Annotated in this window: 117 protein-coding genes, 1 pseudogene and 1 riboswitch (1 of these 119 running past the window's edge); of the genes and pseudogenes, 48 read left to right on the top strand and 70 right to left on the bottom strand. The window is 64.5% G+C overall.

Annotated features, from left to right (window positions below; genetic code table 11):
* Window positions 1-786, top strand: the 3' portion of a protein-coding gene (locus tag ABID59_RS03555; RefSeq protein WP_354082450.1) for a L,D-transpeptidase family protein. Its footprint begins 30 nt before the window's first position; the window shows 786 of its 816 coding nt (coding positions 31-816); the start codon falls outside the window, past its left edge; the stop codon is at window positions 784-786.
* A gap of 65 nt (window positions 787-851) precedes the next feature.
* On the opposite strand, the gene ABID59_RS03550 is transcribed toward ABID59_RS03555, so the two are convergent.
* The 9 genes from ABID59_RS03550 to ABID59_RS03510 all read right to left on the bottom strand — a co-directional run bounded on the left by ABID59_RS03550 (window position 852) and on the right by ABID59_RS03510 (window position 10724).
* Entirely contained in the window at window positions 852-1670 is an 819-nt protein-coding gene (locus tag ABID59_RS03550) for a DUF2076 domain-containing protein (RefSeq protein ID WP_148755077.1), read from the bottom strand.
* A 125-nt stretch (window positions 1671-1795) separates the two neighbouring features.
* Complete coding sequence (locus tag ABID59_RS03545; RefSeq protein ID WP_148755078.1) at window positions 1796-2641, bottom strand: ChbG/HpnK family deacetylase; 846 nt, start codon at window positions 2639-2641, stop codon at window positions 1796-1798.
* A complete protein-coding gene (locus ABID59_RS03540) occupies window positions 2638-3684 on the bottom strand; it encodes a glycosyltransferase family 2 protein (RefSeq protein ID WP_354082449.1) in 1047 nt (348 codons plus the stop codon). Before ABID59_RS03540 ends, ABID59_RS03545 begins: the two co-directional genes overlap by 4 nt.
* An 88-nt stretch (window positions 3685-3772) precedes the next feature.
* Window positions 3773-4750 carry an ATP phosphoribosyltransferase gene (gene hisG, locus ABID59_RS03535; RefSeq protein ID WP_148755080.1) on the bottom strand — a complete coding sequence of 326 codons (978 nt, stop codon included), beginning with the start codon at window positions 4748-4750 and terminating at the stop codon, window positions 3773-3775.
* A 3-nt stretch (window positions 4751-4753) separates the two neighbouring features.
* Window positions 4754-5905 (bottom strand): ATP phosphoribosyltransferase regulatory subunit, encoded by a 1152-nt coding sequence (locus ABID59_RS03530; RefSeq protein WP_354082448.1) that lies wholly within the window; start codon window positions 5903-5905, stop codon window positions 4754-4756.
* Between the two features lie 216 nt (window positions 5906-6121).
* Window positions 6122-6715, bottom strand: a complete 594-nt coding sequence (locus tag ABID59_RS03525; RefSeq protein ID WP_354082447.1) for a DUF1349 domain-containing protein — start codon at window positions 6713-6715, stop codon at window positions 6122-6124.
* A 139-nt stretch (window positions 6716-6854) separates the two neighbouring features.
* The gene (locus ABID59_RS03520) at window positions 6855-7778 is read right to left on the bottom strand and encodes a substrate-binding domain-containing protein (RefSeq protein ID WP_430640200.1); all 924 of its coding nucleotides are present in this window, start codon (window positions 7776-7778) and stop codon (window positions 6855-6857) included.
* Window positions 7779-7815: 37 nt separating this feature from the next.
* Complete coding sequence (locus ABID59_RS03515; RefSeq protein ID WP_354032946.1) at window positions 7816-9153, bottom strand: ABC transporter permease; 1338 nt, start codon at window positions 9151-9153, stop codon at window positions 7816-7818.
* Complete coding sequence (locus tag ABID59_RS03510) at window positions 9150-10724, bottom strand: sugar ABC transporter ATP-binding protein (RefSeq protein WP_354082581.1); 1575 nt, start codon at window positions 10722-10724, stop codon at window positions 9150-9152. The genes ABID59_RS03515 and ABID59_RS03510 overlap by 4 nt, the downstream gene beginning before the upstream one ends.
* Before the next feature lie 237 nt (window positions 10725-10961).
* Between ABID59_RS03510 and ABID59_RS03505 the strand changes: the two genes are divergently transcribed.
* From ABID59_RS03505 to ABID59_RS03495, 3 genes are all read left to right on the top strand, one after another.
* Entirely contained in the window at window positions 10962-11669 is a 708-nt protein-coding gene (locus ABID59_RS03505; RefSeq protein WP_354082446.1) for a GntR family transcriptional regulator, read from the top strand.
* Between the two features lie 180 nt (window positions 11670-11849).
* Window positions 11850-12356: a hypothetical protein gene (locus ABID59_RS03500; RefSeq protein WP_148755086.1), complete on the top strand. Its 507-nt coding sequence runs from the start codon at window positions 11850-11852 to the stop codon at window positions 12354-12356.
* Between the two features lie 202 nt (window positions 12357-12558).
* Complete coding sequence (locus tag ABID59_RS03495) at window positions 12559-13374, top strand: helix-turn-helix domain-containing protein (protein WP_354082445.1); 816 nt, start codon at window positions 12559-12561, stop codon at window positions 13372-13374.
* 15 nt (window positions 13375-13389) lie between these two features.
* On the opposite strand, the gene ABID59_RS03490 is transcribed toward ABID59_RS03495, so the two are convergent.
* Window positions 13390-14145: a 16S rRNA (uracil(1498)-N(3))-methyltransferase gene (locus tag ABID59_RS03490; RefSeq protein WP_354082444.1), complete on the bottom strand. Its 756-nt coding sequence runs from the start codon at window positions 14143-14145 to the stop codon at window positions 13390-13392.
* Window positions 14146-14356: 211 nt separating this feature from the next.
* On the opposite strand from ABID59_RS03490, the gene ABID59_RS03485 reads away from it, so the two are divergent.
* On the top strand, window positions 14357-15016 hold the full coding sequence (locus ABID59_RS03485) for a hypothetical protein (RefSeq protein WP_354082443.1): 660 nt from the start codon (window positions 14357-14359) through the stop codon (window positions 15014-15016).
* On the top strand, window positions 15013-15945 hold the full coding sequence (gene ubiA / locus ABID59_RS03480; protein ID WP_354082442.1) for a 4-hydroxybenzoate octaprenyltransferase: 933 nt from the start codon (window positions 15013-15015) through the stop codon (window positions 15943-15945). The genes ABID59_RS03485 and ubiA overlap by 4 nt, the downstream gene beginning before the upstream one ends.
* Here the strand turns inward: ubiA and ABID59_RS03475 are convergent.
* A complete protein-coding gene (locus ABID59_RS03475) occupies window positions 15942-16460 on the bottom strand; it encodes a DUF6101 family protein (protein ID WP_354032950.1) in 519 nt (172 codons plus the stop codon). The two genes, ubiA and ABID59_RS03475, sit on opposite strands and share 4 nt — an antisense overlap.
* 278 nt (window positions 16461-16738) lie before the next feature.
* On the opposite strand from ABID59_RS03475, the gene ABID59_RS03470 reads away from it, so the two are divergent.
* From ABID59_RS03470 to ABID59_RS03440, 7 genes are all read left to right on the top strand, one after another.
* Window positions 16739-18142, top strand: coding sequence for a TldD/PmbA family protein (locus ABID59_RS03470; RefSeq protein WP_354082441.1), 1404 nt, complete (start codon window positions 16739-16741; stop codon window positions 18140-18142).
* Window positions 18129-18941 (top strand): inositol monophosphatase family protein, encoded by an 813-nt coding sequence (locus ABID59_RS03465; RefSeq protein WP_354082440.1) that lies wholly within the window; start codon window positions 18129-18131, stop codon window positions 18939-18941. The genes ABID59_RS03470 and ABID59_RS03465 overlap by 14 nt, the downstream gene beginning before the upstream one ends.
* 57 nt (window positions 18942-18998) lie before the next feature.
* Window positions 18999-19244 (top strand): DUF4170 domain-containing protein, encoded by a 246-nt coding sequence (locus tag ABID59_RS03460; RefSeq protein ID WP_128953976.1) that lies wholly within the window; start codon window positions 18999-19001, stop codon window positions 19242-19244.
* Window positions 19241-19954 carry a lysophospholipid acyltransferase family protein gene (locus tag ABID59_RS03455; RefSeq protein ID WP_148755094.1) on the top strand — a complete coding sequence of 238 codons (714 nt, stop codon included), beginning with the start codon at window positions 19241-19243 and terminating at the stop codon, window positions 19952-19954. Before ABID59_RS03460 ends, ABID59_RS03455 begins: the two co-directional genes overlap by 4 nt.
* Window positions 19947-21263: a 3-deoxy-D-manno-octulosonic acid transferase gene (locus ABID59_RS03450; RefSeq protein ID WP_354082439.1), complete on the top strand. Its 1317-nt coding sequence runs from the start codon at window positions 19947-19949 to the stop codon at window positions 21261-21263. Before ABID59_RS03455 ends, ABID59_RS03450 begins: the two co-directional genes overlap by 8 nt.
* Window positions 21256-22272 carry a tetraacyldisaccharide 4'-kinase gene (gene lpxK, locus ABID59_RS03445; RefSeq protein WP_354082438.1) on the top strand — a complete coding sequence of 339 codons (1017 nt, stop codon included), beginning with the start codon at window positions 21256-21258 and terminating at the stop codon, window positions 22270-22272. The genes ABID59_RS03450 and lpxK overlap by 8 nt, the downstream gene beginning before the upstream one ends.
* 178 nt (window positions 22273-22450) lie before the next feature.
* A complete protein-coding gene (locus ABID59_RS03440; protein ID WP_354032954.1) occupies window positions 22451-22759 on the top strand; it encodes a hypothetical protein in 309 nt (102 codons plus the stop codon).
* 16 nt (window positions 22760-22775) lie between these two features.
* On the opposite strand, the gene ABID59_RS03435 is transcribed toward ABID59_RS03440, so the two are convergent.
* Window positions 22776-23003, bottom strand: coding sequence for a DUF2093 domain-containing protein (locus ABID59_RS03435; RefSeq protein ID WP_148755098.1), 228 nt, complete (start codon window positions 23001-23003; stop codon window positions 22776-22778).
* Window positions 23004-23182: 179 nt separating this feature from the next.
* Here ABID59_RS03435 and ABID59_RS03430 point away from each other — a divergent pair, with 179 nt between their 5' ends.
* The gene (locus ABID59_RS03430) at window positions 23183-24013 is read left to right on the top strand and encodes a dienelactone hydrolase family protein (protein ID WP_354082437.1); all 831 of its coding nucleotides are present in this window, start codon (window positions 23183-23185) and stop codon (window positions 24011-24013) included.
* Window positions 24014-24056: 43 nt separating this feature from the next.
* Window positions 24057-24206: a hypothetical protein gene (locus ABID59_RS03425; protein WP_148755100.1), complete on the top strand. Its 150-nt coding sequence runs from the start codon at window positions 24057-24059 to the stop codon at window positions 24204-24206.
* A 273-nt stretch (window positions 24207-24479) separates the two neighbouring features.
* Here the strand turns inward: ABID59_RS03425 and xseA are convergent, their stop codons facing one another.
* Window positions 24480-26117 carry an exodeoxyribonuclease VII large subunit gene (gene xseA, locus ABID59_RS03420; protein ID WP_354082436.1) on the bottom strand — a complete coding sequence of 546 codons (1638 nt, stop codon included), beginning with the start codon at window positions 26115-26117 and terminating at the stop codon, window positions 24480-24482.
* 119 nt (window positions 26118-26236) lie between these two features.
* On the opposite strand from xseA, the gene ABID59_RS03415 reads away from it, so the two are divergent.
* The 3 genes from ABID59_RS03415 to ABID59_RS03405 are packed head-to-tail and all read left to right on the top strand — an operon-like array spanning window position 26237 to window position 28105.
* Window positions 26237-27247, top strand: a complete 1011-nt coding sequence (locus ABID59_RS03415) for an alpha/beta hydrolase (protein ID WP_354082435.1) — start codon at window positions 26237-26239, stop codon at window positions 27245-27247.
* A complete protein-coding gene (locus ABID59_RS03410) occupies window positions 27244-27798 on the top strand; it encodes a hypothetical protein (protein WP_354082434.1) in 555 nt (184 codons plus the stop codon). Before ABID59_RS03415 ends, ABID59_RS03410 begins: the two co-directional genes overlap by 4 nt.
* Window positions 27799-27802: 4 nt before the next feature.
* Window positions 27803-28105, top strand: coding sequence for a winged helix-turn-helix domain-containing protein (locus ABID59_RS03405; protein ID WP_200470141.1), 303 nt, complete (start codon window positions 27803-27805; stop codon window positions 28103-28105).
* 149 nt (window positions 28106-28254) lie between these two features.
* Here ABID59_RS03405 and ABID59_RS03400 read toward each other — a convergent pair whose 3' ends face one another.
* Both ABID59_RS03400 and ABID59_RS03395 read right to left on the bottom strand, forming a co-directional pair.
* On the bottom strand, window positions 28255-28791 hold the full coding sequence (locus tag ABID59_RS03400) for an REP-associated tyrosine transposase (protein WP_354082433.1): 537 nt from the start codon (window positions 28789-28791) through the stop codon (window positions 28255-28257).
* 340 nt (window positions 28792-29131) lie between these two features.
* Window positions 29132-30100 carry a CarD family transcriptional regulator gene (locus ABID59_RS03395; protein WP_354082432.1) on the bottom strand — a complete coding sequence of 323 codons (969 nt, stop codon included), beginning with the start codon at window positions 30098-30100 and terminating at the stop codon, window positions 29132-29134.
* 466 nt (window positions 30101-30566) lie between these two features.
* Between ABID59_RS03395 and purD the strand changes: the two genes are divergently transcribed.
* Both purD and ABID59_RS03385 read left to right on the top strand, forming a co-directional pair.
* Window positions 30567-31850, top strand: a complete 1284-nt coding sequence (purD, locus tag ABID59_RS03390) for a phosphoribosylamine--glycine ligase (RefSeq protein WP_354082431.1) — start codon at window positions 30567-30569, stop codon at window positions 31848-31850.
* Between the two features lie 146 nt (window positions 31851-31996).
* On the top strand, window positions 31997-32902 hold the full coding sequence (locus tag ABID59_RS03385) for an alpha/beta fold hydrolase (RefSeq protein WP_354082430.1): 906 nt from the start codon (window positions 31997-31999) through the stop codon (window positions 32900-32902).
* Here ABID59_RS03385 and ABID59_RS03380 read toward each other — a convergent pair.
* A complete protein-coding gene (locus tag ABID59_RS03380; protein ID WP_354082580.1) occupies window positions 32899-33357 on the bottom strand; it encodes a nucleoside deaminase in 459 nt (152 codons plus the stop codon). The genes ABID59_RS03385 and ABID59_RS03380 overlap by 4 nt on opposite strands.
* Before the next feature lie 119 nt (window positions 33358-33476).
* Between ABID59_RS03380 and ABID59_RS03375 the strand changes: the two genes are divergently transcribed.
* On the top strand, window positions 33477-35558 hold the full coding sequence (locus ABID59_RS03375; RefSeq protein WP_354082429.1) for a pseudouridine synthase: 2082 nt from the start codon (window positions 33477-33479) through the stop codon (window positions 35556-35558).
* Window position 35559: 1 nt separating this feature from the next.
* Entirely contained in the window at window positions 35560-36117 is a 558-nt protein-coding gene (gene rsmD / locus ABID59_RS03370; RefSeq protein ID WP_148751089.1) for a 16S rRNA (guanine(966)-N(2))-methyltransferase RsmD, read from the top strand.
* A 1-nt stretch (window position 36118) separates the two neighbouring features.
* On the opposite strand, the gene mutL is transcribed toward rsmD, so the two are convergent.
* Complete coding sequence (gene mutL, locus ABID59_RS03365) at window positions 36119-37930, bottom strand: DNA mismatch repair endonuclease MutL (protein WP_354082428.1); 1812 nt, start codon at window positions 37928-37930, stop codon at window positions 36119-36121.
* A 367-nt stretch (window positions 37931-38297) separates the two neighbouring features.
* On the opposite strand from mutL, the gene ABID59_RS03360 reads away from it, so the two are divergent.
* Window positions 38298-38711 carry a hypothetical protein gene (locus ABID59_RS03360; protein ID WP_354082427.1) on the top strand — a complete coding sequence of 138 codons (414 nt, stop codon included), beginning with the start codon at window positions 38298-38300 and terminating at the stop codon, window positions 38709-38711.
* 64 nt (window positions 38712-38775) lie between these two features.
* Here the strand turns inward: ABID59_RS03360 and arfB are convergent, their stop codons facing one another.
* From arfB to ABID59_RS03325, 7 genes are all read right to left on the bottom strand, one after another.
* Window positions 38776-39198, bottom strand: a complete 423-nt coding sequence (gene arfB / locus ABID59_RS03355; RefSeq protein WP_354032971.1) for an alternative ribosome rescue aminoacyl-tRNA hydrolase ArfB — start codon at window positions 39196-39198, stop codon at window positions 38776-38778.
* Window positions 39199-39318: 120 nt separating this feature from the next.
* Window positions 39319-40710 (bottom strand): M16 family metallopeptidase, encoded by a 1392-nt coding sequence (locus tag ABID59_RS03350; RefSeq protein WP_502916772.1) that lies wholly within the window; start codon window positions 40708-40710, stop codon window positions 39319-39321.
* A complete protein-coding gene (locus ABID59_RS03345; protein WP_354082426.1) occupies window positions 40707-42098 on the bottom strand; it encodes a M16 family metallopeptidase in 1392 nt (463 codons plus the stop codon). The genes ABID59_RS03350 and ABID59_RS03345 overlap by 4 nt, the downstream gene beginning before the upstream one ends.
* 193 nt (window positions 42099-42291) lie before the next feature.
* Window positions 42292-43023 carry a hypothetical protein gene (locus tag ABID59_RS03340; protein WP_148751095.1) on the bottom strand — a complete coding sequence of 244 codons (732 nt, stop codon included), beginning with the start codon at window positions 43021-43023 and terminating at the stop codon, window positions 42292-42294.
* A 110-nt stretch (window positions 43024-43133) separates the two neighbouring features.
* Window positions 43134-43628 carry a signal peptidase II gene (lspA, locus tag ABID59_RS03335; RefSeq protein WP_148751096.1) on the bottom strand — a complete coding sequence of 165 codons (495 nt, stop codon included), beginning with the start codon at window positions 43626-43628 and terminating at the stop codon, window positions 43134-43136.
* A 9-nt stretch (window positions 43629-43637) separates the two neighbouring features.
* The gene (gene ileS, locus ABID59_RS03330) at window positions 43638-46661 is read right to left on the bottom strand and encodes an isoleucine--tRNA ligase (protein ID WP_354082425.1); all 3024 of its coding nucleotides are present in this window, start codon (window positions 46659-46661) and stop codon (window positions 43638-43640) included.
* 203 nt (window positions 46662-46864) lie between these two features.
* Entirely contained in the window at window positions 46865-47836 is a 972-nt protein-coding gene (locus ABID59_RS03325) for a bifunctional riboflavin kinase/FAD synthetase (RefSeq protein ID WP_354032975.1), read from the bottom strand.
* A 228-nt stretch (window positions 47837-48064) separates the two neighbouring features.
* On the opposite strand from ABID59_RS03325, the gene ABID59_RS03320 reads away from it, so the two are divergent.
* Complete coding sequence (locus ABID59_RS03320) at window positions 48065-48460, top strand: response regulator (protein ID WP_007596883.1); 396 nt, start codon at window positions 48065-48067, stop codon at window positions 48458-48460.
* 141 nt (window positions 48461-48601) lie between these two features.
* Here ABID59_RS03320 and ABID59_RS03315 read toward each other — a convergent pair whose 3' ends face one another.
* From ABID59_RS03315 to uvrC, 9 genes are all read right to left on the bottom strand, one after another.
* A complete protein-coding gene (locus ABID59_RS03315; protein ID WP_148751099.1) occupies window positions 48602-49456 on the bottom strand; it encodes a TIGR01459 family HAD-type hydrolase in 855 nt (284 codons plus the stop codon).
* Between the two features lie 15 nt (window positions 49457-49471).
* Window positions 49472-50956 (bottom strand): EAL domain-containing protein, encoded by a 1485-nt coding sequence (locus ABID59_RS03310; RefSeq protein WP_354082424.1) that lies wholly within the window; start codon window positions 50954-50956, stop codon window positions 49472-49474.
* A gap of 151 nt (window positions 50957-51107) precedes the next feature.
* Window positions 51108-52238, bottom strand: a complete 1131-nt coding sequence (locus ABID59_RS03305) for a YihY/virulence factor BrkB family protein (protein ID WP_354082423.1) — start codon at window positions 52236-52238, stop codon at window positions 51108-51110.
* Window positions 52238-52825 (bottom strand): phage holin family protein, encoded by a 588-nt coding sequence (locus ABID59_RS03300; protein WP_354082422.1) that lies wholly within the window; start codon window positions 52823-52825, stop codon window positions 52238-52240. Before ABID59_RS03300 ends, ABID59_RS03305 begins: the two co-directional genes overlap by 1 nt.
* A 78-nt stretch (window positions 52826-52903) precedes the next feature.
* Window positions 52904-53863, bottom strand: coding sequence for a 50S ribosomal protein L3 N(5)-glutamine methyltransferase (gene prmB / locus ABID59_RS03295; RefSeq protein WP_354032979.1), 960 nt, complete (start codon window positions 53861-53863; stop codon window positions 52904-52906).
* Window positions 53863-54345 (bottom strand): molybdenum cofactor biosynthesis protein MoaE, encoded by a 483-nt coding sequence (locus tag ABID59_RS03290; protein ID WP_148751104.1) that lies wholly within the window; start codon window positions 54343-54345, stop codon window positions 53863-53865. The genes prmB and ABID59_RS03290 overlap by 1 nt, the downstream gene beginning before the upstream one ends.
* A gap of 3 nt (window positions 54346-54348) precedes the next feature.
* Window positions 54349-54600: a molybdopterin converting factor subunit 1 gene (gene moaD, locus ABID59_RS03285; protein ID WP_354082421.1), complete on the bottom strand. Its 252-nt coding sequence runs from the start codon at window positions 54598-54600 to the stop codon at window positions 54349-54351.
* On the bottom strand, window positions 54597-55214 hold the full coding sequence (gene pgsA, locus ABID59_RS03280; protein ID WP_148751106.1) for a CDP-diacylglycerol--glycerol-3-phosphate 3-phosphatidyltransferase: 618 nt from the start codon (window positions 55212-55214) through the stop codon (window positions 54597-54599). The genes moaD and pgsA overlap by 4 nt, the downstream gene beginning before the upstream one ends.
* Window positions 55215-55314: 100 nt before the next feature.
* Entirely contained in the window at window positions 55315-57387 is a 2073-nt protein-coding gene (gene uvrC / locus ABID59_RS03275; protein WP_148751107.1) for an excinuclease ABC subunit UvrC, read from the bottom strand.
* 251 nt (window positions 57388-57638) lie between these two features.
* Here uvrC and ABID59_RS03270 point away from each other — a divergent pair, with 251 nt between their 5' ends.
* Window positions 57639-58262 carry an outer membrane protein gene (locus ABID59_RS03270; RefSeq protein ID WP_148751108.1) on the top strand — a complete coding sequence of 208 codons (624 nt, stop codon included), beginning with the start codon at window positions 57639-57641 and terminating at the stop codon, window positions 58260-58262.
* Window positions 58263-58348: 86 nt separating this feature from the next.
* Here the strand turns inward: ABID59_RS03270 and ABID59_RS03265 are convergent, their stop codons facing one another.
* The 4 genes from ABID59_RS03265 to ABID59_RS03250 all read right to left on the bottom strand — a co-directional run bounded on the left by ABID59_RS03265 (window position 58349) and on the right by ABID59_RS03250 (window position 61022).
* Window positions 58349-58564, bottom strand: coding sequence for a cold-shock protein (locus tag ABID59_RS03265; protein WP_027534220.1), 216 nt, complete (start codon window positions 58562-58564; stop codon window positions 58349-58351).
* Between the two features lie 252 nt (window positions 58565-58816).
* Entirely contained in the window at window positions 58817-59683 is an 867-nt protein-coding gene (locus ABID59_RS03260; RefSeq protein WP_354082420.1) for a 23S rRNA (adenine(2030)-N(6))-methyltransferase RlmJ, read from the bottom strand.
* Window positions 59684-59736: 53 nt separating this feature from the next.
* Window positions 59737-60438 carry a ribonuclease T2 family protein gene (locus ABID59_RS03255; protein ID WP_354032984.1) on the bottom strand — a complete coding sequence of 234 codons (702 nt, stop codon included), beginning with the start codon at window positions 60436-60438 and terminating at the stop codon, window positions 59737-59739.
* Between the two features lie 119 nt (window positions 60439-60557).
* Window positions 60558-61022, bottom strand: coding sequence for a hypothetical protein (locus ABID59_RS03250; protein ID WP_148751111.1), 465 nt, complete (start codon window positions 61020-61022; stop codon window positions 60558-60560).
* Window positions 61023-61204: 182 nt separating this feature from the next.
* On the opposite strand from ABID59_RS03250, the gene ABID59_RS03245 reads away from it, so the two are divergent.
* Window positions 61205-61498 (top strand): hypothetical protein, encoded by a 294-nt coding sequence (locus ABID59_RS03245; protein WP_148751112.1) that lies wholly within the window; start codon window positions 61205-61207, stop codon window positions 61496-61498.
* Between the two features lie 54 nt (window positions 61499-61552).
* On the top strand, window positions 61553-62083 hold the full coding sequence (locus ABID59_RS03240; protein ID WP_354082419.1) for a DUF3617 domain-containing protein: 531 nt from the start codon (window positions 61553-61555) through the stop codon (window positions 62081-62083).
* 17 nt (window positions 62084-62100) lie between these two features.
* Here the strand turns inward: ABID59_RS03240 and ABID59_RS03235 are convergent, their stop codons facing one another.
* The 3 genes from ABID59_RS03235 to ABID59_RS03225 are packed head-to-tail and all read right to left on the bottom strand — an operon-like array spanning window position 62101 to window position 64779.
* A complete protein-coding gene (locus tag ABID59_RS03235; protein WP_148751114.1) occupies window positions 62101-63489 on the bottom strand; it encodes an ATP-binding protein in 1389 nt (462 codons plus the stop codon).
* A 19-nt stretch (window positions 63490-63508) separates the two neighbouring features.
* The gene (locus ABID59_RS03230; RefSeq protein WP_148751115.1) at window positions 63509-64240 is read right to left on the bottom strand and encodes a response regulator; all 732 of its coding nucleotides are present in this window, start codon (window positions 64238-64240) and stop codon (window positions 63509-63511) included.
* Complete coding sequence (locus ABID59_RS03225) at window positions 64237-64779, bottom strand: MarR family winged helix-turn-helix transcriptional regulator (RefSeq protein WP_187434824.1); 543 nt, start codon at window positions 64777-64779, stop codon at window positions 64237-64239. The genes ABID59_RS03230 and ABID59_RS03225 overlap by 4 nt, the downstream gene beginning before the upstream one ends.
* 338 nt (window positions 64780-65117) lie before the next feature.
* On the opposite strand from ABID59_RS03225, the gene ABID59_RS03220 reads away from it, so the two are divergent.
* The 4 genes and pseudogenes from ABID59_RS03220 to ABID59_RS03205 all read left to right on the top strand — a co-directional run bounded on the left by ABID59_RS03220 (window position 65118) and on the right by ABID59_RS03205 (window position 68887).
* On the top strand, window positions 65118-66200 hold the full coding sequence (locus ABID59_RS03220) for a branched-chain amino acid aminotransferase (RefSeq protein ID WP_354082418.1): 1083 nt from the start codon (window positions 65118-65120) through the stop codon (window positions 66198-66200).
* A gap of 122 nt (window positions 66201-66322) precedes the next feature.
* Window positions 66323-67996: pseudogene (gene hisS / locus ABID59_RS03215) on the top strand (histidine--tRNA ligase); the annotation flags it as partial.
* Between the two features lie 121 nt (window positions 67997-68117).
* Window positions 68118-68321: a tautomerase family protein gene (locus ABID59_RS03210; protein WP_008144861.1), complete on the top strand. Its 204-nt coding sequence runs from the start codon at window positions 68118-68120 to the stop codon at window positions 68319-68321.
* Window positions 68322-68494: 173 nt separating this feature from the next.
* Window positions 68495-68887, top strand: a complete 393-nt coding sequence (locus tag ABID59_RS03205; protein ID WP_354082417.1) for a thioesterase family protein — start codon at window positions 68495-68497, stop codon at window positions 68885-68887.
* A 14-nt stretch (window positions 68888-68901) separates the two neighbouring features.
* Here ABID59_RS03205 and proC read toward each other — a convergent pair whose 3' ends face one another.
* Entirely contained in the window at window positions 68902-69741 is an 840-nt protein-coding gene (gene proC / locus ABID59_RS03200; RefSeq protein ID WP_354082416.1) for a pyrroline-5-carboxylate reductase, read from the bottom strand.
* Between the two features lie 198 nt (window positions 69742-69939).
* Window positions 69940-70440, bottom strand: coding sequence for a type III secretion system chaperone family protein (locus ABID59_RS03195; RefSeq protein WP_148751121.1), 501 nt, complete (start codon window positions 70438-70440; stop codon window positions 69940-69942).
* Window positions 70441-70847: 407 nt separating this feature from the next.
* A riboswitch (FMN riboswitch) is annotated at window positions 70848-71005 on the top strand.
* Window positions 71006-71081: 76 nt separating this feature from the next.
* On the opposite strand from ABID59_RS03195, the gene ABID59_RS03190 reads away from it, so the two are divergent.
* Window positions 71082-71639, top strand: coding sequence for a 6,7-dimethyl-8-ribityllumazine synthase (locus ABID59_RS03190; RefSeq protein ID WP_354082415.1), 558 nt, complete (start codon window positions 71082-71084; stop codon window positions 71637-71639).
* Window positions 71640-71752: 113 nt separating this feature from the next.
* Here ABID59_RS03190 and ABID59_RS03185 read toward each other — a convergent pair whose 3' ends face one another.
* Window positions 71753-72325 carry a DUF1700 domain-containing protein gene (locus tag ABID59_RS03185; protein ID WP_354032991.1) on the bottom strand — a complete coding sequence of 191 codons (573 nt, stop codon included), beginning with the start codon at window positions 72323-72325 and terminating at the stop codon, window positions 71753-71755.
* Window positions 72322-72651, bottom strand: coding sequence for a PadR family transcriptional regulator (locus ABID59_RS03180; RefSeq protein WP_148751124.1), 330 nt, complete (start codon window positions 72649-72651; stop codon window positions 72322-72324). The genes ABID59_RS03185 and ABID59_RS03180 overlap by 4 nt, the downstream gene beginning before the upstream one ends.
* A 97-nt stretch (window positions 72652-72748) precedes the next feature.
* Between ABID59_RS03180 and ABID59_RS03175 the strand changes: the two genes are divergently transcribed.
* A complete protein-coding gene (locus tag ABID59_RS03175) occupies window positions 72749-73861 on the top strand; it encodes a serine hydrolase domain-containing protein (protein WP_354082414.1) in 1113 nt (370 codons plus the stop codon).
* An 81-nt stretch (window positions 73862-73942) separates the two neighbouring features.
* On the opposite strand, the gene ABID59_RS03170 is transcribed toward ABID59_RS03175, so the two are convergent.
* From ABID59_RS03170 to ABID59_RS03140, 7 genes are all read right to left on the bottom strand, one after another.
* Window positions 73943-74896 (bottom strand): ribose-phosphate pyrophosphokinase, encoded by a 954-nt coding sequence (locus tag ABID59_RS03170; protein ID WP_187434825.1) that lies wholly within the window; start codon window positions 74894-74896, stop codon window positions 73943-73945.
* Between the two features lie 194 nt (window positions 74897-75090).
* Window positions 75091-75720: a hypothetical protein gene (locus tag ABID59_RS03165; RefSeq protein WP_354082413.1), complete on the bottom strand. Its 630-nt coding sequence runs from the start codon at window positions 75718-75720 to the stop codon at window positions 75091-75093.
* A gap of 157 nt (window positions 75721-75877) precedes the next feature.
* On the bottom strand, window positions 75878-78931 hold the full coding sequence (locus tag ABID59_RS03160) for an ATP-binding protein (protein WP_354082412.1): 3054 nt from the start codon (window positions 78929-78931) through the stop codon (window positions 75878-75880).
* A gap of 98 nt (window positions 78932-79029) precedes the next feature.
* Entirely contained in the window at window positions 79030-79797 is a 768-nt protein-coding gene (gene pgeF, locus ABID59_RS03155) for a peptidoglycan editing factor PgeF (protein ID WP_354082411.1), read from the bottom strand.
* The gene (locus ABID59_RS03150; protein WP_354082410.1) at window positions 79797-80915 is read right to left on the bottom strand and encodes a class I SAM-dependent methyltransferase; all 1119 of its coding nucleotides are present in this window, start codon (window positions 80913-80915) and stop codon (window positions 79797-79799) included. The genes pgeF and ABID59_RS03150 overlap by 1 nt, the downstream gene beginning before the upstream one ends.
* A gap of 21 nt (window positions 80916-80936) precedes the next feature.
* The gene (lgt, locus tag ABID59_RS03145) at window positions 80937-81782 is read right to left on the bottom strand and encodes a prolipoprotein diacylglyceryl transferase (RefSeq protein WP_354082409.1); all 846 of its coding nucleotides are present in this window, start codon (window positions 81780-81782) and stop codon (window positions 80937-80939) included.
* Window positions 81783-81790: 8 nt separating this feature from the next.
* Entirely contained in the window at window positions 81791-82528 is a 738-nt protein-coding gene (locus ABID59_RS03140) for a dienelactone hydrolase family protein (protein ID WP_148751131.1), read from the bottom strand.
* A gap of 184 nt (window positions 82529-82712) precedes the next feature.
* On the opposite strand from ABID59_RS03140, the gene ABID59_RS03135 reads away from it, so the two are divergent.
* The 4 genes from ABID59_RS03135 (at window position 82713) to ychF (ending at window position 85639) form a co-directional block, all read left to right on the top strand.
* Window positions 82713-82964, top strand: a complete 252-nt coding sequence (locus tag ABID59_RS03135) for an accessory factor UbiK family protein (RefSeq protein ID WP_354082408.1) — start codon at window positions 82713-82715, stop codon at window positions 82962-82964.
* Between the two features lie 182 nt (window positions 82965-83146).
* Complete coding sequence (locus ABID59_RS03130) at window positions 83147-83872, top strand: 50S ribosomal protein L25/general stress protein Ctc (RefSeq protein ID WP_354082407.1); 726 nt, start codon at window positions 83147-83149, stop codon at window positions 83870-83872.
* A 58-nt stretch (window positions 83873-83930) separates the two neighbouring features.
* Window positions 83931-84536 carry an aminoacyl-tRNA hydrolase gene (gene pth, locus ABID59_RS03125; protein ID WP_354082406.1) on the top strand — a complete coding sequence of 202 codons (606 nt, stop codon included), beginning with the start codon at window positions 83931-83933 and terminating at the stop codon, window positions 84534-84536.
* Between the two features lie 5 nt (window positions 84537-84541).
* Window positions 84542-85639: a redox-regulated ATPase YchF gene (gene ychF, locus ABID59_RS03120; protein WP_354082405.1), complete on the top strand. Its 1098-nt coding sequence runs from the start codon at window positions 84542-84544 to the stop codon at window positions 85637-85639.
* Window positions 85640-85782: 143 nt separating this feature from the next.
* Here the strand turns inward: ychF and ABID59_RS03115 are convergent, their stop codons facing one another.
* Window positions 85783-86079 (bottom strand): DUF4282 domain-containing protein, encoded by a 297-nt coding sequence (locus tag ABID59_RS03115; RefSeq protein WP_045003742.1) that lies wholly within the window; start codon window positions 86077-86079, stop codon window positions 85783-85785.
* A 159-nt stretch (window positions 86080-86238) separates the two neighbouring features.
* On the opposite strand from ABID59_RS03115, the gene ABID59_RS03110 reads away from it, so the two are divergent.
* From ABID59_RS03110 to ABID59_RS03100, 3 genes are all read left to right on the top strand, one after another.
* On the top strand, window positions 86239-86691 hold the full coding sequence (locus tag ABID59_RS03110) for a MaoC family dehydratase (RefSeq protein ID WP_148751135.1): 453 nt from the start codon (window positions 86239-86241) through the stop codon (window positions 86689-86691).
* A complete protein-coding gene (locus ABID59_RS03105; RefSeq protein WP_354082404.1) occupies window positions 86691-87170 on the top strand; it encodes a MaoC family dehydratase in 480 nt (159 codons plus the stop codon). The genes ABID59_RS03110 and ABID59_RS03105 overlap by 1 nt, the downstream gene beginning before the upstream one ends.
* Window positions 87171-87371: 201 nt before the next feature.
* Entirely contained in the window at window positions 87372-87518 is a 147-nt protein-coding gene (locus ABID59_RS03100) for a hypothetical protein (protein WP_314951336.1), read from the top strand.
* Window positions 87519-87584: 66 nt separating this feature from the next.
* On the opposite strand, the gene ABID59_RS03095 is transcribed toward ABID59_RS03100, so the two are convergent.
* The 4 genes from ABID59_RS03095 to ABID59_RS03080 all read right to left on the bottom strand — a co-directional run bounded on the left by ABID59_RS03095 (window position 87585) and on the right by ABID59_RS03080 (window position 90227).
* A complete protein-coding gene (locus tag ABID59_RS03095) occupies window positions 87585-87722 on the bottom strand; it encodes a hypothetical protein (protein ID WP_187434827.1) in 138 nt (45 codons plus the stop codon).
* Between the two features lie 292 nt (window positions 87723-88014).
* Complete coding sequence (locus ABID59_RS03090) at window positions 88015-88437, bottom strand: hypothetical protein (protein ID WP_354033002.1); 423 nt, start codon at window positions 88435-88437, stop codon at window positions 88015-88017.
* A gap of 172 nt (window positions 88438-88609) precedes the next feature.
* The gene (locus tag ABID59_RS03085; RefSeq protein ID WP_354082403.1) at window positions 88610-89527 is read right to left on the bottom strand and encodes a hypothetical protein; all 918 of its coding nucleotides are present in this window, start codon (window positions 89525-89527) and stop codon (window positions 88610-88612) included.
* Window positions 89528-89786: 259 nt separating this feature from the next.
* Window positions 89787-90227 (bottom strand): nuclear transport factor 2 family protein, encoded by a 441-nt coding sequence (locus ABID59_RS03080; RefSeq protein WP_354082402.1) that lies wholly within the window; start codon window positions 90225-90227, stop codon window positions 89787-89789.
* A gap of 274 nt (window positions 90228-90501) precedes the next feature.
* On the opposite strand from ABID59_RS03080, the gene ABID59_RS03075 reads away from it, so the two are divergent.
* Window positions 90502-90738, top strand: coding sequence for a hypothetical protein (locus ABID59_RS03075; RefSeq protein WP_354082401.1), 237 nt, complete (start codon window positions 90502-90504; stop codon window positions 90736-90738).
* Between the two features lie 103 nt (window positions 90739-90841).
* Here the strand turns inward: ABID59_RS03075 and ABID59_RS03070 are convergent, their stop codons facing one another.
* The 7 genes from ABID59_RS03070 to ABID59_RS03040 all read right to left on the bottom strand — a co-directional run bounded on the left by ABID59_RS03070 (window position 90842) and on the right by ABID59_RS03040 (window position 97688).
* Window positions 90842-91123: a hypothetical protein gene (locus ABID59_RS03070; RefSeq protein WP_354082400.1), complete on the bottom strand. Its 282-nt coding sequence runs from the start codon at window positions 91121-91123 to the stop codon at window positions 90842-90844.
* An 8-nt stretch (window positions 91124-91131) separates the two neighbouring features.
* Window positions 91132-91899 carry a DpnI domain-containing protein gene (locus ABID59_RS03065; RefSeq protein WP_354082399.1) on the bottom strand — a complete coding sequence of 256 codons (768 nt, stop codon included), beginning with the start codon at window positions 91897-91899 and terminating at the stop codon, window positions 91132-91134.
* Entirely contained in the window at window positions 91896-92906 is a 1011-nt protein-coding gene (locus ABID59_RS03060; RefSeq protein WP_354082398.1) for a hypothetical protein, read from the bottom strand. Before ABID59_RS03060 ends, ABID59_RS03065 begins: the two co-directional genes overlap by 4 nt.
* Window positions 92907-92924: 18 nt before the next feature.
* On the bottom strand, window positions 92925-95972 hold the full coding sequence (gene uvrB / locus ABID59_RS03055) for an excinuclease ABC subunit UvrB (protein WP_354082397.1): 3048 nt from the start codon (window positions 95970-95972) through the stop codon (window positions 92925-92927).
* Window positions 95973-96079: 107 nt separating this feature from the next.
* Entirely contained in the window at window positions 96080-96310 is a 231-nt protein-coding gene (locus ABID59_RS03050) for a hypothetical protein (RefSeq protein ID WP_354082396.1), read from the bottom strand.
* A 61-nt stretch (window positions 96311-96371) separates the two neighbouring features.
* A complete protein-coding gene (locus ABID59_RS03045) occupies window positions 96372-96599 on the bottom strand; it encodes a hypothetical protein (RefSeq protein ID WP_148751143.1) in 228 nt (75 codons plus the stop codon).
* A gap of 174 nt (window positions 96600-96773) precedes the next feature.
* Window positions 96774-97688: a LysR substrate-binding domain-containing protein gene (locus ABID59_RS03040; protein ID WP_354082395.1), complete on the bottom strand. Its 915-nt coding sequence runs from the start codon at window positions 97686-97688 to the stop codon at window positions 96774-96776.
* Window positions 97689-98000: 312 nt separating this feature from the next.
* Here ABID59_RS03040 and ABID59_RS03035 point away from each other — a divergent pair, with 312 nt between their 5' ends.
* From ABID59_RS03035 to ABID59_RS03025, 3 genes are all read left to right on the top strand, one after another.
* A complete protein-coding gene (locus tag ABID59_RS03035; protein WP_354033009.1) occupies window positions 98001-98780 on the top strand; it encodes a TSUP family transporter in 780 nt (259 codons plus the stop codon).
* Window positions 98777-99007 carry a hypothetical protein gene (locus tag ABID59_RS03030; protein ID WP_148751146.1) on the top strand — a complete coding sequence of 77 codons (231 nt, stop codon included), beginning with the start codon at window positions 98777-98779 and terminating at the stop codon, window positions 99005-99007. The genes ABID59_RS03035 and ABID59_RS03030 overlap by 4 nt, the downstream gene beginning before the upstream one ends.
* Before the next feature lie 99 nt (window positions 99008-99106).
* On the top strand, window positions 99107-99802 hold the full coding sequence (locus ABID59_RS03025) for a glutathione S-transferase family protein (protein ID WP_354082394.1): 696 nt from the start codon (window positions 99107-99109) through the stop codon (window positions 99800-99802).
* A gap of 90 nt (window positions 99803-99892) precedes the next feature.
* On the opposite strand, the gene ABID59_RS03020 is transcribed toward ABID59_RS03025, so the two are convergent.
* The gene (locus tag ABID59_RS03020) at window positions 99893-100090 is read right to left on the bottom strand and encodes a cysteine-rich CWC family protein (RefSeq protein ID WP_354082393.1); all 198 of its coding nucleotides are present in this window, start codon (window positions 100088-100090) and stop codon (window positions 99893-99895) included.
* A 114-nt stretch (window positions 100091-100204) separates the two neighbouring features.
* Between ABID59_RS03020 and ABID59_RS03015 the strand changes: the two genes are divergently transcribed.
* The 4 genes from ABID59_RS03015 to hmuQ are packed head-to-tail and all read left to right on the top strand — an operon-like array spanning window position 100205 to window position 103659.
* Entirely contained in the window at window positions 100205-101758 is a 1554-nt protein-coding gene (locus ABID59_RS03015) for a DUF1800 domain-containing protein (RefSeq protein ID WP_354082392.1), read from the top strand.
* A gap of 2 nt (window positions 101759-101760) precedes the next feature.
* Complete coding sequence (locus ABID59_RS03010; RefSeq protein WP_354082578.1) at window positions 101761-102978, top strand: DUF1501 domain-containing protein; 1218 nt, start codon at window positions 101761-101763, stop codon at window positions 102976-102978.
* A complete protein-coding gene (locus ABID59_RS37390; protein WP_502916771.1) occupies window positions 102975-103412 on the top strand; it encodes an endonuclease domain-containing protein in 438 nt (145 codons plus the stop codon). Before ABID59_RS03010 ends, ABID59_RS37390 begins: the two co-directional genes overlap by 4 nt.
* Window positions 103336-103659, top strand: a complete 324-nt coding sequence (gene hmuQ / locus ABID59_RS03000) for a heme-degrading protein HmuQ (protein WP_354082391.1) — start codon at window positions 103336-103338, stop codon at window positions 103657-103659. The genes ABID59_RS37390 and hmuQ overlap by 77 nt, the downstream gene beginning before the upstream one ends.
* 17 nt (window positions 103660-103676) lie before the next feature.
* Here hmuQ and ABID59_RS02995 read toward each other — a convergent pair whose 3' ends face one another.
* The 6 genes from ABID59_RS02995 to ABID59_RS02970 form a co-directional block, all read right to left on the bottom strand.
* On the bottom strand, window positions 103677-104618 hold the full coding sequence (locus ABID59_RS02995) for an aldo/keto reductase (protein WP_354082390.1): 942 nt from the start codon (window positions 104616-104618) through the stop codon (window positions 103677-103679).
* A gap of 258 nt (window positions 104619-104876) precedes the next feature.
* Complete coding sequence (locus ABID59_RS02990) at window positions 104877-105332, bottom strand: GNAT family N-acetyltransferase (protein WP_148751153.1); 456 nt, start codon at window positions 105330-105332, stop codon at window positions 104877-104879.
* Between the two features lie 73 nt (window positions 105333-105405).
* Entirely contained in the window at window positions 105406-106215 is an 810-nt protein-coding gene (locus ABID59_RS02985) for a PAS-domain containing protein (protein WP_354082389.1), read from the bottom strand.
* 129 nt (window positions 106216-106344) lie between these two features.
* Window positions 106345-106491, bottom strand: a complete 147-nt coding sequence (locus tag ABID59_RS02980) for a hypothetical protein (protein ID WP_354082587.1) — start codon at window positions 106489-106491, stop codon at window positions 106345-106347.
* Window positions 106492-106576: 85 nt separating this feature from the next.
* Window positions 106577-106753, bottom strand: coding sequence for a hypothetical protein (locus tag ABID59_RS02975; RefSeq protein WP_187434828.1), 177 nt, complete (start codon window positions 106751-106753; stop codon window positions 106577-106579).
* Between the two features lie 155 nt (window positions 106754-106908).
* Complete coding sequence (locus ABID59_RS02970) at window positions 106909-107559, bottom strand: glutathione S-transferase family protein (protein WP_148751155.1); 651 nt, start codon at window positions 107557-107559, stop codon at window positions 106909-106911.
* Between the last annotated feature and the right edge of the window lie 525 nt (window positions 107560-108084).

The raw sequence follows: 108084 nt of genomic DNA, 5'->3' as shown, positions 1-108084 counted from the left end.
GGCAGCGCTTGCGCCTTCCTTGTCGGTGCCGATCGCGCCAGCGCGTTCGACAATACAGTGCCGAACGATCCGCCCGCGGTGCTCTACCAGCCGCATGTGCCGCCGGCGCCGGTGCGCGTCGCCTCCAATGCCAATATGGGCGGCGGCTTCATCGAGTTCCTGTTCGGCGATGGGCCCGGCCGCGGTCCGGCCTATGCGCCGCAGCAGCTGATCTATCAGCAGCAGCCCGCCTACAACGATCCACGCCGCCTGCCGCCGATGGGCGAGCCGCAGATGCAGGGCGGATATCAGCAAGGTGCAGGTCTCCAGCAGGAGGCAATCGATCCGCGGCAGCGTTCGTTCGATCCGAAATTCGAGAAACAGCTTGTTGACTATAGCGGCAAGGAAAGCGCTGGCACGATCGTGGTCGATTCCAACAACAAGTTTCTCTATCTCGTCGAGGGCAACGGCCGGGCGATGCGCTACGGCATCGGCGTCGGACGCGAGGGGTTCACCTGGAGCGGCGTGAAGTCGATCACGGCCAAGCGCGAATGGCCGGATTGGACGCCGCCGGCGGAGATGATCGCACGCCGCCCCGATCTGCCGCGGCACATGGAAGGTGGCCCGGAAAATCCGCTCGGCGCACGCGCGATGTATCTGGGCTCGACGCTCTACCGCATCCATGGCTCCAACGAGCCCTGGACCATCGGCACCAACGTCTCCTCCGGCTGCATCCGCATGCGCAATGAGGACGTCATCGATCTCTACGGCCGCGTCAATGTCGGCACCAAGGTCGTGGTGATGTGAGCGCCTGGCATTCGAAATGAAAACGGCCACCCTTTAGGTGGCCGTTTTGGCTTGAAGGAGCAGCCTTACGCGTAATCGCTGCCGCCATCGTCTCCGCCGCCGAAGTCACTGTCGTCGGCGAGGTCGACATTGCTGTCGCTATTGTCGTCGTCGCTTTGATCGTTGTTATCCCGATCGTTCGACGCCTGGTCGAGGAAGCCCTGACGCGAGTCGTCGCGATCACGGTTCGAGCCGATGTCGTTGAGGCCGGCATCGCGGGCAAGTGAGCCGCCCGACTGGTCGCTGCCGCCCCACGGGCTGCGGTCACCTAGGGCGTTGGTGTCGCCAAACGCCTGCTGATGCGGTCCGCCCATCATGCCGCGGATGCTGGAGAGCAGCAGCGAGCCGCCGACCACACCGGCCGCGGCCGCGGCTGCCGTGCCCAGGAAGGAGCCGCCGCCACCACCGACCGGCGGGGCGCCATAGCCTTGCCCTGGTCCCTGTCCGTAGGCCTGACCATAAGGTGGCTGGCCGTAGCCCGGCTGGGCCTGCTGCATCGCCTGGCCGCTGTTCCAGACCGGCCGCGCGTCACGCGGCGGCACGTTCGGAACCGAGCCGCGCGACGGGCTCGAGCCGAACAGCGTGTCCCGCATGGTGTCGAGGAAGCCGCCGGACTGGGACTGCTCCGGCGCATGGGCCGCTTCCAGCTCCTGGATGCGGTTATGCGCGCGCTTCAGCGCTTCGTCCTGTAACAGCGTGGTTTGCACCAGCGCATAAACTGCGCCCGGCGCCTTGCGGAGGCCGTCCGAAATCGCGGCGATCGCGTCGGGATCGCGCGGTGCATTTTCCAGTTTCGAAAGTCGATCGAAGAGGTCGTCGACGAGCTGGCGTTCCTGCGGCGTCATGGTCTGTCTCCCTCGCGCGAAACAAGCGCAAGCGGAATGTAGGGTTCCATTGTGGCCCCAACAGTGGCGGCCGGATTAAATTTCGGTATGCGACAGACTGCCCCGCGGGCTCGATTTCGCCGGTTTCATTGCAATGTCACGTGGCTGGTCGCGAGAAGCTGCGCAAAGGCGTCGCTAGCGAGATAGGCATGCTCGCGCTCCCTGACATCCGTCATCGGGTCGAGGCCGGTGAGGACCTCGTCGACGAAGCCGGGATGGCACATCACGAGGCCGCCCTCGGGAAGACCTTCCAGGAACTGCCGCACCAGATCGCCGAAATCGGCCGCGCGTGTGAAATCATAGGCGCCCGCAAATGCGGGATTGAACGCAAGACCGGCGCGCCTGGCCCGGCGGCGGAATTGCGCGCTGAGGACGTCGAGCACCATCGCTTTCGGCGACGCCAGCCGTTGCGCCAGCGGCAGGTCGCGTCCGCCCTGGCGCACCCACGCGTTGGGCGCCGCTTCGCTGACGGCATCGAGGAAGCCGTCGCGCACCTGCGGAAACAGCTGCACATGCTGATGGCCGTCGACGAAATCGGGCGCGCGGCCGAAGGCTTCTGCGAAAGCTGCGAGCTGCGCTCTCACCTCGTTGCGAAAGAATTCGCGGTCGAGCCGCCGCAGAAATCCGGCGCGCAGCAGTTTTGGAAAGGCCATGAACATGTCGCCGTCGAGCGGCCGGAAATGCATGGTGAGGGGGCGGAACGGCGCCGACAGCGTCACATGCAATCCGATCGCGCAGCGCGGGCTCGTCTTCGCTGCGGCCTGGAGCGTATCGATCTCGCCACGCTCGATCGCGGGGCCCACCATCATCACCGAGGCCGCGTTGAGGCGGCCGCGCGCGACCAGGTCGCGGATGGCGCGATTGACACCCGGGCTGATGCCGTAATCGTCGGCGCAGAGCCAGATCGGCCGCGGCGCTGCCGCCGCACTCATTCGGCCGCCGTCCTCTTCGACGCGTCGTCGGCCTTGCCGGTCTCGAAATGCTTTTCACTGTGCTCGGCGACGAAGTAGATCGGACGCGCCTTCAGCTCCGAGAGGATCTTGCCGATATATTCGCCGACGATGCCGATCATGATGAGCTGCACGCCACCGATCGTCATCAGGCCGATCACGAGCGAAGGATAGCCGGGTACCTGCTTGCCGGTGGTCCAGACCTCCCACAGGATCGACAGGCCGAACAGGAAGGCGCCGCCGGCGAGGATCACACCGAGCAGGCTCGCAAAACGCAGCGGCGCCACCGAGAACGAGGTCACGCCTTCGATCGACAGGCCAAGCAGACGCGCCGCGCTGAAGGTCGTCACGCCATGGGTGCGCGGCGCCGGCTCGTAGTCGACGCGGATCTGGCGGAAGCCGATCCAGCTTGCCAGGCCCTTGAAGAAGCGGTTGCGCTCCGGCAGCTGCCGCAGCGCTGCGACCGCGCGCGGCGACAGCAGGCGGAAGTCGCCGGCATCCTCCGGGATCTTCTGACGCGCGCCCCAGTTGATCAGCGCGTAGAAGCCGTGCACGGCGACCCGGCGCAGGAAGGGCTCGTTGTCGCGATGGGCCTTGGCGGTGTAGACGACATCATAGCCGTCCTCGATCCAGTGCCGCACGAGCTGCTCGACGAGCGTCGGCGGGTGCTGGCCGTCGCCGTCCATGAACAAAACCGCGCCGAGCCGGGCGTGGTCGAGGCCGGCCATCAGCGCAGCCTCCTTGCCGAAATTGCGCGACAGCGACACCACCTGGACATCGACCGCATCGGCCGGCAGGCTGCGGGCGATCGACAGCGTCGCGTCCGCGCTGCCGTCGTCGACGTAGATGACCTCGCAGGACAGCCGGTAGCGTTGCCGCAAGGTCTTGGCGATATCGCAGATGCGCTGATGCAGGACGGCGAGGCCCGCCGCCTCGTTATAGACGGGGACGACAATCGACAGCCCCTTCACAGCGGCACTCGCTGCGGTGGCGGTCAGGCCGGAAACGTCAGAGCCCAGCGTCATCGATCAAGGTTCCAGAGGGCGTTCAAAGTCATCTCAACAGCATATGGTAGCTGCTGCTTGCTGTCGCTACGCTGAACGGACCTGAGGCTCACTGCCGCAGGAACGTTTCGAGCTTGGCGAACAGCGGGTTCTCCCGGTCGAACACGTAGTCGAGCGAGACCACCGAGACGGTCTCGGCGCCATGTTCGCGCAGGAAGCTCGCGAGCGCGTAGAGCTGTCCGGGTGGGCAGTGCAGCGTGAGCATGCCCGACGAGGTCGGTCCGCCGAACGGAGCCTCGACGCCGAAACGGCTGTGGGCCTCAGTGAGCAGGGTGGCGTCGCATTGCCGGAAGCGGGTCCGGACCTCGCGATATTTGTTGGCCCGGGCCCGGGCGGCGATGTGGTCGAGGATGACGCGGGCGGTCTCGCGGGCCTGCGGCGACCAGTCGGCCTCCTTTGAGGCGACCAGATTGGCCTGGCTGCGCAGGATCACGCCGTCGTCGAGCACCCGCAAGCCATTGGCGGCGAGCGTCGCACCTGTCGTGGTGATGTCGACGATCAGCTCGGCGCTGCCGGCCGCCGGCGCGCCCTCGGTCGCGCCAGTGCTCTCGACGATGCGGTAATCGGTGATGCCGTGGCTCTGGAAGAAGCTGCGCGTGAGGTTGACGAACTTGGTCGCGACCCGCATCCGCATGTGATGCTGCTCGCGGAAGCCGGTGGTGACGTCGTCGAGATCCGCCATGGTGCGGACGTCGATCCAGGCCTGCGGCACCGCGACCACGACGTCGGCATAGCCGAAGCCGAGCCCGTCGATCAGCGACACGCGCTTGTCGGCGTCGGCGATATTCTCGCGCACCAGGTCTTCGCCGGTGACGCCGAGATGCGCGACGCCGCGCGCGAGCTGCGATGCGATCTCGCTCGCCGAGAGATAGGCGACCTCGACATTGTCGAGCCCTGCAAGCGTGCCGCGATAGTCGCGGGCGCCGCCGGCTTTCGACAGCTTGAGCCCGGCACGGGCGAAGAAGGCCTCGGTGTTTTCCTGGAGGCGACCCTTGGAGGGAACGGCCAGAACGAATGGCGCGCTCATGACTTAAGCTCCCACCTTGCGGCCGATCCTGGTCAGCGCATCCACCCAGACCGAGAAGCCGACGGCCGGGATCGGAGCCGGCGATCCGAGCTGGGTCATCAGTCCATCATAGCGGCCACCGGCAACCAGCGGCTCGGCGCCGTTGCCTTTGTGATGCAGCTCGAATTCGAAGCCGGTGTAGTAATCGAGGCCGCGCCCGAACGCGGTCGAGAAGCGCGTGGCCTTCACGTCGATGCCGCGCGCCGCCATGAAGCCGATGCGGCTCTCGAACTGGTCGATTGCGCCGGCAAGGTCGAGCTTTGCGTCGGCGGTCAGCGCGCGCAGCGCGGCAATGACATCGTCCGGATTGCCTGAGATCGACAGGAAGCGCTTCAGCACGGTGACCGCCTCGCGCGGCAGTGCACCGCCCTTCAGCGTCGACTGCTCGAGGAAGCGGTCGGCGATCTCGGCCGTGGTGCGGCCACCGACATTGGTGGTGCCGGCGATCGACATCAGATCGGTGACGAAGGCCAGCGCCGCCTTGCGATCGGAGCCGGCGAGCGCCGCCAGCACGCCCTCATATTCGCTGCGCGTGGTTGCGGTCGTGCGGGCCAGCCCTTCCAGATCCTGCTCCAGGCTGATCCTGCGATGGAAGTCCTTGACCAGGCGGCGGCGCCAGACCGGATAAAGGTCGAGCGCGTCGAGCAATGCGTTGAACAGCGCAACGTCGCCGGTGCGGATCTCGACGTCGCGCACGCCGAAAGCCGCGGTCGCCTCCAGCGCCAGCGCCAGCGTCTCGGCATCCGAGGCGGCACGATCCTGGCGGCCGAACGACTCGATCCCGGCCTGGAGGAATTCACTGGCCTGTCCGCTGCGGTAGCGGAACACGGGACCCAGATAGCTGAACCCGGCCGGCTGGCCGGCGCGGCTGGAGGCGAGATAGTCGCGCGCCACGGGGATCGTCAGGTCGGGGCGCAGGCAGAGCTCGTCGCCGGACAGGTCGGTCGTCAGATAGAGGCTTTTGCGGATGTCCTCGCCGGACAGGTCGAGGAACGGCTCGGCCGGCTGCAGGATGGCGGGCTCGGCCCTGACATAGCCGGCCTGAGCAAAGGACAACAGCAGCGTATCCGCCCAGGCGGCGGAGCCGGCAGCATTTGAGGTGGCAGGCGCAGTCATCTCGGGGTCCATCGTCCCGGCGGAACCGGGCAGGGCAAGGGGAGGCCAAGAGGAGGCCAAGGGGAGGCAAGCAGTTGGCGCAGCCCTTAGCATGGCCTGAAAGCGGTTTCGACCTCCAAAGGATCAATCGCTTAACGGTCTTCTGTCGTGCCCCAGATGTCCTGGGAAAGCCACTGGTGGCCGGGATGCGCATACGACAGAGCTGATGCTCGCGCCTCAGCCGAGATCATGCAGATCCTTGCCGAGCGGCGGCGTCAGGCGAAACGCCGAAAAAACGACATTCAATCCGGCCCGCTCGGGCGTGCAGGCCATCGGCCCCACAAGGTACGAGTCTGCCTTGGCGAATGGCGCCAATCGCACAAGCGGCCAAAGCTTGCCATCGGCCGAAACCTGCAAGCGAAGGACACCATTGGTCACGGTTGCGCGCATCCAGAAGTCGCCGGCGTCGTGCCCATAGGGGGCTGTCGCCCAGTCTGATCGTCCGTCGGTCAGAACGCTGCCAAGCATGGCGCGGCCGTCGGAGAATTCGATTCCGGCCTTGACCCAACGTTGCGCGTCGATACGGACCATGATGCCCGCCTGGTCGTAGAGCGCCCGAAAGTCGCCCTGGACGCGCAATTCGGCGGTGAATGCCTCGGCGGTGCGGAAGCCCAGGAAATGTCCGCTGTCCCGACTGAAGCCGTAATGGGTTTCGCGCCAGAAATCGGTGGCTCGATCAGTGACCATCTCGAGGCCGTCGCCGCGCGCGGTCCACCGTTCCGGTTCATTCAGCCACACGCCGTCGCTTCTACGGAAGATCGGATCGCTCATGTCAAACCTCGATCAGCATTGGCAGCCGGTCCAGCGCCATCCCACAAGCAGGAGGACACAACCCAAACGAATGCAGAGTCCGGTTCGACCAGGTCGAACCAGACTCTGTCACTCCTGCGTCAACCTGAAGATCAGGAGGTCAAAGCAGCCCGTTCTTCTTCAGGATATCCGATGCGTTGTCCTTCGTAATCAGCATTGTGGGCAAGGTGATGACCGGCTCCAGCTTCTCGCCCTTCAAGAGTTTGACGGCTTGCCGCAGCCCTTCGGCTCCGGGCGTCGCATAGAGGAAAGTCGCCGTGAGCTGCCCCTTGCTGACCCAGGTCACGCCTTCATCCGGCAGGCCATCGATGCCAAGAATGAACTTGATATCCTTGTCGCGGCCGGCGTCCTTGGCCGCGAGATAGGCGCCATAGGCCATCGGATCGTTATGGCCATAGACCAGGTCGATCTTCTCGTTATTGCGCAGCGCGGTCGTCATGATGTTGTAGGCTTTGTCCTGCTTCCAGTCGCCCGACTGGTTGTTGAGCAGGTTCTTGATGCCCGGCTCCTTGTCGGTGAAAGCATGGAAGCCGTCGTGCCGGTCGTGGGCGGGCTGCGTGCCCATGCCGCCCCAGATTTCGACGACGTTGCCGGCCGCCTTGCCGGGACCGCCGAGCAGCTTCACCGCATATTCGCCGGCGGCCTTGCCGATCGCGACATTGTCGCCGCCGATGAACTGGGTGATCCGCTTGGTATCGACGTTGCGATCCAGCACGATGACTGGAATCTTGGCGTCGATCGCCTTCTCGACGACGCCGGTCAGGCCCGCCGATTCCTTGGGTGAGATCAACAGGACGTTGACCTGCTGGACAACGAGGTTCTCGCAATCGGCGACCTGCTTCTCGGTCTTGTCCTGGCCGTCGGTGATGACGAGCTCGACGTCGGGCTGCTTCTTTGCCTCGGCCTGGATGTCCTTGTTGAACTGAACGCGCCACGGCTCGAGCGTGGTGCATTGGCTGAAGCCCACCTTCCATTTCGCGGCGGCCTTGGCGGGACTCCAGCCGGCCGGCACGTAGATCGTCATCGCGGCGCCGGCCATGGTGGTCGACAATTTTAGGAATTCACGACGCTTCATCGAAATCCTCCCTTGCAAATTGCGCCTTGGCGGCGCTTGGCAGCCGACAGGATTCGGCTGTTTTCGGATCGGCGCTGGCTTCCGGCGATCGGCTGAACCGCCATCGCGCGATGAGCTGGCCGAGATTCTGCTCCTGCACCAGCACGGTGCAGACGATGATCAACCCCTTCATCAGCAGCTGGACGTTGGAGTCGATGTTCTGAAGCTGCAGGATGTCCGACAGCAAACCGAAGATCAGGACGCCGACGAAGGTGCCGGCGAGACCGCCTCGGCCGCCCATCAGGCTGGTGCCGCCGATCACGACCGCGGCGATGGCGTCGAGCTCGAGCCCGGCGCCGGCATCGGGCTTGCCTTGCCGGTACTGCGCGACGAACAGCACCCCTGCAATTCCCGCCAGGAGCCCGGACAGCAGATAGGCGGTGAGCTGGACCTGGGCGACCTTGATGCCCGAAAGCTTGGCGGCCTCGATGTTGCCGCCGATCGCATAGGCGTAGCGTCCAAAGGTCGTGAAACGCAGGATCGCGCCGAACAGGACGATCGCCGCGAGGAAGAAAACACTCGGCACCGGCAGCACGCCCCACAGCATCGAGCGGAGCAGCTCGAATGATTCGGTGGCGTTGGTGCCGGTGTAGACCGGCACGACGGCATTGTCCTGGCCGGCGGTGAGACGGGCGATGCCGAGCGCACTGACCATCATCGCCAGCGTGACGATGAAGGGCTGCAATCGACCGGTGACGATCAGGACGCCGTTGATCGCCCCGAGCATCAAGGCGAGGCAGGGCGCGACGAGGAGAACGCCGAGAACGCCGAATTTGGTCGCGACCTGGTTCCCCGTCCACCATGCCACCGCGATCGCGACGACAAGGCCGAGCAATCCTGGAAGCCCCGTGCTGCGCCATGACGATAGCGCGATCTCGCGGCGTCGCCCCGCGCTGACATCACGGCCGCGGGCGAGACCGGCAAAGATGAAGCGCGCAGCAAGGGCAACGGCAACACCGCTGACAAGCGTCGCCGCCGGAACGCCGATCACAGCGGCCGCGGTCCAGCCGGGCTTGGTGAGCAGCATCGCGCAGATCACCGTCGAAAAGCCCATGACCGAGCCGACCGACAAATCGATGCCGCCGAGCAGAATGACCATCGTCATGCCGGTGGCGACCAGGCCCGTAATCGAGACCTGCCGCAGGACATCGGTCAGGTTGCCGTAGGACAGGAAGATATTGTTACCGGACGACGTATGCGGCGAGGTGAGGGCGCCGACCAGGCAGATGAGCAGCAAGCCCCAGTAAAGCTTGGTCCGGGACAACAGCCGAAGAAGCGCCTTCATGACAATGTTTCCTGCGACCACGCTGCCATGCCCGGCGCTGCAAGGCGCATCACCGTCTCTTGCGTCGCGCTTTCGCGCCGCAGGATTCCGGTCTGCCGCCCCTCACACATCACCAGGATGCGGTCGGACAGCAGGAGAAGCTCCGGCATCTCGGAGGTGACCACGACGATGCCGAGGCCTTGCGCGGCGAGATCAAAGATCAGCCGGTAGATGTCCTGCTTGGCGCCGATATCGATGCCGCGGGTCGGCTCGTCGAGCAGCAGAATCCGCGGTTCGGTGGCGAGCCATTTGCCGATCACGACCTTCTGCTGATTGCCGCCGGAGAGCGCGGCTGCCGTCTGATCGATCCCGGTGCAGCGGACCGAGAGCCGGCCGACCATGTCGGCCGCCAGCGCGCGTTCACGCGCGACGGCGCGCAGGCCGAAGCGCGACAGCGCGCCGATCGAGGGCAGGGCGATATTGTCGCAGATCGAGGCCGCGAGGTGCAGGCCGCGCTCTTTGCGATCCTCGCTCACGAGCGCGACACCGAGGCGGTAGGCCTCCGCTGGCGAGCTGATATCGACGGTCGCGCCATCGATCGCGATGGCGCCGCCCCGCCAACCGTTCGCGACACCAAAGATAGACTCCAGGATCTCCGTCCTGCCGGAACCGAGCAGGCCGCCGATGCCCAGGACCTCGCCGCGCCCGAGCTGAAAGCTGACGCCGTGCAACATCCGGCGCCAGCCATGCGGACCAAGCGTGTCCAGCGTCAGGCCATCCACCGAAAGGACGTTCGCGCCGTCTTGCGCGGCCGCCCCGCGATCGCTTGTGACCATGTCGCGGCCGACCATCGCCGAGATGATCGCGCCCCGCGACAAGTCACCGATCGGAGCCGTGACAACGTGCCTGCCGTCGCGTAGCACCGTCACCCGGTCGGCGAGATCGAGCACCTCCTCGATACGATGCGAGGTGTAGATGATCGCGACGCCTTCGCTCGCGAGTTGTCGCACGATCTTGAACAGGGTCTCGCATTCCGACGACGACAATGCAGAGGTCGGCTCGTCCATGATGAGGATGCGGGCGTCGAGCGATAGCGCCTTGGCGATTTCCACCAATTGCTGCTCGCCGACGCGCAAGTCGGCGAGTCGACTTTCGGGAGCGATCCGGACGCCGAGGCGGTGCAGCAGGCGCTCCGCCGCCTTGACCATGCGGCGGCGGTTGATGAGCACGCCGCCGATCAGCGGCTCGCGACCCAGAAAGATATTGTCGGCGATGCTCAGCTCGGGAACGAGATTGAGCTCCTGGTGGATGATCGCGACGCCGGCCTCTTCAGCATCGCGCACACCGGCAAATGCGGCGGCCCGGCCACCGACCTCGATCGTCCCCAGGTAACTCGTATGCACGCCCGCAAGAATTTTCATCAAGGTGCTCTTGCCGGCACCGTTCTCGCCCATCAGTGCGTGCACCTCGCCGCAGCGCAGATCGAAGTCGACGCTACTGAGCGCCTTTACACCGGCAAAAGACTTCGAGACGCGCTCCGCAGAAAGTACAATCTGTCCGCTCGGCGCGCAGGCCCGGCCCAGCTCGACCATACGCGGGGAGCGGTGCGTGGCCCGATCATCCTCTCCTCCGAGGGCGCCGAAGCATGTCTCCATCAGTTTGCTCTCCTCCCGGCGCGCCCGGAGTCTCTGGAGACGTCGCGCGCCAGCTGTTCGTTGGCTATTTTTCTGATATGCTAGTTATATCAGTTACTGCTCGTCAAGCCTCTTGCTGTCAACAATTGGCTTCCGCACCACTGGAAATGTGAACGTCAGCCAAAGGACCAGAGCATGCATTCAGTCGGCGGATTCGGCGGAGGAACGACCGCCGCGCGTCGGGCGGGCGGGTCGAAAGTCGACCAGGCCTATTTGGCGCTCAAGCGTGCCATCGTTTCGGGTGCGCTCGCGCCGGACGCGCCAATCGACAAGAACGAGTGGTGTGCCATTTTCGAAGTGTCTCGACTCTCCATAACGACCGCGATCAATCGGCTGGCTTTTGAGGGGCTTGTCGTGGTTGAGCCGCAGCGCGGCTCTTACGTGGCCAAGATCCACCTTGAGGATGTCAGGCAATGGATGTTGATGAGGCGTGCGCTGGAGATAGAGGTGGTCGGGGTCTGCGCGGCCGACATGCCGGACGATGCGATTGCTGCGCTTGGTCAGAACGTCGCCTACCAAATGGCCGCCATCACCAGCGGTGATCTCCAGGGTTTCCACGAACTCGACACCCGATTTCATCGCCAGATGACTGAGGGCTTGCGTCTGGGGCGGGTTGGTGAGGTTCTCGATCCGATCCGAACTCATCTGGAGCGCGTTCGCCGGACGCTTCTGCCGGAGCCGGGACGGCCCGAGGGAACCTTCCGCGAGCACGAAGCGATATTTCGAGCCATTGCTGCCCATCAGCCTGATCAGGCAAAAAACGAAATGGCGAACCATCTCGATCGCGTATCGCGCGAGCTGCAGTCTTTTGTCGCGAAACATCCCGGCTTCTTTGAAGACTAGCACCCGCGGGCCCAGCCAGTCGCAGAACTATCTCGCTTTCGCGACCCGACGCGCCTGCACCCCCTGACGTCACAATGAGATTGAGTACGGCTGACGAGTCGTCGCATACTCATTTTGGGTATGGCGGATGAGACGTTCGCTGCTGCCTTCGTTTACAAGATGAAGGTTGGTTTCCGATTCATGCGCAATGCTTCTGATATCATCCGGACGGTCTCGCGGCACACGCTGGCCTATATGCTGTTTTCGATCAGCGAGATGTTCCGGAATTACGACGAATTCGATCCGATGGACCTTCTGATCGTGCACGCGATTCTCAATGCGAACGTCATCAATGTGATGAACGATCCGTCACTGGACGAGAGGTTTTCCAGCATTCACACGGTCGAGCCGGATACGATCAAGCAGGGCGTGTCCCGCGCGGCACTGTCTCGCTTCCTCCGCCTGCCGCTGGAGACGGTTCGTCGTCGCGTGGCGGGACTGAAGAGGCGGAAGGTTCTCGCCGAGACCAAGGCCGGGCTGATCGTGACCGAGCAGAATGCATTCAAGTTTGGCAACAACCACGAGCTACAGAAGACCAACATGCTGCTGCTGACGAAGCTGCTTCGCGATCTCAAGCGCGCCGGCATCAACGGACCGGATGATCTGAGTGCCGCCAAACTGGTCGTGGCGACGAAGAAGGCGAAGTAAGCGGCAGGACATGGATCAAAGCCATCTCAACATTGCTGGCGATGGAGTTCAAAAAAGCGCTGCTGAGCGCTTGTTGTCGTTCCAGGGTCTCAAGCCATCCGCGGCGCTCGAGCTCCGGTCGTATGACATCGATCATTTCGGCGACAGCGAGAGATATGCCGGTGCGTCCAGCATGCCGTTGTCTGCCGGGTCGACCGCGATCATGCGCGCGCGGCTCAGTCTGCCGACCCTGAGCCTGTCGCTGGTGAGGACCTTCCCGCGGATCATTCGCGGCTATCAGCTGGCGCATGCCGCCGCCGTGGTGGTGCCGATGGATCATGTGACCTCGACCCGCATCAACGGGCAGTCAATCGAGAGTTCGATCGTCATCTTGAAGGGCGCATCCGATTGCCTGGTCTACGAGCCGGTCGGCCGTCTGATCGGTGTCATCTACTTCACGCCGCCCGCGTGCGAACCCTGGTCTCGACTGGATGGCTATCATTTGCTGAGCCCGGCAGCGGACGTGCTCGCCTCCCTGCGCGGCCTGATCTCCGCAACGCTTGAAGCCGCTGCCAACGATCCGGACTTCCTGAACGGGCCGATTTCGCGAGCGGCTGTCGAACAATCCCTGCTCGGCGCGATCGACGGCGCCATCCGGACCAGCGTGGACAGCAGGTCTGTGCATGCCACGACAGAGAGCTATCTGCGGATCGTCGCCGACATGGAAAGATCGATCCGGCACGATCTGACGATCTGGCTCAAGACGACCGAAATGGCCGAGCGGGTGGGCGTGTCGGTTCGGACCCTGCAGAGTGCGACGCAGGCCATCTGCGGCATGAGCCCGAATCGCTATAGCCGGGTCCTGCGTCTCTGGTCGGTGCGCCGGCAACTGCGCACCGGCCCGGGACGGCGCAGCGTGAAGGCCTGCGCCATTGCCCATGGCTTCTGGCATTTGAGCGAGTTCGCGGCGAGCTACAGGGCGGCGTTCGGCGAGCTGCCGTCCGAGACCCTGCATCGAGCTGTGCGGGAGCAAAGCTAGGACGGAGATCGCGACCTACTCGCGCGTGCCGCCCCAATCGCCCAGCACCGCCTGCACCAGCGCCAGCGCCGCCACCGCGGCCGTGTCGGCCCGCAGGATCCGCGGGCCCAGCGCCAGTCGCAGGATCCTGGGCTGGCGCAGCAGCAGGGCCCGCTCTTCTTCGGCGAAGCCGCCCTCGGGGCCGATCAGGACGTCGATACCATGCCCGGATGCGCGCGCCTGTTGCAGGCTCTGGATCGGATTCTCGACCTCGGCCGCCTCGTCGCAGAACACCAGCAGGCGATCGGCGGGGCGCTGGCTGAGGTAGCGCTCAAGCGGCGCGGGCTCGGCCACGGTGGCGAGGCTCAGGATCCCGCATTGCTCGGCGGCCTCGATGACATTGGCGCGCATACGCTCGGTGTTGACGCGGGAGGCCTGGGTGAACCGGGTCTGGACCGGTTGCAGGATGGCGGCGCCCATCTCCACGGCCTTCTGGACCGTATAATCGAGCCGGGCATGCTTGAGCGGCGCAAACACGTAAGCGAGGTCGGGCAGCCGATCCTGGGGGCGGACTTGCTGGAGGATGACGAGGTTGTCGGGCCGCTTGCGGCCTTCGATCGCGGCCTGCCATTCGCCGTCGCGGCCGTTGAAGGCCAAAACCTCCGCCCCGGCGGCAAGTCGCAGCACATTGCCGAGATAGTTGCTCTGGTCCCGGTCGAGCGGAACCCTGGCGTCCAGGGCCAGGGAGGGCTCGACGAACAGGCGGGGGGCGCGAAAATCGTGGGAGGGCATCGATCAAAAGTCCGATTTGCCGCCGTTCTTAACCGAAACCAGCCGTTTCGGGGGTAAATATTGCCGAATTGGTGCGTCGGCGCGCCGCGCTCTTGCCCTATTCGACGGGTTGTTAAGCGCCGGCGGGAATCGTAAAATCGCGGGCGCGCTGGTTGCGCTTCAATTGGGAAGACGCCGAACCCCGTAAGCTCCTGCCGGAGAGACTATCTTGATGATCCGTCGATTGATGGTTCCGATCACTGCCGCCATGCTGACCATGGGTGCTGCTGGCGCCTACGCCCAGGGGTTCCCGGCGCCGCTGCCGGGCCGGTCCGCACCCGATCCCGCGTTTCCGCCAGTGAACGGTTCGGCGCCGGTCGCCTCCGTCGGCGGTGCACCGCAAGCCTCGTTCCCGACCAACGGCGCAGCTCCCATCGGCGGTGCCGGCGCCTTCAGCGCGGCGCCGCCGACGCAAGGCGGTTCCGGCGAGGACTGCATGAAGGCCTTCATGCCGCTCCGCGAGGAGGCCGAGAAGCGCGGCAAGCTGATCCAGGCCGCGAGCAGCCGTCATGCGCCGCCGGATGAGGCCTGCAAGCTGATCCGCAATTTCAGCCAGGCTGAGACCAAGATGATCAAATACATCGAGGTTCATGCCGCCAAATGCGGAATCCCGCCGAACGTCGGCGCCCAGATGAAGGACGGCCACAAGAACACTGAGGCCATGGCGACGAAGGTCTGCAACGTTGCGCAGCAGATGCAGCAGCAGCAGGCGCGTCCGACCGGCCCGTCGCTGAGCGAGGTGGTCGGTTCGGGATCGGCCCCGGAAGCCAATGCCGGCAAGAAGGGCGGCAGCACCTTCGACACACTCAACGGCAACGTCCTGACCCGATGAGCGACACATCCGCCCGCGTTGCCGATTCCACCGGCAACTGGGTCGATACGCTCGCGCCGCAATGGGCGCGGCCTTATTTGCGCTTGTCTCGCTTCGATCGTCCGATCGGCTCCTGGCTTCTGTTGATGCCGTGCTGGTGGTCGGCCGCGCTCGCCAGCGGCATGGCGCATGATGTCCATCGCCTGCCGCTTGTCATCGTGCTGTTCTTGATCGGCGCCTTCGTGATGCGCGGCGCCGGCTGCACCTGGAACGACATCACCGACCGCGACCTCGACGACAAGGTCGAGCGCACCCGCTCGCGGCCGCTGCCGTCGGGGCAGGTGACCACCAGGCAGGCGCTCGCCTTCATGGTCGCGCAGGCCCTGATCGGGCTCGTCGTGCTGCTGCAGTTCAACCGCTTCGCGGTTCTGACCGGCATCGCCTCGCTTCTGATCGTTGCGATCTATCCCTTCATGAAGCGCATCACCTGGTGGCCGCAGATCGTGCTCGGGCTCGCCTTCTCCTGGGGCGCCCTGATGGGATTCGCCGTCACCTTCGGGCGCATCGACGTCACCGCACTGGTGCTCTACGCCGGCGCGATTTCCTGGGTGATCGGCTATGACACCATCTATGCGCATCAGGACGCCGAGGACGACGCGCTGATCGGCATCAAGTCCACCGCGCGCCTGTTCGGCGCACATACGCACCAGGCGCTGATCCTGTTCTACGGGTTATCGGTGATGCTGATCGGGGTCGCGCTGGCGTCAGGGGATGCGCGCTGGCCGGCCTGGATCGGGCTTGCCGCCTTCGCCGTGCATCTGGGCTGGCAGATCGCGCGGCTCCGGATCGAGGATCCCGAGCTTTGCAGGCGGCTGTTCTATTCGAACAAATATGCGGGGGCGCTGCTGTTCGCGGGATTGCTGGCCGACGCGGTGATCCGCGCGGCTTAGTTCCTTGCAGTGATCTCGCGTTCTCCGCGATGAACCGGCAGCTCGCGCGCCATGGCGGTGCGGCGGCGCATCAGGAATTTCGGACGGCGGTCGCGGATCGCGTTGCGGCGGCGACGGCGCGGTGCGGGCTTGCGGGCACCTTCGTCGAGCTGCGGCAGCGCAAATATCTCGCTCCAGATCGCCCAGGCCTCAGCGAGATCGTCGCCATCGGCACTGACCAGCAGTGGAACGGAGAGCGAGGGATCGCGATGCACCAGGACGAGGGTCTGCGCCTCGTCATTGCCGCGCAGCGCGACGCCGGTGAAGTCGCTGACGCGGACGTTGATCGCCATCTGCATGCCGCGGACGGCACGGCGCAGCACGACACGCTCGCGATGAAGCTCGATTTGCCTGGTGTAGCCGTCGGCACGCGGATCATGCGCATCGAAGCGGACCGGAAGGGAAAGAGGGTCGAGCCGCAAGCTGCGGCTCGACCCGGCGGGGTTGGCCCCGCATGTTGCTGTTTGACGCCTCACGGCTTTAGTTCTCCCCGCCAGGATTATGTTCCCGGTCGATGCGAGGACCTTAGCGCGCTCGTTTCCGAAACCGCTTAAAAAGCCTGGTTAATCCGGCGTCACCGCCCGCCATGATTGACAAGACCTTGGCGCGCATGATTGACGAGACGTTGCGCAGAAGCCGCGAATCTGAGCCTTCTGCAGGCTGATAATGCTTGAAGTCCGCACCATTTGGGCACATCTGGTGTTCAGGGCCCCGATCGCCCCGAAACCTCCCGCGTCCCAACAGGATTTCGTTTGTGAACCCTTCACCAAGCTCGACGCTTTTGCCCCAGGAAACGTCCAAAGCCAATCGCGACCTGTTCGATCAGTCCGCGCTCTCGGATCTTGCTCAGCGTCTGGTCGAGGCGGCGAAGCGCGCCGGCGCGGATGCGGCCGACGCGGTCGCGGTGCGCGGCATCTCGCAGGGCGTCGAGGTGCGCGACGGCCGTGTCGAGGAGTCCGAGCGGTCTGAGGGCGACGATGTCGGCCTGCGCGTGCTGGTCGGCCGGCGCCAGGCCGTGGTGTCGACCAATGACGCCAGCGGCGATGCCGTGACCAAGCTTGCCGAGCGTGCGGTGGCGATGGCGCGTGTTGCGCCCGACGACAAATATGTCGGGCTCGCCGATCCCGCGCTGCTCGCGCGCGATTTCCCCGATCTCGATCTGCTCGATCCCGATGTTCCCGCGACGTCAGAGCTCGAGCGCCGCGCGCTCGAAGCCGAAGCCGCAGCACTTGCCGTCAAGGGCGTGTCGAAATCCGGCGGCGCCTCGGCCTCCGCCGGCATGGGCGGCATGGTGCTCGTCACCTCGACCGGCTTCCACGGCTCATATCTGCGCTCCAGCCAGGGCATCTCGGCGACCGCGATCGTCGGCGAAGGCACCGGCATGGAGCGGGACTACGACTTCACCTCGGCGCCGCACGGCGCCGATTTGCTGTCGCCGGAAATCGTCGGCCGCTCCGCCGGCGAGCGCACCGTGGCGCGCTACAATCCGCGCAAGGTCGAGACCTGCAAGGTGCCCGTCGTGTTCGATCCGCGCGTCGCGGGCTCGCTGGTCGGCCATGTCGTCGGCGCCATCAACGGCGCCTCGATCGCGCGCAAGACCAGCTTCCTGAAGGACAAGCTCGGTCAGCAGCTGTTTGCGAAAAACATCCGCATCATCGACGACCCCCTGCGCAAGCGCGGCCTGCGCTCGCAGACGTTTGACGCCGAGGGCGTCGCCGTGAAGCAGACCGCGCTGATCGACGAGGGCGTGCTGACGACCTGGCTGCTCGATTGCGCCACCGCGCGCGAGCTCGGCCTCACCACCACCGGCCACGCCCATCGCGGCGTGTCGTCCTCGCCGTCGCCCGGGCCGTACAATCTGCATCTCGAACCGGGCACGCCGACGCCGGCAGAGCTGATCTCGGACATCAAGCAGGGTTTTTACGTCACCGACCTGATCGGCTCCGGCGTCAACGGTGTCACCGGCGATTACAGCCGCGGCGCCTCCGGCTTCTGGATCGAGAATGGCGAGCTCACCTATCCCGTGAGCGAAGTGACGATCGCGGGCCATCTGTTCGAGATCTTCAAGTCGATGCAGCCGGCCAACGATCTCGAGTTCCGCTACGGCATCAATGCGCCGACGGTGCGCATCGAAGGACTGACGCTTGGCGGACGCTGACAGTCTCGACGCAAACGTTCTGACGCGCGACGCGGCGCTGCTGCAGGACACGGTGCGGGAGGCAGGTCACCTCGCGCAGTCGATGTTCCGCACCGAGCTGAAGAAGTGGATCAAGGGCGCGTCCTCGCCGGTCTCGGAAGCCGACATCGCCGTCAACGACCTGCTCGAAGCGCGGCTGCGCGGCGCCACGCCGGACTATGGCTGGCTGTCGGAGGAGAGCGGCGACGATTCCACGCGGCTGTCACGGCGGCTGACCTGGGTGGTCGATCCCATCGACGGCACCCGCAACTATCTCAACGGCCATGACGATTGGTGCGTCAGCGTCGCGCTGGTCGAGGATGCCTCGCCGGTGCTGGCTGCGGTGTTCGCGCCTGTTAGCAACGAGTTCTTTTTCGCCGTCCGCGGCCAGGGCACGATCCTCAACGGCAAGCCGGTCCGGGCGACGGGGGGGACCGCGCTCGACTTCGCTCGGGTCGCCGGCCCGAAGCCGATGGTCGAGCGACTCAATACAAGCGGTGGCGACATCAAGCTGCATCCGCGAATCGGGTCGCTGGCGCTCCGGCTCTGCCGGGTCGCCAATGGCGGGCTGGATGCGGCTTTTGCGGGGGGCAACAGCCATGATTGGGACCTTGCGGCGGCCGATTTGATCGTGCAGGAAGCGGATGGTAGGATGAGCGACCTCTCCGGAGATCCCATCCTCTATAATCGTCGGGAAGTGACGCACGGGGTGCTGGTGGCAGCGGGACGCGATCGTCATGCGAGCATTGTCGCGCATTTTCGAAATCGCCCCTTGCCCTGAGCGCGTCCGTTATGCTTTTCGAACACTGCTTTGCCGGGCAGCCCGTTAGGAGAACCCATGTCTGATAGTGCCCCGCAACAACTGCTCCATCTCGTCATCGGTGGTGAGCTGCTCGACCTTGAGCACAACACCTTCAAGAATCTCGACGACGTCGAGATCGTCGGCCTCTATCCGAACTATGCGTCCGCCCACGCCGCCTGGCGCGCCAAGGCGCAGAGCACGGTCGACAACGCGCAGATGCGCTATTTCATCGTCCATCTCCACCGGCTGCTCGACCCGAATCAAGAAACGAAGGCGCGTTGAAAAAACTGCTTCGCAATACGCTACGAAGCAGCTGGTTTCAGCGTGCCGTCGGGGTCCTGGCGGCCGAATATCTGCGTCTGGTCTGGCGGACCAACAGGTTCACGTTCGATCCGCCCGACGTCTATGACATCGTCGAGCCGCAGATCCCGGCGATCTTCGCATTCTGGCACGGCCAGCATTTCCTCACCCCGTTCATCAAGAACAAGGATTCCTACCGGGCCAAGGTGCTGATCTCCCGGCATCGCGACGGCGAGTTCAACGCGATCGCCGTCGAGCGGCTCGGCATCGGCCTGATCCGGGGTTCCGGGGACCACGGCGGCGCTTTCCACCGCAAAGGCGGCGTCGGCGCCTTCAGGGAAATGGTGTACACGCTCCAGGACGGTTGTAATGTCGCGCTGACCGCCGATGTCCCCAAGCGTTCGCGCGTGGCCGGCCTCGGCATCATCATGCTGGCACGGGAATCGGGGCGGCCGATCATGCCTTTCGCAATGGCGACCAGCCGCTTCATCCGGCTCAAGAACTGGGACCGCACCACCATCAACCTGCCGTTCGGGCGGGGCGCTCTGGTCGGCATCAAGGAGATCCACGTGCCGCCGGATGCCGATGCCGCCACCATGGAAGCGCTGCGGCAGGAGCTGGAAGACACGCTGAACGAAGCGACCCGCCGCGCCTATGCGCAGCTTGGTCGTCCGGGACCTGCAGATGGCTAATTCGCTGCCTCATGGGCTGCCGATGACGCTGCGGATGTATCAGCGCCTGGCAACTAGCCTGGTGCCGCTCGCGCCAGCGCTGATCAAGCGGCGGCTGAAGCAGGGCAAGGAAGATCCCGCGCGCGTCGGCGAGCGGCGGGGGCTCAGCCGGGACGTGCGTCCGCATGGCCCGCTGGTCTGGATTCACGGTGCCAGCGTCGGCGAGGTTTTGGCCGCGGCCGCGCTGATCGAGCGCTTGCGCGACCTCAATTTGCGCATCCTGCTCACCTCGGGCACGGTCACCTCGGCCGCCGTGGTGGCAAAGCGTTTTCCGCCCGACGTCATCCATCAATACGTGCCGTATGATTCCCCGCGCTACGTCGCGCGCTTCCTCGACCATTGGAAGCCCTCGCTGGCGCTGTTCATCGAATCCGACCTGTGGCCAAACCTGATTTTGGCAGGCGCTGCGCGCCGGGTGCCGATGGTGCTGATCAACGGGCGGATGTCGCAGCGCTCCTTCCCGCGCTGGCGCCGGATGCACGGCACCATCTCGGCGCTGCTGTCGCGGTTCGACATTTGTCTCGCACAATCCAACACCGATGCCGAACGTTTCTCCACGCTCGGCAGCCGCGACGTCGTCACCACGGGCAATCTCAAGCTCGACGTTCCGGCGCCGCCGGCCGATCCCGCAAGGCTCGAACGGCTGATGACGATGACGCGCGGGCGTCCGATCATCGTCGCAGCCTCGACCCATCCGGGCGAGGACGAGATGCTGGTCGCCGCGCATCGCAACCTCGTCGGTTTCTTTCCGCAGCTTCTGACCGTGATTGTGCCGCGGCATCCCGATCGCGGCTCGTCGATATCGGATCTGATCACGGCGTCGGGCCTGAAGCCGGCCCTGCGCTCGCGCGAGGAGCTGCCGACGGCCGCGACCGACATCTATGTCGCCGACACCATGGGCGAGCTCGGCCTATTCTACCGTCTCTCGCCGATCGTCTTCATGGGCGGATCGCTGATCCGCCATGGCGGCCAGAATCCGATCGAGGCGATCAAGCTCGGTGCGGCCATCGTCCATGGTCCGCACGTCTTCAACTTCGCCGACGTCTATGAGGCACTCGACGGCCGCGGCGGTGCACGCCAGGCCGACACGCAGGAGGCGCTGGTCAAGCAACTTGGCCAGCTGCTGGCCGATCCGGCCATACGCGACAAGATGCAGCGGGCAAGTCACGGCGTGGTCGAGCAGCTCGGCGGCGCGCTCGATCGCACCATGACGGCGCTCGAGCCGTATTTGATGCAGTTGCGGATCGAGATGGGAGCCGCCAATGCGTGAGCCGGCCTTCTGGTACCGGCCGCGTTCCCCGAACTCATATCTCCTCAGCCCGTTGGGCGCGCTCTATGGCGCCATCGCTGCGCGCCGCATGGCGCGCAATGGATTTGATGCCGGCATCCCCGTGATCTGCGTCGGCAATTACCATGTCGGCGGCGCCGGCAAGACGCCGACCGTGCTGGCGCTGGCCAAGCTGCTGCGCGAGCTCGGCGAGACGCCGGTGGTGCTCAGCCGTGGCTATGGCGGACGCTTGCACGGCCCGGTGATGGTCGATCGCGAACGTCATACCGCCGCCGATATCGGCGACGAGCCGCTGATGATGGTGCGCGACGTCCCCGTCGCCGTCGCACGCGACCGCCTCGACGGCGTCGCGCTGGCCAAATCGCAAGGCGCCACCGTGATCCTGATGGACGACGGCTTCCAGAACCCGCTTCTGTTGAAGGACGCTTCGCTGATCGTGATCGACAGCGCGCGCGGCCTCGGCAACGGCAAGGTGTTTCCTGCAGGTCCGCTGCGCGCCCCGCTGCAGGCGCAGCTTGCGCGCACCGACGCGCTGGTGCTGATCGGCGACGGCCATGCTGCGGACGATGTCGCGGCGAAGATCTCCGCGCGCGACAAGCCGGTGCTACGCGCGCGCCTGAAGCCGGACGCGGCTGCCGTCGCGCAACTGTTCGGCAAGCGGGTTTTGGCTTTCGCCGGCATTGGCGATCCCGAGCGTTTCTTCCGCAGCTTGGCAGCCTGCGGCATCGAGGTCGCACGCGCGCGTCCCTTCGCCGATCACCACATGTTTTCGCGAGGCGAGCTTGCCGCGCTGGCAGCCGAGGCCCGGCGCGAGCAGCTCATCCTGGTGACGACGGAAAAGGATCTCGCGCGCCTCCGCGGCCGCGACGGCGTGCCCGACAGTGTCGTGCCGTTCGCCGTCCAGCTCGAGTTCGGCGATCCGGCCAAGCTCAAGCAATTGATCAGCGACCATCTCTACAAGGCCCGCGAGCGGCGCTTTTCAAGCCGCTGAAATTTCCGCGAACGATCGTCTCGTAGGGGTGGGCAAAGCGAAGCGTGCCCACCATCTATGTTCGCGTCCGGAGTGAGGTGGTGGGCACGCTGCGCTTTGCCCACCCTACAGCAGTCCGCCATTCAGCCAACGTTCATCGCAAAACCTATATCGATCCCACGCGATCTCGGAGAATGCGATGAAACTGCTTCTCGCGGCCCTTGCCGCCGGCCTTGTGTGTCTGATCGTTGCGCCCATGTTTGCACAGACGACGCCGGCCCCCGCGGCTTCAGGCGCCACGGTGCCGGTTCCCGCGACCAAGCGCGTGACCTGTCTCGCAACGACGCAGAACCTCAAGGGGCAGGACAAGCGCGACCAGATGCAGCTCTGCATGGCGCAGGCGCGGCTCGATTGCCTGAAACAGGCGATCGATCAGAAGGTGGTCGGCGAGGCGCGCAAGAGTGCGATCAAGACCTGCGTGGGCACGGATGGTCCCGAGCAGGAATAGCCGCGCGGGTGAGGCCTCACGCCTGCGGCTTCGGTGCGCTCGGAAAATGCCGCTGCAGCACGGCGGTGGGCGTGGCGTAGGCTTCCTGCAGGTCCACGCTCCAGTACTTCAATTCGTCGAGCGGGATCCGCGTGTCGGTGATGGCGCAGCGCACGAATGTCCCCGGCGAGATCACGCGGAAATCGCCGTCGAGATATTGTACCTGCGCTTCGCCATGGCCCGAGGGGCCGAACTTGTTCAGCACGGTCGAAAGTCTCCGTGGATGGGCCCTGTTCGGAAAACCTTGCAGGGCACGATGTGTTGGACTGGATGTAGCATAAATAGGGTGGCTTGTCCGCCCGTTAAACCCACCGGTTTGTGATGTTTTGCCGCCGTTACCGCATGATAGTGCTTGAGGCCGTGCGCCACCTCCAACAGAGTCCGATGCGCCTTCCGCTGACCGCCCTGTTCCTGACGGTTCTGATATCGGCCGCGCATGCTGCGCCGGCGCCTGCACCTGCGCAGATCGAGATTCCGCTGTCGTCAGGCGTCCTGCATGCGCAACTGTTCAAGCCCGAGGGCGAGGGGCCGTTTCCGACCGTGATCGCGCTGCATGGCTGCGGCGGCCTCGGCAGCCATTCCGATTCCGTGCAGCCGCGCTATCGCGATTGGGCCGAGCGCCTGCTTAGGGCGGGCAATGCGGTGCTGCTGCCGGACAGCTACGGCTCGCGCGAGCTCGGGCCGCAATGCCGCGTCAAGGAGACGCACGTCAAGGCGCGGCGCGAGCGCGTCACCGACATCGCGGCATCGCGGGCGTGGCTGATGAAGCAGAGCTGGGTGGCGCGTAACCGTGTCAGCCTGATGGGCTGGGCCAACGGCGCCAGCGCGCTGCTCTGGGCGGTGCGTCCGCAGAGCGTGGCGCGTGATGCGGGACCGGATTTTCGCGCCGCGATCGCGTTCTACCCGGATTGCCGGATCTCCGCCGGTCTCGGCTGGAGCACGCGGGTGCCGACGCTGGTGCTGATCGGCGCCAATGACGACGTCTCGTCGCCGCCGGCCTGCCGCCAGATGGTGGATGGCGCGCACGGCCGCAGCGCGCTCGCGCGCATTGTGGTCTATCCCGGCGCCTATCACGATTTCGACCGCGCCAACACGCCGCTGCACGCGGCCGCCAGCAGCACCGACGCCGCCGCACCCGAGCATGGCCATCTCGGCACCGATTCCGAGGCGCGCGCGGACTCGCAGAAGGAAGTCGCGGAGTGGCTGGCGCGATAGTGGTGCCATAGTTCGACCATGATGTCGGCTAAACGCATCTCTCATGCGCAATCGCTTCGCTCTCTTCTCCTCCGCACTGGTGATCTTCACCGTCGTTATCTTCCTGTTCGAAGCCCACGCCGGCTCGACCCAGCTCGCCCCGGAACATTGCGGCTTCTGGACCACGATCGACGCGGGCTTGTCCTGCCGGTAGGAGCGGGGGGAACTACGCGCTGCCTCCACATCGTCATTGCGAGCGCAGCGAAGCAATCCAGAATCTTTCCGCGGAGGGACTCTGGATTGCTTCGCTGCGCTCGCAATGACGAGGTTGGGGCTGCACGCGCGCCACATCCTCGCTGTCATCGTCCGGCTTGACCGGACGATCCAGTATTCCGAGACGTCTGTGATTCACCGAGAAGCCGCGGCGTACTGGATTCCCCGCCTTCGCGGGGAATGACAGCGAGGGGGAGGCGCCGTCATCGCACTTCTAAAACAAGCTGCCTTGATCCACCGGCTTGCCCACGCGCTTCGGCGCGGGCTTTGTCTCCTGCGCCGCGGGCTTCGGCTGTGCTGGTGCGCGCTTGGCCACGGGCGCCGGGACATCGGCATCCGCCGTCGCGTTCACGCGTCCATCCGCAAACTCGATCGCGAGCCGCGCATTCGGTCCGACGCTATCAGCCGAATGCAGCGGATGCCCTTCCTCGTCGCGCACCAGCGCAAAGCCGCGGGCGAGCACGCCGCGATAGGACAGTGCGGAGAGCAGCTTGCCGCTGTTCTCGACGCGGGCGTCCAACCGCTGCAGCAAGGTGACAAGCGCGCGATTGGCGCGCTCGGCCAAACGATGCGTGCGCTCGCGCTGGCGGACAATGGCGTTGCGCTGGGCCTGCGCGTTGGAGAGCTTCGAGGCGCGCAGGCGCACTTCAAGCCCGGCGAAGCGGTCGCGCCGTTGCCGCAGCAGCGAGCGCGCCGACAGGCCGAGCCGTTCGCCGCACACGGTGAGGCGATGCCCGGCCTGCGCGATCTGGCCGTGCAGCACCCGCAGCGTCAGTTTTGAGCTCGCCGCGGTAAACCTGCGGAAATGCGCGTGCGTGTTGGCCTTGAGCCCGCGGGGCAGGGAGGCGCCCGCTGAATCCAGCCGCTGCCGCGGGATCGCGAGCAGATCGGACGCGGCGGGAAGCGCGCGTGCGGCGGCGCGCAATTCGCTGCGGCGGCTCTCATGGGCACGCTGCCAATAGGCGCGGGTGCGCCGCGCGAGATCGGCGACCTCGACGAACAATTCGCTGCGCACCGGCACGGCCATTTCGGCGGCTGCCGTCGGCGTCGGCGCGCGCTTGTCGGCGACGAAATCGATCAGCGTGATGTCGGTCTCGTGGCCGACCGCGGAGATCAGCGGGATCATGCTCTCGGCTGCTGCGCGGACCACGATCTCCTCGTTGAACGACCAGAGATCCTCCAGCGAGCCGCCGCCGCGCGCGACGATCAGCACGTCGGGCCGCGGAATCTTGCCGCCCGGGGCAATCGCATTGAAGCCGCGGATCGCGGCCGCGACCTGCTCGGCCGAACCGTCGCCCTGAACTTTCACCGGCCACACCAGCACGTGACGCGGGAAGCGGTCCTCGAGCCGGTGCAGGATGTCGCGGATCACGGCGCCGGTCGGCGAGGTCACGACGCCGATCACCTCCGGCAGCCAGGGTAAGAGCTGCTTGCGCGCCTCGTCGAACAGGCCTTCGGCGGCGAGCTTCTTCTTGCGCTCCTCCATCAGCGCCATCAGCGCGCCGATGCCGGCCGGCTCCAGCGCCTCGATGACGATCTGATACTTCGAGGAGCCCGGATAGGTCGTGAGCTTGCCGGTGGCGATGACCTCGAGCCCTTCCTGGGGCTTGAAGCGCATCCGGCCGTGCACGCCCTTCCAGATCACCGCCTCGATCTTGGCGCTCTCGTCCTTGAGCGCGAAATAGCAATGGCCCGAGGAATGGGCGCCGCGGAAACCGGAGATTTCGCCGCGGACCCGGACATGGCCATAGGTGTCCTCCACCGTCCGCTTCAGGGACTGCGAGAGCTCGGAGACGGTGAATTCGGGCGTATTGGGCAGAGGTTCCGCAGGCATCGGCAAACGATTCGGCATGTTGGGATCTAGCCCGACGTTAAGGATTTTCGCTGCGCGGCGCCAATCCGGCTGTTGATGTGGAGAGTACTCTGTAATATAGAGTTCTCTATTGTTGGTCTGGCGAGGGAGTTTGGTTCATGGCGATGCGGTTGCTGCGAGGTGCTCTGGGCTTGCTGAAATGGGGTCTGTGCGCGGTCGGTGCAGTGGCGCTGATCTTCATCGCCTTGATCGCCACTCCGTTGCAGCGGCCCGCCGAGATGCGCTCCGTCTCGGATTCCGCCAAGGGCATCGACTGGGCCACGTTGCCGCCGCTCGAACGCTTCCAGGCCCGCGACGGCACCTGGCTCGGCTTCCGGCACTACGCGCCGAAGGGGACAGCCACTGATCGCGGCGCGATCTTCATCCATGGCTCGTCCGGCTCCTCCGGCACGGTCAACCACGCCCTGACGGCGGCGATGGCCGCCCACGGCGTCGAGACCTGGGCGCTCGACACGCGTGGCCACGGTGGTTCGGGCACGCATGGCGATATCGGTTATGTCGGCCAGCTCGAGGACGACCTGGTCGACTTCGTCGCCCATGTCCGCAAGAGCGCGCCGGATCTGCCGCTCAGCCTGGTCGGCCATTCCGCCGGCGGCGGCTTCTCGCTGCGCGTCGCCGCAACGCCGATCGTGCAGGACCTGTTCGTGCGCACCGTGCTGGTCGCGCCCTATCTCGGCTATGACGCGCCGACCAACAAGCCGCACTCCGGCGGCTGGGCCAATGCCGACCTGCCGCGCTATTTCGCTCTGGCCGCGCTGCGCAGGCTCGGCATCGATTGCTGCTCGCAGCTCCCGGTGCTCGCCTTCGCCGTGCCCGCGAATTCGGAACGGATTCTGACGGCGACCTATTCCGACCGCCTGATGCGCAACTTTGCGACGCGTGGCTATCGCCTCGATCTGCCTGGGGTGACGCATCCGATGACGGTCTTCGGCGGCGCCGAGGACGAGATGATGATCTCGGACAAATATGCCGAGACCGTGCAGGCGATCAAGCCGTCCGTCGACGTCAAGGTGATCGAGGGCGTCAACCACATGGGCATGGTCACCAATCCGAAGGCGGTCAATGCGATCGCCGAGGACGTGGCAACGCGCGGGAGCGGGCAGTCATGATCGACAGCAAGCAGGCCTCCGAAGCGCTCGCCGACATCGACGACATCGTCCAGCGCGTACGGCAGTCGCGCATCTACGATCTCGCCAGCCAGATGATGATCATGTGGGGCGTGCTGGTGTTCGTCGCCAACATCGCGACCTGGCTCTGGCCTCGTGAAGCCTATTACTATTGGCTCGCGGTCTATGCCCTCGGCATCGCCGGCTCGTTCGCGATCAGCTCGGCGAACCAGACCGCGACGGGCGTTCGCAGCTTCGACCTGCGGATGCTGTTCGCCTTCCTGATGTTCGTCGCCTTCGGCTTCCTCTGCGCGCACGTCCTCGGCCATTTCACGCCGCGCCAGCAGGGCACGTTCTGGACGATCTACTTTATGCTGTTCTATGCGCTGGCGGGGCTGTGGTTCGGCTATGCCTTCGTCGTGATCGCGCTCGCGATCACTGCGCTGACGCTGGTCGGCTATTTCCTCGTCACCGGCGACGCCTTCCTGCCGTGGATGGCCGTCGTCAACGGCGCCGGCCTGATCGTCGGCGGCCTCTGGATGCGACGGAGCTAGCGCCATGGCCGAGCTCGACGACATCATCCACCAGCCGCTGCGGCTCAAGATCATGGCCGCGCTGAATTCGCTGCCGGCCACGGCGGCGGGTCTCGAATTTTCCCGGCTCAAGAAGCTCACCGGCGCCACCGACGGCAATCTCGGGGCGCATATCGAGACGCTGGCCAAGGCCGGTTACGTCTCGGTGGAGAAGGCCTTCGTCGGCAAGAAGCCGCAGACCACGGTGACCGCGACCGCTGCCGGCCGTGGCGCGTTTGCGCGGCATGTTGCGACGTTGCAGGAGATCATTGCGGGGAAGCAGGTTTGACGCGGTCGCGGGCGCGATGCGTATGGCCGTGCCCTCGCCCCTTGTGGGAGAGGGCATCTCCGCTGGTCAACGCAGGCTCACTTGGGTGAGGGGTTCTCTCGGCAAGAGCTCGTAGGATGGGTTGAGCCCTTGCGAAACCCATCGCTTCTCTATCCCCGTTCTCCGTAATCGCGGCCGTCATCCGACTGATCGCCGGCCCAATCGGCCGGGTAATTGCCGAGCTTTACGTGGCGATGAAACGAGGAGGGCGCCCAGTCACGTACTCTGTCGACAAGCCCGTGCTTGATCGGATTGATATGAACGTAGTCGACATGCCGCGCGAAATCGACTTCGTCGCGAATGGTATGCTCCCAATATCTGCGTTGCCAGATGCCCCGTTCGCCTTTGGCCGCGCGGCTTTGGGATATCCTCTCGTTGCGCGCCAGACCGCGCGAAAAGGTGGATTTGATCAACTGCCAGCGCATTGCAAAATCGACATCACCCTCCGGTAACGTCCACACCGTGTGAAGGTGATCAGGCAGCACCACAATGGCATCGATCGTGAATGGATGGCGTCGGTGCGTTTCGCGAAACGCGATGCGCAACAACCCGACATGATCCGTCAGCAACGTTAGCTTCCGCTCCGCCAGGTTGACGGTGAAGAAGAAACACCCACCCGGAACGAAGTTGCGGCGGTACGCGGTCATGACGGGACGTTACCACGAAACAAGTGCGATGGGTTTCGCAAGGGCTCAACCCATCCTACGCGCTGAATCGAATGGCACATTACGCAAATTGCGTTCACGGCGGTCAGCCTCGCCACGCCTTTTCTCGCCGTTTCGCTCAGCTTCCAGACTTCATGTCCATGCAGACGCCTTTTGCGGTTGCCACAAATCGAGCATTCGCGGAGACGGTCACGAGTAGCCCGGCTCAACTTGCGCCACCGGCCTTGCCCGAGACCTACTTTGTTGGAGCGGAGGTTCATCTGCCAAAGCGGCTCCGGAACCAACTCGACTCGTAGAACGAACCGCCTAGCCATGGTGCTGCTCATTCAGCGGGAGCGGAGGAGCGCGAAAATTGGCGCTCGACCTCACTCACCGCCACCTCAATGTCCAGTCCGCGCGCAATCGCCACTTCCCTGGTGAACCTGTTCAAAACCGTTTTGTACATTTCCTCGCGCCGCAGCCATGGACGCATCTCACGAAGAAGCCGGGCCAGCTCCAGTATGTCGCCAGATTCGATGCGCGCCAGGAGTTCAATCGTCTGCTCGCGCAAATCATCTTCGTAGCCAGTAAGCACGGAGAGTGCGGCGTCGACCTGTGCGGCGTCGGATATCTTGCGCATTCCGACATTGGCCACCTTGGCCGTGGGAACGCGTAGCGTCATGCCCTCGTCCGCAAAGTTGATGACAAAAAGCTCCAGCTCGGCGCCTGCAATAGTTTGTCTCTCGATGTCTAAAATCTCGCCAACGCCGTGGGCAGGATAAACAATGAATTGATTGACGGCGAAGCCGTTACGCTCGCGCACGGACGGGGCCGCAATTTCCTCCTCAGCGCCCGTCGCGGGCTTGCTGCTCGCTTTCAAGAGCTGCTGGGCGTGCGCCTGCTCGCACAGACCACGGAGCGTGTGCACCATGTTTGCCACATGCTCTTTCGGAAGCGAGGCCGTAAGGCGCTGGGTGTGGGCCTGCCACTCTGAATCACCATGCGTGCAAGCGGGCGCGCTGATGAACACGGTGGCCTGCAAGTCGTCATTCTTACGTGTAACGAGAACGGCGCTCGCTTCGTAGTCTCGCACCGCGTTACGGTATTGTGCCTTCGCAAGATAGCCGCCCAAGCACATTCCTGGAGAGACTTCGACCAGGAGGGGAGCAAGGAAATCGCTCCCTCGCGTAAGCGTGGCGGCTTCAACCTCTTCGTTCCAGAGAGGTTCACCCCATTCGTCTACGGGCGGACTCGCCAATTGGACGACACCCAGGGGTACCTTTGTCCCGTTGCGTGACCAGCCGAACACCATCGCCCCCTCCCTTGTTCGCCCGCACGATATCTCCCTCGCATGCGCGAGTCATGCAAAATGGAATCGCAGGGATTCCGAAACGCCGCGTTGTATAAAACTAAAATGGACATAATACGCCATACGCTCTGACGGCGATCAAATTGATGCTCGCGCAGCCTCAGGGACGTCTCGTCAGAAGCTCATCGGATGGAGAAGGCCGCTGGCACCCGCGGTAGAGGGGGCGATCGCCCCTACGCATCGCGACAGGCTGGCGGCGGTCGCAGGTTCGGCGATGTTCGTCATTCCGCCGAAAGTGGGCATAGATTCCGAGGGTCGCCGACCGTTCTGCGCGTGGCGCGGCCCGATGGCTTTCGGCCTCGCGCCACGTGCGCCCCGGAATGACGGGGAGTTCGGGGCGTTTCCCCTTGAGACCCGCCCCGATTCGTGCGACCTCCGCCCCCAGCAAACCCCTCATTTCGAGCCCTCGATGCACATTCTCCTGCTTGGTTCCGGCGGCCGCGAACATGCTCTGGCGTGGAAAATCGCGGCCTCCCCCCTGGTGACCAAATTCTGGTGCGCGCCCGGCAATGCCGGCATCGCGCGCGAGGCGGAATGCGTGGCGCTCGATGTGGCCGACCATGCCGCCGTGATTGCCTTCTGCAAAAAGAATGCGGTCGAGCTCGTGGTGGTCGGTCCGGAGACGCCGCTGGCGGCCGGCATCGTCGATGATCTCACCGCCGCCGGCATCAAGGCGTTCGGGCCGAACAAGATTCCCGCCCAGCTCGAAAGCTCCAAGGGTTTTACCAAGGCGCTCTGCACCGAATTCGGCATTCCGACAGGCGCCTACAGGCGCTTCACCAATGCCAATGATGCGCGGGCTTACGTGCAGAGCCAGGGCGCGCCAATCGTCGTGAAGGCCGACGGGCTTGCCGCCGGCAAGGGCGTCGTCGTCGCCAAGACCGTGCGCGAGGCCGAGGACGCCATCGCCATGATGTTCGAGGGCGCGTTTGGCGAGGCCGGCACTGAGGTCGTGATTGAGGAATTTCTGCCGGGGCGCGAGATCAGCTTCTTCGCGCTGTGCGATGGCGAGACCGCGATTCCGCTGGCCTCCGCCCAGGACCACAAGCGCGTGTTCGACCACGACGTCGGCCCGAACACCGGCGGCATGGGCGCCTATTCGCCGACGCCGCTGGTGACGCCCGCGATCCACGACGCGATCATGGCCAAGATCATTTTGCCGACGGTCGCCGGCATGAAGCAGCGCGGCACGCCGTTCCGCGGCATTCTCTATGCCGGCATCATGCTGACGACGCAGGGCCCAAAGCTGTTCGAGTTCAACGTCCGCTTCGGCGATCCCGAGTGCCAGGTGCTGATGCTGCGCATGATGTCGGACATCGTGCCGGCGTTCCTCGCCGCCTGCGACGGGCAGCTGAAGAATTTCGATCTGCGCTGGTATCCGGAATCCGCGCTGACCGTGGTGATGGCCGCGAAGGGCTATCCCGGCGACTATCAGAAGGGCACGCGGATCGAGGGGCTCGATGACGCCGCCAACGTCGAGACCGTCGAGATCTTCCACGCCGGCACGGTCGAGAAGGACCGCGCCATCTTCGCCAATGGCGGCCGCGTGCTCAATGTCTGCGCGCTGGGGGCGACCGTGACGCAAGCGCAGGCGCGCGCCTATCAGGCCGTCGACCGCATCAACTGGCCGGAGGGCTTCTGCCGCCGCGATATCGGCTGGCAGGCGGTGGAAGCCGAGAAGGCCAGAGGCTGATAAAGCGCTGACAGCGTTTTTTGCTGTTCGCTGCGCAAGGTCTGGCCGCTGCCCGTCGGCGCTCCAAAAATGTGCAGGCGGGTCTTGAACTTAGCTACTGTGCATGGGGTTGTTTTCGACGTTTTTGTTCTGAGGTGATGGAACCGATGTCTGATCTCGCCGACCTCTACCCCAGCTTCGCCTCCGAATGGATCAACACCTCGTTCGGCCGCATCTTCGCCCGCGTCGGCGGCAAGGGGCCGCCGCTGCTGCTGCTGCACGGCTTCTCCGAGACGCATGTGATGTGGCACCGCGTGGCGCCTGAGCTCGCCGACCGGTTCACGCTGATCATCGCCGACCTGCCGGGCTATGGCTGGTCCGACATGCCCGAGAGCGACGCGCTGCACATGCCCTACAGCAAGCGCGCGATGGCCAAGGCCATGGTCGAGGCGATGGAGAGCCTCGGCCACGTGCACTTCGCCCTCGCCGGCCATGATCGCGGCGGCCGGGTGTCGTATCGGCTGGCGCTCGATCATCCCGGCCGGCTGTCGAAGCTCGCCGTGCTCGATATCCTGCCGACCTATAATTACTGGGAGCGGATCAACCGCGCCTATGCGCTGAAGATCTATCATTGGACCTTCCTCGCCCAGCCCGCGCCGCTGCCGGAGACGCTGATCGCGGGCCAGGCCGAATTCTTCCTCCGCTTCAAGATGGCGAGCCAGACCAAGTCGAAGACGCTGGACGCGATCGACAAGCGCGCGCTCGCGCACTACATCGCCCCGTTCCGCGATCCCGCTCGCGTGCATGCGATGTGCGAGGACTACCGCGCCGGCGCCTATATCGACTACGACCTCGACAAGGCCGATTTCGAGGCCGGCAAGAAGATCACCATTCCCATGTTGGCGCTGTGGGGCGGCGTCGGCATCGCCCAGGCCGCCGCGACCCCGCTCGATATCTGGAAGCAATGGGCGACCAATGTCGAAGGACAGCCGGTGGACTCCGGCCATTTCCTCACCGAGGAGAACCCGGACGTCACCGCGAAGGCGCTGCGGGAGTTTTTCACGGGCGGTTAACGCCGCTCGCGAAAGAACTCCTTGAGCAGCCGCGCCGCCTCGCTCTCGCCGACCCCGGAATAGACATCCGGGGCGTGGTGGCAGGTTGGCGACGCGAAGAACCGCACGCCGGACTCGACCGCGCCGCCCTTGGGGTCGGCCGCGCCGTAATAGAGCCGGCGGACCCTTGCAAAGGAGATCGCGCCCGCACACATGGTGCATGGCTCCAGCGTCACGTAGAGATCGCAGTCGACCAGGCGCTCGCTGCCGATTTTGCTGGCCGCCTCGCGCAGCGCAATGATCTCGGCATGGCCGGTAGGGTCGTAATCGGTCAGCGTCCGGTTTGCGGCGGCGGCGATCACCTCGTAATTGCGGACCACCACGCACCCGATCGGAACTTCGCCCGCCTTTCCGGCATTTTCGGCCGTTTTGAGCGCCAAATCCATGAAAGAGGGGGCTTTCAAGCCTCGTATCATCCGAAGAAACCTGCTAGTAGCTGCGCCTTCAGCAGAAGTGCTTACCGAATTTGCCTGAGCATGCGGCTCGACATGAGCGCGCACAATGCTTTTTGGCCACCTCCTGAGTGAGATTATTCATGCCTCGCGACAGCGACAAAGACAACGATTCCCGCGGCCGGCGAGGCCCGGCCAAAGGCGGCCGCAGCGGCAAGCCGCGCGGTCCCGACAAGAAATTCGCCAAGCGCGGCTTTGAGCCCAAGGGCGACGGCGATAAGCGTCCACCCCGTGGCGACCGCGACAGCCGCCCGCCCCGTGGCGACCGTGACAGTCGTCCGTTCCGCCCCCGCGCGGATGGCGATGCGCCGCGCCGCGATTTCAGCGACCGTCCGAAATTCAAGCGCGATGACCGTGGCGGCGAGCGCAGCTTCAAGCCGCGCGGCGACCGTCCGTTTTCCGATCGTCCGTCGCGCGATGGCGAGAAGCGCTCGTTCAAGCCGCGCGGTGACCGTCCGTCCCACGGCCGCGACGACCGTCCGCCGCGCAGCCGCGATCGCGACGACGCGCGTCCCGCCGGTCGCTTCGGTGACAAGAAGTTCGGCGACAAGCGGCCGTATGCGCCGCGTGGCGATCGTCCGGAGCGCAAGTTCGACGGCGAGCGGAAGTTTTCGCGCGATCGCGGCGAGCGGGACGATTCAAAGCCGTGGCAGAAGCGCGATGATCGTCCGCGCGGCGACCGGCCGCCGCGCAAGGACTTCGGCAAGGGTCCCCGCAAGGATTTCGGTGGGCGTGACCGCAGCGAGGACAAGCCCTGGCAGAAGCGCGAAGGCGGTGGTGAGGACCGTCCGCGCTTCTCGCGCTCACGCGACGATCGCGCATCAGGTGATCGTCCGTTCCGGGAGCGACCCAAGTTCGATCGACCCAAGTTCGATCGACCAAAGTTCGATCGCCCGCGTGAGGACCGTCCGAAATTCGATCGGCCCCGCCGCGATGGCGATGGCGACCGCGGTGCGCGCGGCGGCGACCGCCCGAAATTCGATCGCCCGCGCGAGCGTTCCGAAGGCCGCTCCGACTGGCACGAGCATCCGCGCAACGAAGGCCGCTTCGGCGACCGTCCGCGTCGTGAAAACGAGGACGAGAGCAGGATCTTCGAGAAGCGTCCGGCCTTTGGTGGCCGCGGTGCCTATCGCCAGCGCGATCGCGATTTCGAGGGCCGGCCGCGCCGGGAAGAAGCGCCGAAGCCGAAGAAGGCCGGCGAACGCATCGCCAAGGCGCTGGCGCGCGCGGGGCTCGCTTCGCGCCGCGATGCCGAGGAGATGGTCACGCAGGGCCGCGTCACCGTCAACGGCCGCGTGATCAACTCGCCGGCGCTCGACATCACGCGCAATGACGTCGTTTTGGTCGATGGCAAGCCGTTGCCGGAGCGCGAGCGCACGCGGCTGTTCCTCTATCACAAGCCGCGCGGGCTGATGACGACGCATGACGACCCCGAGGGCCGTCCGACCGTGTTCGACAATCTGCCGGAAGGGCTGCCGCGGCTGATCTCGATCGGCCGGCTCGACTTCAATACTGAAGGCCTCTTGCTGCTCACCAATGACGGCGGCCTCGCACGCACGCTTGAGCTGCCGGACACCGGCTGGCTGCGGCGTTACCGCGTTCGCGCCCATGGCGACGTCACGCAGGCCCAGCTCGATCAGTTGAAGGAAGGCATCGAGGTCGAGGGCGTCAAATACGGTCCGATCGAGGCGACGCTGGAGCGCGACCAGGGCGCCAATGTCTGGCTGGTGTTTGCGATCCGCGAAGGCAAGAACCGCGAGGTGCGCAACGTCTGCGCTCATCTCGGCCTCGAGGTGAACCGGCTGATCCGCGTCTCCTACGGTCCGTTCCAGCTCGGCGAGGTGCCCGAGGGCCAGGTCGAGGAAATCCGCGCGCGCGTGCTGCGCGATCAGCTCGGCGAAAAGATCATCGAGAAGTCGGGCGCGCAGTTCGACGTGCCGCAGAAGTCATCGTCGAGCGACGACGCCGAAGCGCCGCGCGAGAAGAAGCCTGCCGCCAAGCGCGATGTGATCGCTGACCGCAAGGGCCGCCGCGTGCTGGTGCAGCGCACCGGCGGCGACGAAGCGCGCGAGCGCAACGAGGCCGAGGCGAGCGGCTACGGCCCGCCGCGTCGTCCCAAGCGCGGCTATCACGGCAAGCGCGATCTGACGCCGCGGGAGGACTAGCTTGCGCGTCGTCGGCGGTCGTTTGAAGGGGCGCAATCTCGCCTCACCGTCTTCGCGTGACATCCGTCCCACGGCGGATCGCCTGCGTGAGTCGGTGTTCAACATCCTCGTGCACGCCTATGACGATCCGATCGAGGACGCACGCGTGCTCGACCTCTTTGCCGGCACCGGCGCGCTCGGCATTGAGGCGTCCTCGCGCGGCGCGAAGTTCACGTTGTTCGTCGACAACGGCGCGGAGGCGCGCGCGCTGCTCCGCAACAACGTCGAGTCACTCGGCCTCGGCGGCGTCACAAAAGTCTATCGCCGCGACGCGACCGATCTCGGTCCCGCACATCCCGTCGAGCCGTTCTCGCTGGTGTTTCTCGATCCGCCCTACGGCAAGGGCTTTGCGGAGAAGGCCCTCGCGTCCTTGCGCGATGGTGGCTGGCTGACGCCAGGGGCACTGCTGGTGGTCGAAGAGGCGAAAGCCGCGCAATTCGTGACGCCGGAGGGGTACGAGGAATTGGAGCGGCGGGCTTACGATGACACGGAGTTCGTGTTTTTGAAGCGCAACCCGTAACTCACCTTCGCCCGAACAACTTCTCCACATCGGCCAGCTTCAGCTCGACATAGGTCGGCCGGCCGTGATTGCATTGGCCCGAGTTCGGCGTTTCCTCCATCTCGCGGAGCAGCGCATTCATCTCCTCCGGCCGCAGCCTTCGGCCGGCGCGCACCGAACCGTGGCAGGCCATGGTGGCGGCGACGTGCATCAGGCGGCGCTCCAGCGGCAGCGCCTCGTCCCATTCGGCCATGTGCTCGGAGAGATCGCGCAAGAGCGCGCCCGCATTGGTCTTGCCGAGCAGCGATGGCGTCTCCCGCACCGCCACCGCGCCGGGACCGAAGGATTCGATCGCAAGACCAAATGATCCGAGCTCTTCGCTGCGTTCAAGCAGCCGCTCCACCGTGGCCTCGTCCATCTCGACGATCTCGGGGATCAGCAGGATCTGCCGCTGCACGCCGTTCTCGGCAAGCGATGCCTTCAGCCGTTCATAGACGATGCGTTCATGCGCGGCGTGCTGGTCGACGATGATGAGACCGTCGCGGGTCTGCGACACGATATAGGTCTCGTGGAGCTGCGTACGTGCAGCGCCGAGCGGACGGTCGACGAGATCGGCCACGGGCTGCGCCTCGAACCGAACGTCGGCGCTGGGCGCGCCAACGTCGAACGCGGCCTGCGTGCGCTCGGCGAAGGCGGGCGCAGCGGAGCCTTCGAACGACGGCATTGGTGCGATCGGCGCGGATGGCGAAGCCCGCCAGTCCCAGCTTGCGGGGCGCGGCGTGAAAGCAGGCCGGAACGATGACAATACGGTCTCGCCGCTGTTGGCGGCGGTACGGCGGCCCTCGCGCGCGAGACCTTCCTTCAGCCCGTGCACGATCAGCGCACGCACGAGGCCGGCGTTGCGGAAGCGCACCTCGGTCTTGGCCGGATGCACGTTGGCGTCGACTTCGCGTGGATCCAGCGTGACGAACAGCGCCAGTACCGGATGCCGGTCGCGCGGCAGATAGTCGGCATAGGCCCCGCGCACAGCGCCCAAGATCAGCTTGTCGCGCACCGGACGGCCGTTGACGAAGAGATATTGGCCGAGCGCGTTGGCCTTGGTCAGCGCAGGTGCTGCAGCATAGCCGGCGACGACGACGCCCTCGCGCTCGGCATGGACCTCGAAGGCATGGCTGCGGAACTCCGTGCCGAGGATGTCGCCGAGCCGCGTCAGCCGCCCGGCGGCACCGGGCAGCGCGGCGGCCCAGGTCACCGGTGCACGCTCTTCACCCGCAAGTGTGAAGGCGACATCGGGCCGTGCCATGGCGAGCCGCCGCACCACCTCGCGGATCGCTTCCGCCTCGGTGCGGTCGGTTTTCAAGAATTTCAGCCGGGCCGGGGTCGCATAGAAGAGATCGTTGACCTCGACGCGGGTGCCGTGCGCGAGCGCGGCCGGCATGATCTCGGATTTCTCGCCGCCCTCGACAGTGAGCGCCCAGGCATGCGGCTCGCTGGCATGCCGCGTCGTGATCGACAGCCGTGCGACCGAGCCGATCGAGGGCAGCGCCTCGCCGCGGAACCCGAGCGTGCGGATCTGGAGCAAGTCCTCATCGTCGAGCTTGGACGTGGCATGGCGCTCGACCGCGAGCGCGATATCCTTCGCCGTCATCCCGCTGCCATCGTCGGTGATGCCGATCCGCCGCCGCCCGCCGCCATCGGTGAAGACGTCGATCCGGCTCGCGCCGGCATCAATCGCGTTCTCGACCAGTTCCTTGACCACGCTCGCCGGACGCTCGACCACCTCGCCGGCGGCGATGCGGTTGACGACCTGCTCTGGCAATTGGCGGACGGGCATGGGCTCGGTCTGGGGATTCGCTGGACGCGCTATTCTATGCCGTGTTGCGTCAAAAGCATGTGCCAAGCAACAGGATCGTGATCCAGTGGGGAAGGTTGTGGACCATTGTGTTGAAGCCATTGGACATTCGAGCAAATCGCGCGCGGGCCGTCCTCCTCCCTCAGTCCTGATTGTGAGACCCGGAGAGCAGGTGCTGCGGCGTGCGCAGATTCTAGGCGGCGTCAAAGATGCGGTGGTAGTAGCGGGCTGTTTTGCAGGAAGAGAAGGTGCTCGGTCTATGGACTGTTCCGCGTTGCCTTATATGCGGAGCACAATTCCGCGAAACCGCCGTCAAATCCCTAAACGATGACCACATGATCCGGATTGCATGACTATCGCGTCGCTTGATTTCTTTGCGAGATGCAATGGCCCGGTGCAGACGAGCGGCGCAGGGAACGGCCGTGCCATTCATCGCGAAAAAATCCAGGAGAGATGGATGAAGTTGGTGAAGACCTCGATGATCGCATGCGCTCTATCGGCTCTTGTTGCCGCGCCCGTACTCGCGCAAGGCGCACCACCCGCCAAGACAGGCGGCACCGTGCAAAGCAAGCCCATGCAAGGCAGCACGATGGGCAGCGGCGACGAGGAGATGAGTGGTCAGCCTGGCGCAGCGGGTGAGAAGACCGGAATGAAGTCGACCAAGAGCACCAGAGGTACGGGCGGCACGACGGGCAGCGCTGTGCACAAGGGGACCGCCGACGATGCCGCGACGGGCGGCGCGGCCACGGGCAAGCGTTACTAGACTAGGACGGTAGAACTCCGGTCGCGCCCTGCGACCGGAGTTTCTTCAGGCTGCGTCCGTCTTGCTAATCGTCGAAACCGCGGCCGCCTCCGCGTCCGGCCTTGATGTCGCTGCGGCGCTTCTTGCCCTCGAGGCGGCGCTGCTTGGAGCCAAACGTCGGCTTTGTCGCACGCCGCGGCGTCGGCCGTATCATCGCCTCACTCAGGATATCGACAAGCCGGTCAATGGCGTCCTGGCGATTGCGCTCCTGGGTGCGGAAGCGCTGGGCGTGGATCACGATCACGCCGTCCTTGGTCATGCGCTGGCCGGCGATGCGGGCGAGCCGGATCGCCGCATCCTCCGGGATGGTCAGCTTGCGCGTGTCGAAGCGCAGCTGGGCCGAGGTCGCGACCTTGTTGACGTTCTGCCCGCCCGGGCCGGAGGCGCGGACAAAGCCGATCTCGATGTCGTCCTCGTCGATGACGAGATCGCGGGATATCCGCAGCATGATGGCACCATTCGTGATGCCCGGACATATCGCGGACGTCCATTTTCGGCAATGGTGCAGCTGGAAATGCCGGCGAGCCCGGCCATTTCAGGAAACGTCAGGAGACGTCAGTCCGACTTGTCAGTCCGACTTGGTCGCCGGTGCTGCAGCCGGCTGTGCGGCAGCCTGCGGGGCGCGGCCGACGATGACGGTCAAAAGCCCCTGGGCCCACAGCCGCTTGGCAGCGGCCTTGGCGTCGTCCAGCGTCACCGCGTCGACGATACCGTTGCGCTTCTCGATATAGTCGATCGGCAGCTTGTCCTGCTGATACTGCAGCAACGCCTGCGCGAGCTTGGAGGAGGTGTCGAGCGCCAGCATCTGCGAACCCTTGAGATAGGACTTGGCCTCGTCGAGCTCCTTCTGCGTCGGGCCCTCGTCGGCGATGCGGCGCACCTCCTTCTCGATCGCATCCATGGTGTCGCCGGCACGGTCGGCGCGGGTGCCGGTGTTACCGATGAAGATCGCCGAATGCTCCATCCAGAGCAGGGATTCGAATACCGAATAGGCCAGACCGCGCTTCTCGCGGACCTCACGATAGAGCCGCGAGGACAGGCCGCCGCCGCCGAGGATATGGTTGACGACATAGGCCGCCATGAAGTTCGGATCGCTGCGCATCACGCCGGGACCGCCGAAGGTGATCACGGTCTGCGGCACGTCGAGCGGCACGAAGGCGCGCTGCGGCGGCTTGGCGGCTTCGACGTCGGGGACCGGCGTCAGGGTGGCCTTGGCAGGCAAGCTCCCAAAAGTGTGGTCGAGCAGCTTGCCGAGGGTGGCCGGATCGACATCGCCGACGACGGCGATCTTCAGCGTGTCCTTGGCGAGGATACGGCCGACATAATCCTTCATGTCGGCGACCGTGATGGTCGGCACGCTCTCCAGCGCGCCGGCGGTCTGCTGCCCGTAAGGGTGATCGCCGAACGCCATCTCCAGGAATTTGCGGCTCGCGAGCGAGCTCGGGTTGGTGGTGTCGCGGCGCAGGCCCGAGATCACCTGCGAGCGGATGCGTTCGACGTCGGCGGTGTCGAAATGCGGCGAGGTCAGGGCCGAGCGCAGCAGGTCGAAGGCCTCGTCCTTGTTGTCACGCAGCATGCGCAGGCTGCCGCGGAAGGTATCGCGGGTCGCGCTGAAGGAGAGCTCGATGGCGCGGCGGTCGAGCCGCTCATGGAACGTCTTGGAATCGAGATCGCCGGAGCCTTCGTCGAGGAGGTCGCCGACCAGATTGGCGACGCCGGGCTTGTCCTTGGGATCCTGCGCCGAGCCGCCGGCAAAGGAATATTCCATGGCGATCAGCGGCACGGTTGCGTCCTGGACGAACCAGGCCTCGATACCGCCCGGCGAGACCAGGTGCTGGATTTTTGCCGCCGCCTGCGAGGGCGAGACCGAGGCAAGCGCGAGTGCCGCGCCGGTGGCGACGGACAATACGAAGTGACGTGTGCGTAGGAAGTGTCTTGCGCGAAGGAAGGAATGGGTCACGAACGCTTCTCCTCGCGCTTGGCGGTAGCGGTATCCTTGATCAGATAGCCGGTCACCGAGCGCTTCTTTTCGAGCCAATTTTGTGCAGCTTGACGGACCTGCTCGGCGGTGACGGCGCGGATGCGGTCGGGCCAGCTTCGGATGTCCTCGATCGACAGGCCCGTGGTCAGCGCGCCGCCATACCAGCGCGCCAGCACCGCCTGATTGTCCTGGGCGTAGATCGCCTCCGCGATGAGCTGGGTCTTGACCCGCTCGAGATCCTCGGCGCGGATCGGGTTCGCAACGATGTCCGCGATGACGCCGTCGATGACCTGCTCGATGTCTGCGAAGGTGATACCGGATTTCGGCGAAGCCGAGATCGTGAACTGGGTCGGGTCGAGCGAGATGCTCGAGTAGCTGGCGCTCGCGGAGACCGCGAGCGGCTTGTCGACGACGAGCGCGCGGTAGAGATAGGAGTTGCTGCCGCTGCCCATCAACTGCGCCAGCACGTCGAGCGCGGCGCTCTCGCCGGCCGCAGCCGTCGTCGCCGAGGGCACCAGGTAAAAGCGACGAAGGCTCGGCTGTTCGACGCGCGGGTCGGACAGCGTGACGGTGCGCGGTGCCGCCGGCTCCGGCTCCTGCGGGCGGATGCGCCGCGCGGGGATCGCCGGCTGGGCCGGGATCGGGCCGAAATTGCGTTCGACCAGCGGGCGCACATCGGCGGCCTCGACGTCGCCGGCGATCACCAGGATCGCGTTGTTCGGCGCGTAGAAGCGGCGGTAGAAGGCGAGTGCGTCCTCGCGATTGAGCTTCTCGATCTCCTGGTGCCAGCCGATCACCGGCCGGCCATAGGGATGGTTGAGATAGAGCGCGGCCATGACCTGCTCGTTGAGCCGTGCGTCCGGGCTGTTGGCGACGCGCATGTTGTACTCTTCGAGCACGACGTCGCGCTCAGGCAGCACATTCTCGTCCTTGAGGATCAGGCCAGTCATGCGATCGGCCTCGAACTCCATCATGCTCGGCAGTTGCTCCCGCGGCACGCGCTGGTAGTAGTTGGTGTAGTCGACCGAGGTCGAGGCATTCTCGTTGCCGCCGACGCGGAGCACGGTCTGCGAGAATTCACCGACCGGGTGCTTCTCGGTGCCCTTGAACATCAGGTGCTCGAGGAAGTGGGCGAGGCCGGATTTGCCCGGCGTCTCGTCGGCCGAGCCGACCTTGTACCAGATCATCTCCGTGACCACGGGCGTGCGGTGGTCCGGGATCACCACGACCTGGAGGCCGTTGCTGAGCGTGAAGCTGGCGGGCGGCGCCGACGTGACCGTCGTCTGGGCGGTTGCGCTGCCGACGTCGAGGGCAGATGTCGAGAGCAGCGCGGCGAAGAGGCAGGCAACCGATCGGTGTGAGGACATCACGATCCTTGTGAAAGCCCGGACCCTGAGGTCCGGGCGTGAAAGCACGGCATGCTACACCGCGCGGCTTTGAGCTTCGGGTCACGAAGCAGAGAATGCGGTCAAGTTGTACTTAAAAATAGGTCATCTGCCGCGTCCGGCCTACACCGGACGATTGCGGCGGGTCCACGCCTGCGTGCGACGGGCAAGGAGCTTATTGCTCCTTTTCCTTACCCGACCTGACGTCGAAATAGGTCCGCCGCGACTTATCCTCGCCGGTACCATAGGCATAGCTCGACGAAGGCGTCTGATATCCCGGCGGCGGCTCGGTCAGAGACTGGCGCGGCGGCTCGGACGTGAATTGCTTGCTCTCGTCCTTGTTGTTCGAAAACATCTTGAACAGGCCGCCGGTGTAACCGAGCTCGGCCGGGCTCATCGTCGGGTGGTTGGTGTTGCTGCCTGGCTGGATCGGATCATTGGTGGTTTTGTCCGGGGCGGCCGTCTTATGGGCGTCCAATTCGGCCGGCGACAGCGGGCGGGCGTTTTGCAAGTACTCCGCTGCTTTGTTGCCCGCCTTCTTCCGCTGAGCGATGGCCTCCTTGCGGCGCTTCTCGTCGGGATCCTTGGGCCAGTTTGGCGCATCCTTGGCGTCAGCGCTGGCGGGCGGCGGCAGGTCGAGCTTGGGCGGCACCACCAGCGGCGACCGCTCGCGGTACTCGATGCCCTTCTTTTCCATGCTCTTGGCGCCGATGCCGGACATCAGATTGTCGATGAGCTTCTCTTCGAAGGTCATGTCGTCATCATCGTCGCCGTCGTCACCGGCGCGGACCGGGCCTGCCGACATCACGAGACCGATGCCGAGGGCGACGGCTGACAATTTCAGCGCCAGCCAAAGTCCCCGCCGGGCGTCTCGGCCGATCGAACCGCTGGTCTCGGAGCTACCCATGCCTATACCTGTTCCATACTGTGGCAGTCTTGATCGTGCCGGTCTCGCCGCGTCTCGCGCGACCACCCCTCGCCAAGCAAGGTTCCGCCTCCGGTCCGTATCAGCCGGGATCAGGGCGCTTTTGCGGCGGGTACCCCGAGGAAGGAATCATACAATAAGGCCGCCACCCCAGCAACGATCGCCACGTCCGCCAGGTTGAAGACGTACCAATTATAGGTATTTCCGGCGATTTCGATGTGGAACAGGGCGAAATCGACCACCGCGCCATAGGCCAGGCGGTCGATGCCGTTGCCGATGGCACCGCCGATGATCAGTCCCAGGGCCACCGTGGCGAGCCGGGTCTGTGACCGCGCCATCCAGATCGCGAGTGCAATCACTGCGACGACCTTCACCGCCATCAGCGCGAGTTGCGCGGCCCGATCGTCATTCTGGAGCCAGCCGAAGCTGATCCCGATGTTCCAGGCCAACACCAGGTCGAAGAACGGCATCACCTTCACCACGCCGCGACGGGCAAGGTCGAACCCGTTCAGCAGCCAGAGCTTTGAGGCCTGGTCGGCCACGAGCGTGGCCACGGCTGCGAGAATGCCGGCGCGGAGCGGGGTCATGGCCGGGGATCAGACGCTCACGCCCAACGCCTTCCATTCGCGCAGCGCCTTGGCGTCGCGCGGGGTGACGTCGGGATATTCAGGGTCTTCACCCACGGTCGGCGAGATCTTCCAGGAACGGGCGCATTTGGTGCCGACGGCCTTCTCCACGACCACCGCGACGCCGGGCACGGCATCGAGACGGAATGCAGAGGCTGGTGCCGCGCCCTCACGCACCTCGTAGTTCGAGGTGATGCAGATCTCGGCAAGATCGGTGTCGAACAATTTCGCCAGCATCTCGCGGTCGGCGACATAGATCACCGGCGAGGCTTCGAGCGAGGAGCCGATGTTCTTGGCGGCACGTTCGAGCTCCAGCGCGCCGGTGACGACGCGGCGGACGTTGCGGATGGTCTCCCACTTCGCGGCGAGCTTGTCGTCGCGGAATTGTTCGAGACCTTCCGGGAACAGCGTCAGATGCACCGATGCTTCGGCTTCCGGCCTGTACATCCGCCAGCCTTCTTCGGCGGTGAAGCTCAGGACCGGGGCCAGCCATTTCAGGATTGAATTGCACAGCAGGTCGATCGTGGTCAGGGCCGCCTTGCGCGTCAGCGAGGACGGCGGGTCGCAATAGAGCGTGTCCTTGCGGATGTCGAAATAGAATGCCGAGAGCTCGCTGTTCAGGAAGGCGGACAGCGTTGCGACCACGTTCTTGAAGTCGAACGTCTCATAGGCCTTGCGGACCAATTCGGCGCGGAGCGCAAGCTCGTGCAGCATCAGCCGCTCGAGCTCCGGCATCTCGGCAGGCGTGACCGCGTCGGCCGGCCTGTAGTGATGCAGCGTGCCGAGCATCCAGCGCACGGTGTTGCGCAGCTTGCGGTAGGTCTCGACCGTGTTCTTCAGGATCTCGGGGCCGATGCGCTGGTCGTCGGTGTAGTCGCAGGACGCGACCCAGAGTCTCAGGATGTCGGCGCCGGATTCCTTGATGACGGACTGCGGCTCGATGGTGTTGCCGAGCGACTTCGACATCTTGCGGCCGTCCTCGGCCTGGGTGAAGCCGTGGGTCAGCACGATGTCGTAGGGCGCACGACCGCGCGTGCCGCAGCTCTCCAGCAGCGAGGAATGAAACCAGCCGCGATGCTGGTCCGAGCCTTCGAGATACATCACGGTGTCGGTGCCACCGTCGACCTTGCGCTTGATGCCGGCGAGACCGGGGAATTGCTCGGGGTCCTCGAGCACGAAGGCGTGTGTCGAGCCGGAATCGAACCAGACGTCGAGAATGTCGTCGACCTTCTGCCAGTCCTCGTTGGCACGCGGCCCCAGGAAGCGCTCGCGCGCCCCTGTTGCGTACCAGGCATCCGCACCTTCCTTTTCGAAGGCGTCGCCGATGCGGGTGTTGACGGCCTCGTCCTGCAGGATCTCGGCGGAGCCGTCGCCCTTCTCGCGGACGAACACGGCGATCGGCACGCCCCAGGCGCGCTGACGCGACAGCACCCAGTCGGGCCTGCTGTTGATCATGCCCATAATGCGGTTTTCACCGGACTGCGGCACCCATTGCGTTTTGCCGATTGCGGCTTGGGCCAACTGACGTAACGTAAAATCCTTTCCAGTTACATGATCGACACCGGCATTCAGTCCTGGGATCGGTTTATCCATCGCAACGAACCATTGCGGCGTGTTGCGGAAGATCACCGGCTTCTTCGAGCGCCAGGAATGCGGGTATTGGTGCTTGAGCCGGCCGCGCGCGAGCAGCATGCCCTTGTCGACGAGCGCCTTGATCACGGCCTCGTTAGCATCGCCTTTCTCACCCTTGTCGGTGATGACGCGCTTGCCCGCAAAACCCGGCGCGTGGTCGGTATAGGCGCCGTTCTCGTCGACGGTGTAGGGGATCGCGCTGTTGATACCGCGGGCATCGAGCTCGCGGGTGCTCGCCGTCCAGACGTCGAAATCCTCGCGGCCGTGGCTGGGCGCGGTGTGCACGAAGCCGGTGCCTGTGTCGTCGGTGACGTGGTCGCCGGACAACAGCGGTACGATGAATTCGTAGCCGCCGGCGAGCCCCTTGAGCGGATGGGCGCATTCGATCGCGTCCATGGTGTCGCCGGGGATGTCGCGCACCTTCTCGTAAGCCGTGACGCGTGCCTGCTTGAAAACCTCTGCGGCGAGCGCGTCGGCGAGGATCAGCAGATCGCCGGTCTTGGCCCAATTGTCAGCCGGGGCGTCCGTCACCTTGTAGAGGCCATAGGCGATCTTCGGCGAGAACGAGATCGCGCGGTTGCCCGGCAGCGTCCAGGGCGTGGTGGTCCAGATCACGACGCTGGCCGAGGCCAGCGCGCCATGCGCGGGCGAGGTGATCGGGAATTTCACCCAGACCATGTCGGACGTGTAGTCCTCGTACTCGACCTCGGCTTCGGCCAGCGCGGTCTTCTCGACCACGCTCCACATCACCGGCTTGGAGCCGCGATAGAGCGTGCCGTTGGCGGCGAACTTCATCAGCTCGCGCGCGATCTGGGCTTCGGCCGGATAGTTCATGGTGGCGTAGGGGTGATCCCAGTCGCCGATCACGCCGAGGCGCTTGAACTCCTCGCGCTGCACGTTGAGCCAGTGCGTGGCGTAGGCGCGGCACTCTTTGCGGAAATCGATCATCGCGGCTGAGTCGCGGAAGTCGGGCTTCTGCTTGCCCTTCTTGCGGTAATGCTCTTCCTCAACCTTCCACTCGATCGGCAGGCCGTGGCAGTCCCAGCCGGGCACGTAGTTGGAATCGAAGCCGAGCATCTGCTGACTCTTGGTGACGAGATCCTTCAGGATCTTGTTCAGCGCCGTCCCGATATGGATGTTGCCGTTGGCATAGGGCGGGCCGTCATGCAGCACGAACTTGTCGCGACCCTTCGCGCCCTCGCGCAGCTTCTCGTAGAGGCCGATCTCGTACCAGCGCTTGAGGATTTCCGGCTCGCGCTGCGGCAGGCCGGCGCGCATCGGGAATTCGGTCTGCGGCAGGAACAGGGTTTTCGAATAGTCTTTGACTTCGGATTTTTGGGACTTTTGCGGCTTTTCGGACATGAGGCTGACTGGCTCGGAATGGCGCGGGAACAGATGGCGATGCGGAATCGCGGGGTGAAACGACAAAATCCCGGTCTTGCGCCGAGCCGAAGGCTCAGGCGGAAGCCGGGCTGCTAATCCCTATGATGCGCCGCGCAAACATGGGCTCTCCATAGCAGGGGGCTAAGGGAAGCGCAAAGGTCCGGCGGGCCGGCTTTGGGCCCTCAATCGACGGTCCCGAGCCGCGGAAACGCGTCCGGGGCGGCGGCCAGCATGGCGCGGGCGCGGGCGGAATCGTCGTCCATCTGATGGATCAGGGCCTCCAGGCTGTCGAATTTCAGCTCCTCGCGGATGAAGCCGATAAAGGCGCAGTCCAGCGCCTGCCCGTAAAGGTCGCCCTTGAAGTCGAACAGGAAGATTTCGAGCAGCGGCGCGCCATTATCAAAGGTTGGCCGACGGCCGAAGCTCGCCACCCCGCTCAGACGCTCAGGCCCGCGGCCGACCCGCACGGCGTAGATTCCGTGCTTCAGGCCGCAATTGGCGTCGAGCCGGATGTTGGCGGTGGGATAGCCGAGGTCGCGGCCGCGCTTCTCGCCATGGATGACCTCGCCAGTGATGAACCAGGGCGCGCCCAGCATGGTGGTGGCCTCGTCGATCTGGCCCTCGGCGAGCGCGATCCGGATGGCGCTGGAGGAGACCGGGCGTTCGTCGATATCGACATGCGGCTGCACGTCGACCTCGATGCCGAGCCGGGGTGCCTCGTTCACCAAAAGGCCGGGCGAGCCGACGCGGCCTTTGCCGAAATGGAAGTCGTAGCCGACCGCGATGCCACCGATGCCGAGGCGCCCGATCAGGTCATGATGAATGAAGTCTTGCGCACTGGTGCCGGCGCGGGCCTTGTCGAAGGTCATGACCACGGCACCGGCAAGCCCGGTCCCGGCCAGAAGCCGCAGCTTGGCGCGTTCGTCCGTCAGACGGAATTGTGGGGTGTTGGGGCTGAAGAACCGGCGCGGATGCGGCTCGAAGGTCAGCGCCAGCGCAGGGCGGCCATGCGCCCGGCCCATCTCCAGGGCTGCGGCAATGACGGCCCGGTGGCCGAGATGGACCCCGTCGAAATTGCCCATGGCGACCACGGCCCCCTTCAGGATCGCAGAATCCGGCGTGGTATCGCGGATAACGGTAAATTGCGGGGCCATCAGGGGAATTCTCGAGCCGGCGGGACCGGCCGGGACCGTGGCTTGACCCGACCGGCGAAGTCAAGCCGGAGGGGCGGATGCACGGAACGGCGATTTCAATTCAGCGGGTGCGGCCCCAGTTAACGCGCTGTTTAACGCCTTGGTGCTAGTGCTTGAAACGTGGAACCGCGGGCTACGGCCGGCAGGTCCGATCGTAATATTTCCTGGGTTTGCGTTGGGGGAGTCGAGATGGCGGTTGATTTGTCGATGTCGGTTCTGGTGGTGGACGATTACAGCACCATGATCCGTATCATCAGGAATCTCCTGAAGCAGCTTGGCTTCGAGAACATCGATGATGCCAGCGACGGCTCGGCGGCTCTGAACAAGATGCGCGGCAAGAAGTACGGGCTCGTGATCTCCGACTGGAACATGGAGCCGATGACGGGTTACGACCTGCTCCGCGAAGTGCGGGCAGATCCCAATCTCGCCACCACGCCTTTCATCATGATCACGGCGGAATCGAAGACCGAGAACGTGATCGCGGCCAAGAAGGCCGGCGTGAACAACTACATCGTCAAGCCGTTCAATGCGGCGACGCTGAAGACCAAGATCGAGGCGGTCTTCCCGGACATGGCGAGCGCGTAGGCGCGCTTTGGTGTCCCGGACAAGGCGCGTTACATTAGTAACGCGACGCTGAGCCGGGACCCAGTCCATCCACGACATCACTTGCGGCTTCTGGTCCCCGGCTCTGCAGCGCTTCGCGCTGCGTCCGGGGCGCGATAGTTCCTACCACTTCAATTCGCGCATCAGCGCCTTCGGCGGGTGGCCGAACAATTCCGTCACTGACTTGGGATCGAGCTGGTCGAGGCCCTCGAACTCCTCGGCATGGATGCCGCGGGTGACGAACAGGCAGTCGACGCCGAATTCACGTGCGCCGGTCAGGTCGGTGCGGACGGAATCGCCGATCGCCAGCACCTTTTTCCGATCGATTGGATGCCCCTGGCGTTCGCCGGCGAGCGCCATCGCGCGCTCGTAGATCGGCCGGTGCGGCTTGCCGTAGAAGATCACCTCGCCGCCAAGCTCGCGATACAGCTCGGCAATCGCGCCGGCACAATAGATCAGCCGGTCGCCGCGCTCGACCACGATGTCGGGGTTGGCGCAGATCAGCGTCAGCTTGCGCTCGCGCGCCTTGAGCATCATGCCGCGATAATCTTCCGCGGTCTCGGTCTCGTCGTCATAGAGACCGGTGCAGACGATGTAGTCGGCCTCTTCCAGCGGCGCGGTTTTCGCATCGAGGCCGCGATAGATCGAGTTGTCGCGCTCGGGGCCGAGCCAGAACATCTTGCGGCCGGGATGCTCGGCGACATAGTGCCGGGTCAGATCGCCCGAGGAGACGATTGCGTCATAGGTCTCGTCGGCGACACCGAGCTTGCGCAGTTGCCGCTGCACGGAGGCGGCCGGGCGCGGCGCGTTGGTGATCAGGATCACCGTACCGCCACGGCTGCGATAGGTGTGCAGCGCCTCGCAGGCCTCGGGGAAGGATTCCAGCCCGTTATGGACCACGCCCCAGATGTCGCTGAGCACGACGTCGACCCCGCCCACGAGCTCGCGCAGGCTTTGGGCGAAATGCAGCGTGGTCATGATGCGTGCGGCCGATCAGATGCGGCGCGCCAGCGCCGCGTTGCCGGTGATGCGCGATGACGGGGCGGCAGGCGCCGCAGCTGATGTTGCGCCTGGGCTGGGTGTTCCGGAGCCATTGGATCCCTGAATGTCCTGCGCCGGGTTCGACGCGGCCCCGCCGGTAGCAGATGCCCCCTCGGGCCGCAATGGCCGGGGCGGTGCGAACAGAAAGCCCTGGCCGAACCGCACGTCATAGTCGAGCAAGTCGATCACCGCGCGCTCGCCCTCGATCCGCTCCGCGATCAAATCGATGCCGAAGCGGCCGAGCAGGTCGGACAGGTCGGAGGGATGAATATCCGAGGTCGACGCCTGCTTGGGGTCGAGCAGGAGCGAGGCCGGGACCTTGATGAAGCGCACGCCGCGGTCGGCGAGCTCGCGCGGCTCGATCCGCAAGTCGGTGACATGGTCGATCGAGAAGCGGAAGCCGCGCTGCGCGAGTGCCGCGAGATTCTCGGTCTCTGCAGGGCCGAGGCCGCGGAAGGTCGACTGCTTGAACTCCAGCACCAGCGATGGCGCGAGCGCCCGGTTGGCTTCGAGGAAGTCGAGGCATTGCGCGAAGGTGGTGGAATTGCCGAGCGTCGAAGCCGCGACGTTACAGAACACGCCGACATCCTTGTTGCGCACCATCAGCCGCCGCAACACCTGGACACAGCGCAACAACACCATGTTGTCGATGCGTCCGATCAGCCCCGAGACCTCGGCGATGCTGATGAACTCTTCCGCGGCAATCAGCTGGTCGCGCTCGTCGCGCACCCGGGTCACGGCCTCGTAGAAGCGGACCTTGCGCTGCGGCAGCGTCACCATCGGCTGGAGGAAGATGTCGATGCGGTTCTCGTCGATGGCGTTGCGCAACGTCACCAGCATCTGGGTCTGGTTGCGGCCATTGACCGTCGAAACGGCACTGGCGGTGTGGGTCTGGACGGCCGGCGGCGTCGGTCGCGGCGGTGCGGGAAGCGGCGGAGGAGCGGCCGCACGTTCCTCGAAGGGCGCCATCAGGTCGATCGGTGCTTCCGGCTCCAGCCTGGCGACCGGAGCGGGGGCCGGCGCCGGCGCGTGACCGGCCAGCAGGTCCTCATGGGTCGACACGGTGGCGGCAAGCTGCCTGACCAGCCCGCCGAGCTCGTTGATCTCGCCGACCACCGACTGGACACGATCGGAATTGGTCGAATTGGACGAGGCGATACGGCCCTCGATCGCGGCGAGCCGGCGGCCGTACTCGGCCACCTGGCGGGCGAGATCGGCGGTGCCGCGCGACAGGTCGGCGATCTGCCCGCCGACGTCACTGCGGTCGCGCAGCCGCATCGAGACTGCGTTGTAGAGGATCAGGAAGGTCAGCGCGGTCAGCGCCACGATCGCGGATTCGGTTCCGCTGATGCCGGCGACCGCGTAGAGCACGAGCCCGAGCGAGGCCGCGACCAAAACCATGCAGATGGCGATGAAGATCGTCGAAATGCGAATCATGCCGCGCGTTATGCCTCAAGAGCTGACTGCCTCACCCGGGAAAACACGGGCCGCAATTCGCACCCGTCACGCCTCATGCTTCCCAAGCATGCATGACCCTAACATCATTGTTGATTCGAGGGGATAGCGGCCGCACGCGGCGAGTGCCGGGTCAGGACGGCGCGGCGGCGCCGACCGTGTCGGCCGAAACGGCGTCACGGCTGCCGAGCGGCTTGGGCCGCCCGGTGGTCGTATCGCGCAGGGTCTGCCGCTCGACCTCCGAGTTCAGCTCGGCCCCGAACATGATGACGATGGCCGACATCCACATCCACATCATCAGGCCGATCGCCGCGCCAAGCGAGCCGTACGTCGCGCTGTAGTTGGCGAATTCGGACAGGTACCAGGACAACAGTGCCGAGCCGGCGATCCAGAGGATGGCGGCCGTCACTGCGCCGAGGCTCAGCCATTGCCAGCGCGGCGCATCCCGGCTGGGCGCGAAGCGGTAGAGGATGGCAAGTGCTACCAGCAGGAGGACGAACAGCAGCGGCCATCGTGCGAGAGCGATGACCAGCTTGCTTTCGGGCGCAAGCCCGAGATGGTTCAGCGCGAGCGGGAAGGCGACCACGGCGCCCACCATCAACAGCAGCGCTGCGATGCCGCCGACCGTGAAGGCCAGCGACACCAGGTTCAGGCGGATGAAGCTGCGCTTTTCACGCTCCTCGTAGGCGACGTTGAGCGCGTCGAAGACGGATTTGACGCCGGCGTTGGCGCTCCAGATCGCAAGCACAAGGCCGAACAGGAACGTGGCCCCAAGTGCTGTATTGCCCTTGGACACCACGCGGGCGACCTGGTCCTGGATGATCTGGAACGTACCCTCGGGCAGCATCATCGCGAGGGTCTGCAGGTTGCCGGCGATCGTCGAGGGATTGGCGAACAGGCCGTAGAACGAGACGAGCGCGGTTATCGCAGGAAAGATCGCCAGCAACCCGAAGAAGACGACGCCGCCCGCGGTCGCGAGCAAGCGATCTTCATCGATGCGCTGATAGGTGCGCCAGAAAATATCCTTCCAGCCGGCCCAAGGAATTGCGAACGGATCGTTGGAGCGACGGCCGCGTCCGGGCTGCGCGGCCGCACGCCCGGCGCTCGCCTCCGGCGAATTCGCCTCTTTATGGCGGTGGTCCTGCGGAGGCCCCGACCGGATCAGGCCAGACTCCTTGAAATACCGTTCCGCGCTCAGCACGAACACGGCACTGGCTGCCATCAGCAGCCACTTATCGAACTGCTCGGAGCGCCGCGCGGGCATCACGCGTCCGATCCATGCCCGTGCCGCCTTCGCCGCGCGGCAGTGAACCCCAAGACACCTATCGCCGCGAGCATCAGGCCAAGCTGCACCGGTCGGTTGGTGTGGATGGAGCTGGGTTTGCTGCCATTGCCGCGTTCGCCCGGCGCGAGCGGCACTAGGGGAATCGTCGTCGCGACCTCCTTTGCCGCCTCCTTGACGGTTCCGAGCGGAATGCGCGGGGTGGCAATCGCCACTCGAAGCCGGCTGGCGAGTGGCACGATCGGCTTGGGCTTGCGCTTCATCTGCACCATGGCGACGCCGGCGCAGGCGACGGCCAGTACCAAGAGCACCGCCCCGACGGCCCCAAACCCCCAGAATTGTCCATAGGTGATCGCAACCCACCGGTAGAGAGCGATCAGGCCGACAAGGAAGGCCGCAATCAGGAACAGCCCGGCCACTACGAACAGTCCCACCGCGACCGCGTAGGACGTCACGCGTCCGGTGGTCTGGCTGGTGCGGTCACGCAGATACGACCGCGCCGCGCGCTTGAGATGGTTGAGTTTCAGCGCCATGCCGGCGCGCAGCAATTCGCCCGATGGCGCGAGCATGCGGATATCCTCCGAAAGCGCGTAACTTCGTTGGGGGATGAACGTGGCGGAATTTGACTTGTTCCGCCGCGTGCTCGATCAACCGAGATCGGCGGCCGCGATCCAGAACACCTCGCCCTCGGAGTCCTCCGTGTCGAGCCAGAGCAGGGGCAGTTCCGGAAAAGCCTCGTCGACCAGCTCGCGACCGCGGCCGATCTCGCAGAGCAGGCCGCCGTCCGGTGTGAGATGGTCTGGCGCATCGCGCAGGATGCGACGGACGACGTCGAGGCCGTCGGCGCCACCGTCGAAGGCGAGCTTCGGCTCGGCCCGGCATTCCGGCGGCAGCGCCGCCATGCCTTCCGCGTCGACGTAGGGCGGGTTGGTGATGATAAGGTCGTATTTGTTGGCGCCGAGCGGCGCGAACAGGTCGCCCCGATGGAGCGTGATCCGCTCATCCAGCCGATGTTCCCCAACATTGCGCGCCGCGACTTCGAGTGCGCCCTTGGAGATGTCGACGGCGTCAACCATGGCATTCGGAAAGTGATATGCGGTGAGTATCGCGAGACATCCCGATCCCGTGCAGAGATCGAGCACGCGCTCGACGGCCGTGGGATCGTCGATCAGCGAACCCGCTTCGCCGTCGCCGCCGAAATGCGAATCCAGGAGCTCGCCAATGAAGGAGCGCGGAACGATGACGCGCTCGTCGACATAGAACGGCAGGCCGCGCATGTAGATCTTGTTGACGAGGTAGGCCGCCGGTTTGCGTGTGGTCACGCGCTTATGGATGAGATCGAGCAGGGTCTTGCCTTCAGCGGCGGTGACGCGCGCATGGCCAAAAATCTCGAACTGGTCGGGATGCAGGTGCAGGGCTTCGCAGACCAGGAAGACGGCTTCCGCCACCGGATCGGTCGTGCCGTGGGCAAAGGCAAGTTTCGCCTCGACGAAGCGGCTGACCGCATAGCGGACGAAATCGATCAGCGTGAGCAGCTCGCCGCGGCCGACCTTCGTGAGTTTTGGCGCAGCGCGGCCGCGCGTGGTCTTTCTCACGGCTCTTGCCATCAGGATCGGGTCCAGCGGGCGGCGGCCTCGTCGTCACGGGCGTGGGCCTCTACCCAGCCGGTGCCGGTGTCGCGCTCTTCCTTCTTCCAGAACGGTGCGCTGGTCTTGAGATAATCCATCAGGAACTCGGCCGCCTCAAACGCCGCCCGGCGGTGTTGCGAGGCGGTGAGCACCAGCACGATGTTCTGGCCGGGCATGAACCGCCCGACGCGATGGACGACCGTGACGCCGTTGAGCGGCCAGCGCGAGATCGCCTCGTCGACATGGCGCTTGATCTCTTCTTCCGCCATATCAGGATAATGCTCGAGCGTGAGCGCCGCGATCTTCGAACTGTCCTCGTCGGCGCGACAGATGCCGGAGAAGCTGACGACCGCGCCGATATCGGTGCGGCTCTCGGTCAGGACCGCGATCTCGCGCGCTATGTCGAAATCGTCTTGCTGGATGCGGATCGTGACGGGGCAGCTGGTCATAGGGGGAGTCATGGCCTAGCCGCCGGTCATAGGCGGGAAGAACGCGATCTCGCGGGCGCCAGCGATCGCGGCGTCGGCCTTGACGTGGGCGTGGTCGATCGCGGTGCGGATCACCTTCGGCTTCTCGAACGCATAGGCATGAGCCTCGCTTTGACCGGACAGCCAGGCGATCAGCTCCGCGACGGTGCGCACCGTCGCGGGCGGCTCGATCGTCTCCTCGGCCTTGCCGACGCGCTCGCGCACCCAGGCGAAGTACTTCACCCTCATCCCTCGTCCTCCTTGATGAGGTGGTGGATGCCGGCGCGGAAATAGTCGTAGCCCGTGTACATGGTCAGGATCGCCGAGGCCCATAGCAGGACGAGGCCGATCAGCGAGACCATAGGAACGACCTCGTCGCCGGCCGGACCGGCGAGCAGAAAGCCGATCGCGACGAGCTGAACCGTGGTCTTCCATTTGGCGAGCTTGGTCACGGGCACGCTGACACGGAGCGCGGCGAGGTATTCGCGCAGGCCCGAGACCAGGATCTCGCGGCACAGGATCACGATGGCGGCCCACAGCGACCAGCCATGAATGATACCGTCGGCGGCCAGCATGAGGAGGCACGAGGCGACCAGCAGCTTGTCGGCGATCGGGTCGAGCATCCGGCCGAACGCCGATTGCTGATTCCAGATCCGCGCGTAATAGCCGTCGAGATAGTCCGTCACCGCGGCGCCGATGAAGATCGCGACCGCGACCCAGCGCAGCCACAACGGGTAGTCCATGATCGACTGCGCATAGATGCATCCGACCACGACCGGGATCGCGGCGATCCGGCCATAGGTCAGGATGTTCGGGAGGGACATCGCGCGGCTGGTCGTCCCTCGTGTCGTGGCGATGTTCATCGGTCCTACCAATACCGCTCCAGCCTGAAGGTCAACCGTCCGCCCTCAATTGGGGCGCGGGATGCGACGACCATATGACTATAGCTTCGGCCCCTTTAGTTCACCCCGGCTGGGGATGGAAATAGTCGAAAATCCTGCGGGCGCTCTCGGCACTCACCCCAGGAACCTTGCCGAGATCGGCGATCGAGGCGCGTTCGATCTCCTTCAGGGTTCCGAAATGGTGCAGCAGGGCACGTTTGCGTGACGGGCCGATGCCCGGAATCTCCTGCAAACCGGCCTCGCGAATGTCCTTCTTGCGCAGCTTGCGGTGCGAGCCGATGACGAAGCGGTGGGCTTCGTCGCGCAGGCGCTGGATGAAATAGAGCACGGGGTCGCGCGGCTCCAGCTTGATCGCCTCGCGCTCCGGCATGAACAGGGTCTCGCGGCCGGCATCCCGGTCCGGCCCCTTCGCGACCGACATCAGCGAGACCTGGGTCAGGCCGAGATTGGTGAAGATCTCCCTGACGGCGTTGAGCTGGCCGCGGCCGCCGTCGATGATCACGAGATCGGGCCATTGCGGGAAATCGTCGTCCTTGACCTTGGCAGCGCTCTCTTCGGGCGGGCTGATCAGGCGCTTGAAGCGGCGCTCCAGCACCTCGCGCATCATGCCGTAATCGTCGCCGGGCGTGAGCCCTTCGGACTTGATGTTGAACTTGCGGTACTGGTTCTTCACAAAACCGTCCGGGCCGGCGACGATCATGGCGCCGACAGCGTTGGTGCCCTGGATGTGGCTGTTGTCGTAAACCTCGATGCGCTTGGGCGCATGCGGCAGGCTCAGCGTCGTGGCCATGGCGTCGAGCAGGCGGCTTTGGGTCGCAGTATCCGCGAGCTTGCGGCCGAGCGCTTCGCGCGCATTGGTCAGCGCGTGGGTGACGAGCTCCTTCTTCTCGCCGCGCTTGGGCGTGGTGACCTCGATCTTGTGGCCGGCCTTGATCGACAGCGCGTTGGCGAGCAGGTCGCTCTCCTCGATGTCATGCGAGAGCAGGATGGTCTTCGGCGGCGGCTTGTCGTCGTAGAATTGTGCGAGGAACGACCCCAGCACTTCCTCCGGCGTAAAGGTCTTCTCTGCGCGCGGGAAATAGGCGCGGTTGCCCCAGTTCTGGCCGGTGCGGAAGAAGAACACCTCGACGCAGGAGAAGCCGCCTTCCTGGTGGATGGCGAACACGTCGGCTTCCTCCACCGTGCGCGGATTGATGCCCTGCTGCGACTGGATCGCCGACAGCGCGGCGAGGCGGTCACGATAGAGCGCCGCGCTCTCGAATTCGAGCTCGCCGGAAGCCTTCTCCATCTCGCCTGCGAGCTCCTGCTTCACCGCCTGGCTCTTGCCGGACAGGAAGTCGGTCGCCTCGCGCACCAGCGTCGTATAGCCTCCGAAGTCGATCTCGCGGGTGCAGGGTCCGGCGCAACGGCGGATCTGGTAGAGCAGGCAGGGCCGCGAGCGGCTCTCGAAGAAGGAATCCGTGCAGGAGCGGATCAGGAATGCGCGCTGCAAGGCCGTGATGGTGCGGTTGACGGCGCCGGCGGAGGCGAACGGGCCGAAATAGCGTCCGGGCCGGGTCTGTGCCCCGCGGTGCTTCAGGATCTGCGGCGCCCAATGGTCGCCGGTGATCAGAATATAGGGAAACGATTTGTCGTCGCGCAGCTGCACGTTGAAGCGCGGCCGCAGCTGCTTGATGAGGTTGGCTTCCAGCAGCAGCGCCTCGGTCTCGGTCGTGGTCGAGACGATCTCCACGGTCACCGTGGCCGCGATCATGCGCAGGATGCGCGCCGGCAGCGGGGCACCCTGGCGGGCGTAGTTGGACAGGCGCTTTTTGACGTTCTTGGCCTTGCCGACATAGAGCACGTCGGCATTCGCGCTGAGCATGCGATAGACACCGGGCGAGGTCGGCGCGAGCCGGACCGCGCGCTCGATCGCCTCGTGACCGGTCGCCAGCGGCTCCTCGCCGATCGCGCCGCTCTCTTCCAGAATGTCGGGCAGCCGTGCATCGTCCTCGTCGTCGCCGCCCATGGTGGCGGGATCGAGGTCGGGCGGCGCCGTCTCCTGGGGCTGTTGGAGCGGGGCGTCGGCGGTCGCAACTCGCGGCGATTTGCGCGCGCGTGCGTCGTCCGGATCGTCGGTGGAATCGTGAACCATGGTGCGAATTTAGGCGCTGGGGGAGCCGATTTGAAGTTCCGGCCGTGCCGCACGCACAGAATGGCAGCGCAGCTCCCGGTAACGCTTCCTTAAGTCTGTTAACAGCGCGGTAACGGGTCTTAACAGCCCTTTAACTTAAAACTCTCGATAAATCTTACGCGAAAAAGTGGTGGTTCCGTAACCATGCGGTTTGGCCTTGCGCGACGGCGCGGGCCTCGCACCCGGTTGCGGCAGTTGCGTTGGAGTGTGTGATGAAGGGGCTCGTTGTGGGTGCAGCCGCGTTGGTTGCAGCCGGCTGGGCGGCTTCGGCAGGGGCCGCCGATCTCAGTTACGGGCAGCGTGCGCCCTATACGGTCAATCAGCCGCTCAATGGCTACAGCTGGGCCGGCCCGTACCTCGGCGCCAATCTCGGCTATGAATGGGGCTCGGTGAGCAACACGCCCGTGAAGCCCTCCGGCTTCGTCGGCGGCGTGCAGGCCGGCTACAATTTCCAGAACGGCCCGTGGGTGTTCGGTGTCGAGGGCGACATCCAGGCCGCAGGCGCCGACGACACTTTTGCGCCGTGGAAGTTCTCCAATCCCTGGTTCGGCACACTGCGTGGTCGCGCCGGCTATGCCTTCAGCAACATCCTGTTCTACGGCACCGCCGGCCTCGCCTTCGGCGAGCTGCGCGCGCAGACCTTCGGCTGGACGGAATCGCACACCACCGCCGGCTGGACCGCTGGCGTCGGCGCGGAAGTCGGCTTCGCGCCGAACTGGAGCGCGAAGCTCGAATATCTCTACATCGATCTGTCGTCGAGCCAGTTCGCAATTACAGGCGTGTCAAACGGCTATAGCGCCAGCGTTGTTCGCGCAGGCGTGAACTATCACTTCTGATAGCCAAATAAGAAAATACCGGACTAGAGCCTCCCGGCCGCTCGCGGCCGGGACTTTTTTGCGCCAGGCTTCTTGGGGCAGGTCCGCTACGAAAGTATCACGAGATTGACCGCCTTCGGCCCCTTCCCCTTCTTGTCCGGTTCGACTTCGAATGTGATACGCTGTCCTTCGGCAAGGTCCTTCAGTCCCGCCCGCTCCACCGCGGTGATGTGAACGAAGACATCGCGACCGCCGTCGTCCGGCTTGATGAAGCCGTAGCCGCGCTCGCCGTTGAAGAACTTAACCGTTCCCGTATTGGCCATCGGGAAACTCCCCCTCATTGCTCCTCCGTCGCAACGCAGACGCGCGTCGCGACATGACCGGGCATCACGTAGCCCGGGAGAGCTGGCCATCCTTGGGCAGACCCTTCGGTCCGACTGGATCTTTGTTAGGCCTTCACTCCGCCGCAACCATTCGCGGAAGCGGAACGTAAAGCCAGTCACGCCAACAGCATAATACGGTTCTTTGCAGATTGACTACCGCTACTGCATCTTTTTCCCAAGAATGGCGGCGCTTTAGGGGTAAGGCTTTGGTACTTCCAATCGGAATCTGGCAGCGCCGCCTTGGCCGAGCGGCATTTCCAGCTCGGGCAGGATCGTCTTGAGCTCGCCCTGCAGCGTATAGGGCGGATTGACGATCAACAGCCCGGCGGACGTGAGAGGTGCGCCGTCCATCTGCGGCGCGGCGCTGAATTCGAGCCGCAGACATTTTCCCGGAGTCTTTGCTGCAGCCGCGGTCCGCGCCACCAGTTGCGCCAGCGCGTCGGTGGCGCGCCGGCTCTTGGCGGGATACCAGATTACATAGATACCGGTTGGCCATTTCGCATAAGCGGTGGAGAAGGCCTCGCCCAGTCTCTCGAACTCGTCTTTCGCCTCAAACGGCGGGTCGATCAGCACGAGCCCGCGCCGCTCCTTCGGCGGCACGAACGCGGGCAGCGCCATCCAGCCGTCGAGATCGACCACGCGGGCCTGTTCGTCCCGCCGCAACACGCCGATCAGCGCCTTGCGTGCCTTCGGCTCGAGCTCGCAGGCCACAAGGCGATCTTGCGGCCGCATCAGGCCGCGCGCGATCAAGGGCGAGCCCGGATAGGCCTTGAGCTCGCCCTTCGGATTGAAGGCGCGGACGATGTCCATGTACGGCTTGGTCAGCGCGACGGTCTCGTTCGAAAGGCGCGCCTGCATCAGCCGCGCGATTCCCGTCAGCCACTCGCCGCTGCGGCGGGCCTCGTCGCTGTCGAGATCATAGAGGCCGGCACCCGCATGGGTGTCGATGACGCGGAAGGCGGCCGGCTTGTCCTGCAAATAGGTCAGGATGCGCGCCAGCACGATGTGCTTGATGACATCGGCGAAGTTGCCGGCGTGAAAGGCGTGACGATAGTTCATGCAAGAGCACTACGCCACGCGATGGCTTGAGCAAAGAGGCACGACAGCCTGAACTACCCACCCCTGATCGGCGGCATCGTCACCTGGTCGCGTCGGCAGGCGCGGCGGTCGAGTTCTTCGCAGGCGCGGAACTGCAAATCCTTGCTGAGGCAGATGCGGACCTCGGAGAGCCGGGTGCGGTTGCAGGTGACCGAGACGGCTGCGTTGCTCAGGCCCGGATTGGCCTTGACGAAGGCTTCTTCCACCTCGCCCGGCGCCACGGTCTTGGCCTGCGACAAATCGAGATATTCGGCCGGAATCTTGATCGCGGCGCGCGCCCTGCGGATCGTCTCGAAGTAGTTGCGGTCGGTCAGCCCCGAGCAGGTGCCGTGCTTGTCCCATTCGTTGAAGATCAGCCCCGGCGCCGGCATCAGATCGAGCATCGAGGAGACGATGTTGCGGTTCAGCCGCGGCGACGGCCGCTGGCAATATTCCGGAAAGCCGTTCTCATATTGCGGCCACAGCCCGTGCACCACGAAGGAATAAGGCCGTCCCTCGCACTGGATATTCGAGCGCCCCCCGCCGCGGCCGCGCTCGGCCGCTTCCTCACAGAAGGACGGTGACCAGGATAGCGACAGCACATAGAAATCGAATTCGCCCGGCGCGTTCTGCCGTTTGTCCTGCGCCTTCGCGCCGCCGGCCAGCGCGATCAGCCCCGCGGCAAGGGTCAATGAGATCACAAGGCGGGAGAGCGAATGCAATCTAAAATGAAACATGGCGACGTCCCTCAACTAGACTGTGCAATAAGCCTAGCAGGCAACAAGAACATTTCAAGAACAAAATTCAGGCGGCCGTCGATCGGCGGCTGGATCGGTTCGAATCAGGGATCTTCGACTTAAGGCTTGGCGGCGCGGCAGGCCGGATTGTAGGCCCAGTTGCGATCGAGCCCGACCACGCACCATTCCACGCCCTGGCCGTAACCGGCAAAGCCGCCGTCCTCGACGATCGAGAAGTGCACCCTGCGCATCTTGCCGTCGTTGAGCATGGCCTCGCCGGTGCAGTAGCGGCGCGGAATGTTGTCGGACGCCCAAGGCCGGAACGCGGTCTCGTGAACGGCCGAAAAGCCCTCGATCTTCAAAGGCGAATTCCAGAACGAGCTTTCCTTCTCCCAGAACTGGTTCGCGATCGTCGGCAGTGCCTTCTCGCAATCGGCGACGTTGCCGTCATAACGGGGCCCGCTCAGCCAGAAATTCAGCTCCAGCGGATTGGCGGCCCTTGCCTCACCGAGCGACAGCGCTCCGAACATGAGGCCGAGAACGGCGGCAAGGCGAAGCGATTTCAGGGAGGTTGAGGCGCGCATGGGCAATCCAGACAGCATGATCCGCGAAGGCAGGACGGTGACGCGAAGGGCGGGAGAGGTCAAGTGCAGCGCGGCAACACTCGGCCACGAGTTGACCATAAGGTCGCAGCCAACGGCCTATCCGTTCTTTTCAGCGGCGGTCCGGCACCGTAAAGTGATGCCAGCCAATCGGAGTGACGGGAATGCGAATCATTGCAGCCGCGGGCCTTCTTGCCTTGGGGATCATGGCGAGCCAGTCGGCGCGCGCCGACATCCTTCCGGTGCCGCCCTTCAAGGGCAACGACACCGGCGGTATCATCGCCTATTCCATGGCGACGCAGACCGATGCGCGCCAGGTCGCGGTGGATCATTGTGCGCGCTATGGCAAGGTGGTGAAATTCCTCGCCGTGCAGGCCTACGAGGGCGGCTACCTCTCCTTTGCCTGCCGCTGGGTGCCTTATGGCGCCGCCGATCGTCCGATCCGCACGCTCTACTGAGGCGTTTCGGGACGCCAGAGGTTGCGCCACGACATCTCAGCCGGAGTCCCTCGCATGACGCGCAAGCTTGCTTTGCTCGGATCAGTCGCTTGTCTCGGGTTGTCGGCGGTTAGCGCCTCGGCCGACGATTTGCCGGTACGCAAGGCCGGTCTCTGGGAATTGAAGATGGTCAGGACCGGCTCGGCGATGCCGGAAATGACCATGCAGCACTGCACCGACGAGGCTGTCGACAAGGAGATGAACAGCAACATCTCGCCGATGGCCAAGCAGGCCTGCTCCAAGCAGGACGTCAAGAAGACCGCCACCGGCTATGTCAGCGATTCCGAGTGCAGCGTCGCCGGCATGTCCACGACGTCGCACGCCGAGATCACCGGCGATTTCAATTCGGCCTACACGGTGAAGACCTCGTCGCATGCGCAAGGTGGCGCGGTCGGCGCCGCGGGGCGTGACTCCATCATGACGCTCGAAGCGAAATGGCTCGGCGCCTGCAAGCCGGACCAGAAGCCCGGCGACATCGTGATGCCCGGCGGCTTCAAGATGAACGTCCGCGATGTCGATAAGCTGAAAGCGCTGCTGCCGAAGTAGGCGGGGGGCTGCTGCAGCTACACCGGAATCCGCACGCTCGCCCTTAATCCGCCCATCGGGCTGTCGCCGAGCGTGATGTCGCCGCCATGCGAGCGGGCAATGTCGCGGGCGATGGCTAGGCCTAAGCCCGTGCCGCCTTCGTCCTGGTTGCGGGCGTTGTCGAGCCGCAGGAACGGCTTGAACACTTCCTCGCGCAGATGGACGGGAATGCCGGGGCCGTCGTCGTCGACGGTCACGGTGAGGTAGCGGTGATCGCGCTGGCCGGAGATGGCGATCGCCTTGCCGTAGCGCGCCGCATTGGTGACGAGATTGGCGAGGCAGCGCTTGAACGAGGCCGGCTTCACCGTCACCACGGGCAGGCCGCTGAATGTCACGGTCGCGATGTGGCCGTGGCGTTCGGCATCGCTGCGCAGCTCCTCGAGTGCCTGGGCCATGTCGGTCGGCTGCGACTGCTCGCCGGAATCGCCGCGGGCGAACGCAAGGTAATCCTCAAGCATCATCGACATCTCGTCGACGTCCTTGCGCATGCCCTCCATCTCGGGGCTGTCGCCGATCAGCGCCAGCTCGAGCTTGAAGCGGGTGAGGATGGTGCGCAGGTCGTGGCTGACGCCGGCAAGCATCGCGGTGCGCTGCTCCATCGCACGTTCGATGCGCGACTTCATCTCGAGGAAGGCGCCCGCCGCGCGCCGCACCTCGCGCGCGCCGCGCGGCCTGAAGTTCGGCGCCTCGCGGCCCTTGCCGAAACTTTCCGCGGCGTCCGCAAGCCGCAGGATCGGCTTGATCTGGTTGCGCAGGAACAGCACCGACACGATCAGCAGGATCGACGATGTCCCGACCATCCAGAACAGGAAGATTTCCGAGTTCGAGGCGTAGGCGGCGCTGCGCTGCGCGAACACGCGCATCACGGCATCGTCGAGCTGGATGCGGATCTCGACGAGGTTGGAGCGGCCGACCGTATCGATCCAGAACGAGCGCCCGATCTGGCGGCCGAGCTGCACCGACAGCGTCTGGTCGAGCAGCGAGAAGAACGGCTTTGGTCCCGGCGGCGGCATGTCGCCGGCCGGCAGGAAGTCGACGACGAGACCGAGGCGCTGCTGCGCGATGCGGCGGATCTGGTCGCGGTCCTTGTCCTGCGGATAGCCCTTGTAGACGTCGATCAGCCCGGCGATGTCCTGCACCACCGCGGCCGACAGCCGGCGTGTCACCGTGTTCCAGTGCCGCTCCATGAACACGAAGGCGACGACCGATTGCAGGATCACCATCGGCACGATCATGATCAGCAGTGCGCGGGCATAGAGGCCGGTCGGCATCCAGCCCTTGAACGCGTTGCCCATCCAGCCATTGGCGGCAGAGACGCGTCCGGCGGCGCTCTTGAGCAGCGTCAGGCCGGTATCGATCGTGCTCATCGGTCGTGCTTCACTGCTTTTATGGCGAGGCTACCAGCCGATAGCCGATGCCGCGCACCGCCTGAAGGAACAGCGGATTGGCGGGATCGGTTTCGATCTTTCGCCTGAGGCGGTTGATCTGCACGTCGACGGCGCGCTCGTTGACGCTGCCATTGCCGGTCAGCGCACTGCGTGGCACGGTCTCGCCCGGCGTCTCCGAGAGAATCCGCAGCATCTCGCGCTCGCGGTCGGTCAGGTGGATGACCTCCTCACCCTGGCGCAACTCGCCGCGATCGAGATGGTAGACGTACGGACCGAATGCGATCTTCTCGACCGTCACGGCCTGCGCCGGCGGCGCGGCGCGCTTGAGGATGTTGTTGATGCGCAGTGCCAGCTCACGCGGCTCGAACGGCTTTGCCACGTAATCGTCGGCGCCGATCTGAAGACCCTCGATGCGGGCCTCGGCTTCATGGCGCGCCGTCAGCATCACGATCGGGACCGAAGAGGACGTGCGGATGAAGCGGGCGAGATCGAAGCCGGTCTCGCCGGGCATCATGACGTCGAGGATGAGCAAGTCGAAATGCAGGCCCAAAAGCTTTGAACGCGCATCACCCGCGCTTGAAGCGGTGGTGACGCGATAGCCTTCGGCCGCGAGGAAGCGCGACAAGAGATCGCGGATGCGGCGATCGTCGTCGACCAGCAGAAGATGCGGGGCGTCGTCAGCCGGTTCTACCGGCGGACGGGCGAGCGTGGCAGCGAGCGGCACGGTCACTCCTTTTCGTCTTGATGGCTGGTGGCGAAGATCGTCTCGAGCACCTTGTCCGGATCGTCGCGGTCGATCATCGCGCGCAGGAAACGCTTGACGGTCTCGGCATCCTGCGGCGCCAGCTCGGCGAGCGCCTTGGTGATGCGCGTGGTCTGCAGGCCGGCGAGCTTCTGCACCAGTGCCTCGCCCTTCGGCGTCGCATAGAGCAGCCGCTGGCGGCGGTCATTGTCGCCGGTCTTCTGCAAGATGTAGCCCTCGTCCAGGAGCTGCTTGAGCACGCGGCCGAGCGATTGTTTTGTGATGCGCAGGACGTCGAGCAGGTCGGCGACCTTCAGGCCGGGATAGCGATAAACGAAGTGCATGACCCGGTGATGGGCCCGGCCGAAGCCAAAAGCCTCCAGCTCCTGGTCGGGGTCGCCGACGAAATCGCGATAGGCGAAGAACAGCAGCTCGATGATATCCCAGCGCAAATTGCCTCCTTCGCCTGCCGCCGGCCGTGGCTCGGCAGCGTCTTGAGAGGGAGTCGCGAAATTTATGTCAGGCATATTGACGTATCTTGGGTTCAATGTTACAAAACGATTGGCCCACACGAAATTTTAGATCGTCTCGTGTCGGGTGGCATTTTCAAGGGCGGCCGGAGCGAGCCGGACAGGCGGCAACGGCCGGATCAGATCTACCGTGCGATTGTCGAGCGGCATTTCGGCAAAACATACTGGACTTCCGCCTTCCGCAAAAGCATGTCCTCGACCGACATGCTGGCCACGGAAACCGGCCGTAACAAGGCTGGCGGTGGTTCGGCCAGAAACCACATCAAGTCAGCCGGGCCCGGAACGGGCAGGCGGGCGCCGGAACAGCGCAGCCACCGGCAGCGGGAGCCAAGGACATGAGCATGAAATTCGACATCCAGCCCGCATCCAATCCGACGCCTGAGAAGGACCGGGTCGCCAAGCTGGTCGATCCCGGCTTCGGACGCGTTTTCACCGACCACATGGCGGTGGTCCGCTACAACCAGGCCAAGGGCGGCTGGTATGAGGCGCGCGTCGAGGCCCGCGCCAATTTCCAGATCGATCCGGCCGGCGCGGTCCTGCACTACGCCCAGGAGATCTTTGAAGGCCTCAAGGCCTACAAGCGCGATGACGGCGGGGTGAATCTGTTTCGTCCCGACGCCAATGCGCGGCGCTTCAAGGACTCCGCTGATCGCATGGCGATGGCGCAGCTCCCCGAGGACGTCTTCATCGAGGCGGTCGAGCAGGTCGTGCGCATCGACCGCGCCTGGATCCCGGGCGGCGAGGGCAGTCTTTATCTGCGCCCCTTCATGATCGCGAGCGAAACCTTCCTCGGCGTCAAGCCGTCGTCCGAATACATCTTTGCGGTGATCGCCTCGCCGGTCGGCTCCTATTTCAAGGGCGGCCCCGCGCCGGTCTCGATCTGGGTCTCCGAGAATTACACGCGTGCCGCGGTGGGCGGCACCGGCGCCGTCAAATGCGGCGGCAATTACGCGGCGAGCCTGCGTGCGCAGGCCGAAGCGATCCAGCACGGCTGCGATCAGGTCGTGTTCCTCGACGCGATCGAGCGCCGCTACATCGAGGAGCTCGGCGGCATGAACGTGTTCTTCGTGTTCGAGGACGGCTCGCTGTCGACGCCGCCGCTCGGCACCATCCTGCCCGGCATCACCCGCGACTCCATCATCACGCTCGCCCGCGATGCCGGCAAGACCGTGCGCGAGGAGCCGTATTCGATCGATCAGTGGCGCAAGGATGCGGCGAGCGGCAAGCTGAAGGAAGCCTTCGCCTGCGGCACCGCGGCCGTGATCTCGCCGATCGGCAAGGTGCGCTCGGTGAGCGGCGATTTCGAGATCAGCGGCGGCGCTGCCGGTCCCGTCGCCATGGGCCTGCGCAAGCAGCTCGTCGACATCCAGTACGGTCGCACCAACGATCCGCACAGCTGGATCAAGAAGGTGATTTGAGATCTCGTGTCCCGGACGCGGCGCAGCGCTTCTTCAGCGGTGCGCCGCAGAGCCGGGACCCATGCCGCCGCGGATGGACCCCGGATCAGCAGCGCACCACGCCGCCAAGAGGCGGCGCGCTGCGCAGCATCCGGGGAACACCATTAGCCGGCAGTTGCCGCATCGCACGTCGGCTGGTAAACGCCCGCATGGCCGAAAAACCCAAAAAACCCCAGAAACTGAAGGCGCGTCTGCCGCGCGGGCTTGAGGATCGCGATCCCGCCGCGATCCGGGCGACGCGCGAGATGGTCGAGAAGATCCGCGCCGTCTACGAGCTCTACGGGTTCGAGCCGGTGGAGACGCCGGCGATGGAATACACCGACGCGCTCGGCAAATTCCTGCCCGACCAGGACCGCCCGAACGAGGGCGTGTTCTCGTTCCAGGACGATGACGAGCAGTGGATCAGCTTGCGCTACGATCTGACCGCGCCGCTCGCGCGCTATGTCGGCGAGCGCTACGGCACCGACGGCCTGGTCCTCCCCTATCGCAGCTACCGCGTCGGCTACGTCTTCCGCAACGAGAAGCCAGGCCCCGGCCGCTTCCGCCAGTTCATGCAGTTTGACGCCGATACGGTCGGATCGGCGACGCCGGCGGCGGATGCCGAGATCTGCATGATGGCCGCGGACACGATGGAAGCGCTCGGCGTTGCGCGCGGCCAGTATGTGGTGAAGGTGAATAATCGCAAAGTGCTCGATGGGGTGCTCGAAGCTGCGGGGCTTGGCGCGACCGAAAGCGCCGAAAGGCGTCTTATCGCGTTACGTGCGATGGATAAAGTTGACCGATTGGGTGCGGCAGGCATCAGCGATCTACTCGGGCCGGGCCGAAAGGATGAGTCCGGCGACTTTACCAAAGGCGCACAGCTCGCACCCGAGCAAATCGAAATGCTGCTATGGTTTATTGGTGGCGCGCATCCGCGATTAACTGCCGAGCAATCCTACTACCAAAAGTACGGGCTTGCTGATTTGGGACCTGCGCAGATCCCGAATTACACGAAGGGCTTTCTCCAGATCGAAAACCACGAACGTGTCGCTCGACTGCGCTACCTCGCATCCAATAATTCGCTGCTTCAGAGCGGATTGGACGAAATTGAAGAGATTTGTCGGTTGGTGCACGTGTCGGGTTATGGCACGGACCGCATCAGTTTCGACAACTCAATCGTGCGCGGCCTCGAATACTACACCGGCCCCGTCTACGAGGTCGAACTGCTGCTCGACACCAAGGACGAGAAGGGCCGCCCGGTGCGCTTCGGCTCCGTCGGCGGCGGCGGCCGTTACGACGGCCTCGTCTCGCGCTTCCGCGGCGAGCCGGTGCCGGCGACCGGTTTCTCGATCGGCGTGTCGCGGCTCCAGGCCGCGCTGACGCTGCTCGGCAAGCTCGACACGCGGCCCGAAGTCGGCCCCGTCGTCGTCACCGTGTTCGACCGCGACCGCGTCGCCGACTACCAGAAGATGGTCGCAAGCTTGCGCACCGCGGGCATCCGCGCCGAGCTCTATCTCGGCAATCCCAAGAACATGGGCAACCAGCTCAAGTATGCCGACCGCCGCAACTCACCCTGCGTGGTCATCCAGGGTTCGGATGAAAAGGCGCGCGGCGAGCTGCAGATCAAGGACCTGATCGAGGGCGCCAAGGCCGCCGCTGCCATCGCCTCCAACCAGGAATGGCGCGAGACGCGCCCCGCGCAGTTCTCGTGCAGCGAAGCCGACCTCGTCGCAAAAGTGCGCGAGGTGCTAGCGCGCCATGACGTCAGCTGGGGCTAGCCATTCGTTTCGATCGTCGTGCCCGGGCTTGTCCCGGGCACCCACGTCTTGTTTGATAGCGATGTCCGTGGATGGCCGGGACAAGCCCGGCGATGACGGAGAGGCGAGAGGGAGAGATAATATGCCTGAGATCACCGTCAGCATGGCCGAAGGCCGCACCGACGAGCAGAAGGCCGGCATGATGCGCGACATCACGCAGGCATTGGTGAAGAATCTCGGCGTCGACGCCGATGCCGTCGTCATCCAGATCAACGAAGCCCCGCTCCGCCACAAGATGAAGGGCGGCAAGACCTTTGTGGAACGCGCCGCGGCGGCGAAGAAGTAGCCAGCGCTCGTTCGGCATCCACCGCCGTCGTCCCGGCGAAAGCCGGGACCCATAACCACAGGGAGTGGTTGTGGAGGCGAGCTGGTAACTCCGAGTCTTCGCCAAACTCGATCCTGTGGTTATGGGTCCCGGATCTGCGCTTCGCTTGTCCGGGACGACACTGAGCAAGCCCCATGGACGCACGCGACTTCATCACAATCGGCATGAGCGCCGAGCGCACGCTGGTGGTGCCGGCCGAGCGCACGGTTGGGCATTTCGTGCCTGATATGCCGATGGTCTATGCGACACCGATGATGATCCTGGAGATGGAGATGACGTCGGGCGATGCGATCCGCTCCGCGCTGCAGCCGGGCTGGGTCACTGTCGGCACCGAGGTCGACATCCGCCATCTCGCCGCTGCCCTCGTCGGCGCGACGGTGCGTACCACCGCGAAAGTGACCGCGGTGGAGCGCCGCGTCATCCGCTTCGAGGTCGAGGCATTCGAGGGCACGCGCAAGCTCGGCGAAGGCCGCCATGCGCGCGGGCTCGTCAATGTCGCGATGTTCAACAAGCGGTTGGGAGCGTAGCGGCGCGCGCCGCGCTACTTCGCCAATTCCTTCGACCGCTTCGTCGCCGCCGCAATCGCGCGGATCATCAGATCGCGCAGGCCGGGCTCGCCCATCAGCACGCCGAGCGCCGCGGCGGTGGTGCCGCCGGGCGAGGTGACGTTCTGGCGCAGCGTGCTGGAGGGAAGATCCGACCGGTGCAGCAGCTCGCCGGAGCCCGCGACCGTTTCCCGCGCGAGCTTTGTCGCCAGCGCCTCGGGCAGGCCCGCTTCGACGCCGGCGCGTGCGAGCTCTTCGGCGAGCAGGAACACGTAAGCGGGCCCGGAGCCGGAGACGGCAGTGACGGCATCCATCAGGCTTTCATCCTCGACCCATTCGACCGAGCCGGTGGCGCGCAGCAATGCATCGGCCACCGCGCGCTGCGAGGTGCTGACGTTCTTCGCAGCAACGGCCACCGTGATGCCGCGGCCGATCGCGGCCGGCGTGTTCGGCATCGCGCGCACCACGGCGCCGCCGCAGACCTCCTCGAGCGAGGCAATCGTGGTTCCCGCCATGATCGAGACCACCGAGGTGTTTTCCGAGACGAACGATTTCAGCTTGGCGCCGGCCTCGCGGAACATCTGCGGCTTCACCGCAACGACCATCGTCTCGACATGGCCTGCCGCCCTCACATCAGGATTGAGCGCGACGCCCTTGGCGGCCAGCGCGGTGATCTCGGGCGAGATGTGCGGATCGATCACCGCAACGCGGCGCGGATCGAGCCCGCCCGCCAGCCATCCGGTCAGCATCGCGCCGCCCATCTTGCCGGCGCCGGCGAGCAGGATGGTTCCGGTGATGTTTTGGAGAGTGCTGCTGCTGGCCACTGCGGTCACCATGAACAAAGGTGTCGTCCCCGGCCTAGTGCGCAATTGCGCATGGGGGCCGGGACCCATATCCCACGAGTGGTTCTAGTGGATCGAGGTGTTGGCAACAAGCCGCGTGCCACAAAGCTAGATCACGCGGTATGGGTCCCGGATCGGCGCTCCGCTTCGCTGCGCTTGTCCGGGACGACGGTGGAGAGGAAGGGCGCGGCCTTACGCCTCACCCGCCGTATCGAACATCGCGGCGTCCATGGCCTGCGCGGTCGTCTTGCCAGCCCACACCACGAACTGGAACGCCGGAAAATAGCGTTCGCAGGCGTGAATGGCGCCGGCGAGCATGGCTTCGCATTGCGCGGTCGAGGCGGTCAGTCCGCCCGGCAGCACCAGCGCCTGACGGTGCATGATCATGCCGGTGTTGGTCCACAGGTCGAAATGGCCGATCCACAATTGCTCGTTGACCGCGGCGACGAGCCGCTGCACCTCGCCTCTGCGTGCAACAGGAATCTTCATGTCGAAAGCGCAAGCCAGATGCAGCGCTTCGATCTCGCCCATCCAGGTGAACGAGATCTGGTAGTCGGTCCATTGCCCCTTCGAGACAATGGTCAGCTCGTCTTCGCCGGAACGTTCGAACGGCCAGTTGTTGCTGGCAGCGATATCCTCGACCACCGCGAGCGGGTGGCTTTTGGAATCGATGGTGCCTTCGAGCAGGGACATGCCGTCTCGACCTCTTGCCTTCTTGTTGTCTTTGATACGCACGCGGTTGGTCCGGCGCGCGCTCCCTTAATGTCGTTAAGGCGATCCCTTTGGAGTCGCTCTCGCGATCTCGGGATCAGCGCGGGCTTGTCGCGGATCAACTGATGTGATTTGCGGAATCTGCGCAACCGGCTGCCGAGTCCGTCCACAAGCCAGGACTCGTTCGTCCACAGCTCATCTCGGCCACAATTATTAACGAAAAGAACAAACCGGAATCGGACTCCCGGACCGCGTACCGTTAATCCGCCCCCCGAGGGCCAGCCCGCCATGGGCGGCATGGGACCATGCGGTTTTCCCATGCGGAACACGCTTGCTGCGGCGCCGGACCGGCGTCATATTTCCACTCAGGTCGCTCAATCCCGAGCGGCCGATGTTCTCAGGGCGGGGTGAAAGTCCCCACCGGCGGTAAAGGTCGAAAGGCCTAAGCCCGCGAGCGCCTTCCCCAAGGTTTTGCTGAAGGGAAGGGTCAGCAGATTCGGTGCAACTCCGAAGCCGACGGTTAAAGTCCGGATGAAAGAGAACGGTCGGTGGCAGACGCATCGCAAGATGCGGCTGTCTGTCGTTCCGTGTGCCCTGATTCTGGTCCTTAACTGAGGAAAGCCATGAATCAGATGTTGCAATATCCCCAAACCGAAACCTCCCAGACACAACCGCCGCCGGTTCCACAGGACCCCGCGACCGAGTATCCGCGCTTTGCGAAACCGCAGCGGGTAGCCTTCGTGCAGGCCTGCTGGCACCGCGACGTGGTCGCGGAGGCCCGCATCGCCTTCATGAGGGAGGCGGAGGCGCGCCACCTCACTCATGTCGACGTGTTCGAGGTGCCGGGCTCGTTCGAGATCCCGCTGCATGCGCAGGTCCTCGCCAAGACGCGGCGCTACACCGCGATCGTCGCGGCCGGGCTTGTCGTTGACGGTGGCATCTATCGCCACGAGTTCGTCGCCGACACCGTGATCAAGGCGCTGATGGACGTGCAGCTTCGCACCGAGGTGCCGGTGTTCTCCGCCGTGCTGACGCCGCAGCAATTCCACGAGACTGAGGTGCATTACGATTTCTTCCGCAGGCACTTTGCGATCAAGGGCGTCGAGGTCGCGGCCGCTTGTGCGGAGACGTTGCACGGCCTGGAGCGCCTGCGCGGCCAGGTCGCGGCGGGGATTGTGTAACTGTCCCTTCACACGCCGCTGATCGTCAATCCCGCCGCCGTTTCATCAGGTCGGTGGCGGGAGGAGGCCGTGTTGAGACGGGGCGGCCGGCAAGATCGGAAGCCGGCTGAAACTCACGGCTCGGTCCGGTCCGGCTTGAGCAGCCGGTAATGCAGCCGGGCATAATTGCCGAGCCACCGGACGGCGGCATTGAGTCCCAGCGCCAGCAACGCAGCGAACCCTGCGCCCGTGGTTACCAGCGCGACGCCTGCGAGCCCGCGCAAGATCAGCTCGACAATCCGCCCGTCGCCGGAATGCTTGTAGACGCTGATGAGCAAACCGATGCCGACGATTCCCAGCACGCACATCACGAAGGCGATCACGAGCAGGATCAGCAGCACAGCGAGCAGCAGCGGCAGCAGCAGGACGATGTCGACCACGGCGAGGCCACTGAGCGCGAACAGCGCGGCCGTGGAGTTGCGGAAGGAGTGATGGTTCTCCCACCGGCGCAATCCCGTCTCGGCGCGCAGCTCGCGTGCCAGCCGTCTGGGGTCGCCAAGCGCGGAGGCGACCTCCTGCTCCGTCCGCCCCGAGGCGCGGGCCTCCTCGAAATGGGCGGCGTAGTCGGCCAGGATGTCGTCGATCTCGGCCGCGGGCAGTCCCGCGAGCCCATCGCCGAGCATCTGAAGGAAGTCGGCGCGGTTCATTTGGCGTCTCCGAGCAACCGGTCCACGGCATCCGAAAAGCTTCGCCATTCGCGCTTCTGCGCGGTGAAGGCGGCGCGGCCGGCGGCCGTCAGGCGGTAATATTTGCGCGGCGGGCCGCTATTGGATTCCTCGAGGCGGGTGTCGACCAGCCCATCATCCTGCATCCGCCGCATCAGCGGATAGATCGTTCCTTCACCCATGCCGACGCCGGCCGACAGCGTGCTCGCGATCTCATAGGCATAGCTCTCGCCGCGTGCGAGCAGGGCGAGCACGCAGAGCTCCAGCGCACCCTTCTTGAGCTGAACCTGATTCGACGAGTCGGCCATTTCCTCCTTGACTACACCGCTTTCGGGGGAGCTTATATAGCAAGGTACTGTGTATTACAAGGTACCTGTTAATAGCCAATTCCGGAGGAGAGGATCAATGGCTTATCTCAACCGTCGTCATCTGCTGGCAGGCCTTGGTGTGAGCGTTGCTCTGCCATGTGCGTTCCCATCTGCGTTCCCATGGGCCGTGCCCGCCATTGCCGCATCATCAGATGCGGCGGAGCGCCTCGCCGGGCTTATGCAGACCGGAAAGGTGCCCGGTCTGCATGTGCTCCTGGTCAGCCAGGGCGGCAAGCTTGTGTTCGAGCATTACGGCCGGGGCGCGGACGAGCGCTTGGGCACTCCGCTCGGCGACGTCGTCTTTGGTCCCGACGTGCTGCACGATCTGCGCTCTGTCTCGAAGAGCGTCGTCGGTCTCGCCTATGGCATTGCGCTCGCGGAAGGCAAGGTGCCGCCGCCTGACGCAAAGCTCTACGCGCAGTTTCCGGAATATGCCGATCTCGCCGCGCAGCCCGGCCGCGACAAGCTCACCATCCACCATGTGCTCTCGATGACGCTCGGCCTGGAATGGGAGGAGCTTGCAATTGTTTACGGCGATCCACGCAACGCCGAGACGGCGATGGAAGCCGCGCCCGATCGCTACCGCTTCATCCTGGAGCGACCGATCGTCGGCGAACCAGGCGCGAAATGGACTTATTGCGGCGGCGCGACCGCGCTGCTGGGCCGGCTCATTGCCAGGGGTACCGGCGAAGCCCTGCCGGCCTATTGCCGCCGCGTGCTGTTCGATCCCCTCGGCTTTGGTCCGTCCGACTGGAACGTTGGCCGTGACGGCGAACCGCGTGCGGCGTCAGGGGCGCGTCTCCTGCCGCGCGATCTCGTCAAGATTGGTCAGCTCATGCTGGCGGACGGCAGCTGGAATGGAAAGTCCGTCGCTCCGTCTGACTGGGTGAAGCGCGTGACCACACCGGTCGTCCCGACCCGGGTTGGCCGCGATTACGGCTATCACTGGTACATGGGCGATTTCGTCACGGCGCAACCCCTGCATTGGTTCGGCGGTGTCGGCTGGGGTGGCCAATATCTGTTCGTGATGCCGGCGCGCGATCTCGTCGTGGTGATCCACTGCGGAAACTATCAGCGATCCGGCCGGGAGCAGACCGAAGTGATGCTCGCGCTGATGAAGGAGGTGGTGCTGCCGGGCTTTGCGGCGTGAGGCGCCGCCGGCGTCGCAAAAGAAAAAAGGTGGGCACGGCGCGTCGCGCCTTTGCCCACCCCAGGACAGCGTAAAACCAGGTCAGTCGAACAGGCTCGACACCGACTCTTCCGCCGCGGTGCGCGCGATCGCGTCGGAGATCAGGCTCGCGATCGGCAACGTCCGGATGTTCGGGGCCTTGGTCACCGCTTCGGTCGGCAGGATCGAGTCGGTGATGACGAGCTCTTTCAGCTTCGAGCCGGCGATACGGGCCGCCGCGCCGCCGGAGAGCACGCCGTGGGTGATGTAGGCGGAGACGTCCTTCGCGCCTTTGGCGATCAGCGCATCGGCTGCGTTCACCAGCGTGCCACCGGAGTCGACGATGTCGTCGACCAGGATACAGCTGTAGCCGGCGACGTCGCCGATCACGTTCATGACCTCGGACTCGCCCGGACGCTCACGGCGCTTGTCGACGATGGCAAGCGGGGTGTTGATGCGCTTGGCGAGGCCGCGGGCGCGGGCCACGCCGCCGACGTCGGGCGATACCACCATCACCTTGCCGAGATCGAAACGTTCGCGGATGTCGCGCACCATCAGGGGGGCAGCGAACAAATTGTCGGTCGGGATATCGAAGAAGCCCTGGATCTGGCCCGCATGCAGGTCGAGCGTCATGACGCGGTCGACACCGGCATGGGTGATCAGATTGGCGACGAGCTTGGCCGAGATCGGCGTGCGCGAGCCGGAGCGGCGGTCTTGCCTGGCGTAGCCGAAATAGGGGATCACTGCGGTGATGCGGCGCGCCGAGGAGCGGCGCAGCGCGTCGGTGATGATCAGCAACTCCATCAGATTGTCGTTCGCCGGAAACGAGGTCGACTGAATGATGAAGGCATCCGAGCCGCGGATGTTCTCCTGGACCTCGACGAAGATCTCCATGTCGGCGAAGCGCCGGACCACCGCTTTGGTCAGCGCCATGTCGAGACCCTGCGCGATGGCCTGCGCGAGAGCCGGATTGGAGTTGCCGGCGACGAGCTTGATGGAGCCGTTTTTGGCCGACATGGACGCTTCCTCCCGCGCTTTGCTGGATACGACGTTCAACATCAGAGAATACCCACTGGCAGCACGGTTACGACGGGCGAGGAAATATCAGGCCGAAGCCCGCAATGGCAACCCGGGATGCTACGTTTTCCCTCTGAAAATCCTGAGTCGGGCCAACGGCTTGGCTGGTACTTGGGCCCGTGGTTTAGCGGTGGTTATTGCTGGGCATAGCCGAGCGCCGAGGCCTGCCTCTCCGGCGCCCCAGAATCGGGTGCCACGCTTGCCACGGCGGGTCCGCGCAGGCCCGGAACCGAGCCCGGCGAGTCCGCCGGCGCTCCGTTGATCATATTGGAAAGTCCGCTGAATCCGGCCTGGGCGATCTTCCGCAGCACGAGGTCGTCGGCCGCCTGCCAGGGATCACGCGCCGCGTCCCGGCCGCCCTTGGCCGCGGTCGGTTCCTCGCCGGAGAGACGCAGCGCCCGCTGCTGGTTGGCGTCATAAACGTCCCAGACCCAGGCGATCACGGTCTTGCCGCGCACCACCTGGGCGGAGAGGTAGCTGCGCACCCGGTAGGCGGCCGTCCCCTCGCGGGAGACCACGGACAGACTGCGAAGCTTGGATTCGCTGTCGAGCACGCCGACCATGCGGTCGAACACCTGCGGCGGCGGCCCGTCGATCGACTCGAAGGCGACCGTCGCCCCGGAGCCGGCGCTCGGCGCCATCGCGTAGGAATTGGCGGGCGCGTTGCCGCCGGCGCAGCCGGCCAGCACGGTTGCTGCTGCCAGCAGCATGACCGCGAGCCCGCGCGAGCCCGCGCGGCGCAAGATGGATGACGCTTCCCTCATTGAGGGCAGCGATATCGTTAAAATCGATTAAGGTCTAGGGCAGAGGCGACACGGAGACAGAGTGACACAGAGACGGAGCATTCCAGGACTCGCCGCTTGCAGGGGAAAGTTGAACGTACCGAGAACCCGGCCGCATCTTTCTTCGACGCCACGATCGTCAGTGCACCACGTACGCGAACATCTTCGCCAGGCTGACTTGCAAGCTGGATAATTTGAGGGGGCAGTCTCGCTCGGGGACAAATCCGACCAAAGGTACGTTGAATCCTCTCCTGAACTCCAGGCGCTGGCCTTCCGTTGTCCACACGAAAGTCTCCCTGCAGTCAGCCTGATATGACGACGTCTGGACTTGGCTGCCCAGGGGTCCCAATTGTCCGAGTGAGGTGCCGTTCTCTCCCCATAGTTCGTGAACTCCGCCCGGCCGGCGCCGCATCACGAGATGATCGTCTTCGCTGAATAGCCAGTCGCTGTTGTCGATCCCGTCGACGTGCGCGAGTATCCGGGCTTTCCGCTCGTCAAGATCGATGCTCCATAGATCGACGCCGCCCTCTTTGGATATGATAACGAGCCGGCGTCGATCTCTCGAGATCAGGATTCGATCGTTGAAACGAATTTGCAATCCCTCGATGCGACGAGGCACGTTGTCTTGTTCAAGCCAGATCCTCGCCAAGCCTTTGCTATCTTCGGGCATCCATGCGTAGCCCTCCATAGCCCCCTCAATGTGGGCCGTTTGTGCTGCGATTTCCGGCGGTTCGAATTGCAGGGTTCGGCAGTTGAAAATCCAGAAGATTGTGCGCGTCGGCGAAGAGTCGGGAAAGATGATGCGGTCACCGAGCACAATCGTCTGCGCGCTTGATTCGGCAGGTTGGTTCAGCAATCTCATGGGCATGTCAGCTGGCAGAGGGGTCTCTCTTGTTTCACCGACAGAGAATCTTGCAGCAGATCCGTTTTCTCCCGCCACATGATCAATGGCTATCGTACCTAGACTTCTCTCGCGAGCGAACGACAGAATGGTACGTGCTCCGAGCTCGATGAGGCGCGTATCTCGCACCGGGCCTTGATATCTCTGATCTAGCAGTTGCTGACCGAAGCCTGTCGTCCACAAAGTCACTCGCGACGTTTCGTTGTCCTGACCGGTTACGGCGGTCAAGAGCGCAGAATCGCTCCGCTCCGTATCGACCGAACGGCTAGGAGACACGTTGTCATGGTCTATCGAAACCCACTTGCTGCTCTTCGTGTCGAAGAGCACCGCGAACGTCTCGAACGTCTCGAAATTCACGAACGGCCCTTTGACGGATGAGATTTTCGTTGTTTTGTTCGGCCGGCCCTCTTGCGGGGTTGTGATGCCGAGACTTTGGGTTCCGTCGATGTTGAGGCGGGTCAAACGGCCTGCAGGCGGATCGTAGTTCCAGATCGAGTCTTCGACAACAAATCCGAAAGCTGCGCCGAGAAAGGCACCTGTCTCGAAATCCCAGGCAGTGACCCTGCTGCTTTCCATCCCTGTACCCGAGACCAGAACGGTTCGCTTGCCTGGCCGTGCCGCAACATTGGCGGTCGTCGTTCTGACATAGCGGAAGGAGTCTGCTGTTGCCGTCGATTTGTCGAAATGATTGTTTTCGTCGACGATCTGCCAAACCCGCGTGGTAGTTGTCGCAATGACGACCACGACGCCGAGAAAGGTCGCTCCGACTATTGCAGCCACCGGGACTCCGTATCCCACGATCAGGCTGCGGCGAATGAGTCTCCGGGCGTCCGGCTGATGTAGCGCGGCCGGAGGTGCGTCTCGGCGAATGAGATGCAGGTCGGGCCGGGGAATGACGCCGCCCGAGGTCTTCGCTCTTGTCACGAAGTAATCGAGACGAGCGGTCGCAGTCTCGCTGCGCGTGTTCTGCTCTTCAGTTGCGATCTTGATCGGTTCGACCAGATAGTCGTGAATAAGAGACCATCGAAGGTCGTCGATGTTCTTATCGATTCTTGTCAGGACGCGTGCTTGTTCCAGCTCGCGCAGAATGGAGTTGATCGCGTCCAAGGTCGCGCGCTCTCCGGCCGCTCCGGCTTTTGCCTTCTCGACGATTTCCTCGGCGCGCGCGGGTTCGGCTTTCTTGTTGTTCGGGATGTCGCATAATTGACGCAACACCGCCCGCGCCAAAACTGCGTCGCCAGTAATGTCGATGACGCCCTTCACGAATTTCGAGCGCAGCCCGGCGGCCCGGCCGGCACTGCGATAACGCTCGACGGTGAGGTCCCCCGACAGGGCGGTGCATACGATCTGCAGGTCGGCTGGCCTCACCTTCCCCTCGATCGCGAGATCGTTCGCGATCAATTCCGGTAAGTCCAAATCGAACTCAAGATGATCTTGCCTGGCACACTCCTGAATGATCTCTTCTGCCTCATTCGTTTCGAGGTTCTCCACGAGGAACGTGTCTTCGAATGAAACGATATGATCGGGGCCGCGCGAGATGCTCTTGAAGTCGATAAGATATTCTTTCCGGATGCCGATAATAATCCGATTGCCTTCGCCGACGATTTTCCAGAGCTTGTCGCTGAGAAGCTTTCGGTCGTTTGCATTTCGAAACCGCGACAGAAGCTCTTCGAATTGATCCAGAATGACGACGGTCGGCTTCTTCTTGTCCTGTCGAGAGTTGGAAATCCTGTCGCTGATCTCGGCGATCGCATCTTCAATTCTGAGCGAGTGATCGGGCGTGGTGGTGTGAGACAAACCCAACTCGCCCGAGTTGGATATCATTGCGACCGAGTACCCCGATTCTTCAAGCTTCTTGACCAGCGCGCATTCGAGCAGTGAACTCTTGCCCACTCCGCTGTCACCGGTAACCAGAGCAATCTTGAAGCCCGCGCGTTCGATTTGACGGGTGAGTTGTGTTGCTTGAATGCGGCGTACGGATCCTGGCAGTTCATCGCCCCTCAGGAAGCGCCGCAACCCTCGGAAGGCCCCCGCGGCTGTCGATGTCTCGACCTTTTTCTGTTTCGCCGCTGCCTGCTGGCGGGCATCACGACGATATATCAGGAACGAGATCAGAAGGCCTGCACCGGCGATAATGAACGCGACGATTTGATTTGCGGGTTCAGGAATTTTGATGAACGATCCACTAGCGCTCGCAATCGTCGTTCCGAGCGACGCGATTGTTCGCTTCCACGCCTCGACGAGCTTCAAAAACTCGCGGGCGTCTGGCGCCTTGTCGGCGGGCAAAGACATATGTCGGCTAATCCAAAAACTGGCAAAAAACTCTAGTATCTCGATGCAACTATTAAGTGTATATAATTTATCCAGAGGGTACAACCAGTTGTTGGCCGTCACCCCTCCAGCGCGATCGCGTGAATGTGGCGGCCGTAGTCCGGCTCCTTGCGATGAACTGAACGGCGATAGCTGAAGAAGCGCTCGTCCGCATACGTGTCCAGGCCAAGATCGTCGATCATCAAAATGCCGGCGGCTTCCAAACGCCTACGGATGAAGCCGGCGAGGTCGAACATCGCGTGGCCCTCGCGCACCGACGGGATGAAGAACACGGCGTTGTCCGCATCCGCATCGAGGAAGCGCGCGACGAACTCGTTGCCGACCTCGTAACTGTCCTGCCGGATCAAGGGCCCGATCGCGGCGATGATGCGGTTGCGGGTGGCGCCGAGCTTTTCCATCGCCAGAATCGTGGATTCCAGCACGCCCGTGAGCGCACCCTTCCAGCCGGCATGCGCGCCGCCGATCACCCGCGCATTGGGATCGACGAACAGCACGGGGCCGCAATCGGCGGTGGAGACGCCGAGCGCGATGCCGGGTGTTTTGGTCACCAGTGCATCCCCCTTCGGCCGCGGGCCGCTTGGCCAGGGCGCGTCGGCGACGAGGACGTCGGGCGAATGGATCTGATGCAGGCTGAGGAAGCGCTCCGGCGCAACGCCGACATGCTCGGCCATGCGGCGGCGGTTCTCTGCGACTAGGGCCTGATCGTCGCTGGAGCCGAGCCCGCCGTTCAGCGCGGCATAGATGCCGTTTGAGACGCCGCCTTCACGCGTGAAGAAGGAATGGCGCAGGCCGGGCACCGCCGACAGCAGCGACGAGGTGAGGGTCATCAATGGCCTCCGGCCTGTTCGAGATTGCTGAGACCCGCAAGGCCCGTCAGTCGCGGCTCGGAGATGCCGAGCACCTTGAACATCGCGCCCATGCCGCCACGCCCGGTGTCGGTCAGCCGCTTCAGTGCCACGGAAATGTCGGTCGCCACCTCCGGCGTCGCCTTCTGCATCAGCGCGGCTGCGCGGGTGTCGATGCCGACACGCTTGAGGAAATCGCCTTGCGTCACCGGCCCGTGCACGCGAGCGCCGACGTCCTCGGCCGCGCGTGCGAGCGCCTGGAAGTCGACATGGGCGGTGAGGTCGGCCTGGCCCGGCGCCTTCAGGGGATCGGTGAAGGAGTGACGTGCGATGGCCTGAAAAGTGTCGCCGGCATCGCTGCGCAGATGGCCGTAATCGATGATCAGCGCCGCGCCATCCTGGTCGCGCACGCGCGTGGCGAGCTTCATGATCTCGGTATCGGGCCGCCATTCGAACACCGCGCCGACCGGCGCCGCACGCACCAGGGGCGGCAGCAGCACGTCGAATCGTGGCGTCGGCTCGGCGGCCGCGTCGAACTGAAGCTTGCCGTTGGGGTCGATCTCGACCACACGCTCGTGCCAGCCGGTCTCGCGCTTCACCATCTGGTGGATCGGCAATACGTCGAAATATTCGTTGGCGAGGATGATGCTCGGTCCCTCAGGCACGTCATCGATGCTGTCGTGCCAGGCGATATTGTTGCGCACGCCCGACAATGTCGCACTCTGCCGCTCGCGCAGAACCGGATTGACCTCGACCAGATGAATGCTCAGCCCTTGATAGAGCGGCGGCAGCACGCGCAGTGCGCGCAGCGCGTCCGCCATCATGGTGCCGCGGCCGGGGCCGATCTCGATCAGCCGCAGGAGTTGCGGCGAGCCCATCTGCTTCCAGACCGAGGCGGACCACAATCCCAGCAATTCGCCGAACATCTGGCTGACTTCGGGCGCGGTGGTGAAGTCGCCCTCTCGTCCCAATGGATCGCGCGAGACATAATATCCGTGGCGCGGATGCATCAGGCACGTTTCCATGTATCGCCAGACCGGCATGGGGCCTGAGGATTTGATCAGCGCCTTGATCTCGTTGAGCAATGGCTGTTCGGTCACGATCTGTCTTCTCGAAATGAATTAACGAACGGGATCGAGCGCCTTCGGCGCACCGCGCCTGACAGCCCATACAATAAGTATACCTCCGACGATAAGCATCGGGATCGACAGCAGCATACCCATGGTTAACCCGCCCCAGAGGAAGCCGAGCTGCTCGTCCGGTTCGCGAAAATGCTCGCCGGCGATCCGCGTCAGCCCATAGATTAGGATGAAGCTGCCGAGGATCATACCCGGCCGTTTCAGCGCGCCGAAGCGGATCATGATCGCGAGCACGGTGAACAGCAGGATGCCCTCCATGCCGGCTTCATAGATCTGGCTCGGATGGCGGGGCAGGTGGGTCGGATCGTGGGGAAAAATCATCGCCCAGGGCAGGCTCGCATCGGTGGCGCGGCCCCATAATTCGCCGTTGATGAAATTGGCGATACGCCCGAGCAGAAGCCCTACGGGAGCGACCGCGGTGGTGATGTCGCCGAGCGACAGGATCGAGATGCCGTTGCGATAGGCAAACCACATCACCGCGACGACGCAGCCAAGGAAGCCGCCATGGAAGGACATGCCGCCCTCCCACAGCCGGAAGATCGCGGCCGGATGATCGATGAAGAAGGGCAAATTGTAGAACAGCACGTAACCGGTGCGGCCGCCCAGGATGATGCCGAGCGTGACCCACAGAATGAAGTCGTCGATCTGCACCAGCGACATCGGCGCGGGGCCGTCCCACAGCCGCTCGTTCTTCAGCAGCGAGCGCGCATAGAGCCAGCCGATGACGATGCCGCCGATATAGGCCAGCGCGTACCAGCGGATCGCGAACGGCCCGATCGCGACCGCGATCGGGTTAAAGGACGGAAAGTCGATGAGCAGAAAGGGCATCGTGCCTTCTATGACTGGACGAGATTGCGGCGATAGAGCGCCAGCAGGCGCTCCCAATGCCGCTCGGCGGCGTCGCGGTCATAGACCGGGCGCTTGGGAAAGGCGAAGCCGTGATGGGTGCCGGGATAGATCTCGACCTCGGCTTTCGCGCCGCTCATGCCCTGCTTGACCCTCTCGATGATCTCGGTCGGCGCGTAGATGTCGGTCTCGGCGCAGGCGAAATAGAGCTCGGCCTTGGTCTTGCTCGCGGCGAGATGCGGGCTGTCGTCCTGATCGGTCGCGAGCTGCGTGCCGTAGACCGAGGCGGCCGCCTTGACGCGATCGGGGAAATGCGTGGCGGCGTTGACGGCATAACGGCCGCTCATGCAGTAGCCGACGGTGCCGATGATCTCAGTGTTCGCGGCCGTCTGGCCCTCGGCATAGGTGAGCAGCGCGCGCGTGTCGTCCATGATCATGGGAATCGTGAGCGAGCCCATCAGCGCGAACATGCGCTTGCGCTCCGGTGCGTTCGGATCGGCCGGCAGCGCGCCGAGCTCCATCACGCCGGAGCGGTAATAGAGGTTCGGCAGCATCACGTAATAGCCCGATGTCGCGAGCCGGCGCGCCATGTCGCGCAGCTCTTCGCGGATCGCCGGCGCGTCCATGTAGAACAGGATGACAGGGAACGGTCCGGCGCGCTCGGGATGAACGATGAAGGTCGCGGTGTGGCCGTCCCTGGTGGGAATTGCGATCTGCTGCTCGATCATGTCTTGCGTTCCGCTTTGTGATTCTTGTTATGCAGGGACGTTGAATACGATTGCAAGGAAACCGGGGCATGACAAGGATACCGCCGCGCGGCCCTTGAACCGGCCTCCGCGGATTGCCATTGTCTTATCCGCCGTTCGCGCAAAGTTTATCGCAGGCCGCCAAGAGACCGATCAGGAGACCGACATGACCCAGACCACCAACCGGTTTTTCGACGAGATCGGCCGCTTGATGAACGACGCCGCCGGAGCTGCTCAGGGCGCCAAGCGGGAGTTCGATACGGTGCTGCGCAATCAGGCCGAAAAATTCCTGCGCGACATGGATCTGGTCAAGCGCGAGGAGTTCGAGGCGGTCAAGGATATGGCCCGCCTCGCTCGTGAGGAGAACGAGGCCCTGAAGGCGCGTATCGCGGTGCTGGAGGCCAAGCTCGGCGGGTGAGGTCGCTTACCTCCCCTGGAGGGTGGGAACCCGGGCGGGCAGCCCATTCTCCTTGTCATTTCTGCATCTTCCGGGTAAAAGCCCGGCAGTTCGTGGCCCCCGCACCCCTGGAGGCTTGCTGCGAACGATGCCATGGGCCGCGCTGCGGCCCATTAACTTTTGCAAAAACAAGGACTTAGACTATGGCGACGACCGTCAAGGAATTGAAGGCGACCGCACGTCCGAAGAGCGGCAAGGGGGCCGCCCGGGCTGAGCGTCGCGCCGGGAAAGTGCCCGGAGTGATCTATGGCAACAAGCAGCCCCCGCTCCCGATCTCGGTTGACGATCGCGAACTGCGCCAGCGCATCCTCGCCGGCCGGTTCCTGACCACGCTGGTCGACATCGACCTCGAGGGCCAGAAGCACCGCGTGATTCCGCGCGATTATCACCTCGATCCGGTCAAGGATTTCCCGATCCATGTCGACTTCATGCGGCTCGGCGAAGGCGCCACCATCCGCATCAGCGTGCCTCTGCACGTGGTGAAGGCGGAAGGCTCGCCCGGCGTGAAGCGCGGCGGCGCCGTCAACATCGTCGCCCATGCGATCGAGCTCGAATGCGGCGTAGAGAGCATCCCGCAATACATCGAGGCCGATGTCGGCTCGCTCGAAATCGGTCACTCGCTGCATCTGGCAGACATCAAGCTGCCGGCCGGCGTCAAGGCGCTGACCCGCGAGGACGCGACCCTCGTCACCATCGTGCCGCCGTCCGGCTACGCCGAAGAGCAGAAGGCCGCGGCTGCGGCTGCTGCTGGTGGCGCGGCTCCGGCGGCTGGTGCAGCTGCTCCGGCGGCAGGTGCTGCTCCGGCTGCGGGTGCTGCTGCTCCGGCGGCCGCTGCCAAGGCTCCCGCCGGCGGCGACAAGAAGAAGTAATCTCTCATAGCTGGCGCGCGGTCTCTGATCGCGCGCCGAGCGAGGGGCGTGCCGCGTCATGCGACTCTTTGTTGGGCTCGGCAATCCCGGCGCGAAATACGCACGTAACCGGCACAATATCGGCTTCATGGCCGTCGACGAGATTGCGCGGCGTCATGGTTTCGCACCATGGCGCCGTCGTTTTCAGGGTGAGACCTCGGAAGGCACGCTCGGCACCGAGCGCGTGATCCTGCTCAAGCCGACGACCTATATGAACGAGTCCGGCCGCAGCGTTCAGGAGGCGGCGAGCTTCTTCAAGATCGCGCCGGGCGACACCACGGTGTTTCACGACGAGATCGAACTGCCGCCGGGCAAGGTGCGGGTGAAGATCGGCGGCGGCATTGCCGGACATAACGGCCTGCGCTCGATCTCCGCCCATATCGGCAACGAGTATCGCCGTGTCAGGCTCGGCATCGGTCATCCCGGCGTCAAGGACATGGTGCACGGCCATGTGCTGTCGGACTTCGCCAAGGCCGACAACGACTGGGTGACGACGCTCTGCGACGCGGTGGCCGAGCATGCCGCACTGATCGTCAAGGGCACGGACGCGACCTTCGCCAACAGGGTGCATCTCGCGATGCAGGCGAAGGGATTTTTGACCAAGGACGAGAACGGCAAGGAATAACGCTCGTGGGATTCAAATGCGGGATCGTCGGATTGCCCAATGTCGGCAAGTCGACCTTGTTCAATGCGCTGACCGAGACGGCCGCGGCGCAGGCCGCGAACTATCCGTTCTGCACCATCGAGCCGAATGTCGGCGAGGTCGCCGTGCCGGATCCGCGGCTCGACAAGCTGTCGGCGATCTCAAAATCGGCGCAGATCATTCCGACCCGGCTGACCTTCGTCGACATCGCCGGCCTGGTGCGCGGCGCCTCCAAGGGCGAAGGCCTCGGTAACCAGTTTCTCGCCAACATCCGCGAGGTCGACGCCATCGCGCATGTCGTGCGTTGCTTTGAAGATTCCGACATCACCCATGTCGAGGGCAAGATCGCGCCGCTCGCCGACATCGAGACCATCGAGACCGAGCTGATGCTCGCCGATCTCGACAGCCTCGAGAAGCGCGTCGACAACCTCACCAAGAAAGCCAAGGGCAACGACAAGGACGCCAAGGAGCAGCTCGACCTCGTCAACCGCACGCTGGTGCTGCTGCGCGAAGGCAAGCCCGCGCGCCTCGTCGAGCGCAAGGCTGAGGAGGAGCGCGCCTTCGGGATGCTCGGCCTGCTGTCGTCGAAGCCGGTCCTCTACGTCTGCAACGTCGAGGAAGGCTCTGCCGCGACAGGCAACGCCTTCTCCAAGGCGGTCGAAGAGCAGGCGGCGAAAGAGGGCGCGGTCGCCGTCGTCATCTCTGCCAAGATCGAATCCGAGATCGCCACGATCTCGCGTGACGAGCGCGCCGACTTCCTGGAGACGCTGGGTCTCGAAGAGGCCGGGCTCGATCGCCTGATCCGCGCCGGCTACACGCTGCTCGACCTCATCACCTATTTCACGGTGGGACCGAAGGAAGCGCGCGCCTGGACCATCTATCGCGGCACCAAGGCGCCGGGCGCTGCCGGTGTGATCCACACCGATTTCGAGAAGGGCTTCATCCGCGCCGAGACGATTGCGTATGAGGATTACGTCGCGCTGAACGGTGAAGCCGGCGCCCGCGATGCCGGCAAGCTGCGGCTCGAAGGCAAGGAATACGTTGTCGCCGATGGCGACGTGATGCATTTCCGGTTTAATACTTAGCGCAGGTTTCGTGCCCCGGACGCTGCGCAGCGCTCTTGCGGTGCGCTGCAGAGCCGGGGCCCAGGAATCTTGATTGCGGATGCATGGGTCCCGGCACTGCGTCGCGTCATTTCATGCCGCGCCGCGTCCGGGACACGAGAGCCTCACCGCACCCCGCCGCCCTGGTCCCGGATCGCGCCGAGATGCTCGTTGATGCGGAACACGATCAGGATCAGTTCCGCGGCGATGCGCGAGAACACGATTCCGACGACGACGCCCGCGATCGACTCCAGCACGACCAGGAAGCCGGCGAACGGACTGATCGCCATCGCGGTGAGACCAGCAAAGATTCCGGAGAGTCCGAACAGGCAGATCACGCCAATCACCAGCCAGTAGAAGGTCTTGATGATCGTCGGCGTGATGAAGCGGTCCCATTGAAACAGGTCGCTGAATGAAAACATCTCTCTCCCCCGGGCAAATGGCGCCCCCGACTGCGTCAATCCGACAATGAGGCAGGTCCGGCCCGACTCGCCGAATGTAGCACGAGCCATGCGGGCCGGCGGGTTGAGATTGCCGCAAAGTGCGGCCACAATCTGTCATTCCCGCAAAGCTTTCCCAAGATGACCCTGACCTTCGAAGATTTCCCGACCGGCCGGTATGGAACGTTCGGCCCGCGCCATGTCACCCGCGACGAGATCCTGGCTTTCGCCGCCGAGTTCGATCCGCAACCGATGCATCTGGACGAAGAGGCCGCCAGCAAAAGCATGCTGCGCGGCCTGTCCGGCTCGGGCTGGCACCTCTGCTCGCTGATGATGCGGATGATGGCCGACGGTTTCATCACCCGCGCCGCCTCGCTCGGATCGCCCGGCGTCGACGAGGTGCGCTGGCTGTCTCCTTTGAGGCCCGGCGACGACCTCATGCTCGATGTCGACGTCGTGGAAGCCCGGACCTCGAAGAGCAGGCCGAATCTCGGCATCGTCAAGTTCAAATGCACGATGCGCAACGGCAGGGGCGAAGCCCTGTGCGAGATGACCTCGCCGATCCTGATCGAGCGGCGCGCGGGAGCGGTCTGATGCCATTCTTCGAGGAGATCGATATCGGCCATCGCCGCGACATCGGCGCCTACACTTTCACGGCGGAGTCCATCAAGACGTTCGCGGCGAAATTCGATCCGCAGCGCTTCCATCTCGACGAGGAGGAAGGCAAGAACTCGCTGTTCGGTGGGCTTGCGGCGTCGGGCTGGCATGTCGGCTCGGCCTGCATGAGCCTGCTTGTCGCCGATGGCCAGCGCCTGGCGCGTGAAGCCGCAGCGCGTGGCGAGGAGGTCGCGGTGTGGGGGCCGTCACCAGGCTTTCGCGACCTGCGCTGGATCAAGCCGGTGCTGGCCGGCGACACCATCAGCTATTCCAACGTCGTCATCGACAAGCGCACCTCCGCCTCGCGCCCAGGCTGGGGCATCCTGACCGCCTGCACCACCGGCACCAACCAGCGTGGCGAAGAGGTCTATTCCATCACCGCCAGCGCCTTCGTGCCGATGCGGCAGGGCGGTTAGACCAGTTCCAGGATGAACGGCCGAAATCGGCTCGCGAGTGTTGCCCGCGCGCTATGGACGCGATTCTGGGCTGCTGCCATAAGCCTCGGCGAGATGGCCGGTCCTTGCGAAGCAGTTACCGGAACCATCGAGTTGCTAACCAATTATGAACCTGTCGCTGTCTATTTGAACGAACTGGGCGGGGTACAGGGGACGAGCACGATGGCAGACCGCGGCGCACTCAAGCTGGTTGGATTTATCTTCGCGACCGCGACACTGGCCGTGATGCTGGTTGCCGGCATGGTGGTGAAGGGCTATGCCGACGGCGCCTACACCCTGGAAGCCTCGAGCATCGACGCGAGCCGTTAAGAGCTGGTTAACTTTCGCGGGGCCACGAAGTGGCCTCCGCGCGGTGCCGCGACACGGCCTCCGCCCTCAGCGGCTATAGACGAACGCCAATATCGCGATCGCAACCGCTAGCAATCCGACAAAGCGCAGCATGATGGTCCCGAACTGGTTCGGCGCGGGCCGCAGCGGTATCGGGTCCGTGTTTTCGGGCCGAATGCTTTCCATCTGAAAATATCCCCGGGCCCGGCCGCAAAGGCTGCGGGCGCTTGGCATTGGTCGGTGCGAGGGCGGGGAGGGTTCAATAGCGCACTCTCGTGTCCCGGACGCGCAGCAGCGCCTTAGCGCTGCTGCGCAGAGCCGGGACCCATCGTAACGCGCGTTCCGTATTAACGTGGGCCCCGGCTCTGCGACGCGTCACTGCGTGCCGCATCGCGTCCGGGGCACGAGAGCGGCACCCCTGAATCAAAACCGCCGCGTCCCGTCCGGAACGCGGCGGCTGTGATGACTGGTGCTGCGATCAGCTGTTGCGCAGGCCGTCGGCGGCGCGTTTCCACTGGGAGACGTTGTCGGCAATCATGCGGGTCGACTTCATCGCGGCCTGGCTGAGCTGGGCGTAGCCCGAGATCTCGCGCTGGACGCGTTGGCCTTCGGCATGAAGCAGGTCGCGCAGGCTCTCGAGTTCGGAGATCAGATTCTCGATCTCGGCAAGCGAGGTGCCGGCGACGCGCTGGATCAGCGAGTTGACGTTGGTGACGGTGGCTTCCGCGCTCGGATCGAGCGGCGGCGCGTCGGTGGTGGTCGCGGCCGGCCGGCGCAGATAGGCGATGTCGTTGCGGACGAAATCGCGGATGCCGGCTTCGACTTCCGTCACGGCGGCGAGGTTGGTGTCGACCGTCTCGGTCTCGGTGGTCTCGGTCTTTTCCGGACGCATGGCGTTCATCGTTATTCCCCTGTTCGCGTTGAGCGCAGCGCGAGTGTCCCCCGCACGACGATGGGTGTCAGGCCGGTGCATGAGGGCGTCCGATTTTGACCGCAACGGGGCCGAGATGCGGCAAGGGCGGACCATTCGGGGGTTTTGCCGTGGCGTATGGTTACGGGATTCTAAAGATGGCTCACCAGCTCTTCTTGAAGCCCGCGGTCAGGCTCTTGTTGATCGCGCCTTGCGAGGTCTCGCCGACCGAACCGGAGACGGTGACGTTGTCGAACAGCTTCTGCTCGGCGCCGAACTTGCGCAGCCATTTGTCGTCGGTGGTCGACATGGTCTGGCCGGCGGTGATGCTGGTACCGGTGTCGACGATCGTGACCTTGGCGGACTGGTCAGTCTCGTAATTGCGGGTGATGTGGCCGCCGACGCCGGGCAGTGCCGTGGTGCCTTGCTGGTTGACGCTGTAGCCGTTCTGGAGCGTCAGCGAATAATCGCTCGACAGCGGCACCGATTTGGTCAGCGACGCCCCAAGCTTGCTCTGCTCGGCGCCGGGATCGACGCGGGCTTCGACCGCGGTCTTGTCCCAGACCGGACCCGCCCCCGGCGCGGTCGCGGTGGCCCAGGCGCTGCCGGAGGATTGCGGCAGGTTGCCGCCATTCGCGGCCTTCTGCGCCATCAGCTCCGACATCGTGGTCGGCTCTTTCGCCACCGTCATGTCGGCGCCGATCCGGGTGTCCCAGAATGAGGACACCGACTGCTTCACGGTCACGGCCGAGGAGCCGTTCGCATTGGCATTGCTCGACCAGTTGATGCCGTTATTGGCGGCGGCCTGTGCGCGCTTCTTGGCGGCGGTGAGGTCGTTGAGCGTGCCGGCGTCGATGGCGAGCTGGCTCCAGTCGAGCTTGTCGACGTCGATACCTTTGAGCACGTCGGGGTCGTTGACATCGGCGGTCTCGGCGGCGTCGGCCTCCTCGTCTGGCGCGGTCGCGGCGGGGGCAGGGGAGAAGGGCGCGATGATCTGTGCCGGGGCTGTCAGAACCGAGCCGAAAATGAACGCGGCCGCCAGCGGCAGCCGGATCCAGCCAAAACCTGTCGAGAATTCCATGACCTTGCCCGCGAGCCCAGTTCGCGCACAGGATGCGGCGCTATCGTCGCAAAATTGTGGCGCCAAGAATTGTGGCACAGAGAATTGTGGCGCAGAGAATTGTGGCGCCAAGAATGCCGAACCAACGGGCCGCGCACAAGACGCGCGCGCCCGATGACGAGCATCTCCACGAGGGCGTCCGGCGGGGCTGGAGGCCGGAATGCGTCGCGGGAGCATCAATCGATCGGTCCCGCATTTGCGGAGCCCGTTGGTGTCTCCCTCAGCCGACGCCGGTCATCTTCGGCAGATGAATGGCGCGGCCGAGTGCCTGCTCGACCAGGTCAAAAGTGTCGACCAGCACGCGCATGCTGATGAGCCGGTCCGCCCTGAACTGGGCGAACTGCGCCACGCGCAAGCTGATCGGCTTGTCGGAATCCAGCGCGGTCAGCGAATAGCGCAGCATCGAAGAGGCGGAATCGACGCCCAGCATGATGCTCTCGCGCTCGAAGCGGCGGACGTGGAAATTGTCGGCGAGCTGGCGGATGACCTGGAGCACGGCCGCCTTGCCGTGGCGCGCGCCGAGGAACGGAAACATGTCGATCGGGCCATAGATCGCCCACTCGACGTCCTCGTCGATCAGGGCCTTGATGTCCTCGAAATGCCGGTCGTTGATCGCGCGGTGCAACGCACGCGAGAAACGCCAGAGGCTGTGCTCTGTCATTTTGGGGCGTCCTGAAACTGGCTTGCAGAAAAACGGAAAACAACCCCATGCACAGTAAGGTGCGAGGCGGCTGCTCAATTCATTCGTGTACGAACAAAATAGACTTGATCTGCGAAAATGCAAATCACGATTTTGCAATGCACAATTGAGCGCACATTGTGAGATTTACAATAGAACCCCGTAATTTTACCGGGAGTCGGGTCAGTCCTCGTGTCGGGAACCCGAACCCGCCACGTCAGTTGAGACGCCGACACCGCATCCGGAGACATCGCTCATGAAATCCCCCCTCATCGCCATCGCTGCCGCGCTCCTCATGCTGGGCGCAACCTCCGCCGCCGACGCCAAGGGCTGCATCAAGGGCGCCGTCGTCGGCGGCGTCGCCGGCCATTATGCCGGTCACCACGGCGTCCTCGGCGCCGCCGCCGGCTGCCTCTACGGCAGGCACCATGCGAAGGAGCAGGAGAGGCAGCAGCAACAGCAGAGCCAGGCGAGCGGGCAGGGCAAGCTGTAACCCACCGTCATTCCGGGGCGCCGCAAAGCGGCGAGCCCGGAATCCATGACCACGAACGGCAGCGGATTGGAGAGCTGTGCAGGTGACTACACCAAATGCCAGCTCAATCGGGCTGGTGATCGCCTAAGAATTCCTTCGCCGCATCTCGCGTCGGAAAGCGACCCAACTCCTCATAATCGGGATCGTCCTCGGCCTCGTCGGACGAGCGGAGCACAGCGAATTTGCCGCCCTCTTCCACAATGAGCTCGGTCAAATCCTCGCTATTGAATGGCGTCATGTCGCGGAAGCCGCAGCGGGGGCATTCGTCGTCGCAGGTGCATGACCATTCATCTGTCCATATCCTCCTGCACCGACCGCATCGATAGAAATTCAGAAACCAAGCCATATCGAACCTCACGATCTCAAACGGTAGCTCCCGCGAGAAACGAACTCGATAAATCCACGATCCCGTAGATACTGAAGCTGTTGACGTATCTTTGGCCTGACGTTCTGGTTGCCGGGATAAAGATCGCCGAGATGCAGGTCGAAGGCATAGGCCTCCTCCAGTGTGAACTCACGCTTGCCCAACGACTCCACGCATTTCAGCACATCCAGCAACCAGCCCCGCGCCTCCAGAGACTTGCTTCGCAGAAAGAGCGTCTTCTGCCATTCTTCAAGTACCAGTTCTTTCGACCGGATTACGCCGTTCTGAACGATATGGATTTTGCCGGACTCCGGCACCTTGCTCAGCAGAATGTTGGAGCCGACCCAGCCGGCGCGCCGGGCGGTAGCCGCGAGTGGCTTTCGTTCCTGAATGATGTCCGGCACGAAGAAGTGCTTAGGCACGATGAAGAGATTCACGACCGCAAGCGACATGCGGTCGTAATTCATCAGCAGGAGATTCGGATTGTTGCTCGCCGCGAGCCGCTCGCATTTCGTCTTGTAAGCGCCGTCCGATACCTTTGGTCCGAACTTCCCCCTCTGGCTCTTGAGCTCAAACTCCTCATTACAAGTGTCGCAGAGAAAATCAGCGACGGGGCTATTGTTCGGAAACTGCGACATCTTTGCGCTGCCGCAGTGAGGGCAATAAGCCCAGGCCCTGACCCATGCCTCGGTCCAGGCTCGGGCGCTTTGTGAACCGCTTGTGTAGGCGGACTGGATTTCCTCGAAGCCCAGCTTCATGCTTCGATATCGTTTGGCTGCAAAACGGACACAAGCTCGTACCTCTTAGGGCAGTCCGGATCGCGATCATCCTCCCCTTTGTCGATCAAGCCAATTGCCAACGAAGAGACCAAGACCTTCTCAGTCAGAGCAACCAACAAGTTCTCAAACAAGCCTAGAATGTTCTGTTCCAGGAGGCCCAAGGTATCAATGAGCGCCTGAGGTCTAAATAGATCGAGCTTGTCGTTCCTTAATTGCCATGTTGGGAGTTGAATTTCGCGATTTGCCAAAAGCCGGAAATTGTTGACCCTCACAAAATAATTCTCTTTCGGATGCTCGAAGGCGTTTCGGACTTCTCCCCAGGCGTTTATCCAAATTTCGTCAGCTCGAAGCATTCGTGAAAGCGGGTCGGCCTCTCCAAAGGTGCGCGATGCCCATCGCGGGATACGGTCAAACTTGCCCCTCTTGAAATCTTGTTCAAAGAACACGGGAAACAGCTCTGAGATTGAGTTCAGCGTGTGGTTTGCGAGCAAAACCACGGACCGAAAGTCGATTTCTAGACTCTCCACTATCGGCGCGGGCGGTGGAGAAGGACCGAGAGCGTAGAGCGAATAGTCAGGCAGAATTTCGTCTCGTTTTGAATCAATCGCGGATCGGAGTCCAGTGATCTGACTCGAAATTGCCAAGAGCGACGTCATCACTTCCCATGCAATATCCCGAACTCGGCGTTGTCGTTCCTCGTTTGGAATAAATCGCAAGAAGTCTTCAGCCTGTAGAATCGTCCGCGCGATTATGGGATTTCGTGATCCCTTACTCGCCACTAAGGTTTGCGCGATGGGAGCGTCATCGTGCTCCATCTCCGGATCGAGATCATTCGGCAAATTCACGCGAATGGTTTTGTCCAAACTGATAGCATACAGCCCATCTCGCCGCGGAATCATCGCAACGATTCTATCTTTAGCTTCAATGCCCAATGTCGCGAAAATCGCGCCATCGCGCCGATGCTTGATGCTATCTTTATCGATCATCCGAGCCGTAGATCACCCCTACCTTTTCTTCCACCCACCCCTGTGCCCCGGCATCCCGCCCGTCGACTTCGGCGCCGGCCCGAACTCCGGCCCAGACTGCCGTGAATCCGTCGGCTGGATGATCCGGCTCTCGCTGCCGAACGGCTTCGCCGGCAGTGCACGCTCCGCCCGATAGGGTAGCGACTCCGGGCCGTGCATCTCGTCGAGATGCGGCTTGTGGACTCTCGAGCCACCACCGGCACCACCCGTGGACTGCCCCTCACCCCGACCCTCTCCCCGTGAAGAACGGGCAGAGGGGGAGGAGGCACCGCTGCTGGCCTTGAGTGCAGCGGAAACAGTTTTCTTCTTCATCGCGCTGACCGGCAAGTTGGCGGCGTCGCCGTATTTCTTCGCTCCGGCATAGGCGCCGGCCTTGCCGGCGACGGCGCGCTGCTTGACGGTGGGGTCGTCGACGACGGCGAGTTCGGTGGCGCGCAGGCGCTTGACTTCGTCGCGCAGGCGCGCGGCTTCCTCGAAGTTCAGATCGGCGGCGGCTTCGCGCATCCGGGTTTCCAGATCGGCGAGCACGGCTTCGAAATTGTGGCCGATCGAGATGACGTCGTCGGTCATGTCGTGGCCGCCGATCTCGACCAGCACATGATCGCGCTCGTAGACGCTGTTCATGATGTCGCCGATCGACTTCTTGATGCTCTCCGGCGTGATGCCATGCGCCGTGTTGTACTCGACCTGCTTCTCGCGGCGGCGGTCGGTTTCGGCGATGGCGCGCTCCATCGAGCCCGTCATCTGGTCGGCGTAGAGGATCACCTTGCCGTCGACGTTGCGCGCGGCGCGGCCGATGGTCTGAATCAAGGATGTTTCGCTGCGCAAAAAACCTTCCTTGTCGGCGTCGAGGATCGCGACCAGCGCGCATTCGGGAATGTCGAGGCCTTCGCGCAAGAGGTTGATGCCGACCAGCGCGTCGAACGCGCCAAGCCGCAAATCGCGGATGATCTCGATGCGCTCGATGGTGTCGATATCGCTGTGCATGTAGCGCACGCGAATGCCCTGCTCATGCAGATATTCGGTGAGGTCCTCCGCCATGCGCTTGGTCAACACCGTGATCAGCGAGCGATAGCCGGCCTGCGCCGTGGCGCGGACCTCGCCGACGAGATCGTCGACCTGGGTGCGGGCGGGGCGGATGTTGACGGGCGGATCAATCAGCCCGGTCGGGCGGATCACCTGCTCGACGAACACGCCGCCGCTCTCGTTGATCTCCCAGGCGCTGGGCGTGGCCGACACCGCGACCGTCTGCGGCCGCATCATGTCCCATTCCTCGAAGCGCAGCGGGCGGTTGTCCATGCAGGAGGGCAGGCGGAAGCCGTATTCGGCCAGCGTCGCCTTGCGGCGGAAGTCGCCGCGGAACATGCCGCCGATCTGCGGGACCGTGACGTGGCTTTCGTCGGCGAACACCAGCGCATTGTCGGGGACGTATTCGAACAGCGTCGGCGGCGGCTCGCCTGGCAGGCGGCCGGTGAGATAGCGCGAATAGTTCTCGATGCCGGCGCAGCTTCCCGTCGCCTCCATCATCTCGAGGTCGAAGGTGGTGCGCTGCTCCAGCCGCTGCGCTTCCAGCAGGCGTCCCTGGTCGTGCAGCTGGTCGAGCCGCTGCTTCAGCTCGGACTTGATCGACTTGATCGCCTGCACCAAGGTCGGGCGCGGCGTCACATAGTGCGAGTTGGCGTACATCTTGATGAATTCGAGCTCGTCCTGCTTGTGGCCGGTGAGCGGATCGAACTCCTCGATGTTCTCGATGGTGTCGCCGAACAGGTTCACGCGCCAGGCCCGGTCCTCATAGTGCGCCGGGAAGATGTCGATGACGTCGCCGCGCACGCGAAACGTGCCGCGGGTGAAATCGGCCTGGGTGCGCTTGTACTGAAGCGCGACGAGATCGGCGATGAGCTGGCGCTGGTCGATGCGCTCGCCCTTCTTCAGCGCAAAGGTCATCGCGGTGTAGGTCTCGACGGAGCCGATACCGTAGATGCAGGACACCGACGCGACGATGATGACATCGTCGCGTTCGAGCAGCGCGCGCGTCGCCGAGTGGCGCATGCGGTCGATCTGCTCGTTGATCGACGAGTCCTTCTCGATGTAGGTGTCGGTGCGCGGGACATACGCTTCCGGCTGGTAGTAGTCGTAATACGAGACGAAATACTCGACCGCGTTGTCGGGGAAGAAGCTCTTGAACTCGCCATAGAGCTGGGCGGCGAGCGTCTTGTTCGGCGCCAGGATGATGGCGGGCCGCTGCGTCGCCTCGATCACCTTGGCCATGGTGTAGGTCTTGCCCGAACCGGTAACGCCGAGCAGCACCTGCGAACGGTCGTTGCGCTGGATGCCTTCGACCAGCTCCGCGATCGCGGTCGGCTGGTCGCCGCGCGGCTCGTAGTCGGACTTGATCTCGAAGCGCACGCCGCCTTCGGACTTTTCCGGCCGCGGCGGCCGGTGCGGGGTCCACACTTTGGTGGAGCCGTCATCCCTGCGGAACTCCGGCCGGCCCTCGCGGATCAGCGATTCCAGCGCTTCCGCGGTCGCCTTGACGCCGAGCGCCTCCATCTTGTTGCGCGGCGGGCGCGCCAGCGCCTCGGCGTCGTCCTCCTCCGTGGGAAGGCCGAGCTGGCGGGCCAGTTCCGGATCGAGCGTCGGGATCGTGGCCGCGGTTCCGTAATTGGCCTGCGGCGCCTCTTCAAACGCATCGGCCTCTCCGCTCCCTCCCCCCTTGGTTGGGGAGGGGGGTAAACCACGAGTCGCGCTGCCCGACGCGATGTCCTGCGGAAACTGCTTTTGAAGGTCTTTGGGCGTCGAGGCGCGCGCCCGATGCGCGGCGGCCTCGCCTCCGGCGCGACGGTCGCGCGAATTGTCCGGCGGCGGCTGCAGGCCGGTGCCGGATCCAAGCCCGGCATCGCCGCGATTGATCGCGGGATTGAGCAATTCGGCCAGGGCCGGCCCGATCGGCTGCACGTCGGGCCGATGAGCCTTCGAGTTCGGAGCTTTGGATTTAGGAGATTTTGGGGGAGCAGGTTTCTTCGCCATGCCGCGAATATGGGACGAGTCCGCCCCTCAGAAAAGAGCGAATGCCCGTCCGTGCGTAGGCTGCTGACAGCAGGTTGGCAGCAGGGCCATCGTTCAGCGGTTTCGCCTCACGCCGCCGGCAGCGGTCCTTCGCCGTCCACGACCGGAAGGCGCGGCTCGAGGATGTCGAGATGGATCCCGCCGCAATCGGCGCAGCGCATGGTCCAGTACTCGCACCCGGCGCGGCCGCCGATCACACGGAGCACCGTGAGATCGCCGTCACATTCCGGGCATACCGCCAGCACCTTGCGCGAATAAATCCGCGGCCGCGGCGCGCCTTCGAAGTCGATGACTGACATGAACCGGTGTCCCCCCTGTTACGCCACGCTGTCGCTCAGCCCTGTTGCCGTCTCGCTGGGTCTATTCGTCGTCGCCCTCGTCGGCACGCCGGCGGAAACGGTCGATGTGATGCTTGGCATCGGCGATCGCGGCGTCGGGATCGGGCCAGGCGAAGCCGACTTCCATGGCCGGAAACAGCACGCCGTCGATGGCAACCGGGCTGAAATCGGCGCGCCGGATCCGGGCGTGCCACAGTCCCTTGCCAGCTTCGAAGGATTCGATGTCAAAGCCGTCGTAAAGGGTCGTCATTGGTAGTCCCCAAATGCTCTCTTGTCGGAGGGTTAGACGACCACGTTTGCGGATTTCGAGATGTGAAGCCGTTCACAAGCGGCCGGCTTTTTCACCCGAACGGGTGATGGGCCAGAGCGTTTTCGAGCGAAGTGGATACCGGTTCGCGTAAAGAAAACGCGTCAAAACAAGAATCTAGCCCCGTCCGGCGGCGCGCCCGGACCGCCGCGGCCGGGCCGCGGGTTCCGCCGCCGCCCGCATGATCCAGCGGCGGAACGCGGCAAAGTCGCGCTGCTCGGTCTGAAAGCTGCGGTAGAGCAGATACCAGCGCATGCCCTTGGGCACCGAGAGGTCGAATGGCGCGATCAGGCGTCCGGCGGCGAGGTCGTCGTCGATATAGGGCCGGATGCCCATGGCGATGCCGAGCCCGTCAACGGCGGCCTGGAGCGCCTGGCCGTAAAACTGGAACTCCGGCCCGCGCGCGTTGATGCGGGGGAGGGCGGCGGCCTTGAGCCAGAGCGGCCAGTCCTCCGGCGAATGCGTGACGCGGATCAGGCTCGGGCCCTTGAGATCGGCGGGGCGCTTCAGGCTGGCGGCGAGGCGGGGCACGCAGACCGGCGTGAGGTCGCCGGCGAACAGCGGCTCGGCAACCAGCCCCGGCCAGTCGCCGGTGCCGAGCTTGATGCCGCAGCTCCAGTCCTCGCCGAATGCGACCTCGGCGCCGCCGGTGGTGAAGCGCACCTCGATGTCGGGCTCCTCATTGCGAAACTCCGACAGCCGCGGGATCAGCCAGCGCATCGCAAAGGTGTGGCCGACGCCGATCGTGAGCACGCGGACGCCGGAGGGCGCCGTGACCTGCGCGGTGAGGCTCGCAAGCGCATCGAAGATCGGCGTCAGCCCGCTCTGATAGGCGCGGCCTGCCGGCGTCAGCACGAGCTTGTTGGCCTTGCGCTCGAACAGTGCGACGCCGAGCCGCTCTTCCAGCAGATGTACCATGCGGCTGACGGCGGCCGCCGACACGCTCAGCTCGACGCCGGCCGCGGCAAAGCTGCCGGTCCGCGCCGCCGCCTCGAATGCCTTGATGCCGTTGAGAAAGAGCAGCCGCCGCAAATGCAAACACCCTCAGGAAAGCTGATGCCAGGCCAAGATAACTCAGTTTGCGAAGCAGGGGCAAGCGAGGCACAAACATCAGCGTAATTCATGCTGATTTGTTGCGGCGGAGGCGGGGCCCTTCGCCTCTCCCCGCCTGCGGGGAGAGGCCGGAATTTGCGAGAGCAAATTCCGGGTGAGGGGGACTCTCCGCGAGTCCAGCTGGCAGCTCCCTTGCGGAGACTCCCCCTCACCCCACCCTCTCCCCGCAAGCGGGGCGAGGGAGACGAACAGCTTGCGTCCCTTACTCGCCCACCACAGGAGAACCCCTTCGTGACGCCCATCATGATCGCTGCCCTTGGATTGCTGATGGTCGCCACCGCGTTCCTGTCGGGGCTGTTCGGCATGGCGGGCGGGCTGATCCTGATCGGCGTGCTGCTGGCCTTGATGCCGCTGCCGACCGCGATGGTGCTGCATGCGATCACGCAAATGGCCTCGAATGGCTGGCGCGCCCTGTTGTGGCGCGCGCATATCCGCTGGCGGCCGGTCGCGAACTACATGGTCGGCGCCGCCATTGCGCTGGCGGCCTGGTCGCTCACCCGCTACGTGCCGGACAAGCCGATGGCGCTGCTGATGCTCGGCGCCACGCCGTTCATGGCACGGTTGCTGCCGACCAATATCAAGCCCGATCCGGATCGCCTCTGGCAGGGTAGCGTTTACGGCACGATCTGCATGGGCCTGATGCTGATGACCGGCGTCTCCGGTCCGCTGCTTGACACCTTCTTTCTCGGCGGCGATTTCGGCCGGCGCGAGAAGGTCGCGACCAAGGCGATGTGCCAGCTCGTCAGTCACTTCACCAAGCTGATCTATTTCGGCGGCGTCATCGACCAGGCCGCCACGCTCGATCCCGTGCTCGCGGGCGTCGCGATCGCAGCCTCGATGCTCGGCACCACGCTGGCGCGGCGCATTCTCGAAGCCATGACCGACCAGCAGTTCGTGGCCTGGTCGAACAAGCTGATCTCCACCATCGCCTGCTACTACATCGCCTATGGCGGCTGGCTGCTGGTTCGCACGCCGGTGCTGGCGGCCTTCGACAAGGGAGGTTTGCAATGAGCGAAACCGCCGATCCGCTGGTGCTGGACTTCGTCGAATGGATCGCGCGCGAGCCGCGCGCCTATGCCGAGGTGATCGCGACGTGGAAGACCTCGTGCCCGCGGCTCACGATCTGGGAGGACGCCGCCGATCGCGGTTTCGTCGCGCGCGAGACGCTGCCCGGCATCGGGCTGATCATCGCGGTGACGGAAGACGGCGAAAGACTGCTGCGAACCAACGGGCGGTAGCGCCACAACGTCATTGCGAGCGCAAGCGAAGCAATCCAGAATGTCTCCGCAGCGGCAGACTGGATTGTTTCGCTGCGCTCGCAACGACGGAACCCCACTATGTCGCTCAAGCTTTTCGAACTCGTCGGCACCGACGCCTCGCGCCCCTTCAGCCCTTACTGCTGGCGCACGCGGATGGCGCTGGCGCATAAGGGGCTGACGGCGGAATCGCTGCCCTGGCGCTTCACCGAGAAGAGCGAGATCGCGCCTCACGGCTCGGAGAAGGTCCCGGTGCTGTTGCATGATGACAAGCCGGTGGTCGATTCCTGGACGATCGCGAATTATCTCGAAGACCATTTTCCGGATCGCCCGTCGCTGTTCGGCGGCGAGGGCGGCCGCGCCATGGCGCGCATGCTGAACGCGTGGGGCGACATCGCCATCATTGGCGGCATCTTTCCGCTGATCATCGCCGACATTCCGAAGAATCTCGCCGATGTCGATGCCGCCTATTTCCGCAAGTCGCGCGAGGCGCGGTTCGGCAAGCCCCTGGAGGAAGTCCAGGCGAGCCGCGACACCGGAGTCGTCGCGTTCCGCAAATCGCTGGAGGTGATGCGGCAGACCTTCAAGACGCAGGCCTATCTCGGCGGCAGCGCGCCAAACTATGCCGACTACATCGTGTTCGGCGGCTTTCAGTGGGCGCGAGTGGTGAGCCCGTTCAGGCTGCTCGAGGCCGATGATCCCGTCTATGCCTGGCGCGAAAAGCTGCTCGATGCGTTCGACGGCATGGCGCGGAAGTCGCCGGGGTGTCCGGTCTAGGCTTCGTAGGGTGGGCAAAGGCGCAAAGCGCCGTGCCCACCATCTCTTCACATGCAATGAAAGTGGTGGGTACGCTTCGCTTTGCGCACCCTACGATACCGCCGCCGCCTTGCGCAAACACTCCCGGCATAGGCAATCCTCGCCCTTGACCGGCATCGGCAGCTTCGCGGTCTCCTCCGCGCACCAGCAATTGCCCGAGAGGTCGCAGCCGAACTCGGTGCCGCAGCGGGAACAGGCGAGGCGGCGCGGAGCCGGTGGCGTGAGCGTGATTTCTTTCGGATTTGTCATGATTTACGCAAAAGCTTTGCCGTCATTTTCATGTCGGGTTCATCTCCGGCTGCGGTATATTAGGCGCCGCGCACAGAGCAGGGAAGCGGTTGGCACCGCGCGGAGGACAAATCGATGGCCCGCGATTCGCAAGCCGCCCTCGTCGCGCTGAACCGCTTCGGCTTCGGCGCCCGCGGCGGGGCCTCCGGCGATCTCATCAATGCGGCCTCCGATCCGCGCGGCTTCGTGAAGGCTGAACTGGCGCGGCCCTTTGGTGCGCTGCTGGAGGCGCCGGGCCTGCAATCGACGCCGCAACTAGGCCAAGCCGCGTTCGCCTATCAGGACCAGGTCAAGCAGGCGCGCGAGGCGGCGGCAAAGGCCGGCGCGCCGGCTGAATCGCCGCCGCAGGCGCCGGCCGATCAGAAGCTGCGTCGCAATCTCTCGCTGAACACGGTCGCGACCGAGATCGCCGCCGGCCAGATGGCCGAGGCGAAGCCGGCCGACAGTGCGATGAAGCCTGACGGCATGCAGCCCAATGCCGCCGCGCCTGCTGCTGCAAAACCGGCGCAGCCGCTCAACGTCATCCAGAAGACCTTTCGCGCCGAAGCGCTGGCGCGCCTGCAGCGCGCGACGCTGGTCGAGTGTGGCTTCACCGAGCGTCTGGTCGTGTTCTGGTCCAATCATTTCTGCATCTCTGCGAACAAGGGCGAGCTGGCGCGGATGTGGGCCGGCGCGTTCGAGCGCGAGGCGATCCGTCCGCACGTGCTCGGGCGCTTTGCCGATATGCTCAAGGCGGTCGAGCAGCATCCGGCGATGCTGTTCTTCCTCGACAACCAGCAATCGCTCGGACCGGATTCGCGCGCAGGCCAGAACCGCAAGCGCGGGCTGAACGAGAACCTCGCGCGCGAGATCATGGAGCTGCATACGCTCGGTGTCGGCGGCGGCTATACGCAGGAGGACGTCACCTCGCTGGCGCGGATCATCACGGGATGGACCTTTGCCGGAAGGCAGGGGCAGCTCGGGCCACCCGGCTCGTTCGCCTTCAACGCCAACGCACACCAGCCCGGGCCGCAGCTGCTGCTCGGCAAAACCTACGAAGCGACTGGCCTGGCGCAGGGCGAGGCGGCACTCGCCGACATCGCGCGCCATCCCTCAACCGCGAATTTCATCGCCACCAAACTCGTCCGTCACTTCGTGGCCGACGATCCGCCTCAGGCATTGGTGGCACGGTTGCGCGATGTCTTCGTCAGGACCGATGGCGACCTCAAGGCGCTTGCCACGGCGATTGTCGATTCCGACGAAGCCTGGAAGGCGCCGCTGACCAAGATGCGCTCGCCCTATGATTTCGTGATCGCGAGCGGGCGGCTGCTTGCGCGCGTGCCGGAAGATCCCGGCGGTTATCTCGGCAATCTGAACCTGCTCGGCCAGCCCTTGTGGACACCGGCCGGACCGAACGGTTTTCCGGACACGAGCGCCGCGTGGGCCGCGCCCGAAGGCATGAAGCTCCGGCTCGACATCGCTTCGCAGATGGGTGCGCGGCTCGGACCCAACATCGATCCGCTTGATCTTCTGGAATTTGCTGCAGCCGATGCTGCGTCAACCGAAACACGCAAAACCATCGAGCGCGCGGAATCGCGCCAGCAGGCGCTGGCGCTGCTGCTGATGTCGCCGGAACTGCAGAGGAGATGATGATGATCGACTGCGTCGAAAACCGGCTCCTCACCTCGCGCCGCGGACTCTTGCTCGGCGGCGCGTCCTTTGCTGCCTGGGCCTATTTGCCGAAATTCGCGCGCGCGGCCGATGGGCGTGACCCCCGGCTGGTCGTGGTGATCCTGCGCGGCGCGCTTGATGGGCTCGCGACCGTCGCGCCGGTCGGCGACCCCGACTATGCCGGCCTGCACGGCTCGATCGCGCTCACCGCGGATGGCGCGCATCCCGCGATCATGCTCGATACTTTCTTCGCGCTGCATCCGGCGATGCCGGAATTCGCCCGCATGTATCGCGCCCAGCATGCCGCGGTGATCCATGCGGTGGCGACGCCCTATCGCGATCGCTCGCATTTCGACGGACAGGACGTGCTCGAGAGCGGCTATGCGGGCCCGGGCCGCGTGCAATCCGGCTGGCTCAACCGCGCGCTGGAAGCGCTGCCGCGCGGCGAGCGCGTGTCGAGCGGGCTCGCGGTGGGGCCCACCACGCCGCTGGTTCTGCGCGGAAATGCGCCGACCGTCGGCTGGGCACCGGTCGCGCTGCCGCAGGCCGACGACGACACCGCAATGCGGCTGGTCGATCTCTACCGTCATCGCGATCCCGCTTTGGCCTCGGCGCTGTCGCAAGGCCTCCAGTTGGAAAAGGCCGCGAGCGGCGACGACATGAAGCCGAAGCCCGGCAATGCGGTCGCCCAGATGCGGCAGGTCGCGCGCGGCGCCGCAAAACTGATGGCGGCCGACGATGGTCCGCGCATCGCCGCACTCGCCTTCGACGGCTGGGATACGCATGCCAACGAAGGCGGTCCGGTCGGACGTCTCGCCTTCCTGCTCGGCGGTCTCGACGGTGCGCTCGCCGAATTCGAAAGCGGCCTCGGCGATCGCTGGCGCGACACTGTTGTTGTCGTCGCCACCGAATTCGGCCGCACCGCGCGCATCAACGGCACCGACGGCACCGATCACGGCACAGCGACCGTCGCGCTGCTCGCCGGCGGCGCGGTGAAGGGCGGCCGCGTCATCTCCGACTGGCCCGGCCTCAAGCTCGCCAACCTCTTTGAGGCCCGCGACCTCAAGCCCACCACCGATCTCCGCTCCGTCATCAAGGGCGTGCTGCAGGGCCAGTTCGGCCTGTCGGATCGCGTGCTGGCCGAGACGGTGTTCCCGGATAGCGCAAGCGCAAGGCCGATGAAAGGGCTGGTGGTGTGATTTCAACCTCTCCCCGCTCTTTGCGGGGAGAGGTCGGATTGCGAAGCAATCCGGGTGAGGGGCAGGTCATCGGATACATCTGCGACTTTGTTTGTCGCGAGAAGCGGCTCATCATCGAAGTCGATGGCGGCCAGCACAACGGGTCGGCAGCCGACGCGATCCGGGATGAACGCTTGCGCGAAAAAGGCTATAAGATCCTTCGCTTCTGGAACAACGACGTGCTCGGCAACATTGAGGGCGTTTTGACATCATTCAAACCGAACTCGCGGAGGCAGCCCCTCACCCCACCCTCTCCCCGTAAGAACGGGGCGAGGGAGCGAGAGAGCGGCGCTTGCCTCACATCAGGAGACCACCCGCATGTACATCGCCATGAACCGCTTCCGGGTCACCAAGGGATCGGAAGCTGCCTTCGAGCAGGTCTGGTTGTCGCGTGACACGCATCTGGACAAGGTGCCGGGCTTCGTCGAATTCCATCTGCTTAAAGGGCCCGAGCTCGAGGACCACACGCTGTATGCCTCGCACACGGTGTGGGCCAATCACGCGGCGTTCGAGGCCTGGACCAAGTCGGAGGCGTTTCGCGCCGCACATGCTCGCGCCGGCGACAACAAGCCGCTCTATCTCGGCCATCCCCAGTTCGAAGGCTTTGAGGTGATGCAGACGGTGGGACGCGGCGCCAAGTAGCGCCGCGTTTCAAAAGCTCAGCCCTTGGTGATCTCATCGATCTCCGCAAGATCGTCCGCGCTGAGCTGCCAGGCGATAGCCTTGACGTTCTGCTCGACCTGCTCGACGCGGGTGGCGCCTGCGATCACGCTCGAGACCTGCGGGCGCGCGGCGAGCCAGGAGAACGCGAGCTCGAGCATCGAATGGCCGCGCGCCTTCGCAAAGGCCTGGAGCTTCTCGACGATGTCCTCATTGCGCGGCGTGACGTAGCGGTCGCGTAGCGCCGGCGCCTTGCCGAAGCGCGTGTCGGCAGGGGCTGCTGCGCCGCGCTGGTACTTGCCAGTCAAGAGGCCGCTCGCCAGCGGGAAGAACGGCAGCAGGCCGAGCTTGTATTCCTGGGCCGCGGGCAGCAAATCCTTCTCGATGTCGCGGACGACGAGGCTGTACTCGTCCTGCGCCGAGACGAAGCGGCTGACGTTCATCGCGCGCGCGGTGAACTCGGCCTCCGCGATGCGCCATGCCGGAAAATTGGAATGGCCGATGTAGCGGACCTTGCCCTGGCGGACGAGATCGTCGAGCGCGCGCAGCGTCTCCTCCAGCGGCGTCAGCGGATCGCAATCATGCTGCTGGTAGAGATCGATGTAATCGGTCTTCAACCGCGTCAGGCTGGCCTCGACCGCGTTCATGATGTAGCGGCGCGAGGCGCCCTGCTTGGTGCCGTCGGCCGCCATCGGCTTGGAAAATTTGGTGGCGAGCACGATGTCCTTGCGGCGGTCGCCGAGCACGGTGCCGAGCACCGTCTCCGAGCCGCCCTGGCCGGCATAGATGTCGGCGGTGTCGAACAGCGTGATGCCGAGATCGATCGCGCGGTGGATCACCTTGCGCGAGGTCTCCAGATCGGTGCGCTGGCCGAAATTGTTGCAGCCGAGTCCGACTGCGGACACGCGCAGGCCGGAGCCGCCGAGATTACGAATTTCCATGGGAGATCCTGTCAGACGAGAGCAGACGCCCATTGTGACCGCGGTGCGACACAGCGGCAAGCGTCTGCCTGCGTTGCAGCCATGCTGAAAGGAACTGCGGACAAAAAAATGCGGCCCCTGTCAGACGCGGCGACTGACGGGGACCGCTTGGGGCGCTTGATCGGTGACGGGGGGCCTGATCAGACGCAGGCGCAACTTAGTCCCGGTGTGTTACGCGCCGGTGACAGGCCGAGTTATCCACAGGGTTAGACAGCAGGATCAGAAGATCTTGCGATAGACGATGAAGCCGGAGCGTTCCGCGACCTTGTCGTACAGGCTCTGTGCCGTGACGTTGGTCTCGTGCGTCTGCCAGTAGACCCGCGGCGATCCCGCGAGCTTGGCGCGCTCATAGACGCCGTCAATCAGCGCCGACGCGACGCCCTTGCCGCGCGCGGCCTCCAGCGTGAACAGGTCCTGCAGATAGCACGACGGCTCGATCGCGGTGGTGCTGCGATGGAACAGGTAGTGCGTGAGCCCGAGCAGGCGGCCATCGCTTTCGGCGACCAGCGCATGCACCGGCTCGTAGGCATCGAAGAAGCGCTGCCATGTCACCTTCGTAATCTCAGGCGCGAGTGCGGTCGGACCGGAGCGGCCGTAGAAGGCGTTGTAGCCGTCCCACAGCGGCAGCCATTGATCGTAATCCTGTCGAGTGACGGAGCGAATGGTGAGCGACATCTGGAAAATCCACGATCGATGAGGTGTCCTTCATACTGATGAAGGGCGTATCGATCAATTGCGATGTCGCGCATCACTCCGCAACGCGCAAGTACCGGGTCAGCTTCCGCCCTGTGGGATCGCGCAGCGAGCGATAGTAATCGGCGCGCGCCGGCGCGTCGGTGTGGCGCACGAGGTCGGTCACCGGCGTGTAGCTCAGCATGCGGCCGCCGTCGGGCAGTGCGGTGCAGACGAAACGCAACACCTCGCCATTGCGCAAATTGATATTGATCGGCGTGGCGTCGCCGATCCGCACCATCTCCATGCGCTGCGCGATGAAGGCGCCCAGCTCGTTCTCCGGCAGCTCGAAGGCGCCGGTGTCGCGGCCGTGATACATCAGCGCGATGAAGGGCGGCTTCTCGTCGGCCTTTTCGTCCGGCAGCGCGAAATAATCGCGGAAGGCGCCGTTGATGAATTCGGCGCGGGTCTCGGCATCGAGCAGCACGATGCCGATATCGACCTGGTCGAGCGCTGCCGACAGCCGTGCCGCAGTGGTGTGGTTGTGCCGCTCAGTGGCAAAGGCATCGACCAGACGCTCGCGCATCAGCCCGGTGATGCCTGCGGTGCCGGCGGTCGTCAGCGCGAGCAGGCCGAGTGGCGCGAGATCGGTCAGGTCAAAGCCGGCGGTGCGGTGGCCGAGAGACAGCAGCGCCGCGCCGATTACGGCGATGGCGGCGCTGCCGAGCGCAGACGCAAAGCCCGAGAGCGAGCCGGCCAACGCCACGATGCCAACGAACAATGGTGCAAGCGAGAGCGCGGGAGCGTGACGGTCGAGCGGGATCGCCAGCAGTGCGATCGCTGCCGTCAGCACGGGACCGGAAATGACACGCCATCCGAACCGCATGGGCCTGGCTCGTTCCTCCCTGAACGGGATAATTCCGCCAGACTGACCAATGGTTGCGCAAGCGCAATCCGATTTCGCGCGGTGCGCTTAAGGGGCGCTTGCCTTCGTGCTCAAAGCTTTCGGATGATTTTAGACCAAATGCACGTGCATCATGCGCTGCTGCAGCGCGGGCGCATTCCACGTCGACGTCCCCGGGCCCTTGCGGGTGCCGACGACAATCAAAAGCGACACCGCGACCAGGATGGCCGCAGTCAGGGTGATTGCAACGACTACCACAGGCGATTTCATCATTGTCCTGTCGCGGTGCCGGCCGGCGCGGGGCCGCGCGGCACCTTGAAGGCTATCCAGGATGAAACGGGGATCAGACCGGCAGGCCCATCGCCATGGTCGCCTTGGTCGACAGCACCGTGAGGGTGACGATCAGACAAAGCGAGAGGGCAGCGACGGCGAGCGAGGCCGCGACCGCGTTGGTTAGCCGGGAAGACGAGACGGTATCGGTTTGGCCCTGAAAGCCGACCGCGCCGGACGCCCGAATCATGGCCTAAATCCTTCAACGTGCGAGCGAATCACCCGCGACGCCGAACAACTTCACAATTTCAGCGGGCAATAATGGGGCGGCAGTTGCACCGAAAGCGGCGGGAATAGGGCAAAGGTTAACGCAGTGCCCGCTATTTCTTAACGTTGCACCGGTTCTCAGGCCTCCGCCGCGATGCTGGCGGAGTCGTCGATCTCGGCGGGGCGCCAGTCCATCGCCACGAAGCCGGGCGCAGCCTCGACGCGCTTCAGCCAGTCCCGGATCGCCGGGAAGGGCGAAAGGTCGAAATCGCAGCGGTCGGCGAGGTGGGTGTAGCCGTACAAGGCGATGTCGGCGACCGTGAGCTGGCGGGCGGCGAAATAGGCGCTGGTCTTGAGGTGGTTCTCCATCACCTGGAGCGCGCCATAGCCGCGCTCCATCCAGTCTTCCAGCGCGTGGGTCTGCAGGTCGCGGCCGCCCTTGACCAGCGATAGCCAGAAATAGGCGGCGCCGATATTGGGCTCGAGCGCGTGCTGCTCGAAGAACATCCATTGCAGCGCCTCGGCGCGATCGATGCGGTTCTCCGGCGCGAGCGGCGTGCCGACGGCGACGTACCACAGGATGGCGTTGGACTCGGCGAGATAGCGATTGTCGCCGACCTCGAGCAGCGGCACCTGTCCTGACGGGTTCTTCGCCAGGAAGTCCGGTGTCTTGCTCTCGCCGCGGAGAATGTCCACCTCGATGGGTTCGTAGGGCACGTTCAACAGCGCCAGCGCAAGGCGGACCTTGTAGCTGTTGCCCGAGCGTTGCATCGAATAGAGCTTGTACATTCTGGGAGTTCGATTCCGAGGGACGGGAAGGTTCGGCGCTTGTTGCCCCGCACCGCGGCTAAACAATGATGCCGATGCGAATCCGCCGCAAGGGCTGGCCCGTAGAAAAACTCGAAAACCCTACCGCACTGCAACGCTGCAGAAGATCATGTTCGTGCGACGCTGCAAGTGAGATCACGCTTGCGTCAACATGCACGACGCATCGCTTCGCGCGATCGTGTGCGAGGCGGTGACGGGTCGCGAGCTCGCCACCGGTTGACGATCGGCCGCAGGCCTTGCGCGTCAGCCGGCGGTCAGTCTTGTGGCGCTCGAGCGGCGCAAAATTGCTCCGAGGACAGGCCTTGCCGGATATGAGGGGTTTGCCCGGCAAAGTTGCTGAAAATTGCGGGAAATCGCGCCTTGCAACGCTCCAGACCCGTAAACTTTTCCGGGATCGGGCCGAAGTTTCTTGCGGCGCAGCGGCACACGTTTTAGGGTGTCTCCATTCCCACAATCAGAGTCGTGAGGCCAAAGGGTTCACGACGC

This window comes from Bradyrhizobium sp. S3.3.6 (assembly GCF_040546905.1).
Lineage (GTDB): Bacteria > Pseudomonadota > Alphaproteobacteria > Rhizobiales > Xanthobacteraceae > Bradyrhizobium > Bradyrhizobium cytisi.
This window is presented reverse-complemented; position numbering and strand designations above follow the sequence as displayed.

What these genes read in the sequence shown, in the direction of transcription:
- ABID59_RS03550 (WP_148755077.1), bottom strand. Translation starts at nt 1,670, where the DNA reads ATGACGCCGCAGGAACGCCAGCTCGTCGACGACCTCTTCGATCGACTT.
- ABID59_RS03545 (WP_148755078.1), bottom strand. Translation starts at nt 2,641, where the DNA reads ATGAGTGCGGCGGCAGCGCCGCGGCCGATCTGGCTCTGCGCCGACGAT.
- ABID59_RS03540 (WP_354082449.1), bottom strand. Translation starts at nt 3,684, where the DNA reads ATGACGCTGGGCTCTGACGTTTCCGGCCTGACCGCCACCGCAGCGAGT.
- hisG (WP_148755080.1), bottom strand. Translation starts at nt 4,750, where the DNA reads ATGAGCGCGCCATTCGTTCTGGCCGTTCCCTCCAAGGGTCGCCTCCAG.
- ABID59_RS03530 (WP_354082448.1), bottom strand. Translation starts at nt 5,905, where the DNA reads ATGACTGCGCCTGCCACCTCAAATGCTGCCGGCTCCGCCGCCTGGGCG.
- ABID59_RS03525 (WP_354082447.1), bottom strand. Translation starts at nt 6,715, where the DNA reads ATGAGCGATCCGATCTTCCGTAGAAGCGACGGCGTGTGGCTGAATGAA.
- ABID59_RS03520 (WP_430640200.1), bottom strand. Translation starts at nt 7,778, where the DNA reads ATGACGATCTACGTGCCGGCCGGCTGGAGTCCCGCCAAGGCCGCCGCG.
- ABID59_RS03515 (WP_354032946.1), bottom strand. Translation starts at nt 9,153, where the DNA reads ATGAAGGCGCTTCTTCGGCTGTTGTCCCGGACCAAGCTTTACTGGGGC.
- ABID59_RS03510 (WP_354082581.1), bottom strand. Translation starts at nt 10,724, where the DNA reads ATGGTCGAGCTGGGCCGGGCCTGCGCGCCGAGCGGACAGATTGTACTT.
- ABID59_RS03505 (WP_354082446.1), top strand. Translation starts at nt 10,962, where the DNA reads ATGCATTCAGTCGGCGGATTCGGCGGAGGAACGACCGCCGCGCGTCGG.
- ABID59_RS03500 (WP_148755086.1), top strand. Translation starts at nt 11,850, where the DNA reads ATGCGCAATGCTTCTGATATCATCCGGACGGTCTCGCGGCACACGCTG.
- ABID59_RS03495 (WP_354082445.1), top strand. Translation starts at nt 12,559, where the DNA reads ATGCGCGCGCGGCTCAGTCTGCCGACCCTGAGCCTGTCGCTGGTGAGG.
- ABID59_RS03490 (WP_354082444.1), bottom strand. Translation starts at nt 14,145, where the DNA reads ATGCCCTCCCACGATTTTCGCGCCCCCCGCCTGTTCGTCGAGCCCTCC.
- ABID59_RS03485 (WP_354082443.1), top strand. Translation starts at nt 14,357, where the DNA reads ATGATCCGTCGATTGATGGTTCCGATCACTGCCGCCATGCTGACCATG.
- ubiA (WP_354082442.1), top strand. Translation starts at nt 15,013, where the DNA reads ATGAGCGACACATCCGCCCGCGTTGCCGATTCCACCGGCAACTGGGTC.
- ABID59_RS03460 (WP_128953976.1), top strand. Translation starts at nt 18,999, where the DNA reads ATGTCTGATAGTGCCCCGCAACAACTGCTCCATCTCGTCATCGGTGGT.
- ABID59_RS03450 (WP_354082439.1), top strand. Translation starts at nt 19,947, where the DNA reads ATGGCTAATTCGCTGCCTCATGGGCTGCCGATGACGCTGCGGATGTAT.
- lpxK (WP_354082438.1), top strand. Translation starts at nt 21,256, where the DNA reads ATGCGTGAGCCGGCCTTCTGGTACCGGCCGCGTTCCCCGAACTCATAT.
- ABID59_RS03440 (WP_354032954.1), top strand. Translation starts at nt 22,451, where the DNA reads ATGAAACTGCTTCTCGCGGCCCTTGCCGCCGGCCTTGTGTGTCTGATC.
- ABID59_RS03430 (WP_354082437.1), top strand. Translation starts at nt 23,183, where the DNA reads ATGCGCCTTCCGCTGACCGCCCTGTTCCTGACGGTTCTGATATCGGCC.
- ABID59_RS03425 (WP_148755100.1), top strand. Translation starts at nt 24,057, where the DNA reads ATGCGCAATCGCTTCGCTCTCTTCTCCTCCGCACTGGTGATCTTCACC.
- xseA (WP_354082436.1), bottom strand. Translation starts at nt 26,117, where the DNA reads ATGCCGAATCGTTTGCCGATGCCTGCGGAACCTCTGCCCAATACGCCC.
- ABID59_RS03415 (WP_354082435.1), top strand. Translation starts at nt 26,237, where the DNA reads ATGGCGATGCGGTTGCTGCGAGGTGCTCTGGGCTTGCTGAAATGGGGT.
- ABID59_RS03410 (WP_354082434.1), top strand. Translation starts at nt 27,244, where the DNA reads ATGATCGACAGCAAGCAGGCCTCCGAAGCGCTCGCCGACATCGACGAC.
- ABID59_RS03405 (WP_200470141.1), top strand. Translation starts at nt 27,803, where the DNA reads ATGGCCGAGCTCGACGACATCATCCACCAGCCGCTGCGGCTCAAGATC.
- ABID59_RS03400 (WP_354082433.1), bottom strand. Translation starts at nt 28,791, where the DNA reads ATGACCGCGTACCGCCGCAACTTCGTTCCGGGTGGGTGTTTCTTCTTC.
- ABID59_RS03395 (WP_354082432.1), bottom strand. Translation starts at nt 30,100, where the DNA reads ATGGTGTTCGGCTGGTCACGCAACGGGACAAAGGTACCCCTGGGTGTC.
- purD (WP_354082431.1), top strand. Translation starts at nt 30,567, where the DNA reads ATGCACATTCTCCTGCTTGGTTCCGGCGGCCGCGAACATGCTCTGGCG.
- ABID59_RS03385 (WP_354082430.1), top strand. Translation starts at nt 31,997, where the DNA reads ATGTCTGATCTCGCCGACCTCTACCCCAGCTTCGCCTCCGAATGGATC.
- ABID59_RS03380 (WP_354082580.1), bottom strand. Translation starts at nt 33,357, where the DNA reads ATGATACGAGGCTTGAAAGCCCCCTCTTTCATGGATTTGGCGCTCAAA.
- ABID59_RS03375 (WP_354082429.1), top strand. Translation starts at nt 33,477, where the DNA reads ATGCCTCGCGACAGCGACAAAGACAACGATTCCCGCGGCCGGCGAGGC.
- mutL (WP_354082428.1), bottom strand. Translation starts at nt 37,930, where the DNA reads ATGCCCGTCCGCCAATTGCCAGAGCAGGTCGTCAACCGCATCGCCGCC.
- ABID59_RS03360 (WP_354082427.1), top strand. Translation starts at nt 38,298, where the DNA reads ATGACTATCGCGTCGCTTGATTTCTTTGCGAGATGCAATGGCCCGGTG.
- arfB (WP_354032971.1), bottom strand. Translation starts at nt 39,198, where the DNA reads ATGCTGCGGATATCCCGCGATCTCGTCATCGACGAGGACGACATCGAG.
- ABID59_RS03345 (WP_354082426.1), bottom strand. Translation starts at nt 42,098, where the DNA reads ATGTCCTCACACCGATCGGTTGCCTGCCTCTTCGCCGCGCTGCTCTCG.
- ABID59_RS03340 (WP_148751095.1), bottom strand. Translation starts at nt 43,023, where the DNA reads ATGGGTAGCTCCGAGACCAGCGGTTCGATCGGCCGAGACGCCCGGCGG.
- lspA (WP_148751096.1), bottom strand. Translation starts at nt 43,628, where the DNA reads ATGACCCCGCTCCGCGCCGGCATTCTCGCAGCCGTGGCCACGCTCGTG.
- ileS (WP_354082425.1), bottom strand. Translation starts at nt 46,661, where the DNA reads ATGTCCGAAAAGCCGCAAAAGTCCCAAAAATCCGAAGTCAAAGACTAT.
- ABID59_RS03325 (WP_354032975.1), bottom strand. Translation starts at nt 47,836, where the DNA reads ATGGCCCCGCAATTTACCGTTATCCGCGATACCACGCCGGATTCTGCG.
- ABID59_RS03320 (WP_007596883.1), top strand. Translation starts at nt 48,065, where the DNA reads ATGGCGGTTGATTTGTCGATGTCGGTTCTGGTGGTGGACGATTACAGC.
- ABID59_RS03315 (WP_148751099.1), bottom strand. Translation starts at nt 49,456, where the DNA reads ATGACCACGCTGCATTTCGCCCAAAGCCTGCGCGAGCTCGTGGGCGGG.
- ABID59_RS03310 (WP_354082424.1), bottom strand. Translation starts at nt 50,956, where the DNA reads ATGATTCGCATTTCGACGATCTTCATCGCCATCTGCATGGTTTTGGTC.
- ABID59_RS03305 (WP_354082423.1), bottom strand. Translation starts at nt 52,238, where the DNA reads ATGCCCGCGCGGCGCTCCGAGCAGTTCGATAAGTGGCTGCTGATGGCA.
- ABID59_RS03300 (WP_354082422.1), bottom strand. Translation starts at nt 52,825, where the DNA reads ATGCTCGCGCCATCGGGCGAATTGCTGCGCGCCGGCATGGCGCTGAAA.
- prmB (WP_354032979.1), bottom strand. Translation starts at nt 53,863, where the DNA reads ATGGCAAGAGCCGTGAGAAAGACCACGCGCGGCCGCGCTGCGCCAAAA.
- ABID59_RS03290 (WP_148751104.1), bottom strand. Translation starts at nt 54,345, where the DNA reads ATGACTCCCCCTATGACCAGCTGCCCCGTCACGATCCGCATCCAGCAA.
- moaD (WP_354082421.1), bottom strand. Translation starts at nt 54,600, where the DNA reads ATGAGGGTGAAGTACTTCGCCTGGGTGCGCGAGCGCGTCGGCAAGGCC.
- pgsA (WP_148751106.1), bottom strand. Translation starts at nt 55,214, where the DNA reads ATGAACATCGCCACGACACGAGGGACGACCAGCCGCGCGATGTCCCTC.
- uvrC (WP_148751107.1), bottom strand. Translation starts at nt 57,387, where the DNA reads ATGGTTCACGATTCCACCGACGATCCGGACGACGCACGCGCGCGCAAA.
- ABID59_RS03270 (WP_148751108.1), top strand. Translation starts at nt 57,639, where the DNA reads ATGAAGGGGCTCGTTGTGGGTGCAGCCGCGTTGGTTGCAGCCGGCTGG.
- ABID59_RS03265 (WP_027534220.1), bottom strand. Translation starts at nt 58,564, where the DNA reads ATGGCCAATACGGGAACGGTTAAGTTCTTCAACGGCGAGCGCGGCTAC.
- ABID59_RS03260 (WP_354082420.1), bottom strand. Translation starts at nt 59,683, where the DNA reads ATGAACTATCGTCACGCCTTTCACGCCGGCAACTTCGCCGATGTCATC.
- ABID59_RS03255 (WP_354032984.1), bottom strand. Translation starts at nt 60,438, where the DNA reads ATGTTTCATTTTAGATTGCATTCGCTCTCCCGCCTTGTGATCTCATTG.
- ABID59_RS03250 (WP_148751111.1), bottom strand. Translation starts at nt 61,022, where the DNA reads ATGCGCGCCTCAACCTCCCTGAAATCGCTTCGCCTTGCCGCCGTTCTC.
- ABID59_RS03245 (WP_148751112.1), top strand. Translation starts at nt 61,205, where the DNA reads ATGCGAATCATTGCAGCCGCGGGCCTTCTTGCCTTGGGGATCATGGCG.
- ABID59_RS03240 (WP_354082419.1), top strand. Translation starts at nt 61,553, where the DNA reads ATGACGCGCAAGCTTGCTTTGCTCGGATCAGTCGCTTGTCTCGGGTTG.
- ABID59_RS03235 (WP_148751114.1), bottom strand. Translation starts at nt 63,489, where the DNA reads ATGAGCACGATCGATACCGGCCTGACGCTGCTCAAGAGCGCCGCCGGA.
- ABID59_RS03225 (WP_187434824.1), bottom strand. Translation starts at nt 64,779, where the DNA reads ATGCCTGACATAAATTTCGCGACTCCCTCTCAAGACGCTGCCGAGCCA.
- ABID59_RS03220 (WP_354082418.1), top strand. Translation starts at nt 65,118, where the DNA reads ATGAGCATGAAATTCGACATCCAGCCCGCATCCAATCCGACGCCTGAG.
- ABID59_RS03210 (WP_008144861.1), top strand. Translation starts at nt 68,118, where the DNA reads ATGCCTGAGATCACCGTCAGCATGGCCGAAGGCCGCACCGACGAGCAG.
- ABID59_RS03205 (WP_354082417.1), top strand. Translation starts at nt 68,495, where the DNA reads ATGGACGCACGCGACTTCATCACAATCGGCATGAGCGCCGAGCGCACG.
- proC (WP_354082416.1), bottom strand. Translation starts at nt 69,741, where the DNA reads ATGGTGACCGCAGTGGCCAGCAGCAGCACTCTCCAAAACATCACCGGA.
- ABID59_RS03195 (WP_148751121.1), bottom strand. Translation starts at nt 70,440, where the DNA reads ATGTCCCTGCTCGAAGGCACCATCGATTCCAAAAGCCACCCGCTCGCG.
- ABID59_RS03190 (WP_354082415.1), top strand. Translation starts at nt 71,082, where the DNA reads ATGAATCAGATGTTGCAATATCCCCAAACCGAAACCTCCCAGACACAA.
- ABID59_RS03185 (WP_354032991.1), bottom strand. Translation starts at nt 72,325, where the DNA reads ATGAACCGCGCCGACTTCCTTCAGATGCTCGGCGATGGGCTCGCGGGA.
- ABID59_RS03180 (WP_148751124.1), bottom strand. Translation starts at nt 72,651, where the DNA reads ATGGCCGACTCGTCGAATCAGGTTCAGCTCAAGAAGGGTGCGCTGGAG.
- ABID59_RS03175 (WP_354082414.1), top strand. Translation starts at nt 72,749, where the DNA reads ATGGCTTATCTCAACCGTCGTCATCTGCTGGCAGGCCTTGGTGTGAGC.
- ABID59_RS03170 (WP_187434825.1), bottom strand. Translation starts at nt 74,896, where the DNA reads ATGTCGGCCAAAAACGGCTCCATCAAGCTCGTCGCCGGCAACTCCAAT.
- ABID59_RS03165 (WP_354082413.1), bottom strand. Translation starts at nt 75,720, where the DNA reads ATGAGGGAAGCGTCATCCATCTTGCGCCGCGCGGGCTCGCGCGGGCTC.
- ABID59_RS03160 (WP_354082412.1), bottom strand. Translation starts at nt 78,931, where the DNA reads ATGTCTTTGCCCGCCGACAAGGCGCCAGACGCCCGCGAGTTTTTGAAG.
- pgeF (WP_354082411.1), bottom strand. Translation starts at nt 79,797, where the DNA reads ATGACCCTCACCTCGTCGCTGCTGTCGGCGGTGCCCGGCCTGCGCCAT.
- lgt (WP_354082409.1), bottom strand. Translation starts at nt 81,782, where the DNA reads ATGCCCTTTCTGCTCATCGACTTTCCGTCCTTTAACCCGATCGCGGTC.
- ABID59_RS03140 (WP_148751131.1), bottom strand. Translation starts at nt 82,528, where the DNA reads ATGATCGAGCAGCAGATCGCAATTCCCACCAGGGACGGCCACACCGCG.
- ABID59_RS03135 (WP_354082408.1), top strand. Translation starts at nt 82,713, where the DNA reads ATGACCCAGACCACCAACCGGTTTTTCGACGAGATCGGCCGCTTGATG.
- ABID59_RS03130 (WP_354082407.1), top strand. Translation starts at nt 83,147, where the DNA reads ATGGCGACGACCGTCAAGGAATTGAAGGCGACCGCACGTCCGAAGAGC.
- pth (WP_354082406.1), top strand. Translation starts at nt 83,931, where the DNA reads ATGCGACTCTTTGTTGGGCTCGGCAATCCCGGCGCGAAATACGCACGT.
- ABID59_RS03115 (WP_045003742.1), bottom strand. Translation starts at nt 86,079, where the DNA reads ATGTTTTCATTCAGCGACCTGTTTCAATGGGACCGCTTCATCACGCCG.
- ABID59_RS03110 (WP_148751135.1), top strand. Translation starts at nt 86,239, where the DNA reads ATGACCCTGACCTTCGAAGATTTCCCGACCGGCCGGTATGGAACGTTC.
- ABID59_RS03105 (WP_354082404.1), top strand. Translation starts at nt 86,691, where the DNA reads ATGCCATTCTTCGAGGAGATCGATATCGGCCATCGCCGCGACATCGGC.
- ABID59_RS03100 (WP_314951336.1), top strand. Translation starts at nt 87,372, where the DNA reads ATGGCAGACCGCGGCGCACTCAAGCTGGTTGGATTTATCTTCGCGACC.
- ABID59_RS03095 (WP_187434827.1), bottom strand. Translation starts at nt 87,722, where the DNA reads ATGGAAAGCATTCGGCCCGAAAACACGGACCCGATACCGCTGCGGCCC.
- ABID59_RS03090 (WP_354033002.1), bottom strand. Translation starts at nt 88,437, where the DNA reads ATGAACGCCATGCGTCCGGAAAAGACCGAGACCACCGAGACCGAGACG.
- ABID59_RS03085 (WP_354082403.1), bottom strand. Translation starts at nt 89,527, where the DNA reads ATGGAATTCTCGACAGGTTTTGGCTGGATCCGGCTGCCGCTGGCGGCC.
- ABID59_RS03080 (WP_354082402.1), bottom strand. Translation starts at nt 90,227, where the DNA reads ATGACAGAGCACAGCCTCTGGCGTTTCTCGCGTGCGTTGCACCGCGCG.
- ABID59_RS03075 (WP_354082401.1), top strand. Translation starts at nt 90,502, where the DNA reads ATGAAATCCCCCCTCATCGCCATCGCTGCCGCGCTCCTCATGCTGGGC.
- ABID59_RS03070 (WP_354082400.1), bottom strand. Translation starts at nt 91,123, where the DNA reads ATGGCTTGGTTTCTGAATTTCTATCGATGCGGTCGGTGCAGGAGGATA.
- ABID59_RS03065 (WP_354082399.1), bottom strand. Translation starts at nt 91,899, where the DNA reads ATGAAGCTGGGCTTCGAGGAAATCCAGTCCGCCTACACAAGCGGTTCA.
- ABID59_RS03060 (WP_354082398.1), bottom strand. Translation starts at nt 92,906, where the DNA reads ATGATCGATAAAGATAGCATCAAGCATCGGCGCGATGGCGCGATTTTC.
- uvrB (WP_354082397.1), bottom strand. Translation starts at nt 95,972, where the DNA reads ATGGCGAAGAAACCTGCTCCCCCAAAATCTCCTAAATCCAAAGCTCCG.
- ABID59_RS03050 (WP_354082396.1), bottom strand. Translation starts at nt 96,310, where the DNA reads ATGTCAGTCATCGACTTCGAAGGCGCGCCGCGGCCGCGGATTTATTCG.
- ABID59_RS03045 (WP_148751143.1), bottom strand. Translation starts at nt 96,599, where the DNA reads ATGACGACCCTTTACGACGGCTTTGACATCGAATCCTTCGAAGCTGGC.
- ABID59_RS03030 (WP_148751146.1), top strand. Translation starts at nt 98,777, where the DNA reads ATGAGCGAAACCGCCGATCCGCTGGTGCTGGACTTCGTCGAATGGATC.
- ABID59_RS03025 (WP_354082394.1), top strand. Translation starts at nt 99,107, where the DNA reads ATGTCGCTCAAGCTTTTCGAACTCGTCGGCACCGACGCCTCGCGCCCC.
- ABID59_RS03020 (WP_354082393.1), bottom strand. Translation starts at nt 100,090, where the DNA reads ATGACAAATCCGAAAGAAATCACGCTCACGCCACCGGCTCCGCGCCGC.
- ABID59_RS03015 (WP_354082392.1), top strand. Translation starts at nt 100,205, where the DNA reads ATGGCCCGCGATTCGCAAGCCGCCCTCGTCGCGCTGAACCGCTTCGGC.
- ABID59_RS03010 (WP_354082578.1), top strand. Translation starts at nt 101,761, where the DNA reads ATGATCGACTGCGTCGAAAACCGGCTCCTCACCTCGCGCCGCGGACTC.
- hmuQ (WP_354082391.1), top strand. Translation starts at nt 103,336, where the DNA reads ATGTACATCGCCATGAACCGCTTCCGGGTCACCAAGGGATCGGAAGCT.
- ABID59_RS02995 (WP_354082390.1), bottom strand. Translation starts at nt 104,618, where the DNA reads ATGGAAATTCGTAATCTCGGCGGCTCCGGCCTGCGCGTGTCCGCAGTC.
- ABID59_RS02990 (WP_148751153.1), bottom strand. Translation starts at nt 105,332, where the DNA reads ATGTCGCTCACCATTCGCTCCGTCACTCGACAGGATTACGATCAATGG.
- ABID59_RS02985 (WP_354082389.1), bottom strand. Translation starts at nt 106,215, where the DNA reads ATGCGGTTCGGATGGCGTGTCATTTCCGGTCCCGTGCTGACGGCAGCG.
- ABID59_RS02975 (WP_187434828.1), bottom strand. Translation starts at nt 106,753, where the DNA reads ATGATTCGGGCGTCCGGCGCGGTCGGCTTTCAGGGCCAAACCGATACC.
- ABID59_RS02970 (WP_148751155.1), bottom strand. Translation starts at nt 107,559, where the DNA reads ATGTACAAGCTCTATTCGATGCAACGCTCGGGCAACAGCTACAAGGTC.